This is a genomic window from Methylophilus sp. QUAN (assembly GCF_015354445.1).
Classification (GTDB): domain Bacteria; phylum Pseudomonadota; class Gammaproteobacteria; order Burkholderiales; family Methylophilaceae; genus Methylophilus.
Map to the genome: position 1 here is coordinate 1,085,895 of NZ_JADKYT010000001.1, position 115,343 is coordinate 1,201,237.

The window sequence follows — 115,343 nt, forward strand, 5'->3', positions numbered from 1 at the left end:
GTTGCAGGAAGTGACACCTGCCTTGGCACTCAAACATCCGAATTGGGTGATGGGGGCAAAAATCACCGTAGACTCGTCTACGCTCATGAACAAGGGGCTGGAAGTGATTGAGGCGCACTGGCTGTTTGATGCGCGTCCCGAGCAGATCGAAGTCGTGGTGCATCCGCAGAGTGTGATTCACTCCATGGTGTCTTATGTCGATGGCAGCATTCTGGCGCAATTGGGCAATCCTGATATGCGCACGCCGATTGCCTATGGTCTTGCATACCCTGAGCGCATTGCCTCCGGTGTGAAACCGCTGAGTTTGATTGAAGTGGCCAAGCTGGAGTTTGAGGCGCCTGATACCCAGCGTTTTCCATGTCTGAGATTAGCTTATGACGCATTGGCCGCAGGCGGCACGGCGCCCGCTATCCTCAACGCGGCCAATGAGGTGGCGGTGGCTGCCTTCTTGCGTGAGCAAATTCAATATCTGGATATTCCACGTTTACTGGAAATGACTTTGCAGCACCTGCCTGCTGATCATGTGCAATCGATTGAGCAATTGCTGGCGATTGATGCCGAAGCCAGAGCGTTTGTGACACAAGCGATTGCCAATATGACCACCACCCCGGTACGCAAGGCTGTCAGCGTATGACCTCCATCTGGGCATTTATCGTTGCCATTGGTGTGTTGGTCACCATTCATGAATTTGGCCATTACCTGGCAGCACGCAGCTGTGGCGTGCGAGTGCTTAAATTCTCTATTGGCTTTGGCAAGCCTATCTTCAAATATCAGGCGCATGCGCAAGCCACCGAGTGGGTATTGTCGTGGATTCCACTGGGCGGCTACGTCAAAATGCTGGATAGTCGCGAGACGGATGTGGAGCATGTGCCTGGCACTGACTGGTCGCAAGCGTTTGACAAGCAGTCGATCGCTGCGAAAATGTGGATCGTATTTGCTGGGCCTTTGGCTAACCTGTTGCTGGCATTTGTATGCTATTGGGGCTTGATTGCCCAGGGGGAAATCGGACTCAAGCCGTATATTGGCCCGGTAGAGCAGGGCTCGCTGGCGGCGGCCGCCAAATTACGCCAAGGCGACCTGATCGTATCATTGGATGCTAAACCTGTCGCCACTTGGCAAGAGGCACAATGGCAATTACTGGAAAGCTGGATGGTGCACAAGCCGGTAGCAGTCGTCACCAGAACGCCGCAAGGAGAGGTGCATCAGCAGGTGTTACCGCTGAACCAGCTAGCTGGCGAGCCGGATGGTGAAGTGATGCAGAAAACAGGCTTGGCAGTATTGATGCCTGTGGTACCGGCCGTGATTGGTGAGGTGATGTCGGATTCTGTGGCAGAGCAAAGCGGCTTGCAAACGGGAGACCGTATCCTCAAGGTCAACCAGAAGCCTGTGACGGATTGGCAGCAGTTTGTAAAACTGGTGCGTGCCAGCCCAGCCCAGCCGTTGAAAATTGAATATCAGCGCGGAGATCGCCTGGCGCAGGTGAAGTTGTTGCCGGAGGCCATACAGCAAGGCGGGCAAAAAATCGGTCGCTTGGGTGCCGCCGTCAATATGGATGCTGTGGATTTAACGCCATATCAGGTGGTTCGCCAGTACAGTGCATCACAAGCCGCTGTGCGGGCGCTGGATAAAATGCAGGAAACCATTGCATTTACCCTGAAAATGCTGGGCAAGATGATCACTGGCCAGGCGTCGCTCAAAGCCATCAGCGGGCCGGTCAGCATCGCTGATGCCGCGGGTGAATCGGCCGGGATGGGGCTTAAGCCTTACATCGGTTTTATTGCTTTGCTGAGTATCAGTATTGCCGTCATGAATCTGCTACCGATTCCAGTATTGGATGGCGGTCATTTGTTGTATCATATGGCGGAATTGATACGAGGAGAACCATTACCTGACAAGGTGTTGGCGATTGGGCAGCGTCTGGGTTTAGGTATTTTAGGGGCATTGATGGTGATTGCATTTTTTAATGACATCAATCGTTACCTGATAGGTTGAAAGCATAGTTAATGAGAATAAAATCCAGTTCCAAATTGTGGTTGTGTTTATTGGCGGGGGTGATGCACGTCAGCGCGTATGCCGCAGAGCCTTTTGTGATTACCGATATCCGTGTCGAAGGCCTGCAACGTACTGAACCAGGGACCGTATTTAATTACCTGCCGATGCAGGTAGGTGATGTCATGAGTGACGAAAAAGCCGCGCAGGCGATTAAATCCCTGTATGCGACTGGTTTTTTTAAAGATGTGCGTATCGAAAATGAAGGTGATGTACTGGTCGTGACTGTGCAGGAGCGTCCTTCTGTCACGCAAATTGACTTTAGTGGTAATAAATCCTTCCAGACAGACAAAATCAAGGACGGCCTGAAGCAAATTGGTATCGCAGAAGGCCAGATTTTCGATAAATCCCAACTTGACAGAGCCGAGCAGGAAATCAAGCGCCAATACTTGTCACAAGGTAAATACAGCGCGGAAGTAAAAGCAACGGCAAGTCCGTTAGAGCGTAACCGTGTGGCGATTCGCTTTGAAATTACCGAAGGTCCGGCTGCCAAGATCCGTGACATCAATATTGTCGGTAACCATTTATTCAAGACTGAAGATCTGCGCGCCAACTTTTTGCTGACGACACCAAACTGGATGAGCTGGTGGAATAAGGATGACCAGTATTCCAAGCAAAAGCTGACTGCTGACCTCGAAGCGCTGCGTTCGTTTTATATGAACCAGGGCTATCTGGAGTTTTCGATTGATTCAACACAGGTCTCGATTTCCCCAGACAAGCGTGATGTGTATATCACCATCAACCTGACCGAAGGTGAAAAGTACAATATCAGCAAGACCAAACTGGCAGGCGACATGCTGTTGCCGGAAGAGGACTTGCGCAAGCTGATCAATATCCAGGATGGCGAAGTATTTAGCCGCCAGAAGGTGACGGATGCCAGCAAAAACATGAATGACAAGCTGGGTGAAGAGGGTTATGCGTTTGCTAACGTGAACGCGGTGCCTGAAATCAATAAGCTGGAGCATACGGTTGCCTTTACATTCTTCGTTGACCCAGGCCGCAAAGTGTATGTGCGACGGATTAACGTACAAGGTAACACCCGTACGCGCGATGCTGTGGTTCGCCGCGAAATGCGTCAACTGGAGTCTGCCTGGTATGCTGGCGACAAGATCAAACGTTCCAAAGAGCGTATCCAGCGCTTGAACTTTTTCGACTCGGTAGAGTTGGAGACGCCTGGGGTTCCAGGGATCAATGATCAGGTGGACATGAATGTGACCGTGGCTGAAAAAGCCACCGGCAGCGTGCAGTTTGGTGCAGGTTTGTCCAGTAGTGATGGCGTGGTGCTTGGTTTTAACATCAACCAGCCTAACTTCCTGGGGACTGGTAATCGCGTAGCCTTGCAAGTGAATACCAGCAGCTACAACACGGTGTATTCCTTGTCTTATACTGACCCGTATTACACGCCAGATGGTATCAGTCGTGGCTTTGATATCTATCGTCGTGACGTCGATACCAGCCGCAGGAACTCCAGTACCTTAAACGTGGGTACCTATAACAGCCAGTCTTACGGTGTGGGTGTGCGCTTTGGCATGCCGATGTCCGAGATGGACTTTATCAGTGCGGGCTTAACGCTGGACTTTACCGATGTTGAGCTGTCTGCCAGCAGCCCCATTCAATACCTGAACTTCTGCGGTAATAATAATGGTTGTAGCAGTAACTCCATCGTGTTTAACGCAGGCTGGACGTATGACTCGCGTGACAATATCCTGTTCCCACGCCGTGGTGTATTGCAGCGTCTGTCAGGCGATGTTTCTATTCCCGGGCTGGATTTACAGTATTATAAAGTCAGCTACCAACATAGCTGGTACAAGGACCTGGGTAAAGACTTTACCCTGATGCTGAACGGCGAAGCGGGTTATGCTGACAGTTATGGCGGCAAGAACTATCCGTTCTTCAAGAACTTCTATGCCGGCGGTGTGAACAGCGTACGCGGCTTCCTGAACTCCTCCTTGGGGCCGCGCCAAATCAACCCAAGCACAGGTTCAGACTTTGCCGTGGGTGGTACCAAACGCTTTGTGGGTAACGTTGAGTTGTTTATGCCGGTGCCATTTGTGTCGCAATCTAACCAGTTCAGGTTGAGTGCGTTTGTCGATGGTGGTGGTGTGTATGGTAAGGATGATTCGATCAACTCTGAGTACTTGAGATTCTCCACCGGTGTGGGCGTGACCTGGGTGTCACCATTCGGCCCATTGAAGCTGGTGCTGGCCAAGCCGTTGAACGATAAGAGTGGTGATGATACGCAAATGTTGCAATTCCAGTTTGGACAGCAGTTCTAATGTGTGAGCTGTATCAGGTTGCAATAGAGCAGGTACGGAAGGGAGTCATGGCATGAGAAGTATTCTGGTAGGGTTGCTCGGCCTCTTGCTGTGTTGTGGCCAGGTGATGGCTGCTGATTTCAAGGTTGGCTATGTGCAAGTAGACAAGCTACTGCAGGAGGCCCCGCAAACGGCTGAAACAGGCAAGAAGCTGGAGAAAGAGTTCAGCCCGCGTTCACTGGAGCTGGATAAGTTGCAAAAGCAGATTCGCGACCTGGAATCACAACTGGATCATGACCGGGCCAATATTGTGGAAGCGGACCGCCGCCAAAAAGAGCGTCAGTTAAATAACCTGCGTCTTGAATTTCAAAGCAAGCAACGCGAGTTGCGTGAAGATATCAACCTGCGCAAGAACGAAGAGCTGGCTTTGCTGCAGGAGCGTATTAACAAGGCTGTGCAAACCGTTTCTGAAAGCGAGGGCTATGACCTGGTCGCCTACAGTGGCGTGGCGTATGCCAGTAAACGTATCGATATTACGGATAAAGTTCTTAAATTGCTGGGTAAGAAATAACCAGCGACCACCGTTCTCAAGTTATTCTCAAGGGTAGTACTTCATATGGCGCAACACTTCACATTACAAGAGATTGTTGCGTCTCTGGGTGGACAGCTAGACATTGGCACACATGCCCGTGCAGCAGCGCTCAAGGTGGCTCGTATGGCCTCTTTGGCGCAAGCGCAACCTGATGCCATTGCTTTTTTTAATGACACCAAATACACACAATCATTGCAGGCCACGCAGGCCGCGGCAGTGATCCTGCGGCCTGAGCACCGTCATTTGTCAACGTTGCCCTGTATCCTGACGGATAATCCGTATGCTTATTTTGCCAAGCTGTCTGCATTGATGAATCCACCCAAGCAGTATGTGAATCACGTACATGCCAGTGCTGCAATCGGTTTTGATACACATTTGCCTGCAGAGTTGACGGTAGATGCCATGGTGAGCATCGGTGATCGCGTGAAGTTGGGCCGTGATGTACGCATTGGTGCGGGTTGCGTAATTGAAGATGATGTGACGATAGGCGCACATACGGTGTTAGAGCCACGTGTTGTCGTCAAGCATGGTACTGTCATCGGTAGCCATTGCCATTTGTTTTCCGGCTGTGTGATTGGAAATGATGGTTTTGGCTATGCAGAAGAACAAGGCCAATGGGTTAAAATACCGCAAATTGGCCGCGTAGTGATTGGTGATCATGTCGATATTGGTGCCAATACGACGGTGGATCGCGGTGCACTGGATGATACCGTGATCGCAGACGGCGTGAAGTTGGACAATTTGATACAGGTCGCCCATAATGTTCGAATTGGCGCGCATACTGTGATTGCGGGCTGCGTTGGTATTGCGGGTAGTGCCGTGATCGGCGCGCACTGCAAGATTGGTGGGGCGGCCATGATACTGGGTCACTTGCACATCGTTGATGGTGTCACCATCTCACCAGGCTCCATGATTATGCGCTCCATACAGCAAGCGGGTACTTATACAGCGGTGATGCCATTTCAGAAGCACGAAGACTGGCTACGGACGGCCGCAAACATCCGTCATTTGGAACAACATAACCTCAAGCTCAAACGGCTTGAGCAAGCAATAAGCAACATACAAAAACATTCGGAAGATTGAGAGATTTTATGGCTGAAAACACAATGAATAGCATGGATATTCATGAGATTTTGGAACACTTGCCGCACCGCTATCCATTTGTGCTGGTTGACCGTGTATTGTCCATGGAGTTGGGTAAAGAGATTACTGCCGTGAAAAACGTCTCGGTCAATGAGCCTTATTTCCCTGGTCACTTCCCATACCATCCAGTGATGCCTGGCGTACTGATTGTTGAAGCCATGGCGCAAGCAGCAGCTTTGCTGTCTTTTAAAACCATGGGCACCAAGCCGACCAATGACTCGGTGTATTACTTTGCCGGCATTGATAACGTACGCTTTAAAAAGCCGGTATCACCTGGTGACCAGATTATTCTACACGTTAAGATTGACCGTATCCTCAAGGGGATCTGGAAATACATTGCCGTGGCCAAAGTGGGCGACGAAGTGGTGGCAGAAGCCAATATGATGTGTATCCTCAAAGCCATTGAAAAATAACCATAGATGCGCCTGCCTTAAAGGCTGGCTGTACAAGTAAACATGCAAAGCCTGATTCATCCTACCGCACTCATTGACCCTAAAGCTGAGCTGGATAGCTCGGTGGAAGTAGGGCCCTATACCACCATTGGTGCGGGTGTCCGCATTGATGCAGGCACCAAGATTGCCGGACATGTGGTGATTGAAGGGCCAACCACCATAGGCAAGCATAACGAAATCTTCCAGTTTTCTTCCCTGGGCGCCAAGCCGCAAGACAAGAAATTCAAAGATGAGCCAACGCTGCTGGAAATCGGTGACCACAATACAATCCGTGAGTTCTGTACCTTTAACCGGGGCACCGTGCAGGATAAAGGCACCACCAAAATCGGCAACCATAACTGGATCATGGCTTATGTGCATATCGCGCATGATTGCATCGTTGGTAACCACACCATTATGGCCAACAACTCGTCGCTGGCCGGGCATGTGACTATTTACGATCACGCGATTCTGGGCGGCTTTACGCTAATTCACCAGTTCTGCCAGATCGGCGAACATATTATTACTGCCGTGGGGTCTGTCGTATTCAAAGACATTCCGCCTTATGTTACCGCGGCTGGTTATGATGCAGCGCCGCATGGCATTAATTCAGAAGGCCTCAAACGCCGTGGGTTTAGTGCCGAGACTATCCAACAGATCAAGCGCGCTTATAAGGTGTTGTACCGCCAGGGTTTGTCCTTGGAAGAGGCTAAAACGGCCTTGGCTGACATGGAAAAATCCTGCCCCGAAATTGGCTTGATGACCCGTTTTCTTGCGCAAACAACGCGCGGCATTGTACGTTAATTCAAAGAGACTATGGCTAAGATTGCAATGGTGGCGGGAGAGGCCTCCGGAGACTTGCTGGGCTATCATCTCATTCAGGAACTGAAATCGTTACAGCCTGAGGTCGAGATTTTCGGCATCGCGGGCCCCAAAATGATGAGTTTGGGGGCTAAGTCCTTATTTCCGATAGAACGCCTGTCTGTGCGCGGTTACCTTGAGGTACTGCGGCACTTGTGGGGTTTATTGAAACTGCGCAAGCAGCTGTATAAACATATCCTCAAAGAAAGGCCTGATGTCTTTATTGGCATTGATGCACCTGACTTTAACTTCTGGTTGGAGCGCAAACTCAAAGCCAAAGGCATTGCGACCATCCATTACGTGAGCCCTTCAATCTGGGCCTGGCGGCAAAAGCGCATCCATAAAATCAAACGCGCGGTGTCACACATGTTGGCGCTGTTCCCGTTTGAGCCTGCGCTGTATCAGCAAGTTGGCGTGCCGGTAACTTATATCGGCCACCCTTTGGCAGATGCTTTGCCTATGGAACCGGATGTTGGTCAGGCCAGGGAAAAGCTCAAATTGAAGAAAAACCACGTGGTGATTGCCATGCTGCCCGGCAGCCGCCAGTCTGAGGTTACGTTCCACGCGGATTTATTGCTGGAAACGGCGATCGTCTTCGATCGCCTGATGCGCGAGAATGGTCAAAGCGTGCAGTTTCTGGTGCCACTGGTGACGCGCGAAACACGCGATATTTTTACCAGCGCCTGGCATCAGCTGCTCACGCAAAAGCCGGATACTGCTATAGATCTGCAAATTATGTTTGGCCATGCGCATGATGCGATGACCGCAGCAGATGCTGTGTTGGTGGCCTCAGGCACGGCCACGCTGGAAGCGGCTTTGCTGAAAAAGCCGATGGTGATCACCTACAAAATGTCTAATATGAGCTGGCAGTTGCTTAAGCGCATGCGCTTGCAGCCTTATGTCGGCCTGCCCAATATTTTGGCTGGTGAATTTATTGTACCTGAGTTGTTGCAAAAAGAAGCGACGCCAGAAGGTGTTGCACAGACACTGTACAATTTGCTGGCAGATAAAACCGGTCTCGCCGTGTTGCAGGAAAAATACCGCCATATTCATGCACAACTTAAACAAAACAGCGCGCAGAAAGCTGCGGCTGTCGTCAAACAGTTCTTACAGGCTTGATGTTGATGCAGCGACTATGTGGCATTGATGAAGCGGGCAGGGGGCCATTGGCCGGTGCGGTGTACGCGGCGGCGGTGATTCTCAACCCGGAACGGCCAATTGCTGGCCTGGCGGACTCAAAAAAACTGTCTGAAGCCAAGCGTGATGCGTTGGCGATTGAGATTAAGGCGCATGCACTGGCCTGGGGTATTGCTAGCGTCAGCGCGCAGGAGATTGATGAGATCAATATCCTGCAAGCCAGCCTGCTGGCCATGCAGCGCGCTTACCATGCGATGGTGGCGCAGTTCGGGGTGCATGCAACACTCATTCAGGTTGACGGTAATCGCCGCCCCAAATTTGAATTACCTTGTGAAGCGATTGTAAAAGGCGATAGTAAGGTCGCTGAAATTTCTGCCGCTTCTATCCTCGCTAAAACCGCCAGGGATGCTTCCTTGCTGGTGCTGGATGCGCAGTATCCACAATATGGTTTTGCGCAGCATAAAGGCTATCCCACAGCGCTGCATCTGGCGAGGTTGGCGCAATATGGCATCACGCCGGAACATAGACGTAGCTACGGTCCGGTGAAAAAACTTTTAGGATAACTCTTAAGCTTCTTTGCTCGGGCTTCTTTGTCCGGGCTTTTGCGTCAATTGACCTATGCGCTTGTTGCGGGCGCTTCCTCGTAAAAAATCCAGTATGTAAAGCTTTTCTGACAATCCCCATGCGTGTTGCTAGGACATTCTCTGTCTATTATTAACTTAAATTGTTAATTAAAGTTAATAATATTGTGTTATTGTATTTATTGGCATTGTATTTTGATGTGGATATACGCTTTAACCTGATTGAGAGAGCCAGATGATGCACGACAATCCATTGACCCCGGCGCTATCTGATTTAATGAAAGCCTGTCAGAAATTTAAAACCACTGAATCCAAAGTGTTGGCCATCCATTTAAACAAATCACCGGCCACCGTGCGCACCGAGTTTCAGCGTGCCATGGCGCTGATGAATGTTAACTCACGCTATGCTGCACTGAAAACCGCGGAAGAAAATGGATGGCTTGAGGTGACGTCAAAACAACATTAAATGCGATAAATTGCGTTTATTTTCTTAGAAAATGTATGCAATTGCAGTATGGTGTTCTTGTGCGCGGTTGGGTAACTTGAGTGCTTCAAACGCATTCAATCACAACCTGACCGAGGATGACGCGCCATGCAAAATCAACCATTTAAACGCCCAGTCGTTTCCGCTGAACTTAGCAAATTGCGGAGCCGTTTTCAAACCCTGATTGTAGGCAATGCCAATTATTTTGGGCATTTATCGGGCGCTGGCTTGCCAAAAGCGGTGCAAAAGATACAGGGCAATATCCACTATGAGAATCTGGGTTGCCTGGGTTTGCAGCCGCAATTTAATCTGCTCAAGGCAGTGGTATATATCAACCAGGATAACGGTTACTCAGGTGGCTTGTGTTCCGCGGGTTCGCAAGAGTACGTCAGGTTTTATTTATCCTTTGACGATGGGATTACTTGGGTGGATCAGGGTCTGGCCAGTTTAAATGTCCACGATGTGAAGCATGAAGGTCGCTTGGAGTATTCGGTAGAGATGCCAGTGGATATCAAGCGTTATTCATGCAAAAAAGCCAATCAACTCCTGGCGCGCGCGATCTTGTCATGGGGTGTCGCGCCGCCTGCCAATACTCCACATTACACACCAGTGTGGGGCAATGTGGTGAATGCCCATATCCTGGCCCAGCCTGCACACAGTTTGCTGCTTAAAGATGTGATTGATAGCGCAATCTTGAAAGACGTCAGTGAATTGATCGATCTGGATCTGAAAATTCCCACCGCCGTGTTGCCTGTCAATTATGTTGCCCTGGAGCAAAGCTATCACGAGGCGCAGTTAGCCCCACATCGTTTGGCTTATCCTTTAGTGCAAACATTGATGGCGCAGCCAGCCCAACTCAGTGCTTTGCAGGCCCAGGTCAAGCAATCGTTCGGACCTCTGAAGTTTGACTGGTCTAAAGTTGTAGAGAGTATTGCCAATACCGATGGCAATATCGATTTTGAAGAGCTTAATTGTATTGGCCTGCAACCCAGAGCAACGCTGGACCATTTGGTGGGTGTGTTAAAAATCAAGAAGTCACAGGGCTATTCGGGAAACTTGTGTACCAAGGGCAGCCAGGAGTATGTACGTTTCTACCTTGATTTTGGCGCGGGCTGGCAGGATATGGGCCTCACCTCGGTGCAAGTGCATGATATCCATAGCTTGCCCAAGGACGGCTTTAATTATGCGGTGTTTTTGCCTGTCGATTTAAGTAAATATAAGAAGCCCTGCAAGCAGGGGCCGGTGTACGCGAAAATGCGCGCTATCCTTTCCTGGAGTTCACCGCCACCAGCCAATACCCCTGACTATAAACCAGTGTGGGGCAATACTGAAAACACCACGATCATGTTAACACCGGGCATGATTGATCAAAACTGGAAGCCAGCTCCGATGATTACGGCCGTTTGTGGGCAAAGTATTGCCGATATTCATCCGGCGGCGGGTACATTGACAAACGCGGCGTTTAGCGATGCACCGTTTGGCAACAGTCTCTGGATTAGTGGTCATATTGGCAATGCGCCAGATGCCAGCAGTGGGGTAGCCAAGCTCAAGTACCGCTTGAACTACAGCACGGATGGTATTCACTTTAATCCCGTGACGAATCCGTTTAAGCTGGCGTTGGAACAACTAAGTGGCGGTACCTGGAGCTTTCCGGCACCCGTCACACAAGCGCCGCTGGCGGACGGCTATATCGAGTACCAGGAGGACTTGGTTGCGCCGCTACAAACCTTTGTAAACCTGGATATTCTAGGTGTTTTGCACACGGCAGGCGATGCCAGTCCTTACCGTTGGCTGCAGATGGAAGTCGTGGATCCTTTAAATCCGGCGACCACTTATTTATCGAATACGATTAAAGTGAGGGTGGATAACACTGCCCCGACTGCCGCCATTACCATGGATCAAGGGCCTTGTTCGGATATTAAGGTCGGCGATGCCATTACCGGCAGCTATAGCGCGGCAGACGATTTTCTGGGGGGCGTCTCGATTGCGATTCTTGGTAATCCGGGGGGCGTGCTAACCAAAACACCTGTGACCCTCACGGCTAGCAATGAGTCTGGCACCTGGCGCTTAGAAACCACAGGCATGACCAAGTGTGGATATGTTGTGCAATTGACTAGTTCGGATCGTGCCCTGATTGGCTATGCCAGTGGCACCGCGTATTACACAGGGGGCGGGCATCAATTTCAACCCACGGCTATCGGTTTTTGCTTAAGATAGCCTCGATGGTAAGTTAAGGTCAGGCATCAAACAAAAAGCCGCTCAATGAGCGGCTTTTACGTGTTTGGCTTGAGCGCTAACGGCTTATTCAATCAACTGTGCTGTTTTGCCTGCTTTACCATTCATGGCATCTGCATCTGGCAGCGGCTCTTTACGTGCCGTGATGGTTGGCCAAACGGTAGAGAGGCGCGCATTGAGTTCAATAAAATGCTGCTGGTCTGCAGGTACGTCATCTTCAGAGAAAATGGCTTCTGCCGGGCATTCAGCCACGCACAGCGTGCAGTCAATACACTCATCCGGGTTGATTGCCAGGAAGTTAGGGCCTTCAACAAAGCAATCTACCGGGCATACATCGACGCAGTCGGTATATTTGCACTGAATACAATTCTCGGTTACTACATAAGTCATGTTTTAAATCCTTTGCAGGCTATGTCAGCCAAAACGATATTTTATTGCAATTTAGACAAATTGACGATGCGTTGCTTTGTCTTTCGTCAGCTTCTGCTGAATTAAACAATCATGCCAGCACCAACGGTGTTGTTGCTGCTTTCGTCAATGACAATAAAGGCACCGGTGGCGCGGTTCTTGTCGTAGCTGTCGACCATCAGTGGTTGCGCCAGTTTGAAGCTAACACGCGCGATATCATTCATTTTGAGGTCGGCTGTGGCTTGTTGCTCCAGCGTATTCACATCCACCTTGTATTGAATACTGCCAATTTTGGCTTTGGATTCACGTGTGGTGTGGCGCACGATGTAAGTGCGGGCAGGGGAGAGCGGTGTCTCGGACAGCCAGCACACATGTGCCTCAATTTGTTTGACTGCTTCTGGCGCTTCACTGGTTTTGACGATCATGTCGCCACGTGAGGTGTCAATTTCATCTTCCAGCAACAGCGTAATGCTTTGTTCTGTTTGTGCTGTTTGCAGTTGATCGTTGCCCAATTGAATGGCTTTAACTTTAGACTGGTAGCCATTGGGTAAGACGGTCACCGCATCGCCGACAGCGATTGAACCAGATTCCACACGGCCCATAAAGCCACGGAAGTCGTGCAGCTCTGGGTTGGCAGAGTCGTGCGGACGGCAGACAAACTGCACCGGGAAGCGGAAAGCTTCTGCTTGTTCGCTGTGCGCTGCTGGCGCTGCTTCCAGGATATCCAGCAAGGTTTCGCCCTGGTACCAGTCCATATTGTCCAGACGGTCTACCAGCATGTCTCCATTGAGGGCTGACATTGGGATAAACTTGATGTCACGTGCCTGTGCCAGGCCAATTTCAGTCGCAAAGGCAATGTAGTCAGCTTTGATCTTTTCATAAGTGGCTTGGTCATAACTCACCAGGTCCATCTTGTTCACGGCCACCACGATATGTGGAATGCCCACCAGGTGCGCCAGATAGCTGTGGCGGCGTGTTTGCGTCAGTACGCCCTTACGCGCATCAATCAAAATGATCGCCAGATTCGCGGTAGAAGCCGCGGTGACCATGTTGCGTGTGTATTGCTCATGGCCAGGGGCATCAGCAATGATGTACTTACGCGTGCCAGTGCTGAAGTAGCGGTAAGCGACGTCAATGGTAATGCCTTGCTCACGCTCGGCTTGCAGGCCATCTGTCAGCAATGACAGGTCAACCGCTTCCATACCGCGTTTTTTCGAGGTGCGCTCAATGTTGTTCAGCGTATCGGCCAAAATGGTTTTGGTGTCGTACAGCAAGCGGCCAATCAGCGTGCTTTTGCCATCATCCACGCTGCCGCAGGTCATAAAACGCAGCAAGGAGTCGTTATGTTGTGTCGTCATATTAGAAATAACCTTCTTTCTTACGCTGCTCCATGGAGGCATCAGACGTTTGATCGTCCAGGCGAGTCGCGCCGCGCTCGGTAATGGTGGTGGTGGCGGTTTCTACCACAATCTTGCTCACGTCATCGGCATCGGAAATCACCGGTGCGGTGCACGTCACATCGCCCACAGTACGGAAACGTACCTGCATATTGATGACTTCTTCACCTGCTTTTGGCTGGTTAATCAGCTCGCCGGAGGCCAAAGGCACATTCACCGGGAAGATGGCACCGTGACGCATGACGATGTCACGCTGGTGGGCAAAGTAAATGCTAGGCAGTTCGAGTTTTTCGCGTTCGATATACTGCCATACGTCCATCTCGGTCCAATTGGAGATCGGGAAAGCACGAATGTTTTCGCCTTTATGTACACGGGCGTTATACAGGTTCCAGAGTTCAGGACGCTGGTTTTTCGGGTCCCACTGGCCAAATTCATCACGGAAACTCATGATGCGCTCTTTCGCGCGGGCTTTTTCTTCGTCACGACGAGCACCGCCGATGCAGCAATCAAAGCCAAACTCTTCAATGGCTTCGAGCAAAGTCACCGACTGGTGCTTGTTGCGCGGTTCATCGGGTGTTTTCAATACCACGGTACCGCGCTTCATGGAGTCTTCAACCGAACGCACAATCAGGCGCTCGCCAAGCTCAGCCGCACGCTGGTCACGGAAGTTAATTACCTCCTGATAGTTGTGACCGGTATCGATATGCATGAGCGGGAAGGGGAAGCGGCCAGGTCGGAATGCTTTTTCTGCCAGTCGCAAAATGCACAGGGAATCTTTGCCGCCCGAAAACAGCAATACCGGGTTGGCGCATTGGCCTGCCACTTCACGCAGAATATGGATGGCTTCAGCTTCCAGCCAGTCCAAATGACTTAAAGGTTGTTTTGTAGACATGATTATTTCAATCGTTACGAATTTATTTTTTGACGTGCAAGCCGCACTCTTTGCTGTCAGGGTTTTCCCACCACCAGCGGCCCGCACGGATATCTTCACCCATGGCCACTGATCTTGTGCAAGGCGCGCAACCAATACTGGGGTAGAACTGGTCGTGCAGGGCGTTGTAAGGGACTTCAAACAGGCGGATGTAGGCCCAGACTTCTTTCTCTGTCCAGTCACTCAGCGGGTTGAATTTTTCCAGTTGGTTGCCTGCATCGTATTCGCGGGTTGGCAAATGGCTACGCGTCGCGGCTTGCTCGGCACGCATGCCGGTAATCCAGGCTTGCTTGCCAGCCAGCGCGCGCTGCAATGGCTCCACTTTACGCATATGGCAGCAGGCTTTACGCAGGTCTATGCTCTCGTAGAATGCATTGATGCCTTGTGTACGCACATAACTTTCCACTGCCTCGTGTTTAGGGAAAAACACCAGTGGTTTAATGACGTAGGTTTGCTCAACATCTGCCATCAGCGTGTAGGTTTCCGCAGGCAGGCGGCCAGTATCCAGCGAGAAAATCTCGATCGCCAGTTTTTCTTTGGCAATGAGGTCGGTCAGCACCATGTCCTCTGCGCCATAACTGTTGGCGAAAGTGATGGCCGGGAACTCAGCCGCAGCTGCTTGCAGCAATGCCAGCACTTGCGCACGTTTGGCGTGTACGCTGGCAACCAGAGCATCGGTCAGTTCTGGCCGCGTGGCCGGGTTGCTGGCCGCTGGTTTGAGCATGCTGACGCCGAAACTCATGCGCGGTTCACTCTGCGCCACACAGGCACGTCTGCAACGCCACCCTGGTAAGGCTGGCTGAAATCATTCAGGCTGGCCAGTGCGTCTTCAGCGGAGCGGTCGGCACGGATTAAAAAGCTATTGAAACCAGCACGCTTGTGGAAGAACAATTGGTCACGTAATACGTCACCAATCGCACGCAATTCGTTTTTAAAGCCGAAGCGTGTGCGCAACCAGTTGCCCAAGGTGAAGATACGGCCATCGGCAAAACGCTCTACAAAAACGGCAATCAGCGGCAGTGTGTTGAGGTCAGTAAACTCTGCCTGCAAGGCTTCGGCCGTTTCGTTGGTTGCCAGGATGATACCCAGTTCACCAGCCGCCAGGCGTGATTGCAGCTCAGCTTTACGTGCTTGCCAGATGGTCAGCGGGACCAGAATCTTGCCTGTGGCAGGGATCTCTGTATTGGCAATTTGTTCAGCCGTATAAGTTTGTTCGCCTGTGAGTTTAAACAGGACGACTTTACCGGCTTGTTTGCGTACAGACTCTTCGCCAGCCGCTGGCGGCACGATGCGGGTCCATGTATCTGCCACAATGCTGGCTTGGCCATCGGCGGCCAATTGGATCAGTTGGCTCATTATGCAGTTTCCTTTTCAGCGTAAACGTGGGCTTTGAACGGGGCGACGCCTAAACGGCGTACGGTATCAATAAAGCGCTCATCGTCCTGGCGTTCACGCACGTAGACTTCGATCAGGCGCTGTACCACGCCCGGCATTTCTTCTGCCGAGAATGAAGGGCCAATCACAGCGCCGATACTGGCGTCATTGCCTTGTTTACCACCAACGGTGACCTGATACCATTCGGAACCATCTTTATCCACACCCAAAATGCCGATATGGCCAACGTGGTGGTGGCCGCAAGCGTTCATGCAGCCGGAGATGTTGAGTTCCAGGTCGCCAATCTCATACAGGTAATCCAGGTTGTCGAACTGCATTTGAATCGCTTCGGCAATTGGGATGGACTTGGCGTTAGCCAGGCTGCAGAAGTCGCCGCCCGGGCAGCAGATAATGTCAGTCAGCAAGCCGATGTTTGGTGTTGCCAAACCAGCCTCGCGGGCTTTTTCCCACACGGCAAACAGGTCAGAAACTTGTACGTCTGCCAGAATCAGGTTTTGCTCATGTGAAGAACGCAATTCGCCAAAACTGTAAGCATCGGCCAGGTCTGCTACCACATGCATTTGCTCGCTGGTGATGTCACCAGGCGCTTTGCCGTGTGGCTTGAGTGACAGCGTCACGGCACGGTAGCCAGGCACGCGGTGCGGTTGTACGCAACGTTTGACCCAGGCGGCAAATGCCGGGTTGCTGGCCACGGCTGCGTCAAACGCGGCATCATGTGCTGGCAGCGTTTTGTAGGGCATAGGCTCAAAGTATTTAGCCACGCGATCCAGTTCATTTTGTGTGATAGTCAATGGGCCATCTTTCAAATGCGCCCATTCTTCTTCCACTTGGCGTTTGAACTCTTCAATGCCCAGGGCTTTAACCAGAATCTTGATACGCGCTTTGTAAGCGTTGTCGCGACGACCGTGAATGTTATACACACGGATCACGGCTTCGCAGTAAGACAGCACATGTTGCCACTCGAGGTGTTCGCGAATCACGGTACCCAGAATAGGCGTACGGCCCAGACCACCACCGACCCAGACTTTAATCGCCATCTGGCCTTGTACGTCTTTGTAAAACTCGAGACCGATATCGTGTGCTTGCACAATCGCACGGTCTTTTTCGGTGCCTGATACGGCGATTTTGAATTTACGTGGCAGCAGGGCGAACTCAGGGTGGAAGGTGCTCCACTGGCGCATGATTTCTGCAATCGCGCGTGGGTCTATGATTTCGTCTGGTGCAATACCGGCAAACTGGTCAGTCGTAATGTTACGAATGCAGTTGCCTGAGGTTTGAATGGCGTGCATTTCAACCGTTGCCAGTTCAGCCAGAATCTCTGGGGTGTCTTCCAGTTTGGGCCAGTTCAATTGCAGGTTCTGGCGGGTGCTGAAGTGACCGTAGCCACGGTCATATTTTTTTGCAATGTCGCCGAGTTTGCGCAATTGTTTGCTGGATATCAGGCCATAAGGCACGGCGATACGCAACATGGGCGCATGGCGTTGAATATACAGGCCGTTTTGCAAACGCAGCGGGCGGTATTCCTCATCAGTTAACTCGCCTGCGAGGTAGCGGCGGGTTTGGTCGCGGTATTGGGCGACACGTTCATTGACAATCTGTTGGTCTATAGGGTCGTATTTGTACATGCTTGAGTCACTTTGTTCGCAAAAAGCGAAGAGGCAATATTTTAATGGAAAACTAGCTTAAAGCCTACAAAAATCAATATCATAGCCAGTGCAATGCGTACCCAGTGTTCGGCCACGCGTGAACTCATGTGGCTGCCAAGATAGATGCCTGGAATGGAGCCTATCAGTAAGGTCCCCAATAATTGATAGTCTATGGTGCCCAAAGAGGCATGTCCCAAACCAGCCACCAGTGTGAGGGGGACGGCGTGAGCAATATCACTCCCGACGATGGTGGTGATTTTTTCCTTGGGGTAGAGCAGAATCAGCGCCGTCACGCCCAGGGCACCTGCACCCACTGAAGTCAGTGTAACCAGGGCACCTAGCACGATACCTAGTACCACGGTTGCGCCGGGCACATAGCGTGCTGGAATCCACTCCTCTTTTGCGACCAGAGACATCAGTTTGTTGCGCAATAGCACGGCGACGGACGTCACAATCAGCGCAATCCCTAGCCAGAATTTGATGGTAGAGACCACGTTGCTTGATTGCAGATCCATACTGTGCAGTGCCCACAGTGTGAGCATGGAGGCGGGCACACTACCTGCGGCCAGGCGCTTGACGATGGTCCAGTCAATGTTGCCCAGTTTGCCGTGTGCAAAAATGCCTACAGATTTAGTCACCGAGGCGTACAGTAAATCTGTGCCTACGGCGACTGCCGGTTTAATGTTGTAGAGTAATAAGAGGATGGGCGTCATTAAGGAGCCGCCGCCTACGCCTGTTAACCCTACCAAAAAGCCAACCACAAATCCTGCGAGTATGTATCCGAATTCCATGAGGAGTATCTTGAGAAATATAACCGCGGGATAATATCAGTCTTTTAATGATTGATTTAATAATCAATTGTTCTATTATATAGCATTTGGTTATATGGGGTTGGCAATGAAGTTTCACCAGTTACGTTATGTGCATGAGGTTGTCCGGCAACAATTAAATATCTCTGCGGCGTCTGAAGTATTGCATACATCGCAACCCGGCGTCAGCAAGCAGATCCAGTTGCTCGAAGAAGAGCTGGGGTTGCAGATTTTTCAGCGTAACGGTAAACGTTTGATAGGCGTGACTGAGCCTGGCCGCAAAATTGTCGAGCTATCAGCACGCGTCATGCTGGATATGCAAAATATCAAGCGCGTGGGTGACGAATATAGCCGTGAGGACACGGGCGAGTTGACCATTGCGACCACACATACGCAGGCGCGCTACCGCTTGCCCTCGGCGGTGAAGCAGTTTATTGCCCAATATCCCAATGTCAAACTGACTATCCATCAGGGCAACCCGGCGCAGGTGACTGAGTTAGTGGCCTCTGGTGAGGCTGATGTCGGTATTGCGACAGAAAACATCAGCCATGACGAGCGTTTGTCTTGCCTGGCCTGCTATGAGTGGAACCGTTGCCTGGTGGTGCCTCCTGAACATGCATTGTTAAAAGCAAGCAAGCTAACCTTGAGCGATTTAGCGAGTTACCCCTTGATTACCTATGACTTCGCGTTTACCGGCGGCACTTTGGTCTCCAAGGTGTTTCACGACGCTGGCTTACAGCCGAATGTGGTGTTTACCGCGATTGATGCCGACGTCATTAAAACCTATGTCAATTTAGGCTTGGGCATCGGCCTGATTGCGAATATGGCGTATGAAGAAACCCGTGACGCGCCGCTCAAAAGCCTGGATTGCAGCCATTTGTTCCCTAATAGCACGACTTATTTGGGGGTGCGCCGCGATGCGTTCTTGCGCGACTACATGTTGAACTTTATTACCATGCTGTCACCACAATACGATAAACGCACCGTGCAGCGTGCGTTGCACCAGGACTTGTGATGAGAGTCACACGGCAGTGATGGCTAACATGCTGTAATGCACTGGTCTGTGTAGAAGATGAAGAGGGGTGTCATGCGCTTATACCTGTTGAGAGTGCTGGGTTGTCTGGGCTTGATCATGAGCATGCAGGTGTGCGCAGCCCCTGCGCATGTGCGTGTCATCGGCCATGGCATGCCGGATGTAGACCTGGATAACGCGATTTATGAGGTGCCAGTGAAGGAGGGGGTGACTTATCAGGACTTAGTTGATAGCCTGAAGTCGATCTCTGAAGGCATGAATTTCGTCAATCCGGCCAATTTCCCGATTGGAGACCATATGAAGCAACGTGGCCAGGATCCGCAAGGCGTGAAAGAAGTACGCACCTTTTGTAATTTAAGTATGGGCAACGAGATTATTCTCGATCACCCCGAGTTTCTGGTATTTGCACCTTGCCGCCTGGCTATTTATGAAAAGCCGGATGCCAGTGGCAAACGCCAGCTCTATCTTGGTCTGGACCGGCCTACGCATGATTTGAAAAATATCAAACACCCCACCGCTAGGGCGCAAGCCTCGGCACAGCAACTTGAAGATGCATTGATCGAGTTGATGGAAAAAGCGCGGCGCGGCGATTTTTAATATTTACAAAGACATTCTTTAAGCCACAGAGGAGATCTCTGCAACATGCGATTTCTGATGCTTTTATAGCCGTAGTACAAACCAAGGGCTTGTCTCTGTGCGCTCTGTGGCTAAAATTTTTAAATCATTTCGCCCTTCCGGCAAAACAACAATCTTCCTCTTTTATCAGCCATCGCCTATACTCAACTTAACTTTAATTGTTTGAGTACACGCCATGGTTCAACCTATGCTTATCGCAAAAAATAATGATGTCGACAGCGTGATGCTGCCAAAAATGGCCAACCGCCATGGCCTGATTGCAGGCGCCACCGGCACGGGTAAAACGGTGACCTTGCAAAGTTTGGCTGAGCAGTTTTCACGTATAGGCGTGCCGGTATTTATGGCTGACGTTAAAGGTGATTTATCCGGCATGAGCCAGGTTGGCGGCGGGAATGCCAAGGTTGACGCGCGGGTGCAGCAATTAGGGCTGACTGATTATGCCAATAAAGCTTATCCGGTGATGTTCTGGGATATGTTTGGCGAAAAAGGCCATCCGGTACGTACCACACTAAGTGAAATGGGGCCGCTATTGTTGGCGCGCATGCTTAACCTGAATGACGTGCAGGCCGGTGTGTTAAATGCGATTTTCAAGATTGCAGATGACAATGGCATGCTGTTGCTGGATATGAAAGATCTGCGCGCGATGGCGCAGCATTGTGCTGAAAATTCAGCCACTTACCAAACCCAGTATGGCAATATTTCCACCGCTAGCGTCGGCGCGATTCAGCGTGCTTTGCTGCAACTGGAAACCGAAGGTGGCGATATCCTGTTTGGTGAGCCCGCGTTGAACCTGGAAGATATGATGCAAACCGATGCCAAAGGATTGGGGTTTATCAATATCCTGGCAGCGGACAAACTACTCAATTCGCCACGCGTATACGCGACCTTGTTGTTATGGATATTGTCCGAACTGTTTGAAAAGCTGCCAGAAGTCGGCGATATGGAAAAGCCCAAACTGGTGTTTTTCTTTGATGAGGCGCATTTGTTGTTTAACGACGCGCCTGCAATCCTCATGCAAAAAATCGAACAAGTGGTGCGTCTGGTGCGCTCTAAAGGCGTAGGTGTTTATTTCGTCTCACAAAACCCGCTGGATATCCCGGATGTGGTACTGGGCCAATTGGGTAACCGTGTGCAGCATGCCTTGCGTGCATTTACGCCGCGTGACCAAAAAGCGGTGCAGGTGGCGGCGCAAACCTTCCGCGCGAATCCCAAATTGAATGTGGCAACGGCGATTACCGAGTTGGGCGTGGGTGAGGCGCTGGTCTCATTTTTAGATGAAAAGGGCGCGCCGACACCAGTTGAGCGCGTGTTTATTTGTCCGCCGGAAAGCCGGGTTGGCCCGGCAACTGATGCCGAGCGCAAGCAGGTGATGACGCAGTCGCTGGTGGCTGGTGTCTATGACAAACTGGTCGACCGCGAATCGGCCTACGAGATTCTCAAGCAGCGGGCAGACCAGGCGGCCTCGGCCACGCAGGCGCAAACGCAAAAAGAGGAAGAAGGCTCAGGCTTTGATTTAGGTGGCATTCTGGGAGGCAAAACCAGCCGTTCAGATTCGGTGCTGGAGTCTGCGGCCAAATCTGCGGCGCGAGCCATTGGCTCTCAACTGGGGCGTGCCATTATCCGCGGTGTGCTGGGCTCGATTCTCGGGGGCAGCAAGACCAAGCGTTAATCTAACCTCGTCAGCCCAATCAGGACATCTGCATGTTAAGTGATATCGACATCGCCCAGGCCGCCACGCTAGAGCCCATTGTAGAGATTGCTGCCAAAGTCGGTTTGTCGTCACATGAGTTGCATGCCTATGGCCAGTATATGGCTAAATTGACGCAGGCGACTGTCAATCGGCTACATGCACAGCCTGCCAAAGCCAAGCTTATTTTGGTCACGGCAATCAATCCGACACCTGCCGGAGAAGGAAAAACCACCACCACTGTTGGTCTCACCGATGCCTTGAATCAGGCGGGCTATCATGCACTGGCTTGCTTGCGTGAACCTTCGCTGGGGCCAGTGTTTGGCATGAAGGGCGGCGCCACTGGCGGCGGCTATGCGCAAGTGGTGCCGATGGAAAATATTAACCTACATTTTACTGGCGACTTTCACGCGATTAGTGCGGCCAATAATCTGCTCGCAGCCCTCATCGATAACCATATTTATCATGGTAATGCATTGCAGTTTGATACCGTGAGTTGGCGCCGTTGCATGGATATGAACGACCGTGCCTTGCGGCGCATCACGCTGGATAATGATGTGCATACTGGCTTTGATATTACGGTGGCTAGCGAAGTGATGGCGATTTTCTGCCTGGCAACTGACCTGGCGGATTTAACACGCAGGTTGGGTCAGATTCAGGTGGGGCTAAATCAGCAAGGAACTCCCATTCTGGCCGGTGACTTACAGGCCGAGGGCGCCATGACCGCCTTATTGAAGGATGCTTTTCAGCCTAACCTGGTGCAAACGCTGGAAGGCTCGCCAGCGTTGTTGCATGGCGGCCCCTTTGCTAATATCGCGCATGGCTGTAACTCATTGGTGGCGACTAAAACGGCGTTGCGCCTGGCCGACTATGTGGTGACTGAGGCCGGGTTTGGCGCTGACCTGGGTGCTGAAAAATTTATGGATATCAAATGCCGCCAGTCAGGCTTGCGGCCGGATGTGGCGGTGATTGTGGCCACCGTGCGTGCCTTGAAATATAACGGCGGTGTGGAAGTCGCCGATTTGAATACGGAAAACCTGTCAGCATTAGCCATTGGTGTTGCCAATCTGGAAAAACATATTACAAACTTGCGCCAGCATTTTGACTTGCCGGTGGTCGTTGCGCTGAATCACTTTACTGCCGACACTGAGGCTGAAGTGGCGTTGGTGCAAGTTGCCGTGGAGTCGCTGGGGGCCAGTCTGCATGTGTGCAGGCACTGGGCGCAAGGCGGGGCGGGGGCGTTGAGTCTGGCGCATGCTGTGGCTGCCCAGGCGCAACAAGGGGCGGCGCCACGTTTGCTGTATGCAGATGATTTACCATTGGCAGAAAAACTGGCCACCATTGCGCAGGCCATTTATGGCGCCAGTGGTGTGACTTACAGTGCATTAGCCCAGCAGCAATTAACGCAGATGGCAGAGGCTAGCAAGGGCTTCCCAGTGTGTGTGGCCAAAACGCAGTATTCGCTCTCTTGTGATGCCAAGTTGCGCAATGTGCCAGAACATCATGTGTTGCATGTGCGTGAGTTACGCCTGTCGCGCGGTGCTGGCTTTGTGGTGGCGATTTGTGGTGACATCATGACCATGCCGGGCCTGCCTAAGCAGCCGGCCAGTGCACGCATCGGTGTCGATGCCAGTGGTAGAATAAGCGGCCTTTCCTGAAGTATGTGCCATGCTCACTTTTAGTCAACTCGGCCAGGCCGACCACACCATTAACAAATCCCGTTTTATTGCGCGCGCCATGCGCTGTGAAAATGAACGTGAACTCGCCTTGTTTTTGCGCCAGTTTGCCAGCGAGCACCAAACAGCAGGGCATCTGGCCTATGCGTTTAGAATGAAAACGGCAGAAGGCATCGTGGCGCGATTTTCGGATGCAGGTGAGCCTGCAGGGACTGCGGGCAAGCCGATTATGCAAATGCTGGACGGGCAGAATTATGTCAATTGCTGCGTGGCCGTTGTGCGTTATTATGGCGGCATTAACTTGGGCACCGGTGGCTTGGTGCGTGCTTATGGCGGCACCGCCAAGCAGGCCATGGAGCAGGCGGGAAGCATGCCATTTGTGGAAATGGTGCAATTAAAAATATCCACCACCTATAAGCGAGTGGATGAACTCACGCGAGAGGTGCAGAAGCTGCATGGTGAAGTGCTGGACAAGCAGTTTGGCGAAAGTGTCCAGTTTCTGCTCAAGTTGCCGCTGGATGCTGCCAGGCAATTGCAAGCCAGATTTGAGTGATAGACCCAATAATAGACCGGAGCCTGTGTGACCCAAACCCAACGATTTGAAATCGCCACCTATATTCTGATGGCAGTGTTGATGTGGCTGGTATTGCAGGTGCAATTGTTGCCTGCCTTGCTGGCTGGCTTGTTGGTGTTTGAGTTAATTCACGTCATTTCGCCGTTAATTGCGCGTAAATTGCCCGGAAAATATGCCAAGTGGCTGGCTGTGGTGCTGATTGCGACTTTGGTCATTGGTCTGCTGGTGGCGTTGGGCATGGGGATTATTACCTTGATACGCAGCGATGCCGGAGGCCTGGCCGTGTTGTTCGATCAACTGGCCAAGATTATTGAAGATTCGCGCAAGGTATTGCCGCCATGGCTGAATGAGCGCCTGCCGGATGATGCCATTACCTTGCAACAAACTGTGATTGATTGGTTGCGCGCGCATTCTGCTGACTGGCAATTGCTGGGCAAAGAAGCCGGACATCATTTAGCGCATATCCTCATCGGCATGGTGATAGGCGCGATGATTGCCTTGCATGACGTGCAAACCAAAGTGAATCATAAACCGTTTGCGCAAAGCCTGTTGCAGCGCATCACCTTGTTTGCACAAGCCTTTAAAAATATCGTGTTTGCACAGGTGAAAATTTCTGCAGTGAATGCGGCGCTCACCGGTATTTATCTAGCCGTGATCTTGCCTTTATGTGGCGTGCATTTGCCGTTTACCAAAACCATGATTGCCATTACTTTCCTGGTTGGTTTGTTGCCTGTGATTGGTAACCTGATTTCCAATACCGTGATTGTGATTGTGAGTACCAGTCATTCATTTATGGTGGCCATGGGTTCGCTGGCGTTTTTAATCTTGATCCATAAGTTTGAATACTTCCTCAATGCGCGCATCGTCGGCGGCCAGATTCGCGCCTATGCCTGGGAGCTACTGCTGGCTATGCTGTTGATGGAGGCGACGTTCGGCTTGCCGGGCATCGTGGCGGCACCGGTATATTATGCGTATATCAAGAGTGAGTGCCGTGAACGCGGCTGGGTATAGAGTCGCTGATCAAATAAATAAGGCTCGCCGTGGCGAGCCTTATTTATTTACCACAGTACTTATTTCAATTTATATAAACGGTTTTCCAGGGTTTTGCCACCACTGATCTTATCCATCTGGTCACCGCTGACCAGGCTGAGTTGCGCCAGCCTGTCGTCCGGGTGGGGGTGGGTCTGGAACAATAGGGCCACGCTGCCATCATTATTGTTAATGGTTTCCATGTCCTGAAGTACTTCTGCCAGGCCATAAGCTTCGTAACCTGCGCGGGCTGCCAGCACCGTGCCCATGCTGTCGGCTTCAAATTCGGCGCTTTTGTCCAGGTTGCGTGCACTGATTTCTGCGCCGGTAGACACCGCCCGTTGTGTCAGTTTGTTTTTGCTAATTTTTTCTTTGAGAAAAGAAGTACCTGCATCCAGCAGCGCCTGTTTTTGCATCACTTTCAGGTGGTGTTTTTGCACCACATGCGCGATTTCATGCCCCAGTACACCTGCCAGTTGTGCCTCACTGGTCAGGCGCAGGTACAGGCCTTTGGTGATCAGCACATAGCCGCCAGGGGCGGCAAAGGCATTGACATCATTGCTATCAATCACGCCAAAATGCCAGGGTAAATCGGCACGCTCGGATTGGCTGGCGACCCAGCGACCAACCTTGTTCACGTATTGCTGTAGTTGCGCGTCATTCACCAGTGGCGCAGCACCGAGTATGGTGCCGGTGACATTGCGGCCGACTGCAATTTCGTCTTCGCGGCTAGGGTTTTTCCAGTTAATGTTGGCCAGCTTGTCTTGTGTCGAGGCGTTACTCTGCGTGTCATTATTTGCAGTGGTAGGTTCTGTTTTGCTGCCCGTGCCCAGTTGATCGTTGACTGCATCTTTGAGTACGCCTTTGAGGTCCAGCGCAGAAGCGGTGCCCCATGCTAGGCTGCTGCACAACGCAAGCGCGATGGCCTGTTTCAAGGTCTTGTTCATTGTGCGCTCCCGGTAAAGTAAGGATAGGTGCGGTTACTGAGTCCACCGTTGCTGGCAAACTGTTTCGCATCGTCCGCATTGACAGTGTAGCTTTCCAGTTTTTTGGTTTCTGCTTCGTTAAATTGCGCGGTTTTGAGGTCTTCTGCACTCAGGCCACGGATACCGGTCGTCGACACGACTTTGCCCGTGCCACTACGGCCAGTGGCAACGCCCACCACGCCTGCCACATTATTGCCGCCTGTGTTATTGCGTTTAACGGTGAGCAACCGCACCCAGCCGGTTTTGCCTGCCGATTTAATCTGCAGCCAGGCACCTTTTTTATTGAGGATTTCCACAGCATCGTTTTTATTGACGCTGCCGACCACTTTGGCATCGCTAAAGGACTCTGCACGTAGCTGGTCTGCTTTGAGGGCGACCCCGGTCTCCGCAGCGGCTGCCTGACTGCATGCAAATGCCGTCAGTAGCCACAGGATGTGTTTTTTGATCATGCTTTATTCTCCTGTTGATTGTGATGTGCACTGGTTGTTGAATCTGCTAAAGCACTCATTTCCAGTTGTATCATGGCTTGTGCGAACAATATACGCCACTGTGCGGCCAGTTGCGGCGCATGGTTGGCAATCTTGCCCTGATGTGTGCTGTAACGCACGACAGGTGCGCCAGGTAGACTCAATTGATTGAGTAATGTTTGCAGTTGCGCAGACAATTGCTGGGCGTCTTGTTGCGCCGCCTCACGGTAGGTGGTTTCAGGCGCATATTGCCAACTGACCATGACCATATCGCCAAACAAACCCCAGATACCGCTTTGGGTGCCAGTTAAAATATCAATTTGCGTCGGTGCGCGGCAGGCTTGTTCAATTTCGCGACGAATGCGTTTCATGGCCGCATCGCCCAATGTTTCCGGGCTTTCAATTGCAATTGGCATCAGCAGTACCTCCAGCTCTGCGCTGTTGGAGGTGAGGCCAAACGCCAGCCAGCGTTGCAAGGCACGGTCGGTGGCCAGTGCGTAGATTTTAGCCACGCCAAAATAAGCCACTGCCCAGAAAATAGGCGCGGCCAAATCCAAGTAGGTATGAAACAGGTTGATGGCCAGGTAAGACAACACCAGCAAACCAATCTGGCTGCCAGTAAACACGCCGTTAAAGCGGTCGCGATCAACCTTGAAATAAAACGCCAGCGTGGTGAGCCACACCAGTAAGAAACTCAGCAGGATATAAGGCAGTTTGCCGCGCCAGACCTTGAGGTAATCCTGATGCAGGCTGTTATCCAGCGCGGTGGCCAGAATCTCCACGCCAGGGAACTGCTTGTCCATGGCCGTCGGCTTGATGTCAAACAATGCCGGCGCGGTGGAACCGATGATGACAATTTTGCCTTTAAACTCATCTTTTACACGCGTCGGCTTGGCGCTGCTGAGGTCGCGATACACATCGCTAAAACTCACGTAGTGGTAGGTAAATGGTTTACCACGCCAGTTGAGCAACATTTCATCCGGGGTGTTGCGGCTAATCTCTGCCTGGGCTTCGGCAACCACCAATGGTAGGGCAGGCAAAGTCCAGCCACGGTCCTGGTGGCGCATGCGATATTGGCGCACCACGCCATCGTTATCCGGGTACACATTATGTGTGCCCAGGCGGCCCGGTTTCCAGGCACCTTTGAAGTAGGGTGGGATCGCGGCAAAGGTGGCTTGTTTGTCTGCATCGGCAGCCGCAACCAGCCCGGGAATTTGCGCATAGGTCAGTTGGCTTTGGCTATCCTGGCTGGTGTCCAGGCGCAGCAATGGAAAGAAGCAATGCTGGCATTCGGTGATGACATCGTTGAAATAGCTGTCGCTATCCGGGTTGTAGACGTCGGCATCCGAAAACACAATATCAAACACGATGGCTTTAGGCTGTTGTTGCTGGATATTTTCCACCAGCTCGCCTATCACCTGGCGCGGCCACGGCCAGCGGCCATATTCCTTGGCCATGGCATCCAGACTGGCTTCATTGATATCAACAATGACGATAGATGGGTCAACTGCGGGTTTGAGAATGCGGTTCTTGACCATCAGGTCAAAGGCTTTGTCGCGCATGTTTTGCCCGACATGAAACACGGCGGCGTCGAGCAAGATCACCACGCTGAATAACAGGGCCAGATACAGGTAAAAGTTATTCTTTAGTTTTCGGGTCAGGCTGGCCAGCCAAAAGCCCAGCATCAATTTGAGTTTTAACATATCGCTCCCTTGTTATTGTTTGCCTGTTTCAGGTGATGCTTGTTCCTGGTTTCTTGCGACTAGCGCCGGATGACCCGAACGGGTCATTGTGACCACCAGGCATCGTCAGTATTCTAGCAACATCACAAGGACGCAGCGATGATCACTTGCTGAAATCTGAAAATCATGTAGTTTCGATTTCTGCTTTTGCTCATCTTTGGCATCGTAGATGCCTTGGTGTGATTGTGGCGTGTTTTTCAAGTTTAAAGTCTCTTTATAGCCCCGCCAGTGCGGGGTTTTTTCTTTTTTAATCCCTGCATTATTTTATTTTCTCGGCGGCGGCGTAGTCAGGCCCGTCATATAAGCTTCATGCCAGTGAAAACTTTCTGACATACAGTTTTTCAAGAATGCTCAAGGTGACACAGCGCTCACAAAGTGCTGTGGCAGACAATATTTAATTAAGCATTCAGAGAGGATGTTCAGAATGAAGCTAAAACCATGGGTGTTGGCTGGTTTGCTCGGCGCAGCAGCACTGTCTCAGGCGCAGGCAGCAGAGTTGATTCAAAACGGTGGGTTCGAGGTGCAGGGCGTAGATAGTTACGATATCTCTGGCTGGCAAGTCGGCGAGCAAGGCTTTTTAGGTGGCGTGTTGTCACAATCCGGTACGGTGTCAGAAGTGACAGGCAACACAACGGTTGGCGCTTATCAAGGCAGCTATTATGGCTTGCTGGATAACTATGGCCTCGCGGCTAGTGTGTTGTATCAGTCATTTACAACCACGGCAGTCAGCCAGGCGACCTTGTCATTCCAGATGTTTGTGAATAACCAGAATGCGACGACCGAGATCGATGCCGCAGGCCTGGATTACAGCGTCGATGCGACTGACCATGCTAACCAGCACGTGCGTGTAGATGTGCTCAAGGCCGGTAGCGATCCATTCTCGACCAATAGCGCAGATATCTTGCAAACACTGTATGTCGGTGGCGCCAATGGCGGCCTGGCAGCGAACGATTATATCAACTACCAGTTTGACCTTTCATCCAGCCTGGCGGCCGGTGGTAGCTATGTGTTGCGTTTTGCCACGGTGGCTAACCAAAGCTCATTGCAGTTGGGCCTGGACAACGTGAGCTTGCAGACCGTGTCATCTGTGCCAGAGGCGGATACCAATGCGCTGATGCTGGCCGGCCTGGGTGTGATCGCGGCAGTGATGCGCCGTCGTTATTCATAACTTACAATATTAAAAGCTGATAAAGGAATCAACATGCAACTGTTTAACTTGAAACGCACGGCCATGGTCGCCATGCTGCTGGGCTCACAACTTCTTTCTAACGCGGCGATGGCTGAGGATGCCCAGTTCTGGCTGAACGATGGCGCTGCCAGCCTGAATGACAGCAAGAAGCTGGTACCTAATGCCAAAAAAGCCAAAAACGTGATTTTGTTTGTCGGTGACGGTATGGGTATCTCTACCGTGACTGGCGCACGTATTTTTGAAGGTCAACTGAAAGGCATTGATGGCGAACGTCATAAGCTGTCCTTTGAAGAGTTCCCATATGTTGCCTTGTCTAAAACATATTCTACCAACCAGCAAACGGCTGACTCTGCACCAACCATGACGGCCATGATTTCTGGTGTAAAAACCAACGATGGTATTTTGTCACTTAACCAGTCTGTGGCGCGTAATGAGCCTAGCCCAACAGTATTGAACGCTAACAAAGTGACGACATTGCTGGAGCAAGCCGAGCAGGCAGGCAAATCCACTGGTGTGGTTTCAACAGCACGTATCACACACGCAACACCAGCAGCTACTTACGCGCATATCTCTAACCGTGACTGGGAAGCGAATGCAAACCTGTCAGCCGCCGCTGCCAGCAATGGTGTGAAAGATATCGCTGCACAACTGATCGACAACTTTGGCACTGGCAAAATCGGTGACGGCGTGGACGTGGTATTTGGTGGTGGCCGTAGCTATTTCTTGCCTAACAGCGTGACTGACATCGAAGGCACTAAAGGCCGCCGTACGGATGGCCGTAACCTGACCCAGGAATACGTGAGCAAGTTTGGTGGCGTGTATATCGAAAACCAGACCGCATTTAATGCGCTGAACCCGGCAACAACTACCAAAGTATTGGGCCTGTTCAATCCATCACATATGGAATACGAGCAAGACCGTCCTAACGATATCGCTGGCGAACCTTCACTGGCCGAGATGACCGGTAAGGCCGTGGATATCCTGAAGAAAAACCAGAACGGTTACTTCCTGATGGTAGAAGGTGGTCGTATCGACCACGCGTCCCACGCCGGTAACGCTTACCGTACGTTTAAAGATGCGGTGGCATTGTCTGATGCGGTACGTGAAGCGGTGTCTAAAGTGAACCTGAACGATACCCTGATCATTGTGACGGCTGACCATAGCCACACCTTGACTATTGGCGGTTACCCAAAACGTGGCAACCCGATTTTGGGCAAAGTGGTTGAACCAGGCAAAACGACGCCAACCTTGGCAGCAGATGGCAAGCCTTACACCACAGTGAGCTTCGCCAACGGCCCAGGCTACCATGTGAACTCTCCAGGCGATGCCGTGTACAACGAGTCTATCGCTGCTGGCCGTGTGGTAGATATGTCTGGTGTGGATACTGAAGATCCTGATTTCCACCAGGAAGCTTTGGTACCATTGAGCTCAGAAACCCATGCTGGTGAAGAGGTTGCGATTTACGCGATTGGCCCTAAAGCCTACCTGGTGCACGGTGTGCAAGAGCAGAGCTATATCTACCAAGTGATGAAAGATGCGTTTGGCTTCTAAATTGCAGTACGCTTGTGAGTATTGAGTATAGTGAGTAATGGCAGGGCAGCTTGAAGCTGCCCTGATCCCTTTGGTTGGAATGGAAAAACATGATATTGAAAAAATCCGCTGGATGTCTGGCACTGTTATTCATGAGTGCTGTTGCCATGGCAGATGACGTAGTGAATGCGCGTTATGAAACGGTGCAATGCGCACAACCATGCAAAGCAGAAGAGGCCAAACATGTGCAGTGGTGGCTGATGCGTGACACCAATCAGGTCGAGATACGCAATCTGTATCAAAACGGTGAGCCTGCACATCACAGCAGCCTGTGGTTGAAAAAACCAGCCGGGCAAATGAATTATGTGTATTTGATGCATGACGAGCGCCGCGCCATTGATTATGCCGATGTCGATTTGAAATTGTTGTCTATCAAGACCGATGAGCAGTTCTGGCAACTGAAATCACAATTGGTGACGGATAGCGAACTGGCCAGTCTGCAAAAAGTAGACGCAGCACCTGCGACGCAATACGGTTACCCGGTAGAAAAATATGAGGGTACATTGGGCGATGGCATTCGCAGCGAAGTCTGGTGGATTCCGGCATTAAAATTACCTTATAAAGTGGCTTATACCTATCCGCAGCACATGGTGAATATCCAGTTGCGATCACTGCAACCAGCCGCCAAGGCAGATCAGCCGGTAGAGATTGCGCCTGCCACTTCGCTGACGGCACTGAGCAACTACCAGCACGTGGATTATGCTGACCTCGGCGATATGGAGCACAACCCTTCTGAAATGCAGTGGCTGGCCAAAGCGCACGGCGCGCCTGGTTTGCATGCGCATGAGCATTAACCTACTCGTTTAATATCCGTTTCAAGCACGCATACATCGACGCAGCGAATTTGTGCTACGTCGATGTGGCGTACACGCTCATCGGCTATAATGCCGCCATGACGCTTCAAATTATTCAGTTACTCCTGTTGCTGTTAGTGATTGCCATGCTGGTCTGGCAGTGGCGTACGCAACAACAAGCTGCACAGCAGGCATTGTCGCAACTACTTTCCCAACAGCTTGAAGAAAAACATCGCCTGATGATGAGCGAGATGCATCAATCACTTAATCAACTGGCTGACCGATTACAAAGCTTAAATAACGACCAGCAGGATCGCTTGCGTGCGCAGTTGTCGCAAGAACTCACCGCGACCCGCGAAGCCATGCAAGCCTTACAAGTAGCGCAGCGTGACCATTTAAGCCAAAGCAGCGAGCAACTCAGCCTGAGTTTGCGTAATGGTTTGTCCGAGCAGGGCATGTTGCAGCAAAACCTGCTCAAAACCGCCTTGCAAACCACCACGCAAAGCCTGACGCAAAGCATAGAGGCGTTAACCAAGATTGTGGACACGCGGCTGGAAGAAATGAGCGGCAAGGTGTCTATTCGCCTGGAAGAAGGCTTTAAGAAGACCAATGAGACCTTCGTTAGCGTCATGGAGCGTTTGGCAACCATTGATGAAGCACAAAAGAAAATTGATGGCCTGAGCGTGAATGTGGTGAGTTTGCAAGAGCTGCTGGGCGACAAGCGCAGCCGTGGCGCGTACGGTGAGGTGCAGTTGGAGGGGTTGGTGCGTAATGTGTTGCCCGCCAGCAGTTTTGCTATGCAGCATACGCTGAGCAATGGCGCGCGCGTGGACTGCGCCTTGTTCTTACCTGAACCGACTGGCACCGTGGCGGTAGATAGTAAGTTCCCATTGGAAAACTATCACCGCATGATTGATAGCAGCCTGGGGGAGCTGATGCAGGCGCAGGCGGCCAAGTCGTTTAAAGCCGATATTAAAAAACACATCGATGACATTAGCAGTAAATATATTATTGCCAATGAGACCTCGGACGGTGCAGTGATGTTTATTCCTGCCGAAGCGGTGTTTGCCGAAATTCATGCTTACCACGGCGATGTGGTTGATTACGCCATGCAAAAACGTGTCTGGCTGGTATCGCCTACCACCTTGATGGCCGTGTTAAACACAGCGCGTGCGGTGCTCAAAGACGTTGAGATGCGCAAGCAGGTGCATATTATTAAAGATGAACTGGGCAAACTGAGTAAAGATTTTGACCGCTTTGATACCCGTATGAAAAAACTGGCCGATAATATCCGCCAGGCACATGAAAACGCACAGGACGTGCATATTAGCAGCCAGAAAATTTCCCGCCGCTTTGCCCAGATTGAAAAGGTTGAACTGGCGCAGACGACAGGCTTGGATACGCTGGAATTGCTTGATGAATTAGACGAGGCTGGAAAGAACACCCCCACATGAATATCACCATTTTATATTTCGCCCGTATCAAAGAAGTCGTCAATTATTCTTCTGAAGACGTCGAGTTACCAGACGGCATAGAAACCATTGTGGCGCTCAAGTCCTGGCTATCGGGCCGTGGCGATACCTGGCAAAAATTGTTTAGTGGTGGTGGAGTTGTACGTGCCGCCATCAACCATGAACTGGTGGATGATATGGCTACGTTTGAGGATGGTGATGAAGTGGCGTTTTTCCCACCGGTGACCGGGGGCTAGATTGAGCGCGCTCATTGACCTCAACGTGTCTGTGCAGGCCGACGATTTTGATGTTGGCCTGGAGTTGCAGCGGCTCAGGGCCGCGACGCCACAAGCGGGTGCACTGGTGAACTTTGTCGGGTTGGTGCGCGAGCTGTCTGCGGCTGGCCAGTTAAGCGAGATGGTCATTGAGCATTATCCTGGCATGACCGAAAAAGCCTTGCAGCAGATTGCCCTGCAAGCCGCACAACGCTGGCCGTTGCTAGGGGTGCGTATGATTCATCGTGTTGGGAGATTGCCCGCGCAGGCGCAGATTGTGCTGGTGGCTGCCACCAGTTTGCACCGGCAAGCGGCGTTTGAAGCCTGTGCTTTTATGATGGATTATTTAAAAACCGAGGCGCCTTTCTGGAAAAAAGAAGTTGGTGATTTTGGCCAGCACTGGGTAGAAGCCCGTGTATCCGATGAACAAGCAAAACAACAGTGGAAACTGCCTAAATGATGCAAGTACTCAGTCCTAATGAAATGACCGTTTCCTACAAGCTGTCGCCCATGTCGTTTGAATCTACCGAAGCGTTGCTGGATGCGGCCGACTTGGGATTAACGGACTATGGCTGGAAATTACAGCCGGAAGCGCAGAAAACCCTGATGATGGGACTGTCCTTGCAGCAGGCCGGGAGTAATGTGCTGGTGCTGGGTACACCTGGCTCAGGCCGGGCGGCGTTAACCATGGCGGCCATGAAGGCCGCTGCCGTCACGGGTATTGATAGTTCGCTGACAGATCTGGTCGCCCTGTATGACTTTAGCCAGCAGGCTTGCGTCAACTACATCAAATTGCCTGCGGGCCTGGGTGCGCAATTACGCACGGTGATGGATTCATTTATCAAGGCCTTGGTCGCTGAAATGCAACAGTGGGTAGATGCCAGTGGGCAGGTGAATCTGCCACAGGCTGAAACCTGGCTGGAAGAGCGTGTGGATAGCTTGCGCTCGCAGTTAAGCAGTGCCAAGTTATCATCATTTTTTAATATCATTAAGCCGGAAGTACTGGCCTATTTGCAAGCCTGGCAGCAAGTGGGGGGCGAGGGCGAAAGCGGCTCTGACAGTATTATCAACGACAGCTTCTTGTCCCGCTTCCGCGTCAATTTACTGGTCGATCAGCGTGCCAATCTCACGGCTGGCGTGAAACAACCGGTGGTCGAAGAAAAAGACCCGGGGTTTGCGGCGTTGTTCGGCATGCTGGAAACAGCCGCTGGTGAGTCTGCGCAATGGCCGGAGTTTTTACGCCTGCGTGCAGGTAGCCTGCATCAGGCCGATGGTGGCATGCTGTTGTTGCATCTGCGTGATTTAATGCAGGACGAGGGCAATGGCAGTGCATTGCTCGAAAAACTGTATCGTTTTATGCGTAACTGCGAGGTGCAGATTGAGGATTGGGCTAACCACGCACAGCAGGGCGCAGGCGGCAACCGCCATGGCGCACTGCCGGTGCATGTGAAAATTGTCATGATTGCCAGCCGCGAAGATTATTACGATTGCCTGGAAGCGCAACCGGATTTCTTTGATTTCTTCCCGATTAAAGTCGAATTTGAAGACCGTGTGCCAGCCACACTGGAAAACTATGCCTGGGTGTCAGGCTATATTGCCCGCAAATGTCAGCAGCAAGTGTTGCCTCATTTTAGCGGCGCAGCGGTCAATGTGATGTTGCAGTTTATGCATCGCGTCGAGGAGGATCAGGGCCGTATCAGTACGCGTTTTGCCCATCTGGACCAGTTAATGTACGAAAGTGTGGCGGTGGCAGCGGATGCGCGACTGGTGACCGATGTGCATGTGAAGCAGGCGCTCTCGGCCCGTTTGCTACGTCAGCAGTTTTTTGAAACGCAGATTCGTGACTCCATTATCGATAACGAATTGCTGATTCAAGTGCATGGCAATGTAGTGGGGCAGGTTAATGGCTTGACGCATATTGAGTTGGGGGATGCCAGTTTCGGTTCGCCCATCCGTATTACCGCCCGTTGCTATCCTGGTCGCAGTGGGGTGATCAACATTGACCGTGAAGTCAATATGAGCGGCCCTACGCACGACAAGGGGATTTATATTCTGCAAAACTGGCTCAGTGCCAGTTTTTGGGCGCTGGCGCCACTGAGCCTGAATGCCTCACTGGTATTTGAGCAGGAATATACCGGCGTTGAGGGTGACTCTGCCTCGTGCGCCGAGTTGTTCGCACTGCTTTCCGCGTTGACCGGTTTGCCAATCAAGCAAGGCATGGCAGTCACCGGCGCGCTCAACCAGTTTGGCGAAGTAATGCCGATTGGCGGCATCAACGAGAAGATTGAAGGGTATTTCCGTGTCTGTGAAGCCTTGGGCTTGAATGGCGAGCAGGGCGTGATTATCCCCAAACGTAATCAGCGCCACCTGGTGCTGGATGAGAGCGTGGTGACGGCAGTGAATAATGGCATGTTCAAGATTATTGCTATCGACCACGTGCTGGAGGGGATTGCGCATTTAACGGAATGTGAGGCTGGCACGCAGGAGGCTGACGGCACGTATGCAGGCGATACGCTGATGGCGCGTGCACAAGGCGCCTTGGCCAGTTACCGTCATACCCTGGAACGTAACCAGGCGCGCATGGCTTATATCCAGCAGCATCCAGATCAATTGGACCTCTAACTATGCCGCGCACGCATCATCGTAAGCAGGAAGCGCCCCCGGAAAAAGACGACGGTTGCCGCCTGGACAAATGGTTATGGGCTGCACGCTTTTTTAAAACACGCAGTTTGGCGGCAGAAGCGGTAGATGGCGGCAAAGTACGTATCGATGGTGACCGTGCTAAAAATGCACGAGAAATGAAGCCCGGCATGCGTGTCAGCATCAAAAACAAGGACATGCAGATTGAAGTAGAAGTGCTGGCGTTAAGCAATGTGCGGCGTGGTGCACCTGAGGCTGCGTTACTCTATCGCGAAACGGATGAAAGCCAGCGTCTACGCCAACAGGCACAAGAGACAGGTGCTGATCAGTATGCCGAACGTGACCGTGGCCTCGGGCGACCCACCAAGCGGCAAATGCGCGAGATTCAGCGCTTTACCGGCCGGGGCTAGTTGCTTGAATTAGCTCGGGCGGCGTACACCTGCAGGCATGCCTGTTTTAGCCACGGCTTGTGCCCGGCAAGACACATCCAGTTTCTGGAAAATGCGTTTGAGGTGGTTTTTAACGGTATTAGCGCTGATATTCAGAATCATGCCGATTTCGAGGTTGGTCTTGCCGCTACGCACCCAGTGCAGAATTTCCTGCTCACGGTCAGACAAGCCGCCTTGCGCCATGCTATCCAGCAAGTCTTCATCTTTTACCACTGGTGTCAGGTGGCCGATACGGCGGATGGCAGCATCCAGGTGCGGCATAATCATGCCCAGCATCTGGTCTGGTACCGTAAATTCTTTGGTGCGGTCAAAAAAGACATAAATGCAGTCCGCTTTGCCACGCGTATCACGCACGCCATACACCATTAATGAATGCATTTTAATCAGTTGCTGGGTGAACGGATTGGGTGATTGTGCATGAATGCCGCTGGCATCAAAGCGGTTGATCACATACCATTTGTCGTCATTTTCTACCCAGCGCTTGTATAAGTTGCACATCAGGTAGTTCACAATGGCCGAGTCTTCAAGCAGGCGCTGTGTGGATAATTCAGGAAATGACGACGATACATCAAAATGCAGTTCACCACTGCTAAAGTCGCCCCAGGCCGCCAATAGTACATCGTGCCGCATCAGCGGATGAATGTCTTGTTTTAGCCAGTTAAAGAATTCAATATGGCGTTTAATCGCATATGAGTTCTGGATGGCCTGCAAGATGCCTTCCCAATGGGTTTGTTTTTTTTGTACCAGCATGCAGTTACCTCAAGTTATTCTACGCAGGACGGACTTAGCCCGCTGTATCTTCATGGTCTCAAGGTCTTTACGGCGCAATTCTATACTTCTTTAATGGGGATAGTCTGTGGCTAAGGCAGAAATCTCGGTTGATACAAGTCAAAGATTCCACTTTTTTGGATTTTTCATTTCAAAACAAAGGGATACTTGCGTTAAAATAAGAAGTAAAGAATCGTAATGCATCAGCAGGTATGAGTGGACAGCGATGAGTAGACTAAATAAGTTGCCGAATGGCGTGCGTTATCCCAGTCATAAAGAATGGCAGTTGCTGAAAAAACTGCCCAAATGGTGGTTGTTGGGTACGCTGGTGTTTGTGGCGCCGCTAGCGTATGCCTGGTGGCAAAACGGCGATTTGTTGACGCGTGATATCGAGCGCACGGCCATGTTCCTGGGGTTGCTGTTTACCTTCTGGTTTTTTATTGGTGCCATGATGATAGGGCTGATTGTGATCATTATCATGAAAGGACCGGGTTATGTGTCTGATCCTTATTTTCTACCCAAGGAAGACAAAAGCCTGGAGAATCCGCCAAAAAAATAATAAGTCCTTGTTGTAGCATGAAATCCGGTTTATAATCGCGTGCTTTGCAACCTTGCCACACTTTGTTCGCAACCACTGTATGCCGCATGGCATGTGCGTGATTGGTTCTGAAGGTGGCTAATAACCACAAGGAAATCTCATGCGACACTATGAAATCGTGTTTATTGTTCACCCTGACCAGAGTGAACAAGTGCCAGCAATGATCGAGCGTTACCGCGCTCAAATCACTGGCAATGGCGGCAACATTCACCGTCTGGAAGACTGGGGCCGTCGTCAACTTGCCTATCCAATTCAAAAAGTACACAAAGCACACTACGTGTTGATGAACATCGAGTGCAGCCAAGAAGTGCTGGAAGAAATGGAACACGGCTTCAAATTTAACGATGCTGTATTACGTCACCTGACAATCGCGACGAAAACAGCAGTGACAGCACCAAGCCCAATGATGAAAGAGGAAAAATCCAAAACCATCGTTGGTGACGCACCTGCTGCTACCACTGAGGCAACTGCTTAAGTCGTGTTGTGAATACGCTGGTGATTGCGGCAACGATTCACTCTGTTGAAGCGTTGCGTTACACACCGGCAGGCTTACCCTTGTTGCGATTGCAATTGCAGCATGATTCAGAACAGCAAGAAGCTGGGATGAATCGCAAAGTGCAGTGTCAGTTACCCGCAGTGTTGATTGGTGAAAAAGCCAATCTGCCATTGCAAAGCGGCGATCACATCAAAGTGAAGGGGTTTTTGGCGCAGCGCAGTGCAAAAAGCACACAAGTGGTACTGCATATACAAGAATTACAGCGAATACAGTATTAAAGAATTTAAGGAGTTTCAAATGGCAAGAGATATGTACAAACGTCGCCGTTACTGCCGTTTTAGCGCAGAAGGCATCAAAGAAGTTGACTACAAAGACGTAGATCTGTTGAAAGATTTCGTTTCTGAAAACTTCAAAATCATCCCAGCCCGTATGACTGGTACCAAGGCTAAATACCAACGTCAACTGACAACCGCGGTAAAACGCGCACGTTTCCTGGCGCTGATGCCTTACACAGACAAACACCCAGGTTAATTGGCGGCTTAGGAGAACAACATGCAAGTAATTTTATTGGAAAAAGTAGCAAACCTGGGCTCACTGGGCGACGTGGTTAAAGTGAAAGACGGTTACGGCCGTAACTTCCTGATTCCACAGGGTAAAGCTAAACGTGCAACAGAAGCAAACAAAGCTGTTTTTGCAGCACAGCGCGCTGAGTTGGAAAAACAACAAGCTGACTTGTTGGCCGTTGCACAAGCACGCGGCGAAAAACTGGCTGGTTTCAGCCTGACAGTGGCTCAAAAAGCTGGTGTGGATGGTCGTCTGTTCGGTTCCGTGACTAACATGGACATCGCTGAAGGCTTGCAAGCACAAGGTCACGAAGTGAAAAAAGCGGATGTGCGCCTGCCAAACGGTCCACTGAAGAACATCGGTGACTTCGCGGTGAGCGTTGCACTGCACCACGACGTGGTTGTAGACATCACTGTAACAGTGACACCAGAAGCTTAATCAAGCCTCTGTATGCAGTATAAAAAAGGCTACTTCGGTAGCCTTTTTGTTTTTCTCTGATCCTCCATAGCTAAAATACTTTTAATCTTTCATCCCTGCCAAAACCCCAAAATGCGTGACTGCTTTTCGGTATAATCGCCAGATGGCTGATGAACAACTCGAATTCTTAAAACTCCCTCCACATTCCATTGAAGCTGAGCAATCGGTCCTCGGTGGGCTGTTGCTCGACAACGAAGCACTGGACAAAATCGCTGATATCCTCGCGCCGCAAGATTTTTACCAGCACGACCACAAGCTGATTTATGAGCATATTGCGCGTCTGATTGAGCGCAACCAGCCTGCTGATATTGTGACAGTGGCTGAGTCCTTGGAAAACAGCAATGAGTTGACAACGGTAGGTGGCGTGGCTTATCTGGGCGCACTGGCACAAAACACACCGACGGCGGCCAATATCCGCCGCTATGCTGAAATCGTGCATGAGCGTTTTGTCATGCGCCAACTGGTCACTGTCGGTACCGATATTGCCGAAAGCGCTTACCTGCCGAACGGCCGCAATGCACAGCAATTGCTCGACGAAGCCGAAGCCAAGATTTTCCAGATTGCCGAAGGCGGTAACCGCAAGAGTCAGGGCTTTTTGGGCATGCAAGTGTTATTGCCGCAAGTGGCTGACCGCATTGACTACTTGTATTCGCGTGAAAACCATTCTGATGTGACGGGCATTCCAACCGGCTTTACCGACCTCGACTCAATGACCTCTGGTTTGCAAGGTGGCGATATGGTGATTATTGCCGGTCGTCCGTCCATGGGTAAAACGGCGTTTGCGATTAACATCGCTGAAAACGTGGCCCTGGAGACCAACAAAGCAGTGGCCATTTTCTCGATGGAGATGGGCGCGACACAGTTGACCACGCGTATGATTGGCTCGATTGGCCGCCTGGACCAGCATAAGATGCGTAACGGTAACCTCGAAGACGAGGACTGGGAAAAACTCACCACCGCGCTAGGTAAATTGAACGAAGCACCGATTTATATTGATGAAGGCGCAGGTTTAAGTAGCTTTGACGTGCGTGCGCGTGCGCGTCGTTTGCATAGGCAGACGGGTGAGTTGGGCCTGATTGTGATCGACTATTTGCAATTGATGAGTTCACCGGCCGGACGCCAGGGTGAAAACCGGGCGACCGAGATTTCTGAAATTTCACGTTCTCTCAAAGCCTTGGCTAAAGAATTAAATGTGCCTTTGATTGCGATTTCGCAGTTAAACCGCAGTGTGGATCAGCGTCCGGACAAACGTCCGGTGATGAGTGACTTGCGCGAATCGGGCGCGATTGAGCAGGATGCCGACTTGATCATGTTCGTGTACCGTGACGAATACTACAACCCGGACAGCGCGGAAAAAGGCACCGCCGAGATCATTATTGCCAAGCAGCGTAACGGCCCGATTGGCCGCGTGCGCCTGACCTTTATGGGTGCGCATACGCGCTTTATGGATTACGCCAACGCCGCGTATATGCCTGACGAGTATTAATCTGGCTGGCATTGCAATGCGTCCTATTGTTGCTCATATTTCAGAAGTTGCGCTGGCACACAACCTGGCGCAAGTCAGGCGCTATGCGCCGCAATCCAAAGTGATTTCCGTCGTCAAGGCCAATGCCTATGGCCACGGCCTGCTCAATGCAGCGCGCGGATTAAAAGAAACCGATGCCTTTGCCGTGCTTAATATCAGTGAGGCGATTGTGCTGCGCGACGCAGGTTACCAGCACCCGATTCTGTTGCTGGAAGGCGTATTCTCGGCGGAAGAGATGACACTGGTGGGTCGCTATCATCTGGATACGGTGGTCTCTCATCAAGCCCAGTTGGCATGGGTGCTGGAAAGTGTCCCCAATATTCCGCTGCGGGTTTACCTGAAGCTGGATAGCGGTATGCACCGTTTGGGCTTTCAGCCGCATGACTATCACCAGGCATTGCAGCAATTGGCTAGTTCAGCGAATGTGCGTGAACTGATCCTGATGACGCACTTCGCTAACGCCGATGTGGCCGATGGCACGGTTGCTGCCATGCAGGTGGTGGCGCAAGTGATGCCAGCCTCCTATGCACGCTCGCTGGCCAATTCCGCGGCGATTGTGCAGCAGTCACACACGCATGCCGACTGGGTGCGCCCTGGTATCATGCTATATGGCGCGACGCCTGTGGCTGAAAAATCAGCCAGCAGTTTGGGGCTAAAACCGGTGATGACATTGCAGTCAGGCTTGATTGCGGTACAGGAAATTGCCGCGGGTGAGAGTGTCGGTTATGGCAGCCTGTTTACCGCAGACAAACCCACACGCGTGGGGATTGTGGCTTGCGGTTATGCGGACGGTTATCCACGGCATGCACCTACGGGCACGCCCATTGCTGTCGCTGGCCATTTAACCCGCACATTAGGGCGGGTCTCCATGGATATGCTGGCCGCCGATATTACCGATATTCCACAAGCCGCTATTGGCAGTACAGTGGAGCTGTGGGGTGAACAGGTGCCGGTGGACGCGGTGGCGCTGGCTGCTGGTACCATAGGCTACGAATTGTTATGTGCCGTCACGGCCAGGGTGCCTTTTAAAATTCATGGCTAAAGCAAAAACACAATATACCTGCACTGAGTGCGGTGCGTCTGAGCCTAAATGGCAAGGGCAGTGCCCGAGCTGCAATGCCTGGAATACACTGGTAGAAACAGTGCCCGAAACGGCGACGCAAAGCCGCTTTGCTAGCCTGGCACCGACGGCACAATTGCAGAAACTGGCCGATGTCGAGGCGCAGGATGTGTCGCGGCAGGCAACCGGTATTGCCGAATTTGACCGTGTATTGGGCGGCGGTTTGGTAGCTGGTGGTGTGGTGCTGATTGGCGGTGACCCTGGAATCGGTAAATCGACGCTCTTGCTGCAAACCGTATGCAAGGTCTCGCAGAGCCTGAAATCTTTTTATATCAGTGGTGAAGAGTCTGCGCAGCAGATTGCCATGCGTGCACAACGCCTGGGGCTGGATGCCAGCCAGGTAGATGTGCTGGCCGAGATCAACCTGGAAAAGATCAGCCAGGTGCTGCAACAGCATAAACCAGATGTGGTGGTGATCGATTCGATTCAAACCGTGTACTCCGAAGCTTTACAGTCTGCACCAGGGTCTGTGGCGCAGGTCCGTGAATGCAGCGCACAACTGACACGCATAGCCAAGCAGTTAGGCATCAGCATGATCCTGGTTGGCCATGTCACCAAAGAAGGTTCGCTGGCCGGGCCGCGCGTGCTGGAACATATTGTCGATAGCGTGCTCTATTTCGAAGGCGACCAGAATTCGAGTTTCCGCTTGATCCGAGCCTTTAAAAACCGTTTCGGTGCGGTCAACGAGTTGGGCGTGTTTGCCATGACTGAAAAAGGCTTGCGTGAAGTCAGCAACCCTTCGGCCTTGTTTTTATCGCATCACGAGTCGCCGGTGCCTGGTTCCTGCATCACCGTCACCCAGGAGGGCACGCGGCCTTTGCTGGTTGAAATTCAGGCGCTGGTGGATACCGCACATGCCCCTAATCCCAAGCGCTTGTGTGTCGGTCTGGAGCAAAACCGGCTGGCCATGTTGCTGGCAGTGTTGCACCGCCATGCAGGCGTGGCCTGCTTTGATCAGGATGTGTTTATCAACGCTGTCGGCGGCGTCAAAATCAGTGAGCCTGCGGTTGATTTGGCCGTGTTGCTTGCTATTGTGTCGTCATTGAAAAACAAACCACTGGCCAATAAGCTGATTGTATTTGGTGAGGTTGGTTTGGCTGGAGAAGTGCGGCCAGTACAGCGCGGCCAGGAGCGCTTGAAAGAAGCGGCCAAACTGGGCTTCACACATGCGATTATCCCCAAAGCCAATGCGCCTAAGGGCGGTGTAGCCGGGTTGCATATTGATGCCGTGGATCGGTTGGAACAAGCCATAGACGTGCTGCGCGCATAAAAAAATGGCAACGACTGCTGGGAGTGCAATCGTTGCCAGAGAGTGAGGCTGCCCAGAAGAGGGAGGACAGCCACAGGGAAGCGGTTGTGCGCCTGTGTTTAGGCAGCGTATTAAAAAAACTCGGTTTGTTTCGGGTTGTCAGTCTTCAGTTTCTGGTCATTTCTGGCCGTTTTTTCCTGGTTAATCTTATTGATCTCCATGTGTGTCAGCGGGTCTTGGCAAGCTTTGAGTTGCTGTTCGTCGTTGGCGAGTCTCACGCATTCTGCTTGCTTGCTCAGTTGTTTAATGATGCGTTGTTTATTTTGCATCAGGTTGGCATAGGGCTCCGTGGACGACATGTCTGATGCAAAGATAGAGATGTTCACCAACAGTCCCGTGGTCATCACAGTTGCGTATTTCATGGGCTTGCCTTTCTGCGATTGACGATGGATGCAGTATAAAAAACCGCTGCGGCATTGTCAGTTACAAACCGGTTGGCTTTTGTAGCAATTTGTAGCGACTTCGATACAGAAGGGGGGGGCGTCGGCCACGACGATGGCATTTAGTCACAAAAACTTCATGCAACTATTCGCAACAAGCACTTGCCCAAAATGGGTGTTACTTATCACATGGGTGTGACAATAAGATGACATTCAATAAAAAATACATCAGGAGCAACAATAATGAAAAAAATCATTTTTCTTTTACCGCTGATGATGTCGGCTTGTGCCAGCGTGACGCCGCATCAATATACGACGCAACAAGGCAAGATGGGCTATACATTGACGTGCAGCGAGTTTAATACGACATGGGAGCAGTGCCAGTCCAAAGCTGGTGAACTGTGTTCACAAGGATATGAAGTAGACAAGCAGTTGTCTTTTAAAGAGACTTTCCCTGATAGCGGCGATGGTATTTACCGGCCAGCCAACAATCACCTGGCGGTTGTGTGTAAAGACTCAGCGGGTTAAGTCTGCGCTGTCTATGATGGCCTGCGCAGCGGCAAAGCCGCTGCTGACCGCACCCTCAATGGTCGCGGGGTAGGGCCCGGCGACATAGTCCCCCGCCAGGAAAATATGCGGGTCGGCGGTGTGCGTGGTAGGTCGTTGAAGCGATGGTGTGCAACTGAAGGTGGCGCGCTTTTCGGTGATGATTTGCGACCACAGTGGTTGTGCTGGCAACGAGCAATGGTAGGTGGATAAAGCCAGATTGATTTCGGCGATACATTGCGCCACCAGGGCGGTTTTATCAGCGATCAGCGGCGGATGCGCGCTGATGACCACGGCAAGTAGGCCAGCCTGGTCGCAACATTGTCCGCGGTCAAATACCCATTGTGCCAGGCCGTGACATAAGCCCATGATGGCGTGTGGTAAGCGCGTCTCCGTACTGTATTGCAGGTAAACCGTGGTGATTGGTTGATAGTCGAATGCCGGGATGGCCACACCGGTCATGGTTTTAAGTTGATGCGGGCCTGCGGCAATAATGACATTGTCAAATATGGCTACATCTGTCGTGGTAGATAGTTCACAACCGGCATCTGTGGTTTTGATCGCTGTCACCGGGCAGCGCAACCTGACCTCACCCCCAGATTCTTGAATACGCTGTAATAACGGCTGTATCAAGGCACTGGATAAGTCTGTTTTCACCACCAGAAAATCACTGTCCTGGCGGCGGTGTTGAAAGCTATCGCGTAGCACATTCAGAAAGATTTGTGCGCTGGCAAAGATGATTGGTGTATTGAGCGCCGCCAGGCACAGCGGCTCCCACAATGTGCGAATGGCGAATGGCGTTTGCTGACCTTGTCTGAGTAGTTCAGCAACAGGGATGTCTTGCGCCAGTGTAAATGCCTGTTGTTTAAGCTGCTGCATCCAGCAGATCGCGCGCCATTTACTATGCCAATCTAACCCTTGTGCAGTGAGTAAGCCCCATAACAAATGCAGCGGCGCAGGCAGCCAGGCGGGCGTGACCAATGACATACGCTGTGTACCATGATGCATATGCAAGGTCAGTGGCAGGCGCATAAACACTTGCCCTGACTCTAGCTGCGCTTCTTGTAACAATGTGAGCGTGGCACGATAGGCACCTATACACAGGTGTTGCCCATTATCTAATAGGGTTGTGTGATGTGGGACGCCGCGCGCACGGCCACCTGCTTGCGGAGCAGCTTCAAACAGGCACACCTGGTGACCATGTTGCAGTAGCCTGAGTGCGGCAGATATGCCCGCCAGTCCGGCACCGATGACCGCTACTTTCTTACCTACAGACGCAGTTGCGTTCATGACTGGCGATATTTAAACCAGGCGCCCAGCGCCAGTTTGAGCTTTCTGAAAGGGGGTAATGCAATTTTATGTGTCAGCACCAGGTTAGGCTCGGGTTTGATTTCTTGCAGCAGTGCGCGATAGATGGCCGCCATCATTAAGCCTGGCAATTGTGGTTTGGTGTCTGCCTTGGGGAGCTGGCTCAGCGCTTTGTCATAAAACATTTCAGCACGTTCGATTTGCTTCAGCAACAAGGCTTGTGTCTGCGGCGAAGCTTGGCTGTGCAGTAACTGTTCCTCAGTCACCCCGGCACGCTCCAGCTCATCGAGCGGAATATAAATGCGGCCGCGGCGTGCGTCTTCGCCAACATCGCGAATGATATTGGTGAGCTGAAACGCCATGCCCAGGTCATGTGCATATTCCAGCGTTGCCTGGTCTTTGTAACCAAAAATCTGTGCCGACAGCAGTCCCACCACGCTGGCAACGCGGTAGCAATACAAAGCCAGTTGCTCAAAGTCGGCATAGCGGTTGTATTGTGTGTCCATTTGCATGCCGTCGATGATTTCAACGAAATGCGCTTCTTGCAAGCCAAAGGTCTTGACCACCGGGTGCAAGGCCTGTGTCACAGGGTGTTGCGGAGTCTCATGAAATAATCTGTGAATTTCCTGCTTCCACCAGGCCAGCTTGGTCTGGGCGATCTGGTAGTCCGTGCACTCGTCCACCACATCATCCACTTCGCGGCAAAACGCATACAGCGCGGTCATGGCATCGCGTTTGTCTTTAGGCAGAAACATAAAACTCAGCGTGAAGCTGGAGCCACTTTCACGGGTTTTTTGTTGGCAATATTGTTGCGGTGTCATTGTTTAAACAGGGCTTTCAGCAAAATCAGCAGCCAGTCATAGGCTTTCAAGGTCGGGCGATGGTGGTAAATATCGCCACGGCAGGATTTTAATTTATGTAGGATACGTTCGCCACCTGCAATCATCATGCGCAATTCAAAACCGATACGGCCAGGCAGGGCGCGTCCCAGTGGTTTCCCGGCCAGTAGCAAGTCTTCTGCACGCATCACGTTGTGTAAAAAGAATACTTCCCAGGTGGCATCCAGGCGTTGTTGACGCAAATCCTGCTCACTGATGCCCGCAGCTTGCATTTCGTCCTGGCACAGATAAACCCGTCCGGTTTGACCGTGTTTTTGCAGGTCTATGGCAATGTCCTGGTAAAAATTAATCAGTTGCAAGGCACTGCATATCTGGTCGGACCACAAACGGTGTTGCGGCGTGTCGCTACCATAGAGTTGTAGCATGAGGCGGCCGACCGGGTTGGCCGAGCGGCGGCAGTAGTCCAGCACCTCGTCAATATTGGCATGGCGGGTTTTAACCACGTCCTGTTTAAAGGCATCAATCAGGTCCAATAATAGCTGCACATCCAGTTTGTGTGCCCTGACCACTTGCTGCAAGGCCATAAACAATGGCAGCGATGGCTGGATATAGGCCTGGATCAGCTGTAACTCGTCTTCATAGACTTGCAATGCCTGCAAGCGCTCGGCCTCGCTGGCGTGACCTTCGTCGGCAATATCGTCTGCCTCGCGTGCAAACTGGTAAATGACGGTGACGGCATGGCGTAAATGCGCGGGTAACAGCAGAGAGGCAACCGGGAAGTTTTCGTAATGGGTCTGTGCCAGCGACAAACTGGGTTGTGCCCCGGATGGCGGCTGGACTGGCTTGGAAAAGGCTTGCATGGCTTAAGTATGCCATAAATCCGTGATACGCTTATGCCTTGCATATTAACGAGTCATAAAGAGAACTTATGTTAGGAATTATTGGCGGCACCGGACTCACTGAGCTGGCGAATTTGAATATTTCTAAACGCCTGATTGTGCGTACGCCTTACGGGGAGCCTTCCCAGCCATTGGTATTTGGTGAGATTAATGGCAAAGAAGTAGTGTTTTTGGCACGTCATGGCGGCGGCCATACGATTCCTCCGCATGCCGTGAATTACCGGGCGAATATCTGGGCGCTACATTCTGTCGGGGTCTGTGATTTGCTGGCCGTGGCTACCGTCGGTGGGATCGGCGATCACTTGATTCCCGGCGATATTGTGCTGCCCAACCAGATTCTGGATTACACCTATGGCCGCAGCAATACCTACCATGATGGCATTGAGCTTCCGGTGCGCCATATCGACTTTACCTTGCCGTATTCACAGGCCATGCGTGATCGTTGCATTAAGGCCGCTAGTGATGTGGGCTACCGCCTGGTTGATGGCGGAGTCTACGCTTGTGTGCAGGGCCCTCGGCTGGAAACTGCAGCAGAAATCGACCGTTATGAGCGCGATGGGGCAACAGTAGTTGGTATGACGGGGATGCCGGAGGCGGCATTGGCCCGTGAACTAGGCGTGGCTTATGCAGCCATCTGCCCGGTGGCCAATTTTGCGGCTGGGCGTGGCGATAGCCGTCAATCTATCCAGTTTGAGCAAGTCATGCCTTTGTTGCAGCAAACCATGGATAAAGTGCGCACCGTGATTGCACAATATTTGTCCGCTAACGATTGTTCGGTGGCCTAAGTCCACCCAGGCATCCCGGAGGAGTAACGCCAATGGCGGTAAAACCTGTACTTAGAATGGGCGAGCCACTGCTGAATCGCGTGGCAGATAAAGTGACTGCATTTGATACGCCAGCCTTGCATGCGCTGATCCAGGATATGCACGATACCATGACGCACATGAATGGTGCAGGCATTGCGGCACCGCAAATTGGCGTCAGTTTGCAGGTGGTGATGTTTGGTGTGGGTGCCAATCCGCGTTACCCCGATGCTGAAGAAGTGCCATTTACGATTTTAATTAACCCTGAATTAACCCCGGTTGACCAGGCCGAAGAGGATGGCTGGGAGGGCTGCTTGTCTGTGCCCGGCATGCGCGGTCTGGTCCCACGCTATCAGCAACTGCATTACCGTGGGTTTGATCCGCAAGGGCAGGTCATTGATCGCACCGTGAGCGGCTTTCACGCGCGCGTGGTTCAGCATGAATGCGATCACTTATTTGGCATACTTTACCCCATGCGCATCCGTGATCTGACAAAATTTGGCTTTAATGATGTACTTTTTCCTGGAATAACACTTCCAGATGACTGATTGTTTGTTATAATGCCGTCTTTCCGGAAGAGTGGCAGAGCGGTTTAATGCTACAGTCTTGAAAACTGTCGAGGGTTCACGCCCTCCGTGAGTTCGAATCTCACCTCTTCCGCCAAACACGTCATGCCGCAGTTTTTGCGGCATTTCTATTTGCAGGTTTTAATTACACAATTTAAGGAATCGTCATGACTCAAATCATCATCGACCATAACCCATCAGAAGAGAAGTTGAAAGAACTGGGCGTAAAAAGCTGGAACACATGGGATTGCGCACCTTCAAAATTCCCTTTGGATTTCACAGCAACTGAAAAAGCCTACGTGTTAGAAGGCGAATTCAAAGTGACTCCACAAGGTGGCGACACTGTAACGATCAAGGCTGGTGACTATGTTGAGTTTCCAAAAGGCCTGAAATCCCAGTGGGAAGTGGTTAAACAATTGAAAAAACACTACAAACATTTCTAATTGATTTGTTGTAGCCAGTATTCAATAAAAAACCCTGCAATGCAGGGTTTTTTGTTTTTAGAACACTGAGATTTAAAGCTGGAATCATTAAACTTTGCAAATTGTGCTTTAAATTCAAACGTCATTCAACATCGCTCTCTAGCCAAGTTGTTGATATTAAAATACAATCTCATCCTGATTGAAAAATCAAAACGCCTTGGGGTGGCTACCGCCTGAGATCTCGCGCAAGTGAGAAACCCAATGAACCTGACCCAGATAATGCTGGCGTAGGGACAGGCAGAGCCTCTACAACGCAAATGTTTTTGGTTTGTTGTTTCATCAACACACCTACTCACGTCATTGTCACTCTCACCCTGTCCTTTTTATGTTTCTTATAGAAAGGATTACCATGAAACCAATCGCAAAACCGCTATCCTTAATTGGGCTATTACTCAGTACCCCTGTGTTAGCCGCAGAAGAGGAGGAGACCCATGAGCTCTCCGAAGTCGTTGTCAGTGCAGATTTTCGCCCCAGCAGCGCACAAAAAACGGCCGTCAGCCTGACCGAAATTGATAAAGAAACTATAGAGTCACGCGGCGCGCAGCATTTGGAGGAAGTCTTGAATCTGGCGCCGAACGTTAACCTTGCCAGTGGCGCCTCACGTGGACAGTTTTTTCAGATACGTGGCATGGGTCAACGTAGTCAATTTAGTGCACCGTTAAATCCATCCGTAGGCTTGGTGATTGATGGCATCGACTTTAGCAGGACAGGCGGGGCGGCAACCCTTTTTGATATTGACGCAATTGAAATCTTACGTGGTCCGCAAGGGACTAAATTTGGGACTAATGGTTTAGCGGGCACGATTAACATGCGAAGCAAAGAGCCGACCAAAGCCTTTGAGATGCATGCAGAAACTGGCATTGCTGAATACAATACCCGCAATTTTGGCGCAGCTGTTGGTGGTACGCTTGTTGAAGATAAATTATTAGGTCGCGCTTCGATATACACACATAAATCTGATGGTTACATGAATAACGATTTTTTAAATCGTGACAATACGCAAAATCAGGATGAACTTACTTTCCGTGGCAAGTTAAAGCTACTCGCCACTGACGATTTAACAGTTGATTTAAGTTATGTTCATTTGGATATTAATAATGGCTATGACGCATTTACATTCGACAATAGCCGAAACAGCTTGTCAGATCACCCTGGTAAAGATAAACAGCTGACCAATGCTTTCGCAATCAAAACCAATTGGCAAGCTTCTGATGCAGTGGTTGTGCAAAGTGAAGTCACTTATTTAAAAAGCGATATTGTCTATAGCTATGATGCGGATTGGGGTTTTAATGGACAGTTTGCCCCAGCTTTATCCCCCTATATTGGTTTTGAACGTTTTGACCGTAAACGTGAAAACTATTCATTTGATTTTCGTGCACTTTCTGATAAAGCTGGCCGTATTTTTAATGATTCGACTGACTGGACCATAGGGTTGTTTTTTATAGATCAAGACGAAGCTTTTAAACAGGACTCAGATTTTGGTATTTTTGGCGCAACAAGAAGAAAAGGGGATTATGACACTCAGAATAGCGCTATCTATGGCCAGCTTGATACACGTTTAACAGATAGCTTAACCTTGATCACAGGTGGTCGCGTTGAGTACTTTAAGGCAAAATATGACGACACAAACGCTTTGCGCCTGAATAAAAACGAAATGCTATTCGGTGGTAAATTGGGGTTGAATTATCAACTCAATAAGGACCAATTGCTTTATACGTCTTTATCGAGAGGTTATAAGTCAGGCGGGGTGAATAACGATGGTAGATTGACCTTAAACCAACGAATTTTTGATGCCGAATACAATGTTACGCTTGAAGCAGGCGTTAAATCTAATTGGCTTGATAACCGACTAAATACTACGCTATCAGTTTTTTACACAGATAGACGAAATGCTCAGGTAAAAAACTCATTTGAGTTTGGCGTTGGACAGTTTGTGGATTATGTAGACAATGCCACAAGTGCGACACACAAAGGCGCAGAGTTTGCGGCCGATTGGTTTATCACTGATCAAATGCGTTTACTTGCATCACTCGGTTTATTAGATGCAACTTTTGATAAGCGTAGATTTGTAAACAATGTGACTGGTCAGACTGTAAATTATGACGGTAGACAAGTTGGTCACGCGCCAAGCTATACTTTTAGCCTAGGCACAGAGTTTTACCCCTCTAGCGCTTGGACAATACGAACTAACGTAGAAGGAAAAGATAGTTTTTATTTTTCAGATAGTCACAATGCAAAATCTAATGGCTACGCTTTAGTCAATGCCAGTGCGGTATATAAATATAATAAACATTGGAAGATGAATATATGGGCAAGGAACCTGCTCGATAAAGACTATGCAACCCGCGGTTTTTTCTTTGGTAACAATCCAGCAAATGGCTATACGCAAGAAAAATATGTGCAGTATGCAGAGCCTCGCGTTGCAGGTGTTACTGTGAGTTACGATTATTAAACTGATTGAGGGCGTTAGCGTCCTCTTTTTAATTAAGGAGTTGTCTTGCGTATTTCAGTCGATATTAGTTTGTATCCCTTAACCGAAGGCTATGTAGAGCCCATTCTTGAGTTCATCAATAAGCTCGAAGCCAATCCACATCTGGTGGTCAAGCGCAATAGCCTGGCGACCCAGGTGTTTGGGGAATATCGCGAGGTGATGGATTGTCTCGATGCTGAAATGGAGGCCGTGTTTAACGCGTTACCACATAGCGTATTTGTGATGAAGTTTATCGGCACGGACAGGGCGGATGTGGTTGATGTATAACGCTTTATGTATTTTATGCATGCTTATTAACGTTTTTGCTGTTTTGTAGCCATGAACCAAGATTACTATCAGAGTATCCTGACCGCATTTCATCAAATGTCCGGCTGGGAAATTGCCGCAGCTTTGATGGGGGTTGCCTATATTTTGCTGGCAGCAAAAGAGTCGCAATTGTGCTGGCTGTTTGCCTTCTTCAGCACGCTGGTTTACACCGTGCTGTTTTGGGAAGGACAACTGCCCATGCAGGCGCTGCTTAATTTTTATTATATGGGCATGGCGATTTATGGTTTTTGGCTATGGCAGAAACATGGTAAGCAAACAGACACCTTGTTGATTAGCCGTTGGCCCTTTAAAAAGCACTTTTGTTTTATTGTGGGCGGGTTAGTTGTGAGCGCTTTGGTCAGTAATTATTTGCAACAGACCGGGCAATCACAAAGCCCGATGTTAGATGCTTATACGACGGTTTTTTCTGTCATGAACACCTGGCTGATCGCCAGGAAGGTATTGGAAAACTGGCTATATTGGGCGGTGGTTGATGGCGCTGCCACGCTGTTGTATGTGCAAACAGGTTATTACGCCACAGCCGTTTTATTTGTGTTGAATACGATTCTGGCGATTGCAGGCTTTATTAGTTGGGTGAAACTTTACCGGCAACAAGCGGCTTAAACAGCATCCACGTTGCCAAATCTGTTTCACCCAGCACATTCATTAAAAACAACAGCAGCTGGTAGCAGGGCGTATTTTCAGTATGTTCCGGCCAGGTGTGCGTATAGTGCTGTTTAAATAAAGCCAGTTGCGCAGGCGTTAATACATATTCGAGCAACACCAGGTCCAGCGCACGTGGCGCAATCACAAATGCATCAAGATCCAGCAGCGCCAAGTCATGGTCGCCTGAGTCATTTATTTGGCTATCACGGAATTGATCCCAGCGTAAATCCAGCATCATCGGGACAAATTCGGTTTCATGGCAATGGAGTGCCTGTGCTAACACCTCAGCCAGTAGCGGCTCAGTAATCAAGGTATCGTGTTGCTTAGTCAAGAAGATAAGCGTGTTGTGTAAACGGCTGGTCCATTCATGTGCAGCAAGTTGTGGCGCTTGCAGCTTGCCCCAACTGTGGTAAGTCGATTGGTGCAAGCGTGAGATATGTTCAGCTAACTGTATCACCCATTGGTTGGCTATCTCCGTTCCTACATCGTTGCCAGCTAAAAACCGGCTGAGCACAAAGCGATTGGCACTGGCTGCGACAAAATCAGGCACGGTCAGCGTACCGTTCTTCTGCAAAAAATGATGCGTCAAATGGATAGTGCCCAAACTGTTTGGAAAATCAGCGGCAAATAAATGGTTTGCGCCTAACCAAAAGTGAGACTTTGCAATGGTTGCCTGGTTGCAGACTTTCAGCACCATCTCCCCATCTGCCGTTTGGCAATAAAAGAGCTGATGCGTACTATCCTCAAACTTGTTTGGGATAGCGTTTGGTTGAGCAATCAGCTTGGGCAAACTAGCTTGTTCGGCTGTGGTGAGGAGGGGATATGTAAACATAGTTAGGCTGACATTTTAAGTCATCAAGCTGTTTAAATCATCTGCTCATTCTGTCGCTGTGTTTCGATCATGAGACACGCCTTGGTTAAGGGTAACGGTTTTTATTTTGTGTGCTATTCCCTCTATAATTAATGTGTTGTAAACTTAATGTTACACTTTGGTGTGATATTTTTATGATGATAAATAGGGGAGATGATATGAGATGGCTATCTATATTGGCTGCGCTTTGCATGTTGATGTCTACCAGCGCACATGCAGGTTTACTTGGCAGCACCGTGACAACCCAGTATTACGCGTATGGCGGTACTTATGATGGCAGTGGCAGCCCAGCTACGTTTGTTGCAGATGGGACTGCGCAAAACCAGTTTTTGAATTATTACACGCTGTCCGTGACCGATACGCAAGTGATTTACAGCTTCTTGTCAGAGGTGACTTGGTCACCTTCTTCGACCTCATTGAATGAAAATGGCTTGTTTATCACCAATGGTAATTTGCTTACTTTTGCCGGTGCACCGACCATTACCGGGGTGTCATTTGATGCTTTGTCGTTTAACGATGCGGGTATCGGCTTGACATTCACTGGCAACCAGATTGCCATTGATTGGCAGAATGTCAGCTTTGCGAGTGGCAGCCAGGTAATCTTGAACGTGACAACGGGAGTCGTGCCTGAACCAGACAGCTTGGCATTTATGCTGGCCGGCCTTGGTCTGATGAGTGTGTTGCGTCGCCGCGTCAGCTAATCTCAAGCCCTTGTGCATGATGAATTGAGCCCCTGTCGCAAGATCGGGGCTTTTTAATTGGGTGGCTGCGGGGAGTATTGTGTCAGCAGCATGTGTTCAAAGTCAGCTGCTGGCATCGGTTTGGCGAACAAGTAGCCTTGCCCAAAGTCACAATGTATTTCTTTCAGTAAATGCAGTTGTGTTTCCGTTTCTATGCCTTCCGCGATGACTTTAATGTTGAGTTTATGCGCCATTTCAATAATCGCTTCACAAATCGCGAGCTCGCTGGAATCTGGTGCCAGGTTGGCCGTGAACGAGCGATCAATTTTCAAATAGTCTACGTTGAATTTTTTCAGGTATGACAGTGACGAATAGCCGGTGCCAAAATCATCAATGGCAATATGCATGCCGGCATTGTGAAATCCCGTCAGCTTTTCTTCAATATTGCCGACCACATCCATCAGCACGCCCTCGGTAATTTCAATCACTACGCACTTGGTTGGGAAATGAATGTGGTCCAGCAGGTTGATCCAGCTATGCATCATTTCTTCATTCGTCTTAAATTGCACTGGCGATTTATTGACGGCAATTTCAAAGTCACGTCCCAGCAGTTGTTTAAACCTGGCGCCTTGCTTAACGGCTTCAATAAATACCCAGTTACCAATCTCATGAATGGTGCCGTAGTGTTCACAAATGGGGATGAAAATATCAGGGCTGATATACCCTAGCTCCGGATGTTTCCAGCGCAGCAAGGCTTCTGCTTTATTGATGCGGCCGCTGGATAGCTCAATTATCGGTTGATAGTGCACGGAGAATTGTTTGAGTGGCAGTGCCTGCCGTAAATCGGTAGACAGACGGATACGAAAATCGGATTCCTGCTGCATGAGCTTGGTGAAAAAACGGTAACAGCCACGCCCGGCATTTTTGGCCACATACATGGCCTGGTCTGCGACTTTGAGCAGCTCTTGTGCATCGGTAGCGTCTTCAGGGTAAATGGCAATGCCGATGCTGGCTGAGATAAATGCCTCTTTTTTCGCGGTGATAAACGGTTCAGACAAGTGATCAATAATATTCTGTGCAATATGCGCAATCATCATATTGTCGTGGGTATCACTCAGAATCACGGTGAACTCATCGCCACCGAGGCGGGCGACGGTATCGGATTTGCGCACACAAGCAACGATGCGGGCAGCGGCTTCAATCAGCAAAGTGTCGCCGACATTGTGGCCGTGCGTATCATTAATCTCTTTAAAGCGGTCGAGGTCGATAAACAGCAGGGCGCATTTCTGGTGTTCCCGTTGCGTCAGTTTGAGGGTTTGTTCCAGTCTGTCCTGAAATAGTTGCCGGTTAGGCAGCTTGGTTAATTGGTCAAAATTGGCCTGCTTGAGTATCAGCGCCTCTGCTTCTTTGATCGCTGAGATATCAGAAAACAGGCCGACGCGCCTATGCACCGTACCGTCTGCCTGGTAAGACGTGTTGATCGTGAGCCAGGTGGGGAAAATAGCGCCATTCTTACGTTTGCTCCAGACTTCACCTTGCCATTGCCCACGGGCCTGAATGGCCTGGCTTTGCGCGGCATAAAAAGGGGCATCGTGCTGATCGGAGCGCAAGAGGGTGATGGATTGCCCCTTGATTTCCTCCAGCGCATAGCCCGTCATTTTAGTAAATGCGGGGTTGATCGCCAAAACCGCACCATAGGCATCTGTGATGGCCATCGCCTCACTACTGTTGTTATAGACCAGGCCCGCCAGCTTCAGCTCTTCTTCTGCCAGTTTTCTTTCGCTGATGTCTTGCACCGCGCTGATGTAATACAGAGGTTGCTGTTGATCATCACGTAATAAATGCACTGACAGATTCACCCACACCACTTGCCCCATTTTGTGCAGGTAGCGTTTCTCTACAATATATTGGTCAATGTCACCGTTTAACAAGCGAGCAATCGTTTCCGCTTCCTTGATCAGGTCATCAGGCAGCGTAATTTGCTGGTAAGTCATGTGCTGTGACAGGATGTCGTCCTGGCTATAACCGATGATGCGGCAAAATTCGCGGTTGATTTGCAAAAAGCGGCCAGATAAATCCACTTGTGCAATGCCAATCGCAGCGTGTTCAAACACCGCCCGGAATAAGGCCTCGCTATCCCGCAGGGCTTCCCTGGCCTGGTCTCTTTGCTCGGTAGCCACGCTGGAGTGGTAAATATGGTAGAGGCTGAGCTGGATGCTGTCGCGGAACTGCCCAAGCAGATCTATCACTAGGTGGTCATAGTGATGCTCTTTGTTATCCAGGATGCAAATCGTGCCAAACACCTCGCCATTCGGCCAGTTGAGCGGTAATCCGTAATAGGAAATCATGCCCAGGGCAACATCAGGATTCTGTTCCCAGCCCGGGCTGGTCAATGCATTCGGAATTAATAGGGCTTGGCGATTGCTGATGACATTTTCGCAATAGAGGCCAGTATTTAAACGGGCATGCTCCCCTTGATGATAGACATTGCCTTCGCTATGGCTGGCAACAAATACCTCAATTTCTTCCGCATGCGCACGCATGATGAGTGCGGCCGGAATATGGGCAATATAGGCAAGCAAGTCTGTGGTGATTTGCCAGCTTTGCAGCACTTTCTCTGGCACATCGATGTCGTCGAGGACGGAATATTTGGGCAATGCCCCAGCTAGCTGATTGATCATAACTACCCCCAATACTGTTCGTAGTCATTTTTGTATGGCATGACACACGTCTTTATTCTTTTTCGGCAAGAAACAGGAATTTCTTTACGTATGTTAATGTCATTATGTGCCTTAAAAATCGCATAATCAATGTCGATCAAGGCGTGGGTATGAAAAGATTTGATAAGAAACAGTGCCTTGCGCTGACATGCAAATATCACTGAAAAAGATTGAACTGTGAGACAGAATCCGCAAAAATAACGCATGCATGTTATTGTAAACAGGATGCTTTTTTAGCATCGCCTGGTTTTTTGACGCCATGACAAAGGAGTTGCGATGAGCCAGATCAAAGTAGAAAAGCCCAGTGCGGTGACCTTGGCCGCCTTGGGGGTGAAGCAATGGCCAACCTGGTCGAAAGACGTGTCGACGTTTACATGGCAATACAGCAGCACTGAGATTGCTTACATTATTGAAGGGGAGGTCACTGTCACCCCTAAAGATGGTGCGCCGGTGAACTTTGCAGCCGGTGACCTGGTCACCTTCGCCAGCGGCCTGGATTGTGTCTGGGAAGTCAAAAAGCCGCTACGCAAACACTATCATTTTGAGTAGTGTTTAAAGTGCAGACAGCGCCTGCTTGAGTGCGTCGGTTTGCGTGTCGTCCATGGCCTGACCATTGCATGATGAGATCAGGAAACTGTCTTCTACGCGGTTACCCAGCGTATTGATTTTGGCGTTATGTAATTCAATACCATGCGTGAGAAACACCAGTGCCATGCTAGCCAGCAGGCCTGGCCTGTCATTGGCAACCACATCCAGTTGCTGGAACACTGCCGAGGTCTCCAACTGGTGAGCGACTGGGCGCAGGTTGACCTGGGTTGGAATCGGCATGTGCTTGACCTGGCGGCTGACGCGTCCGCGTATAGGCGTAGGGATCGCCTGCGCACTGAGCAACTGGTCGTTCAGGCCCTGTTCTATGTGTTTGAGCAGGCCGTTATAACTGATCTGGCGGGTTTCCGGTTCCAGCACAATAAAGTTATCCAGCGCGTAGCCATGCGCAGTGGTGTAAATCTTAGCCTGCACAATGTTGTATTGCATGCTGTCAAAAAAGTGGCAGATGCGGGCAAAAATCTCTTTCTGGTCGCGGCTGTAAATCATGACCTGTATGCCGTCACCCTTGGGGCTCAGACGCGCGCGTACAATCGGTTTTTCCGAACGCAGGTGCGGGATCAGCAAGCGGCTCTGCCAGGCAATCTCGTCACTCTCAAAACGGCTGAAATAACCCGTGCCAAAGGCTTGCCATAACGGTTGCACAGAAGCCTCTTTCAGGTTGAAGCTGCTGAGTTTGTGCAATACCTCTTGCTTGCGCAAGCGCAATTGGGCTTCGGTGTTAAGTGATTGCTGCAACACGCGGCGTGTCTGCAAAAACAGGCTTTCCAGTAGCTTGGCTTTCCAGGCGTTCCACACGTTGGGGCTTGTGCCGCGAATGTCTGCCACGGTTAATAAATATAAAGCGGTCAGGCGGTATTCAGAGCCCACCAGTTGCGCAAATGCTTCAATCACATCCGGGTCTGATAAGTCGCTTTTCTGTGCCGTACTCGATAATTTCAAATGTGCTTCAACCAGCCAGGCGACCAGATCGGTATCCGCTTTGGGCAAGCCCAGTGTTTGGCAAAATCGTCTGGCATCAATGGTGCCTAGCTGTGAGTGATCGCCGCCACGGCCTTTGGCAATATCGTGAAAAATCGCGGCCAGGTAGAGTAAATGCGGCTGGCTAAATTCATTAAACAGCTGGCTGCATAGCGGAAACTCATGGCGCAGGTCTGGCTTGGCAAAACGGCGCAAATTGCGCAACACATTTAAGGTGTGTTCATCTACCGTGTAGACATGAAACAGGTCGTGCTGCATTTGCGCAATGACGCGGCCAAACACCGGGATATAACGCCCAAGGATGCCATAACGGTTCATGCGGCGAAGGCTGCGGTGCACGCCTTCACGGCTTTGCAGTATCTGCAGGAACAGAGCTTTGTGTGCAGCATTCTGCCTGAATTGACGATCAATCAGTGGCTGGGCTGTTTGTAACGCCCGGACCAGCGGCGCACTGAACCCGGTAATGGCGGGGTGCTGTTGTAGTAGCTGGAAGCAGCGCAGGATGGCTTCTGGTTTGCGCTGAAAAAGATCTTCAGTCTGCGCGCTCAGCAGGCCTTGTGATAGCATAAAGTCCTGGTCAAGGACGCTGGGTGCTTCTGTGGCAGGGCTGACGCGGGCATGCATCAGTTTGAGCAGCACTTCATTTTCAATGATGACGGCCCTGGCACTACGGTAAAAGCCTTGCATTAATTGTTCGCTGGCACGTTTTTGCGGTGTGGTTTGATAACCCATTTGTTCGGCCAGCGTATTTTGAAAGTCAAATACCAGGCGATCTTCGCGGCGTTTGGACAGTAGGTGCAGGCGGATACGCAGGTTTTGCAGCAGGCGTTCATGGCGCTTGAGTTGGCTGGCCTGGCTGCGGTTAAGCAGGCCAGCTTGCACCAGGGCATTCCAGTCATGACCCAAGCCCTGGCTTTGGGCTATCCATAACACCATATGCAAGTCACGCAGCCCGCCTGGGCTTTCCTTGATATTAGGCTCCAGGTTGTAGGCGGTGTCGTGAAACTTGGCGTGACGGATTTGTTGTTCACGCAGTTTCTCGGCAAAAAAACGGGCACTGTCTAGTTCTGCGTGTAATGTGTGCGTGAGGCTTTTAAAACTGGTTTTGTCACCGGTGAGCCAACGTGCTTCCAGCAGGTTGGTCATGATGGTGACGTCGAGCTTGGCTTCGTCCAGGCACTCTTGTAAGGTACGCACGCTGTGGCCTATGTTGAGGCCAATGTCCCATAAAGTGCCGATCAGGGATTCGACAGTCGCTTGCAAGGCGCTGTCACTGTTTTCAGGCATCAGAATCAGCAGGTCGATGTCTGAGTGCGGGAACATATCGCCCCGGCCATAACCGCCGACGGCAATCAGGCTGGCGGTCGGTGGCAGTTCATAACTGCGCCAGAGGTCTTTAAGCAGTTGGTCAAGCACACGGGTGTGTTGCTGTAGCAGTATTTTGGCTTGCGGATTCGCCAGGTAAGCGTCGGCCATCTGCTGGCGTGCCAGTTGTAACGACTCCCGCCAGTGCTTGAGTTGTTCTTTGGCAATCACCATCATGATCCTGTCGCCTAGAGAACGGGGCGCGGCGGCGTACCGGCAGATAGCGTCATGATTTCAAAACCCTCTTCGGTGACCAGTACCGTATGCTCCCATTGGGCTGACAAACTGCGGTCTTTGGTGACCACTGTCCAGCCATCGGACATGAATTTAATGTCGCGACGACCGGCATTAATCATGGGCTCAATCGTGAAGATCATGCCTGCCTTGAGCGGCAGGCCAGCGCCTGGCCTGCCGTAATGCAGCACTTGTGGTTCACAATGGAATTTTTTGCCTATGCCATGCCCGCAAAATTCACGCACGATGCTGTAGCCATTTTTTTCGGCAAACGATTGAATGGCGTAGCCGATATCGCCAAGCGTATTGCCAGGTTTCACTTTTTCAATGCCACGCCACATGGCCTGGTAGGTCAGTTCGCACAGGCGTTTTGCCTGTGGCGTGACGCTGCCGACCATAAACATGCGCGAGGTGTCGCCGTGATAACCATCTTTGATCACGGTAATATCGAGATTGACGATATCACCATTTTTCAGCTCTTTTTCGCTGGGCACGCCGTGGCAAATTTGCTGGTTGATTGAAGTGCAAATAGACTTGGGATAAGGCGTATGGCCATCTGGCGCATAATTAAGCGGTGCGGGAATCGCCTGTTGCACATTGACGATATAGTCATGGCATAACTGGTCCAGCTTGTTGGTGGTGACGCCAGCCACGACAAACGGCGTGATGTAGTCCAGTACCTCTGAGGCCAGGCGACCGGCGATGCGCATTTTTTCGATGTCTTCGGGGGTGTGCAGAATGATTGCCATATGCTGATGACCTTACAAAACCAGATTTTTCAAAATCTGGCTTGGGAATCAATAACTAAAATGTCATTCTAACATAGGCATTTATCAGTCATGACTAAAGAAACACGCCTTTTGTGGCGTTAAAACAGATATACCCTAAAAAGAAACAGGCGCTGATTTGTGTGATTGATTGCAACATCGCATGCGGTGCCAATGTTTTATACTCGGGCGCATAATCAAGCTGGAGCGAATACATGGTGACACTCACCGAAGCAAGGCAACACCGGACTGTGAATGACTGGGTGGCCTTTTTTAAACAGGCCGATATCCCGGTATTACGGCAAACCGCCAGAGAGTTGGCTGCGCTGCGTGAACATGAAGACGATACGGGTGCGCGTGACATTACCCGCGTGGTCATCAATGACCCGCTCATGATGTTCAAAGTGCTGACTTATGCCAACAATCATCGTAGCCGTCATCAGTTGCAAGACCTGGTGCAGGTCGAGCAGGCAATTATTATGATGGGCACCAGTACTTTCTTTGCCGAGATTCCTGCTGTGCCGCATGTCGAAGATGTATTAAACCAGCATGTGCCAGCCCTGGTGGATTTGCTGAAACTGATGATACGTGCCCACCGTGCCGGTTATTTTGCGGCGGAATTTGCCTCACACCTGATGGATTTGCACGCAGAAGAGCTGCGCGTGGCGGCTTCATTATATGATTTTGCCGAAATGTTGATGTGGTGTTTTAACCCGGAGGCCATGGCTGAGATCAGCAAGCGCCAGGCTGCCGATAAGACCTTGCGCAGTCGTGTCGTACAGCAGGAAGTGCTTGGTTTCCGTGTGGTGGAATTACAGGCCGAGCTGGTCAGGGTGTTTAATCTGCCATCATTGTTGACCGACCTCATGGATGAGCAGCGTGCCCATTTGCCTCGTGTGCGCAATGTACAGTTAGCGGTGAATCTGGCCCGGCATTCTGCCGAGGGCTGGCATAACGCGGCTTTGCCGGACGATTATAAGGATATCGCCCAGTTACTGCATGTGGATGTGGAACGCGTGATGCATATTGTCGGCGTGCCGCACTAGTCCCTTAAAATATTGCTCAGGTTTCGCCAGGCCGGTTTGCCAACAGGTCGGTAATCGCCTGGTGTACCTGGTCAATCACATTTTCCCAAGGCTCTTCAGCCTCTTGTCTGAATAGCCTCATGCCCGGATACCACGGGCTATCTTGCCGATGTTGCAACCAGCGGAAATGCGCCTGGTGCGGCAGCAATAACCAGACTGTTTTGCCTAATGCTGCTGCCAGATGGGCGACGGCGGTATCAACTGAAATCACCAGGTCCATTTGCATGATCAGTCCGGCAGTTTCCGTCAAGTCTGTCAGGGCCGGATGGTGGCATTCCAGCATGGGGAAGCGCTTGAGCATGATGTGGTCTTCACGGCGGAACTCCTTTTGCATGCTATGCCATTCGACTTCCATTTGCAGCAGCGGTGCCATCACGTAGAGCGGAATGCTGCGTAAACGGTCATATTTGTTGTCTGCATCCCCGCACCAGTTGAGGCCGATACGCAACCGGCGCGCGGGGCCTAACAGCTGCTGCCAGGGCAACTGGTGCCGGTCAGCAATCTGCAGATAGGGCAAGCTGGATGGAATCGTGTCCAGTCGTGTGTTAAACGCAGAGGGCAAACTCAGCATGGGGCAATGCACATCAAAATGCGGCAGTGGTCGTCCGTCCTGGCGAATCACCAAAATGCCTGCATCTTGTGCCCAAAGGGCATTCATTAAATCAAACAAAGCCTCGGGTACCGCAACAATCATCTGGTTGGGCTTAAAGGCTTTAATGAGCGGAATATAGCGGCAATACTGCAAGGTATCGCTCAGTGTTTGCTCAGCCTGGATGAGGATGGTTTTGCCGACCAGCGAGCCGGATTCACGCCACAATAAGCCCGGGTCCGGCCGTTGCGGGTCTGGCAATAGCTGAAAACGCGAGCCATACATTGGCCAACCGTCTTCATATTCGCCTCTGGCCAGCTTGAGCATGCTCAGGTAGTAACGGGCTTGTGCGTGCTGCGGCGCATGTTGCAGGGCCGTGCTGAGGCAGGAGTATGCCTCGTCGGTGTCGCCGTTCTCATACAGCGCAAGCCCCAGGTTGCAATAGGCCGAGGCGTAGCCAGGGTTGAGTTGCAGCGCCTGCCTGAAATCGGCAATGGCTGCCGGATATTGGCCGAGCTGGCAGAGCACCACCCCGCGGTTGTTATACGGCACCGGCAAATTGGGTTGATAGTGAATGGCACCGTTAAAGCTGTCCAGCGCGGCTTGTGTTTGCCCCTGGAGTTGCAACATCAGGGCGCGTTGGTGGTAAGCCTCAGCAAAGTCCGGCTGGATATTGATGGCCTGTTGCATGCATTGCAGGGCTTCATCGGTCGCCTGTAATTGCTGGCATAACACGCCCAGGCGGTAGTGAAAGTGCGCATGTTCGGGATGCGCAGCCACCGCTTGCCTGAGCATATTGGCCGCTTGTTCTGGCTGTTGCGCTTGCAGCATCAGGTCTACACATTCGCTGAATGCCTGCGATTGCTGTGGGTCGAATTTGGTCGCGGTGCGCAGGCGCAAAATCGCCTCTTGCGTGCGCCCCATGTTTTTCAGCGCACGGGCATCCAGGTAATACAGTTGCGCCTGTTTGGCATCTAGGGCAATCGCTTTTTTATAACATTCGTGCGCGGCTTTAAATTGCTGCGTGCGCATATGCAGGTTAGCCAGTTGCACATGCAGCTCAAGTATGTTGGGCTGCAGGCTGATCGCCTGCAGTAAATACTGCTCGGCGGCATGAAACTCCTGATTTTTTAACATCAGGCCAGCCAGCTTCTGGTAGGCATCCCAGCGCGACGGGTCATCGGCAATCAGTTTGAGCAGTTTTGCAATGGCTTCATTATTCATGGGAGAGACTGCAACACTTCAAACGTTTGCGTATGACCTTAAAATGACAGATGGCGGATTAAGGTACAATAAGCAGCTTAAAGCGTCAACGGCCAAACGGTCATCAGGCCCACTTTAAAGTCACTTCACGTCTACAGGGGAAATCAAGCAATGCTCATCAAACTGATCATGTACGGACTGGTATTATGGCTGGCCATTTGGGGTTATCGCCAGTATCAACAGCCCTCGAACCGCGTCAGTGTTGGCATGAAAGCCCCCGATTTCAAGTTGCCGGATGCGCAAGGCCATACACGCCGCCTGGCAGACTGGCAAGGCAAATGGCTGATCCTGTATTTTTACCCCAGGGATGACACGCCGGGTTGCACGCGCGAAGCCTGTCATTTTCGCGACGATATCCAGCAAATCCATGCCCTTGGGGCAGAGGTTGTTGGCGTGAGTGTAGACAGCGTCGCCAGCCATGCTGACTTTGCACAAAAACACCGTTTATCGTTCCCATTACTGGCCGACACCAATGGCCAGGTAGCAGATGCCTATGGCGCTTTGTTAAATCTCGGCATATTGCAGGCCGCCAAACGCATGACCTTTATCATTGACCCGCAAGGCATGATTGCGCAGACCTACAGCAACGTCAATCCAGACGGTCATAGCCAGGCCATTATTGATGACCTCAAACGCTTATCCGCTTTTTAAGAGATCTCTATGCAAGCACTTTCCCTCATCGTTGCCCACGCCGACAACCGGGTGATTGGCCACAACAACCAATTGCCCTGGCACTTGCCAGAAGACCTCAAACGCTTCAAACAACTCACCATGGGCCACCATATCATCATGGGCCGTAAAACCTATGAGTCGCTGGGGCGCTTGCTGCCAGGACGCACCACGGTGATTGTGACGCGCGATACGGAGTATGCCGTTGAAGGTGCCAAAGTGGTGCACTCGTTGCCGCAAGCACTGGCAGTGTGCGCAGGGGATAATGAGCCGTTTTTGATTGGTGGTGCAGAGATGTATGCGCAAGGTTTGCCTTATGTCACGCGGCTATACATCACGCGTGTGTATGCGCATGTCGGCGGCGATGCGTTTTTCCCTGAGATGGAGATGCATGATTGGGTGTTGATGAGCGAGGAGGGGCATACCTCGGTGAATGGCTTGCATTATAGTGATATGGTTTATCAGCGCCGCTGATTGAGATGATTTGACCAGATAGAGATAGTCTTAGGAAAGTCATTCTTTAATGGGAGTGTTGATACATAGCTTTTCGCCTTTTCGGCGAGTTACTTTTCTTTGCTTGCACAAAGAATAAGTAACCAAAAGAAAGTGCACCCCAGCTTCCGCTTCTTCCTTGCGCTACTCGAATTGCCGGGCGTCCATCGAAACTCGCCCTGACAAGCCACACACTTCGTGGCTTGCTGCGGAACTCGGACAGCCGATGGCCGAGAACTCCCGCCAATCCTGCGTTGCTCGGCGCGGCAGATGGGGACCCCGAACACCAAGTGAGCGCAACGGTTAGTGATTTTAAGAAACGAATCTGTTTTTTTGAACCGTTCAGATTTTCACAATGTGAGTTTGGTGAGATAAATCCCATACCATCACGCTGAGTAGCGGAGACAAAATAAGAGAAGAGGGAGCGACTGTCTGAGCTCCGCAACAAGCCACGAAGTGTGTGGCTTGTCAGGGCGAGTTTCGTGACCGGCTTATTTTGTTGAGCAACGCAAGGGAGCCTTTAGGCCGTGATGGCTGGGTGTCGTCCTCTTTGGTTACTTTCTGGGGGACAAGCACCAGAAAGTGACTCGCCGAGAGGCGAAAAGCAAGAATGCATGCAACCACAATGCCCACTTTACGTCGGAATGAATATGTGGCAATAAGATTCTTTGTAGAAGTTACACCGATGACAACGAGTTGCGTTAAGCCAGTAATGTCAGCAATGGCCTTAAAAACAAAAAAGGGAAACGCTTTGCTATACAGCCATGCGTTTCCCTGGTACAAGATTACAGAAACTAATCTTCTTGCTTCACGCAATCGACGTAATACACTGCTTTACCATCCACGATTTGTTTCACCAAACCATGGTTATCGGTTTCAAAGCCTGGGAATTTCTCGTTAAACTCACGCGCAAACTTGAGGTAATTCACAATCACCTTATTAAAGCGTTCGCCAGGAATCAGCAATGGAATACCTGGCGGGTAGGGAGTTAACAATACTGCAGTCACACGGCCTTCCAGTTCGTCGATGGCAACACGTTCAATCTTGCGATGCGCCATTTTTGAGAAGGCATCGGTTGGCTTCATCGCCGGCACCATGTCTGACAGGTACATTTCAGTCGTCAGGCGTGCCACGTCATTGGCTTTGTATACCTCATGGATTTGTGTAGACAAATCTTTGAGGCCTATGCGTTCATAGCGCGGGTGTTTCTGCACAAACTCTGGCAAGACTTTCCACAATGGCTGGTTCTTGTCGTAGTCGTCTTTAAACTGCTGCAAAGCCGCTACCATGGTGTTCCAGCGGCCTTTGGTAATGCCGATGGTGAACATGATAAAGAATGAGTAGAGGCCGGTTTTCTCAACGATCACGCCGTGCTCGGCCAGGTACTTGGTGACGATGGCCGCCGGGATACCAAACTCATCGGAGAATTCACCATCCACATCCAGCCCTGGTGTGATGATGGTGGCTTTAATCGGGTCCAGCATGTTAAAGCCTTCGGCCAGGTTGCCGAAACCGTGCCAGCGTTCATTAGCTTTGAGCATCCAGGCATCGCGTTCTTCCAGGCCATCTTCAGACAGATCCGTTGGGCCCCAGACTTTAAACCACCAGTCGGTTCCCCATTCTTCGTCCACCTTGCGCATGGCGCGGCGGAAGTCCAGCGCTTCCTTGAGTGACTCTTCCACTAAGGCGGTGCCGCCCGGGGCTTCCATCATGGCAGCCGCGACGTCGCAGCTGGCAATAATCGAATATTGCGGGCTGGTGGAGGTGTGCATCAAATAGGCTTCGTTAAACAGGTCGCGGTCAAGGTGGTTATCCTGCGCATCCTGCACAAGAATCTGTGAGGCCTGGCTCAAGCCAGCCAGCAGTTTATGCGTGGATTGGGTAGAAAATACCATGGATTCTTTACAACGCGGACGGTCTGCGCCAATGGCGTGATAGTCGCCGTAGAAGTCATGGAAGGTGGCGTGCGGCAACCAGGCTTCGTCAAAGTGCAGCGTGTCTATCTTGCCATCCAGCATTTCCTTGATTTCTTCGACGTTATACAGCACGCCATCATAAGTGGATTGCGTGATGGTCAGTACGCGTGGTTTGGCGTTTTTGTCGCTGGCAAACGGGTTGCGTTCAATTTTTTTCTGGATGTTTTCCCAGGCAAACTCGCTCTTAGGAATCGGGCCGATAATACCAAAGTGGTTGCGCGTTGGCATCAAAAACACTGGAATCGCGCCGGTCATGATGATGGAGTGCAACACAGATTTATGGCAGTTACGGTCAACGACCACAATATCACCTGGCGCCACGGTGGAGTTCCAGACGATTTTGTTGGAAGTCGAGGTGCCGTTGGTCACAAAGTACAAGTGATCGCAGTTATAAATGCGGGCTGCGTTACGCTCAGAGGCGGCTACCGGGCCGGTATGGTCAAGTAATTGGCCTAATTCATCCACAGCGTTACAGACGTCTGCACGCAGCATGTTTTCGCCAAAAAACTGGTGGAACATTTGGCCCACTGGCGATTTCAGGAAGGCGACGCCGCCGGAGTGTCCAGGGCAATGCCAGGAATAAGAGCCGTCCGCTGCATAATGTGTCAGTGCCTTGAAGAATGGTGGTGGCAGGCTGTCCAGATAGGCTTTGGCCTCACGGATAATCAGGCGTGCCACAAACTCAGGCGTGTCTTCATTCATGTGGATAAAGCCGTGCAGCTCGCGCAAGACATCATTAGGAATATGGCGGCTAGTGCGGGTTTCACCGTGCAGGAAAATCGGGATTTCCTCATTGCGGTAGCGGATTTCGGCGACAAAGTTGCGCAATTGCTCGATGGCTTCTGGTTTCTCTTCGACGATTTCTTCATCATCAATGGATAAGATAAACGCAGAAGCGCGGCTTTGCTGTTGCGCAAAGGAGGTCAGGTCGCCATAGCTGGTCACGCCTAGTACTTCAACGCCTTCATCTTCGATGGCTTTCGCCAATACACGGATGCCGAGACCGGAAGAGTTTTCGGAGCGGAAGTCTTCGTCAATAATGACGACGGGAAATCTAAATTTCATTCAATGAATCCTTAACTTGTCACTGAAACGTGTAACTCAAAGTACAAAGGCACTGAGCAAGCCATGCTTTTACTCGGTGCCTTTGTGGTGAATATGGGATGTTCTTCAATGTTGGGTGCAGCTATATTTTTGGCAGCGTCACGCCAACCTGACCCTGATATTTGCCGCCACGGTCTTTGTAGCTGGTTTCGCAAATTTCATCAGATTCAAAAAACAGGACCTGAGCACAGCCTTCGCCGGCGTAAATTTTGGCAGGCAGTGGTGTCGTGTTGCTGAATTCCAGTGTGACATAACCTTCCCACTCTGGTTCAAACGGCGTGACGTTCACAATGATGCCGCAACGCGCGTAAGTGGATTTGCCAAGGCAAACGGTCAGGACCGAGCGTGGGATACGGAAATATTCTACCGTACGTGCCAACGCAAACGAGTTCGGTGGAATCACGCAATAACCTTTGCCAGAGACTTCAACAAATGACTGCGGATCGAACTGTTTGGGGTCGACAATGGTGCTGTTGATATTGGTAAACACGCGGAATTCGTCAGCGCAGCGGATATCGTAACCGTAAGAAGATGTGCCGTAGGACACAATTTTCTCACCGTTCGCTTCACGCACCAAGGTCGGTGAAAACGGCTCAATCATGCCGTGTTGTTCAGCCATTCTGCGTATCCATTTGTCCGACTTAATGCTCATTCCGATATCCAGTCTCAGCGTATTGATTTACTTGTCTTAAAGAGAAAAAAGCGGAGTTTAAACTCCGCTTTTAGTAGGTGCAAATAATAACAACAAAAGCTGTCAAATTTGCAAATTTTTTGTGAATTTTTGGCGATTTTTTCAGCCAGTGGCCAGAAGGCCACTGATACTTATTTGTCGCCGCCTAATTCAATGCTGTAACGCCAGAACTGGTCTTCAGCTTCAAAGATGACTTTGGACGCTTCAGGGTCACGGCTGCCAGCTGGGTACTGGTGTACCGGCTTCTTATCTTCAGCCCAGGCTTTAACGACTGGATCCACCAGGCGCCATTGTGCTTCGGCTTCAGAAATATGCAGGTAGTTGGAGTTGTCACCTTGCATCAGGTTGAGCAACAGGGCTTCGTAGGCATCTACGGAGTCATCGCTATCCCAACGGTTGGCGGCATCCAGTTGAATGGTGCGTGTTTGCACATCCAGGCCAGGAATCTTGGACTGTACTTCCAGCTTGATACACTCGCGTGGCTGGATACCAATGATAAGCCAGTTTTGGTCCTGGTCATTGATTTGCAGCGGCGCTTTTTTGAAGCGGATAGAAATGCGGGTATCGGCTTCGTGCAGACGTTTGGCCGTGCGGATATAGAACGGCACACCTTTCCAGCGCGGATTGTCGATAAACAATTTCAGAGCAGCATAGGTTTCAACCACGCTGTCATTGTTGCCCAACTCTTCCAGGTAACCAGGGACTTTTTCGCCGTTGATTTCACCAGCAGCATATTGCGCACGGAAAGCATGTTTTTCCAGTTCGTTGACTGGAATAGGGCGAATTTCTTCCAGCAGTTTGATCTTGGCATCACGCACGCCTTCTGGGGACAGGTCTTTCGGCTGTTCCATGGCAGTCAGTGCCAATGTTTGCAGAATGTGGCTTTGCAACATGTCACGCAATGCGCCAGTGCTGTCATAGAACTGCGTACGGTCGCCTACACCCAGCATTTCGGTGTTGGTGATTTGTACGTGATCAATGTACTGGTTGTTCCAGATTGGCTCTAACACGGTGTTGGTAAAGCGTTGCAGCAAGATGTTTTGCAGTGCTGATTTACCCAGGTAGTGGTCGATACGGTAGATCTGGCTTTCCTTGAGGTGCTTGGTAATCGCAGCTTGCAATTCTTTCGCAGATGGCAGATCGGTACCAAATGGTTTCTCGATCACCACACGGCGCCAGTATTTGTCTTCCTGAGTCAGGCCGACGTTGGCCAAAGACTCAACCACTGGGGCGAAATCAACAGGGCGCACAGACAGGAAGTAAGCCAGGTTTTGCGGGAAAACGCTTTCGTCGCTGAGGGTGGCTTTCAGTTTGCTAAATGCATCTGGATCTGTTGGCGGGTTGGCATGGTAGAAGTTACGGGCAATAAAGCGTTCAAACACCTTTTGGTCGTAACCTTTTTTAAATTTGGTATCCAGCATGGATTTGATGTCTGCACGCCACGCGTCCAGATCAACCACTTGACGGCCAACGCCGATAATTTTCATGTCATCAGGCAAACGGCCCAGCAGGTCGAGCCTGAACAAACCAGGGTACAGTTTAACGCGGGCCAGGTTGCCGCTTGCGCCAAACAATACCAGGGTGCATGGATCAATTTTATTCGTCATTTCTAACCTTAAGATAAAAATGTAAACGGGAAAGGGCAAGCCTTTCCCATATCAAAAAAACAGCAGTAATCAGCAAAAAGCCTCCCATGGAGAGAGGCTTGTTTGATTACTTGGTTTTTACTGAGTGACCACCAAATGCATTACGCATCAGTGACAGCAGTTTGTAGCTGTAGCCTTCGGAGTCCTGGCTACGGAAACGTGCTTGCAATGCTGTTGTCAGCACTGGCGCTGCCACGCCTTGCTCAACCGCTTCAACCACTGTCCAGCGGCCTTCACCGGAGTCAGCTACGTATGGAGCGATTGCCTGCAGGCTTTGGTCTTCTTTCAGTGCTTCAGCCGTCAAGTCCAGCAACCAGCTACGAACAACAGAGCCATGACGCCACAACTCTGTGATCTGCGCCAAGTTCAGGTTGAAGTCTTCTTTACCTTTGATCAGGTCCAAACCTTCAGCAAATGCTTGCATCATGCCGTATTCGATACCGTTATGGATCATTTTGGTGAAGTGACCGGAACCAACTGGACCCACGTGCGCCCAACCGCGGTCAGCGTGTGTCAATGCTTGTGCATAAGGAGCCAATACGTCTGCGTATTGTTTGTCGCCGCCGTACATCAGGCAGTAACCGTTGTCCAGGCCCCAAACACCACCGGAAGTACCACAGTCGATAAAGCCGATACCATGTTCAGCTAACATTGCGCCACGGCGCTGACTGTGTTTGTAGTTTGAGTTACCGCCGTCAACGATGATGTCGCCTTTGTTCAGCAGTGGGATCAGGTCTTTGATTTGATTTTCGGTGATTTCACCCGCTGGTAACATCAACCAGACAATTTTTTGGCCTTCGAGTTTGCTGACTGCATCAGCGACTGAGGTTGCTGCTTCCAGACCTTCTTCTTTGACGAGTCTGTTAACGAATTCGGTATTGAAGTCAAAACCAACCACGTTAATTTTGTGACGCAGCAAGCGTGCAGCCATGTTGCCGCCCATTTTGCCCAAGCCAATCATTGCTAATTTCATTCGGATTTTCCTATGGTGTGAGGATAGTTTTAAGAGACACCCATCTTTTGGATGGCATGAACTCGATCAGTGCTTCGGATAATTTTGCAGAATTATCATGTCGAGTCGGATATAATTATAGCAAATGCAGTCACGCACTAAAAGGCTGCGCACGCTTTTTTGTATTGTTTTTTACAGGTTTTCTATGTCTTTGAATGTTCAAACTCGTTGGCACTCGTTTCAATCCCAGGAAGAAATTAACCAGGCAGCACTCAGTAGAGTCTTGGCGGCAGCGGATGCAGCCATTGCCAAACATGGTAGTTTTCTGATTGTGTTGGCGGGTGGCAGCACCCCCAAAGCCGTTTATCAATTATTAGCCAAGGCAGATGCCGACTGGGCTAACTGGCACGTGTATCACAATGATGATCGCTGCCTGCCAGTCGATCATGTCGAGCGTAACAGCAAGATGGCGCGCGATGCCTGGTTAAGCCATGTGGCCATTCCCGCCAGCCAGATTCATGATATTCCGGCTGAACTGGGCAATATTGAAGGTGCGAAAGCATATGCGGAAACACTGAAGGGTGTGCGTACGTTTGACCTGGTGATTTTAGGTCTGGGTGAAGATGGTCATACTGCCAGCCTGTTCCCGGGCCAGGTGGTGAATAACACGGCTGATGCCGTGCCGGTATTCAACTCGCCCAAGCCGCCGGCAGATCGCATTACCATTAGCCAGGATAGGCTGAATAATACGCATGAAGTCATGTTTTTGGTGACAGGTGCAGGCAAACAAGAGGCGGTGGACAACTGGCGTAACGGCGTAGCCATTCCAGCGACCTTGATTCAGTCGCCTAATGGTGTAGACGTGTATTGCTTCGGGGTTGTACTGAATTAATATTTCTTCAAGCCGCACATAATAAAAAAAGCCACAGAGAAAAATCTTTGTGGCTTTTTTATTTATGCAATTGGAATTACTTCTCGTTCTTGTCGGCTAATAACTTTTCAAGCAAGCTGATTTGCTGCTGTTGTAAATGAATCAGGTCCTGCCACTGCTGCTCACGCAAGCCATCCAGTTTTTCATGGAGCAGTAAAATCTCTAATTCTGCTTTTAAATTCACTTCGTAGTCATGTTCTGCCTGGCGGCGGTCAATTTCCGACTGCCGGTTTTGCGACATCAGGATAATCGGTGCCTGGATCGATGCTAGCATGGATAAAAACAGGTTGAGCAGAATATAAGGATAGGGGTCGAACGCACTGTTGCTACGCAGCAGGATTACGGAATTCAGGATCACCCAGCTAATCAGGATCAGAACGAAGATGAAAATAAAGGTCCAGGAGCCGCCAAACCGCGCCATGGCATCGGCAGCGCGCTGGCCGCGGCTGGGTGTTTCGTGAGTGTGATGGGCGGCCAGGTTGCGCGACACCGGATGGCGCTCAGTCATGTGCCGGGCGACGCGTTGCATATGCTCATCCATGGCCTCGTACTGCGCGCCCATCAGGCCTTCTGCAATATGATGCTTGCGGAGTGTCATACGTAACGTCCTTAATAATTATGTTTTTTGAATTACGATATTAGGGAATTTTGCGCTGTGATCGAGGCTGGCAATGGCGATCTTGCTCGCGGCTTTGCGCGCGATTTCTTTATAGCTTTGTGCCACTGCACTGTCGGGGGAAGCAACCACGGTAGGCTGGCCGCCATCGGCTTGCATGCGGATGTTAATATCCAGCGGCAGGCTACCCAGTAAATCTATATTGTAATCACTGGCCATCAGTGCGCCGCCGCCTGTACCAAAGATATGTTCTTCATGGCCGCAGTTGGAGCAGATGTGCGTACTCATGTTTTCGACGATGCCCAAAATCGGGATGCCGACTTTCTCAAACATTTTCAGGCCTTTGCGCGCATCGAGCAGGGCAATGTCTTGTGGCGTGGTGACAATAATGGCGCCAGTCACCGGGATTTTTTGCGCTAATGTCAGTTGGATATCGCCAGTGCCTGGTGGCAGGTCAATCACCAGGTAGTCCAAGTCTTGCCAGCGCGTGTCACGCAGTAGTTGCTCCAATGCGCCGGTGACCATAGGGCCGCGCCATACCATGGGGGTGTCGGTGTCGACCAGGAAACCTATGCTCATGGCCTGGATGCCGTGCGCACGCATAGGTTCTATGCTTTTGCCATCGGCGCTATCCGGGCGGCCGGAAATACCCAGCATCTGTGGCTGGCTAGGGCCGTAAATATCAGCATCCAGCAAGCCCACAGTAGCCCCTTCGGCGGCCAGCGCCAGCGCCAGGTTAACTGAGGTGGTGGATTTGCCGACGCCACCTTTGCCCGAGGCTACGGCAATCACATTTTTGACGTTAGGCAATAAATTCACGCCACGTTGTACGCCATGCGCCACGATGCGGCTGCCAACATTCACCGTGATCCTGGCAATGCCATCTATGGTTTTCAGCGCGTCAGTCACTTGCTGGCGAATTGGTTCCAGCTGGCTTTGCGCAGGGTAGCCCAGCACTACATCGAGGCTGACATCATTGCCATTGATCTGAATGTTCTTGATCGACTTTGCACTGACAAAGTCTTTACCGGTATTGGGGTCTATGCAAAGTTTTAATGTGCTTTGAATGATAAGTTCGCTAATGGCCATGCTTGAGGTTCCTGCGGTAATGCCTGAGTAATTAGATCGGGTATTTTACCGCATTGGTGTGCATTCGTCATGCCGCGCCGGAAGCGGCATATCGACTGCTTGTGTACTTGGCTTTTGATAGTGGTGATGAAAGGTATCAAAGCAATGTGCCCAGCTCCACAGGCTGCGGGCTGTTTGGCGAATCGCCTGCTTATCCAGCATCTGGCAGCGGATGATGGCTTGTTTGAGGTCGTGATGCAGAATGCCTGAGAATCCTTGTTCAACCACGTCTCTGGGACCGGTGACATCAAAAGCGGCGACGGGCAAGCCGTTGCACATGGCCTCTATCATGACCAGGCCAAAGGTGTCGGTACGGGAAGGGAAGGCAAATACATCCTGTTGTGCATAAAGCTCGGCTAGCTGCTGGCCATATTGGTAACCAACAAAATGCACGCGTGGATATTTTTGCCGGAGCGCTTCTAAATAAGGGCCGTTACCCGCAATCGTGATGTCAAACACATCCTGGTATATACATAAGGCATCCAGGTTTTTCTCTTTGCTGACACGGCCCACATTGAGAACCCGCAGTTTATCCGCGGGGAGTGGCGTCTGTGAGGGGCTGATTAATTGTTCTGATACACCACGTGACCAGATCACCAGGTGATGGAAACCCTGGTTGAGCAATGTCTGGCGCATGCTTTCTGTCGTGACAAACGTAGTGAGCGCACCCCGGTGAAACCAGCGTAAATAGGCGTAGGTCCAGCGCGGCGGGATGCGCCACATCAACGCCAGATACTCCGGAAAGCGTGTGTGGTAAGCCGTGGTGTAGGGCTTTTGATTTAATTTGCACCAGTGCCGCGCCACCAGGCCCATCAGTCCTTCAGTTGCGATGTGCAACTGGTTGGGTTGCAGGCGGTTAAGGGTGCGCCAAAGGCGGAACGGCTGCAAGTTGAGCTGGATCTCCGGGTAAAACGGCAATGGCATCCAGCGGTATAAGCTGGGATGCAGCACCCGGAAGCGGATGTTACGTGACCTGGCAATCCGGCGCAGGTTTTTATAGGTGGTCGAAACGCCATTGGTCTGCTGGAAGGTATCCGTCACAATCAACATTGTTCACTGCGCTCCAGGGCTGGGGGTGGAGCTATCTTGCCGAGCTTGCGTGACGGGATTATGACTGTCTGTGTTTAACCGATCATGGCGAATATGATAACGAGCCAGTTTGAGGGGCTGTTGTCAGCCCGGTGTAAGTTTAATGGGAGCGCGGGTAAGCACTATGTAAGAAAGGATGGGTAAGGTGGTTCGTGTCGACGGCAGTAAACGTTTTTGGTTTTAATATTTGGAGAATACTCATGAACAAACTCTTTGTACTCACTCTTCTTGCGCTTAGCTACACCAACCATGCCAGTGCTGACACCCTGTTGCAAACCGCAGAGCAAGAGGGCGACTTTAAAACTTTTTTGCAAGCAGTCAAAACCGCTGGTTTGGAGGGCGCGCTGAATGATAAGGGGCCGATCACCTTATTTGCCCCTAACGACGCCGCGTTTGCCAAGCTACCCAAGGCCAAACTCAAGGCGCTGATGTCCAACCCGGATCAGCTCAAGAAAGTGCTTTCCTATCATGTTTATCCTGGCAAAATCACCCAGGCGGACGTGAGCGCGGGTAAGGTGAAGTCATTGGAGGGCGCTGATTTACAGTTATCGGTCACCGATGGCGTCAAGGTAAATAACGTAAAGGTCGTTGGTGATGAAATCAATGCCGATAATGGTGTGATTCATACAGTGAGTGCTGTGCTGATGCCTAAAAGTTAACTGTTTAGCAAAGGATTGAGTCAAAATGCCTCGCTTAGCGAGGCATTTTTCTAGTCGGGGACAAAATGCCAATTCAAGCTAAACCAGACCCCGCGAGGTGCACCTGGTGCAATAAAGTTAGTGCTGAGCCAATCACCTGAGTTGTGGTTATACCCATCTGGGCCGATAGCACCATTGATGCTTGGCGAGAAGGGGTTACGCCCAAGTCGACCTGCGCTGAAATACTCTTTGTCAAAGAGGTTATTAATGATCATGGTCGCTGTCCATTCTTTGTTAAACTTGTAGCTGGTTTGGAAGTTAAAGGTTGCGTATCCATCCACTTTTCCGGGATTGCGTGTGGGGGGGAGCCTTAAAAAGGCTGTTCCGTCGGGATTTACAATGGCACCTGGTGTTGTGTTAGCAACTTGCACTAATCTGACCACACCTGGTTTGTGCTCATTATTTTCATTGCCTCTCAAATAGCTGTCCGAGTGCACAACTGCACTCAACCCAACACGCCAGTTGTCCGTAACGTCGTATGACATGCTTGCATTGAGGTTATGCAAAGCCACACCGGGAATTTTACTTCCGGGTTTAACCGTAATTTCACGTAAACCAAACCCAGCGTCAGATGCACTGCTGTTGTCGTTGCTGAACATTTTAAATTTATCCTCAAACGTAGCATCATTTAAGCTGTAATTAAGATTAAAGCGTAATTTATTACTTTGACCCGAAAGACCCGCCTCAATACCGCGTCGACGCGTTCTGCCTATCGTGTCAAAGAAACCTTGTCCGTTTGCTACAGAAACAAAATAAATATCGTCTTTTAAATCAGTTTGAAATGTACCTAAATTCCATTGTAAGTTTTCAATCCCAAATAGTTGGTCAAAGCTACCGCGCATGCCGATGTCATAACTTGTGGATTTGATTTGAGGTAAATAAGGGTCGCCAGATAAGGTGGTTGGTAATGAACACTCGCGGTTTTCAACAACGCTTTTGTAAAATCTCGGATCTCCTGGAATGCCACCAGCAACAGTGGTTTTATCTAAAGCGCACCCTAGCTCAATGACGCTGGGCGTTCTCGTACCTTTTGATACATTTGCATAAATGTTTAGATTATCTCTGGCCTGCCACGTCGCGCCAACTGAGGGGTTGAATGAGTAATAACTGAATTTTTCTGTTTCAGCAGGGTCGAGCACCTTTGAAAGGTCAAGTGGGCGATAGCCAAATTGATAGTTTTGGCACTCTGCATCTGTTCTACAGATATCCCAACCATTGGGTTGCGATATCAGCTGATACAAATCAAACGCACCGAATCCATAGCGTGTCGCGACTGTATTTTTTGTTTTTGTGCTGTTGTAGCGCCCCGAAAAATTGAAGTTCCATTCCTTTACAGGCGTCCATGTCTCACTGAAGTAAATGCTTTTTGTCGTGTTTGTGCCACTAAAGTCATTATTAGCCACTGGAACAGAAGCAGCCGTCCATTGCGGGTGCAATAACTCTGGTGCAATAAAACCACGCCGATCTGCGTCCAGCACACCGAGTTGTTGGGTGTTTGAGTACTCTGCAGAGGCTGCATCGATAGAGACACCTACCATCAGTTTGTGATGATCTAAATTCCAGTTGAATTGAACAGAAGCCCCATCTATGGATTGTTTTATCTGATTATTGGTAATAATTGCTGTGGGTGTCCCTTCAACAACCCCAGTTCCACCATCATAAATACCATCCACTCTTTTTATGATTGGTTGACCATTTTCATCCAGTTTCACTAGTCGAATTCCGCTACCGCCATCTAAATTTGAAGAAGCAATACATGCTTGCTGGTTGATGGGTGCAGGCACAATCATATAATTTTTATACACCACGCCATTCTCAACGGAATAGTAAAAGTTATCCGTAGCAAAAAATGGATCTATCGAGTTGTCCGCGCCTCCATTTCCGAAATAATGATTGAATGAGACGGATGAACCGGGTTCACCATTGCTTGAAATTGGTGGTGGTGCAATCGCTAAGTCAAGTTGATCGCCTTGCGTCACAAATTCTTGAAGAAAATTATTGGCATTTTTAAATATTTGAACCAGTCTTGCCTCGGCGAGAGGGTTGGTGATCGGCTTGTTAAACACGATATTCGGAAATAAGCCAGCTGCGAGCGCCTGATCTAAAGTGGCTGTGTCGGTAATTCCACTTGTGACAAATGGATCAGCGAAAAAGTCTGATCCGTCGCCTGGAGGGTCAACCGTTGTTAAAATGTAGTAGTTAGGCAAACCGTTTGCGTTTGAGGATTGATATAAACAGGTTGTTTGTTCACTGGCATCAGGTATGCGTCTGTCGAATGGCCCCGTGTCATCTCCCGCAAGGTCTGTATAAGCATCTGCGCCAATTTGACGCCTATCACTGTTTCTTCGATACACTTGCCCGGTCACGCTAAAAGTGTCGCTTACCTGAAACGCACCCGATAATTGAAATTGTTGTAGCCGATTTTTTGTTTCGTCCTCTGACGTAAATGAAGCGTTTCTGTCCTGTCTATACATTTCACTGGGTAATAGACCATTACCCACTAAATCATTGCCAACAAGGAGTGTGCTGAGGTTTAAGTCTAGCTTGTCTCCACGATAACTCGCCTTCCCAAAAAACTGGTTGACCTTGCTAGGGGAGTTTTTGCGCCATCCATCTTCTAAAAAGAAATTACCGGCGCCAAACAAACCAACAGTACCGTTATTCCAGCCACCTTCGACTTGCAATTGTTTACGTCCAAACGATCCCGTTAAAATATCTGCATCTACGCCCGCATGATTAAAACCATCTTTGGTTTTCATGGAGAAGGCACCGCCTAACGTGTTTAGCCCAAAAATAGGGTTTGATCCGGGGAAAACATCTACCCCAGCAAGTGCATTCATAGGAATCATGTCCCAGTTCACCACGTCCCCGAAAGGTTCATTTACGCGAATACCGTCAAAAAAGACACTAAGACCTTGTGGTGTGCCGATCTGTGGGCCTGCGGTAAAGCCCCGGTACTGAATATCCATTTGAAACGGGTTGCCCTGGTAATCATTCACTGTGACTGACTGCAGTTTGCGGTTCATCAAGTCAGTGAGGCTTAAAGAGTGCGCTTCTTTAATCTCTTTAGCTGAAATGCTCTGAACGTTGCCGGGAATCTCTTCTTTGGTTAATCCCAAACCCGGTAGAGGGCCAATTTCGTAAAAACGTTTGGCACGAACTTCAACTTTGTCGAGTTGAATGTCTTTAGCTTCAACTTTTGTCACGCGCTGTATATAAAGCGTATTGTCATTTAATTTAGCCTCCAAGCCTGTATTTGCCAGCAGTTTCTGCAACGCTTCTTTGCTGCGCATGGTGCCACTTAGAGCTGGGGCTTGTTTGTCCGAAACAAGCTTATCGTTATAAGTGATGTTTAAACCTATTTTGGCGCTTAAGGCTTTGAGCGATGCGGCCAGCGGTTGAGCAGGTAGGTTGATGGTGATTTTTTGCGAGAGTAGAACGTCTTCTTCTGACTGTGGTAAGTTGGTATTAAGCTCTGCCGCCCATAAAGGGTTGATCCAGGCTGGTTGGTTGCTAAAGCAAGCGGCGATGGCTGCGCCCAGAATCAGTTTTTTTGGTGTGTGCATGTGACTTCCCCGTTATTTTTTGGCTTGTTATTGCCTTAATGCACGGGGCGTCAAAACCCTGATATGTTGATTGCAAAAAAATGTAATGATGTGCGCTTGGCTTATTTGGCTGCGGGGTACGTTTCTAGTTGAATACCTTCTGGGCTGCGGTGCACGCGGACATTGGCGATACGGGGCAGGGTGGCGATAAAGCTGTTGCTGTCTTTAATGGCAACCACGGCGCTGATATGGTCGGTCGAGAGGCCGTCTGCCACGACTGGCATCGAGTTGTAGCGAGTGAGTGTTTCTGCGATTTCAGTCAGATCGGCCTGGTTGAAAACCAGTGTGCCAGTGGTGAATTGAAAGTAATCATGCGCAGAGACATTTTTGCGTGGTTGCAGACGTGATTGCTGCATTTCTGCCACTTGGTTGTTTTGCAAGATGATTTTCTCGTCACTGGTTTTAGATGCGACCTCAACTTTGCCGTGGTCTACGCTGACACGCTCAAGTCTACTCAGTTTGTTAACGGCAAAACGGGTGCCTAGTACGGTGACTTTAATACGGTCCGTTTCTACGACAAATGGTCGGTCTGTGTCTCGTTGCACTTCAAATACAGCCTCGCCTTGCAGCAGGTCAATGTGGCGTTGGTTGCGGTAGTACTTGATTTCAATGCGCGAGTTGGCGTTGAGCGTGACGCGGCTGCCATCGTCCAGCATTTGGGTACTCAATTGGGCGGTGGTGGTCTGCGCAGCTAGTTGTAGCGTGGGTGTGCTTTGCCATGCCTGGTATTGATGTAATCCTGCCCAGCTAATGCAAAGGACCGCCGCCACGCCTGCCACGGTGCCTGCCAGTTTTTGTCGTGATTTCTTGCGTTCGTTGTGTTTGAAAAAAATATCGGCTTGCTTGCCTTGTGCCATGGCTTGCAGGTCGCTTATGGAGTCTATGCCTTGCCAGGCATCGCTGATGCTTGCGTATTCCTGTTGGTGCAACGGATGTTGCATGAGCCAGGCTTCAAACTGGCCACGTTCAGGCGCATCTGGTGCTGCTTCTTGCATGCGGATAAACCAGCGGGCAGCAGTTTCCGAGATTTTTTTATGGGCCGACATAGGCTTATTTGAGAAACTGCTCACGGGCAGTGCGGATATCCAGCAAGGCGCGGATCAGGTGACGCTCAACCATATTCAGGCTGATCCGCATCTGCTCGGCGATGTCTTTTTGTGCATGCCCCTCAATGCGATACATGATAAACACCTGGCGGCAGCGCGGCGGTAAGTCCTGGATGATTTGAGTGACTAGTGCCAGCCTTTGTTTGATGTCTGCCAGGTGCTCAGTTGACACTGAGGCAGGTTCTTCAAGGTCTGCCTGTTGCTGGTAGTCGGCAAAGTAGCTGTCTTTGCGGTATTGCTCCAGTAGCAGGTTTTGCACAATGGTTCGCAGGTAGGCATGTGGCTCCTCGTTGCGATGCGGGCTGGTGGTCAGCGCAAAGCGTAAAAAGCCATCGTGCAAAATATCTTTTGCCTGATGTGGGCAAGCGGTTTTGCGACGGATGCCTGGTAGCAGTGTCGTATACGCCCAATGTAGGTTGATACCATGCCAAAACATGCCGTGTGCGCTGTGAGGTAATGTTAAATGGCAAACCATACGCAAGGATTGTTCCCGCGCCTGTGCTTTATATGGTGATTGATAACTGTTTGTTTAGTCAGCGCTTTTAATACCTGGTTTGGATAAATGGAAATAATGCGATTGGTTGTAATCAGCCAGGTTGGCTTAAACTAGCCAAACCTGAATTAGACAAACCATGTGGAATACATCTGGCTTGATCAAGAATATCTGCCTTTGCCATCGCTCAACTGTGGATGGTTTGCTAAAATGATCGTTTTTATCTTGGTCCAGTTTTCATGACACGCAAACTTCTGGTGACGTCCGCTTTGCCATATGCCAACGGCAGTATTCATTTAGGGCATCTGGTTGAGTATATTCAAACCGATATCTGGGTGCGTTTTCAAAAGATGCAGGGCCATACGGTGCACTATGTCTGCGCGGACGACACCCACGGCACACCAATTATGTTGCGTGCGGAAAAAGAGGGTATCACGCCGGAAGCGCTGATTGAAAAGGTCCATGCTGAACATAGTCAGGATTTTGCTGAATTTCTGGTGCAGTTTGATAACTATTACTCCACCAACTCGGAAGAAAACCGCCAGTTGTCCGGCAATATTTATCGTGCGCTCAAAGCCAACGGCAAAATTGCGACCAAAACCATAGAACAATATTTTGACCCGGTCAAAAACATGTTCTTGCCGGATCGCTTTATCAAAGGTGAGTGCCCCAAGTGCCATGCCAAAGACCAGTATGGCGATAACTGCGAAGTCTGTGGCACGACTTATAGCCCGACGGAGTTGATTAACCCATTCTCGGCCGTGTCTGGTGCGACGCCGGTGCGCAAAGAGACTGAGCATTACTTTTTTAAACTGAGCGAGTGCGCAGACTTTTTGCGTGACTGGACGCGCTCTGGTACCTTGCAAGCCGAAGCCGCCAATAAAATGAGTGAGTGGGTGGGCGAAGTTGGCGAGAATAAACTCTCTGACTGGGATATTTCGCGCGATGCGCCTTATTTCGGTTTCGAAATCCCGGATGCGCCAGGCAAGTATTTTTACGTCTGGCTGGATGCGCCGATTGGGTACATGGCCAGCTTTAAAAACCTGGCTAGCAAGGCCGGCTTGGATTTTGACGAGTACTGGAAAAATGATTCGACGACCGAGTTGTATCATTTCATCGGCAAGGATATCTTGTACTTCCATGCCTTGTTCTGGCCCGCAACGCTGGAATACTCTGGCCACCGTACGCCAACACAGGTATTCGCGCACGGCTTTTTGACGGTGAATGGCGAGAAAATGTCCAAGTCGCGCGGTACGTTTATCACGGCGCGCAGCTACCTTGAGCATGTGAAAAATCCTGAGTATTTACGTTATTACTATGCCGCCAAATTGAATGGCAGCATGGAAGATATTGACCTGAACCTGGAAGACTTTGTCGCCCGCGTCAACAGTGACTTGGTCGGTAAATACATTAATATTGCCAGCCGTACTGCTGGATTTATTCATAAATTCTTTAATGGGCGTGTGTCTGAGCCTCTTTTACTTGGAACCTTTGATAATGACCCGATAAAAAGGCCAGGATTGGTTATATGGCAAATTAAAAAGGAATCTGCGGTTATCTCAAGACATTTTGAGGCTAGAAACTTCAGCCAAGCCATTGTGTCGATTATGAAGCTAGCCGATATTGCTAACGCTTATATTGCGGAAAAAGCTCCTTGGGTGTTAGCAAAGAATTTGAATGATAAGGCAGATGAGTTTGCATTAAGACAGATTTGCTCTGAGTCTTTAGAAATATTTAGATTGCTAAGCATTTATCTGAAACCTATATTACCTAGCCTTGTAAAAAGCGTGGAAAGCTTTCTTAATATTGAACCTTTGATGTGGGCTGATATTGACAAGCCACTAACTCAGGAGCATTTGATTAAAGAGTACTCACATATGATTACCCGCATTGAAGGCAAGCAAGTCGAGGCGATGGTCGAGGCAAACAAAGAGAATCTGCAAGCAGCGACGCCAGCCAAAGCTGAGCCCAAGGTTGAAGCGAAAGCAGAAACTAAGGCGGCCGAAGAAGGCGATTACATTTCGATTGATGATTTTACCAAGGTCGATTTGCGTATTGCTAAGATCCTCAGTGCCGAGCATGTGGAAGGGGCTGAAAAGCTGCTCAAATTGCTGCTGGATATTGGTGAGGAAAAGCCACGCCAGGTATTCGCCGGGATTAAGTCTGCTTATGATCCGGCCACGCTGGTAGGGCGTTTGACCGTGATGGTCGCCAACCTTGCACCGCGCAAAATGAAGTTTGGCATGAGCGAGGGCATGGTGCTGGCGGCCAGTGATGAGCGTGGCGGCCCTTATATTCTGTCGCCAGACAGTGGGGCGCAAGCAGGCATGCGCGTGAAGTAGGGCGAATGTAAAAAGTGAGTGGTGTTGGTCTTGTACTGGCGCCTCTCATATTTGTGCACGGTTGATTGTGCTACATCAAAGCTTTACCGGCCGTTGGCTGTTCTAATGATGTCTAAGAAATCGTAATTTCTAAGAAAAGTGTGTCACCTTGAGCGCGCGTGACACTTTCAGAAAATGGCTAACACATTGATTTATATTATATTCAATCATATAATATAAAGTTGTATATTGTTTGACGGATGGTCCATCACCCAATGGCAAACCCTTTAGCAGCAAGCAGTGCAAACCCCTGGCAAGGGCTGGATATCCAGTCTGAATGGGAGCGATTTAGTCAGCGCGATGCCTCCTCTGCTGAGGTGTGGACCTCTCATGTATGGGTCGATAATATGCACTGCGCCGCTTGCAGCGGGCGTATTGAACAAGCCATCAAACAGCAGCATGGCGTGCTTGCTGTACAAGCCAGCGCTGCTTCCAAACGTGTCCGCGTGGTCTGGGATGCGAAACAAACTTCCCCTTCTCACTGGTTTGCCAATTTAAACGAGATTGGTTACCCGGCATTACCGCTTAACGAATACAGCGCTATTTCGGATCGTACTGTCCAGCAGCGCAAAATGTTATGGCGCCTGGTCGTTGCCGTGTTCTGCATGATGCAGGTCATGATGTACGCCTATCCTACTTACTGGTCTGATAGTAATGATATGGCGCCAGATATGGTGCAACTCATGAAATGGGCATCGTGGGTGCTGACCCTGCCGGTGATGCTGTTTTCTGCCACGCCGTTTTTATCCCAGGCTTGGGCCAGCATCAAGCAGCGCCAGTTAGGCATGGATGTGCCGGTGTCATTGGGCATCCTGGCAGCCTTTATCATGAGCACGCTGGCGACCTTTGCCCCTGGCGGCTGGTGGGGTGATGTGGTTTATTATGACTCGCTCACCATGTTTGTCAGCTTTTTGCTGATTGGCCGCTGGCTAGATGTCAAATTGCGCAACCGCACGGCCGGTGCCCTGGAAAACATGATGCGTCGCTTGCCGCACGCGGTGCTTAAGAAAGATGCCGCCGGTGAGTGGGTGCAAATCGCCGCGACCAATATCAATGTGGGTGATGTGTTATATGTACGCCCAGGGGAAGTATTCGCGGCGGATGGTCTGGTATTAGTTGGCAGCACAAGCGCCGACGAGTCTATGCTCACGGGTGAATCCGAGCCTGTGCTGAAACCGGCAGGTGCCAAAGTCATTGCCGGTGCCGGTAATTTAACCTCTGCCATTGAAATGCAAGTCGAGCAGGTAGGCGAGGGTACGCAGTACCATGCGCTGGTTAACCTCATGGCTTCGGCCTCTACCGAAAAGCCTGGCATCGCCTTGCTGGCAGATAAAGTGGCGCAGCCTTTCTTGTGGGCGGTATTGCTGGCAGCTGTCTATGCGGTGTTTTTCTGGTGGAGCACCGATCCAGCCAAAGCTATTATGTCGGCCGTTGCCGTGTTGGTGGTGACTTGTCCATGTGCGTTATCCCTGGCAACGCCTGCAGCGATGCTCGCCAGTGCCGGTACGTTTGCCAAAGGCGGGGTGTTGATTCGTCGTTTGCAGGCGATTCAGGCGATCAGTGAAATTGACACGATCGTGTTTGATAAAACCGGCACTTTGACTGAAAACTTGCAGCAAGTTGCTTTGGCCGAAAGCCATGCCGCCTGGGATAGACAGTGGTTGCTGGACGTGATTGCCAGCATGAGTCGCGATTCTTTACATCCGGTGGCTCAAGCGCTACATGGTTTTGCTTTGCAGCATGATGCACAAGATCAATTGGTGGTGCAGGATTGGCAAGAGATTGTGGGTGGCGGTATGTCTGCTACATTTTCTGCGCCAAATGGGGCATTACTACCGGTGAAGCTAGGTAATGCAGAATTTTGTGGCATCAGCGACGAACTCGAGAGTGATGCGCTGCGTCAGGTCTATGTCACGACTGGCGAAATCCTGCTGGCGAGACTGACTTTGTCCGAGCAGGTAAAACCACATGCCAAAGCGGCTATTTCACAATTAATTGCACATGGGCTTGATATTCAACTGTTATCTGGTGATAGAATAGCGCCCGTTAAAAACCTTGCAGCGCAACTGGGAATAGCGCGCGCATTTGGGTTACAAAAAGCAGCAGATAAGCTGCAGCATGTAAAGTTGTTGCAACAACAGGGGCGGAAAGTATTAATGGTTGGTGATGGTTTGAATGACGGCCCTGTCATTGCAGCAGCGCATACTTCTATTGCAATGGGTTCCGGCGTCCCTTTGACGCAGGCACAGGCCGATATGGTGGTGTTGGGTAATGATATCGGTGTGCTGGTTTCGCTCATTTCGCATTGTCAAAAAACCATCCTCATCGTAAAACAGAATTTGTTGTGGGCTGCGTTGTATAACGCAGCCGGCGTACCATTAGCGATTATGGGCTTGTTGCCCGCCTGGCTGGCCGGGCTGGGGATGGCGGCCAGTTCGCTATTGGTGTTGCTCAATGCATTACGTTTGACCGACTGGGATAAGTCGGGCTGGCAGAAAGGTCAGGCATAGCGTTATGGAAATTGCATTTTTATTGATCCCACTGGCAGTGTTGCTGGTGTTTGTGATTCTGGGTGGCCTATGGTGGGCAATCCAGACCGGGCAGTTTGAAGACCTGGAAGAAGAAGGTTCGCGAATTCTTGAGCAGGACTAATGCTTTTAGGAATTTCTGAACGGGATTGATGTGTGTCAAATCAGATTTGTGACAATCTGAGATGATCAGGTTGAACAACTAAAATTTTTTAGAATTTTTTTAGTGTTGGGTGTTTGTTTTAATCATTGGGAGAAATCCATGCAAAATGCAACCGTGAAGGCTGCGACCTATAACGATACAGTGGTCCGCCAGTTCGCAATCATGGCAGTGGTTTGGGGAGTTGTGGGCACACTGATGGGCGTGATTATCGCGTCTCAGCTAGTGTGGCCGGAGCTTAACCTGGGCCTGCCGTTTACCTCTTTTGGCCGTTTACGACCACTGCATACCAACGCAGTGATTTTCGCATTTGGTGGCTGTGCTTTATTTGCTACCTCATACTATGTCGTGCAACGTACCTGCCAAACCCGTTTGTTTAGCGACAAACTGGCAAGTTTCACTTTCTGGGGCTGGCAAGCAGTGATTGTCGCCGCAGCCATCTCCTTGCCATTGGGTTATACCCAGGGTAAAGAGTACGGCGAACTGGAATGGCCAATTGATATCCTGATTGCGATCGTATGGATTTCTTATGCCATCGTGTTCTTCGGTACCATCGGTATCCGTAAGGTTAAGCATATCTATGTGGCTAACTGGTTCTACGGTGCGTTCATTCTGGCGGTGGCTTTGTTGCACATCGTTGAGAGTGCAGCGATTCCGGCTGGCTGGTTCAAGTCTTACTCTGCTTACGCAGGTGTGCAAGATGCGATGGTGCAGTGGTGGTATGGTCACAACGCGGTAGGTTTCTTCCTGACAGCGGGCTTCCTGGGCATGATGTACTACTTTGTGCCTAAACAAGCTGAGCGTCCAGTCTACTCTTACAGCCTGTCTATCGTGCACTTCTGGGCACTGATCTTCACTTACATGTGGGCGGGTCCGCACCACCTGCATTACACCGCTTTGCCTGACTGGACTCAGTCCCTGGGTATGGTGTTGTCTTTAATCCTGTTTGCACCAAGCTGGGGCGGTATGATCAACGGTATCATGACTTTGTCCGGCGCATGGCACAAACTGCGCACAGATCCTATCTTGCGCTTCCTGATCGTTTCCCTGTCTTTCTACGGTATGAGTACCTTTGAAGGCCCGATGATGGCGATCAAGACTGTGAACGCTTTGTCTCACTACACTGACTGGACCGTTGGCCACGTGCACTCTGGTGCTCTGGGCTGGGTTGGTTTCATTTCTATCGGTTCCCTGTACTTCCTGATCCCACGTTTGTTCGGTCAAAAGACTATGTACAGCGTGAAAGCGATTGAAGTGCACTTCTGGATGGCAACCATTGGCGTGGTGTTGTATATCGCTGCGTTGTGGATCTCTGGCGTGATGGAAGGCTTGATGTGGCGTGCGATGAACGCTGACGGCACATTGGCATATACCTTCGTTGAGAGTGTGAAAGCCAAGTTCCCATACTACTTCACACGTGCATTGGGTGGTTTCCTGTATATGAGCGGTTTGGTGATCATGTTGTGGAACACATATAAAACAGCCACTAATGGCAAACCAGCAACGGTAGAAGTACCAGCTGTTGTTGCACACGCTTAAGGAGCTCACTATGGCAACTCATCAAAACAATAGTGGCAATCTGCACGAAAAGATTGAAACCAATAACTTCCTGTTGATCGTGCTGACTTTCATCACGATCTCCTTTGGTGGCCTGGTTGAAATCGTGCCTTTGTTTTTCCAAAAATCCCTGACTGAACCTATCCGGGGGTTGCAGCCATACACTGCACTGCAATTGGCTGGTCGTGACATTTATCTGCGTGAAGGTTGCTACAACTGCCATTCACAGATGATCCGTCCATTCCATGCTGAAACACTGCGTTATGGTCACTACTCTGTAGCGGGTGAATACGTGTATGACCATCCGTTCCAGTGGGGTAGTAAGCGTACCGGTCCTGACTTGCACCGTGTAGGCGGTAAATACAGTGACGACTGGCATCGTGTTCACTTGAACCAGCCACGTGACGTTGTGCCGGAATCCATCATGCCAGCATACCCATGGTTGAATGAAAACCTGGTGAACGATGAAACGATTGGTGACCATATGGTTGCGCTGCGTAAAGTGGGCGTGCCTTACACCGACGAGCAGATCAAGGCTGCTGGCGCAGAAATCAAAGGCAAAACCGAGATGGATGCACTGGTTTCATACCTGCAAGTATTGGGTACACACCTGAAATAAGGAGACGCGCCATGGATATGATCAATGTATTACGCATCGTGTTTACAGTACTGAGTTTTGTGCTGTTTATAGCAATCCTGGTCTGGGCATGGCGCAATCGTCACTCCGCACAGTTCAAGGACGCGCAAAACCTGCCGTTCGATCAAGACTAATTATCTGTGCGGAAAGCTTAAGGAAAACATCATGAATGATTTTGTAAACGGATTTTGGCCGATCTGGATTTCGACCATTACCTTGGGTGGGATCGCTTTTTGTGTCGGTTTGCTGATTTTCGCAAGCCGCGTCAAAGTGCCGCTGGATAGCGACAACACCAATGGTCACGAGTGGGACGGTATTAAAGAAATGAACAATCCGCTGCCAATGTGGTGGGTAGGTTTGTTTATCATCACCGTTATTTTTGGCCTGACTTACTTGTACCTGTTCCCAGGTTTGGGTACTTACAATGGTAAATTTGGCTGGACCGGCGTGAAGCAGTACGAAGTCGAAGTGGCCAAAAACAACGAAAAAATTGCACCGCTGTATGCTAAATACGCCGCGATGCCAGTAGAAGAAGTGGCCAAGATCCCGGAAGCCCGTGATATTGGTAAGCGTATTTTCCTCAACAACTGTGCCGCTTGCCATGGTTCAGATGCCAAAGGTAGCCGTGGTTTCCCTAACCTGACGGATACTGACTGGTTGTATGGCGGTAGCCCAGAGCGTATTAAAGAAACCATTACGGGTGGCCGTATCGGCATGATGCCGCCGATGGCCGCCGCTGTTGGTAGCGAAGAAGACGTGAAAAACGTGGCTAACTACGTATTGAGCTTGTCAGGCAGTATTCATGACTCTGGTCGTGCCAATGCCGGTAAAGATAAATTCGTGGTATGCGCTGCTTGCCATGGTCCTGAAGGTAAAGGTAACCAGATGATTGGTGCACCTAACCTGTCAGACAATACCTGGTTGCATGGCCAGGGTGAAGCCGCGATTATCAAGCGTATTCACGAAGGTAAAACTAACCAGATGCCTGCCTGGCAAGAGAAATTCAGTCCAGAGCAAATTCATTTGCTGACCGCTTATGTTTGGGGTCTCTCCAACAAGTAAGCGAATGCAGATAAATACATGAGCGATATTAAACAAAGCGCTGTGACCAAAACCACCATCCGTGAACAGGAGGTGGTTTTGTCACTTTATAAGTCCGAAGATAAGATTTATGCCCGTCATGTCTCCGGTTTCTTTAATAACTGGCGTTGGGTCATGGTGTGGGCGACGCAGCTGTTCTTCTACGGTGTGCCGTGGTTGCAATGGGATGGCCGACAGGCCATGTTGTTTGACCTGGAAGGCATGCGCTTTTATGTGTTTGGTCTGATCTTCCATCCGCAGGATTTGATTTACCTGGCATTCCTGTTGATTGTCTCCGCGCTTTCCCTGTTCTTATTTACGGCGATTGCCGGGCGCCTGTGGTGCGGGTATACCTGTCCGCAAACGGTCTATACCGAAATCTATATGTGGATGGAGCAGAAGATAGAAGGTGACCGTATTGCGCGTATGCGACTTGATGACAGCAAATGGAACCTGAATAAGGTCACACGTAAATCCCTGAAACAGTTTGCCTGGATCAGTTTTGGTTTATGGACCGGTGTGACCTTTGTCGGCTACTTTACGCCCATGCGTGAACTGGTGCCTAGCTTGCTGCAATTCCAGGCCGGTGGCTGGGAAACCTTCTGGGTATGTTTTTATGGCTTTGCCACCTATGGCAACGCCGGTTATATGCGTGAGCAGGTGTGTAAATACATGTGCCCGTATGCGCGTTTCCAAAGTGCGATGTTTGATGGCGACACCATGACGGTGACTTACGATGAAACGCGTGGTGAGCCACGTGGTTCACGCTCCAAAAAAGCAGGTGAGAATGCCAATGGGTTGGGTAGTTGCATTGATTGCAGTATTTGCGTGCAGGTATGCCCGACCGGTATCGATATCCGTGACGGTTTGCAATATGAATGCATCGGTTGTGGCGCCTGTATTGATGCCTGTGATGACGTGATGGATAAAATGGGCTACGCCAAAGGCCTGATTAAGTATACGACGCAAAACGGCATGGACAATCGTTGGAACCGCCAGCAGATGTTTGCGCGTTTGCTCAGGCCGCGCGTGCTGATTTATTCGACGATTTTATTGATCATGGTGGTTGGCATGGGCGTCGGTATCTACTTTAAACCTGATTTCAGGCTGGATGTGTTGCGTGACCGCTCGGTGATGGCGCGTTACACCAACGATGGCAAGATTGAGAATGTGTACAATCTCAAGCTGGAAAATGAGACCGAATCTGTGCGGGATTATGAGTTGAAGGTCACTGGTTTGCCCGCGCTTGCGATCCATTTCTCAGACAATAACAGTCAGCAGCTCAATGCGCTTAAACCTTTTGAGAAGCGTAATGTCATTGTTGAGGTGCAGGTGCCTGACGGTGAGACCCGTGCTGGATCGCACAAGATTTTCTTTGAGTTAACCGACATTGAAGCCAAGGAAACGGTTAAGGAAAAATCTGTCTTTATTGTCCCCAGCAATTAGCGGCTAAGGCGTGACGTCGAGCCGGCTGGCACAAAGCAACATAGATAAAGGAACACTGATGGTTGAAACACAAAAATGGTACCAGAATGCGTATGTCTGGCTGATTATTGGCGGTCCGTCCCTGGTCGTGGTGGCGTCTTTTATCACCTTGTACCTGGCCATTACGCATCCGGATCCGGCCATTGACGACTATTACCGCAAAGGCATAGAAATCAATAAAACGCTGGATGCGCAAGGCAATGATGTACAGGATGAAGCGATGGCTCCCGCCGTCCAGGCGCGTAATCATGCGCAAACTGGCCTTAAACCAGCTGAAGAATAACGCTAACGTTATCCGCCTAGACAAACATGCGCACGCGGAATCCCTGCGTGCGCAATGTGCTGGCATATTTCTCTAATATCTTCTCTGAAGTAGCCTGGATGCAGCCGCGTAGGTCTTGCTGGCTGGGTCTGGCAATGCCGTACAACAAAATGCCGCTGATACGCTGTTTTAATGGCAATAAAGCTTCCATATAGCCTGGCAGCGTTGGCGTGGTCACGGTCTCACCGTGCAGTGATCTACTGAAAATCGCGGTCTGTACCCAGGTTGTACAAAGTGTGCAGCAAGTTTGCAGGCGCTGCAAATGCAATGCCAGCGGCAAATGCGTATCGTTGACTGCCAGCATCTCGCCATCGTTGCCTGCATCCAGTTTGAACCATACCTCTCCGCCCATCTCGTGTAAGCGTTTGAGTGCATGTTGTATATGCGCATGCTGCAACTGGCTGCCATTGGTAATGAGCCGTAAATTGGCTGGGCGGTCATGTGGTTTGCGTTGCTGCATCAGGTGGGCAACCATGTCGAGGATTTCTGCGAACTGCGGTGACGTTGTTGGCTCGCCATCACCAGCAAATGCAATATCCTGCACGCAATCGCGCAGCGTCAACGTGGTGTGGTGGATATGCAGGGTTAACCAATTCAGGCAGTCAGTGAGCTCCTGCTGCAGACGGTGAGTGTCTATCGTTGGTGAGGGGCCACGCTGCAGGCCTGGCACCTGGCAATACACGCAATGCCAGTTACAACAATGATTGGGGTGCAGGTTGATGCCGATAGAAAGGCCTTGTGCCCGGCGTGACCACACCGGGTAAATATACTGCCAGTGGCGCGTGGATGCATAAGACGTCAACGCGTTAAAAAGGGCAGAGGGCTCCATCGGGCGTCAGTAATGATGGCGGCGAGGCCGCTGCTTAACACGTGCTGGCGTTAAAGATGGCCTTCAGTTTTTCGTGGTCCAGAATGCGGATGTTCTTTTGTTTGACTTCAATAATGCCGTCGTCGCTAAACTTGGAGAAGGTACGGCTCACGGTTTCCAGCTTCATGCCCAGGTAGCTGCCGATTTCTTCACGTGTCATGCGCAAAATCAATTCGCTTTTCGAGTAGCCACGGGCGTGCAAACGTTGCAGCAAGTTGAGCAGAAAGGCTGCCAGGCGCTCTTCGGCACGCATATTGGCCAGCAACATCATGACGCCATTCTCGCGCACAATCTCGCGGCTCATGATTTTGTGCACATGGCGTTGCAGCATGGGAATTTCACGTGACAGGTCTTCAACGTGGTTAAACGGCATCACGCAGACTTCGGCATCTTCAAGCGCAATGGCGTTGCAATTATGCTTGTCACTGACAATGCCATCCAGCCCCATGATTTCCCCGGCCATCTGGAAGCCGGTGACTTGTTCGCGGCCATCTTCAGAAACCACACAGGTTTTAAAGAAGCCAGTACGGATTGCATACAAAGTGGTAAACGGGTCGCCACTGCTGAACAGGTGACCACCTTGCTTCACTTTTTTGCGGGTGGCGACCATGCCATCCAATTTGCTCATCTCGTCCGTGCTTAAACCTATGGGCAGGCACAGCTCGCGCAGGTTGCAGTTAGAGCAGGCGACCTTGAAGCTGGATTCGGCTTGCATGGGGGAGGTCCTTGGCAGTCGTTGATCTTGCGACTGATTATACGCTTCATGCGCATTGATTTCATGTGTGGCGATTTCATCTGCTGCAATGGCATTTAACATGATGCTTTTTACTCTTCCCTATTATAGTGAGTTGCATTATGCACGCGTCACGCATCGGACTATTTGATATGCATCAAGAAGTCATGGTTTGCTTTATGGCAAAGTGGCTGTCAATGACTTTGGGGACGCGATGTCTCACTTGTGCCGACAGGAAAGAATTTGCTAGATACCATGAAACAACCGTTGATGATTACTCAAGAGCACATCGAACGCTATGATGTTTCGGGGCCGCGTTATACCTCTTACCCCACGGCAGACCGCTTTGTCGAGGCGTTTGATGCAGCGGCCTATGTCAAGGCGGCAGAGCAGCGCAATATCAGCAACTGGACGCAACCGCTGTCTGTTTATGTACATATCCCGTTTTGTGCCTCCCTGTGTTTTTATTGTGCCTGCAATAAAATCGTTACCAAGCGTTATGAGCAGGGCGCAATTTACCTCAACTACCTGCAACGCGAACTCAATCTGCACCTGAACAAGTTTTCGCAAGCGCAGGCGGTGAACCAATTGCACCTGGGCGGCGGCACGCCGACCTTTCTCAATGATGAAGAGTTAACCAGCCTGGTCGACATGCTGAAAAAAGCCTTTGTGTTTAACCAAGAGGGTGAATACTCCATCGAAATCGATCCACGCACGGTGAACCAGCAACGCTTGCAGCATTTGCGCGACCTGGGCTTTAACCGCCTGAGTTTTGGCGTGCAAGACTTTGACGCTGAGGTACAACAGGCCGTGCATAGAGTGCAGTCTTATGCGCAAGTGGAAACGCTGATGCAACAGGCGCGCGAGATGGGGTATCAGTCGATTAATGCTGATCTGATCTATGGCTTGCCCAAACAAACCCCAGCGACGTTTCGCGAGACGATTAACAAAATAACGACCTTGCGCCCGGACCGCATTGCTTTATATGGCTATGCGCATTTGCCATCAAGATTCAAACCGCAACGGCGTATTTTGCAAGATGAGTTACCCAATGCGGTCGATAAGATTCAAATGCTGTCGGAGGCAATTCAGCAATTAATGCAGGCAGGTTATGTGTATATTGGTATGGACCACTTCGCCTTACCTGATGATTCGCTCGCCATCGCCAAACAGCAGGGCAGGTTGCACCGTAATTTCCAGGGTTACAGCACCATGGCAGACCAGGACATCCTGGCGCTGGGCGTGTCTGCCATTGGCAAAATGGGTGCGACCTATAGCCAGAATGCCAAAACGCTGGAAGAGTATTACGACTTCCTCGACCAGGGCCAGTTGCCAATTGTGCGTGGATTGGCACTCAGCCGTGATGACCTGATCCGGCGCGCAGTGATTATGGCCATCATGTGCCATGGTGAGCTTAGCTATGAGTCAATAGAGCTCTCTTACATGGTGAATTTCAGGGATTACTTTAAGTCAGAGATTCAACAGCTTGCAGATAAAGAAAAGCAGGGGTTGGTGGTGCTGGAAGACGATGGCCTGAAAGTGACTGAAATGGGCTGGTACTTTGTACGTGCCATTGCCATGGTGTTTGACCGCTATTTGCAGCACGATGCCAATCGTGCAAGGTTCTCCAAAATCCTTTAAACTCTCGGCATGTTAGCCAGCTTACTCCTGACCGCCTTTGTCATGGGGCTGGCAGGCGGCCCGCATTGCATTGCCATGTGTGGTGCAGCTTGCGGCGCCATGCAGTCTTCTCCTCAAACCACCAGCCAGTTTCGTTCGATTCCGCTACGCGTCATCAAGACCATTCCCTGGAGTTTCTACCTGGGGCGCATGCTGGGTTATGGCATCTTGGGCGCGATTGCGGCAGAAACCCTGCGTGGCCTGGCCTGGTTGTCCAATCAGAGTCATGTATTCCAGCCCTTGTGGACGTTCTCTCATACGCTGATTTTTGCCTGGGGCGTGTTATTGCTGGTCACCGGTCAACAGCCACAATGGGCTGTGCAGCGGGCACAGCAGGTCTGGGCGTGGATTAAGCAGCGCACCGAACATGCCAAATTCGGCTATTTGCTGACTGGCATGATCTGGGCTTTGTTGCCGTGTGGTTTGCTCTATTCAGCGGTGATGCTGGCCTCGTTGCAATCGCAATGGTTACAAGGGGCGCTTGTGATGATGGCTTTTGCCTGTGGCTCTGCCACTGTGCTGGCACTGGCACCAGTCCTATGGCGCGCCAGCCAGCAATCCATGCCCGGCTGGTTTAAAGAGTCGACGGGGATGCGCCTGAGTGGCGTATTGCTCATCGCCCTCAGCGTAGTCGCTTTATGGATGGACGTCATGCATCATGATAAATTGTGGTGCCAATTGCTCTAAACATTGCTTTTATTGCCTGCGCCCTGTAACTTTTAATTGTTAATTTAATTTAACAATTGGGGGGCGTTATGCTTGGGCCAACGCGATATCTACTGTTTATTTTCTTGTCCTTATGGGTTGCGCACAGCTACGCCCAGCCGCCTGCCATTTTGCTGGCGCAGATTTACCATGACGATATCCAGGTGCAGGAATACCTGGTCAGTGAAAAACTGGATGGCATCCGTGCCATCTGGGATGGTCAGCAATTCACCAGCCGCCAGGGTCATCCTATTCATGCGCCAGCCTGGTTTACTCAAGACTTTCCGCCACGGCCACTGGATGGCGAATTATGGATAGGCCGTGGTCAATTCGAGACGCTTTCATCCACTGTCAGACAAACGCAACCGAGTGATGCTGCCTGGCGGCAAGTCGCCTATTATGTGTTTGAGTTGCCAGACGCCAGCGGTGATTTCGCCCACAGAGTGCAGACAATTGTGCACATCGCCCGGCAAGCGCATAGCCCTTATCTCAAAAGTCTGCCGCAGTTCAAGGTAAAGGATAGGCAAGTGCTTAAGCGAACGTTAGAGCAAGTTGTGGCGAAACGTGGCGAAGGCCTGATGCTGCACCGCGCTGACGCGCCATATCTCACAGGCCGTAGCCATGTCTTGCTCAAGCTCAAGCCACAACTTGATGCCGAAGCCAAAGTGATCGCCTATGTGCCCGGCAAAGGCAAATACCAAGGTAAAATGGGCGCGTTACTGGTAGAAACCCCGGCAGGTATCCAATTTAAACTGGGCACCGGATTCAGCGACGCCGAGCGTGCGCATCCGCCGCCCATCGGCTGCCAGGTTACTTATACTTACCGTGATGTGACCAAAACAGGTAAACCCAAATTTGCCAGTTTTTTGCGCATACGCCCCTCTGAATAGTTAAAGGAAATCATATGAAGTGGTTCGCAGGATTATTAAGTTGCTGGATGGCAGCAAACGCTTACGCGCTTGATTTAAGCGGTGTTTACGCCTGCACGGGCGATGATGCGCATGAAGGAAAGTACACGGGTACAGTGACCATGAAATTACGTCCGGAACATAGCAAAGGCGCTGATGCCAGTTATGACTTCCAGCTCGAAGTGCCTGATTATGGCGTTTATAAAGGCCACGCTGCGGCGCATGGTATGCATGCCGCTATGCATTTTGCCTTACCAGCAGAGAACGGCGAATATGGTGGCAAGACGCATGATTATGGCACGGGCATTGCCGAGTTTAAGAAAAATGCCAAAGGGCAGTTGAGCTTCAGGAAGTTTTATTTTGAACCTGGGTTTAAGGGTGGGAATACAGGGGTAGAAGAGTGTGTAAGAAAGTAATATCTCATCAGAAACAGATGCATTCAACTCAAGTAAGTTTAATGCTCTTTTAATATTTTATTAAAGTGTGAAATGAGCCTTTCAGTGCACGTATGTAATTGAAAGTGCTTCAGAAAGTATTGTTGAGCACTTTGGCCTAATTGTAGGCGATTTTCTTCTGTCATTGTATAGAGTTTAATCACTGCGTCAGCAAGGGCCTGAGCATCCCCAGCTGAGCAAGTGAGACCTGCATTGGCATTTTTAACAATATCAGCGGCTTCACCGTTACAACAAGCAATAATAGGTTTTTTCGCAGAAAGATAAGCTTGTAATTTGCTTGGCACCGTTGCTGATAATGCTGATTGATCCTTAAGTGTTAGTAGTAGCACTGAGGCAGACTCGTAAATGGCAGGCATTTGATCATGAGCGACTCTGCCGGCCATCACAATATTGTCCAGATCATAATCAGTAATCAGCTTTGCAATTTCATGATCCATACGACCACTACCCACTAAGTAGAACTTTATTGCATCATGATTTTTGAGGATTCTTGCAGCTTCGACAATTGTCTCGCATGATTGAGCTGCTCCGATATTGCCTGCAAAAACAATTGAAAACTGCTTTGCAATTGTTTTTGATAGATAGCCTGTTAGGTCGAGTGGCACTGCGTTAGCTAAGTGACCCTCCGCAGAGTTTGGAAAGTACTTTATTTTATTCTTCTTACGGGTTAATAACTCAACCGACTGACGAAAGCCTTCACATTGAACGAGTATTGAGTCGGAACAATAGTAAATATACTTAACTGCATTTTTCACTAAGCCCAGAATCAGTTTGCTTTTGATAAAGCCGGTTGCAAGTAACGATTCTGGCCATAAATCTTGTACCCATAAAACCAAGGGCGCGCGTTTCAGCCAGGATAAATAAAGCGCTGGTAAAGCCTGTAGTAAAGGGGATAGCCCGTAGACAAAAATCACATCAAACTTTTTTCCCCGAAGGGCGTAGGGGGCACATAAATAGCCAGATACAATAAATGAGAGATAATTAAGTACCATTCCTTTCCCAGAGTTCTTACCACGCTGCCAAAGTGGTATGCGGACTACATCAAAGCCTGAGTATTGTTCATGATGAATGCCTAATGCTTTATAGCCATCGAATATTTTCCCTTCAGGATAGTTGGGCTTTCCTGTTAATACTGTGACTTCTATGCCTTGATCACGCAGGCTGCGTGCAACAGCATTAATATGAAAATTCTCAGGCCAAAAGTATTGTGTCCAAATAAGTACTTTCATCTGAGTATTTCCGATAAGAACTCTTCTGCAGAGTGAATTTTCGCTGTCGGCTCAGGCTGGTCCAAGAAACGTTTGACCGCTCTTGCAATCGATATAGGTGAGTGAGGATCAAAAGTCTCAATGGGTTCAACCACGTCTCTCACATAATCAAGCTCCGCGGCTAGAATAGGTATTTCCAACTGCTTCGCTTCAATCAAGGGTAAGCCAAAAGACTCTGTTGTGGATGGGAAAATTAATGCAGATGCAGATTGATATAACTTATGAATCTTTGAAGGCTCTATGAGGTTTAGGTTTGTAATATCAAGGCTATGCTCTTTTGTATATTTAGCGATTTTGGCACAGAGTTGTGGAAAAGCTTCCGAGCTAACTGTCAGTGCCAAAGAGGGTCTTAAGTCTGCATCCGCCAGAATTCGCCAAGCCTCTAACAGGTTCAGATGGTTTTTATGAGACTCCCCACTCGCTACATATAAAAAGTCAAACTTTTTGCCATGCTGAAATTCATTTTCAATTGATTTTGTCTCAAATACGGGAGCAAATGGAAACACTGAGACATTTGCATCTTTCCATAGTTTTTGTAACGCCATTTGCATTGAGGGTGTTTGAACAATGTATCGGTGAGTGGGACTGTGAAAAAAGCGTAACCAACAGCGCTCAACAGTTAAGCGAACTCTCGTTAAGAGGGGGTGGCCTATCAGCGATTTGCTTTCTACAAGTAGACGATTTTGAATGAAAACTACAACTTTGCCTTTAAGTGGCAGTAATGGCGGCAGCCCATGAAAACATATAACAATATCTGAGCTTCTTGTATTTAGCCATAATCTAAGCTCAGCTCTCAATCTTGCTAAAACTGAAGCATGATAGCTGTAATATTTAAATCGCTCTCGAGATAAGCGGAGCTCCCGCACTCCACGAGAGTCAAGTTGTAAAAGCTTAAATTTGTGATTAGGGGCCGATAAAATCAATCTGAGTAAAATCATGCCGCCACCAGAGTGAACGCTCGGCGCGTGGATAATAAGCATTTTCTTTATAGGCTCAATCACAAGTTGTTTTAAATATTAATGTCACTTAGAAGCCACAAACCTAAGCTTTTATCTTGGAATTGTCCTGCCTCTTCAGTGCAGCCTTCGTTAATAGTTAATATAGGCTCAGGAAAGTAGAAGGGAGCGAGCTGCATATTAAGTGCTCTCCAAAAGCTATCTTGACCAATTAAATCATTGTTGTAACTTCTGTCAGTGAACGTCGTGGTCAATAAATATTTGGCGCCAGATTGTTTAAAGTTTCTGAGTATTTTTAATGCATCATCAAATTTTAGATGAACTAAACAGTCTCGAGAGAAAATTAAATCTGCTTTGGGCAGAGTGTCCTCTGCCAAATTAAGGCATTTAAAAGTCCGTGTTGCTCCCCCAAATTCACTCATATGTTTATTTATCATTGGTTCTACAATGTCAACACCAATGTATTGCTGAACTCTTAACTCCGTTTCTTTCATCCAATACCAATCGCCACATGGGGCATCTAGGAAAGTCTTCACGGATAGCATCTCAATGATTTTGGGCAGTTGCTCTCGAATCACTTTTGTTTGAACTAAGTCTGAACCTTCGCCAGACCTTGATTCGCGACCTCCGAAAATATTTTTGTCATAAATTTCTGAGAACTTTTCTTTGAGGTCAATGCGATTTATTTTTGCTTGAATATTTGATTTAGAGAACAGTCGCTTAATAATTGTTTTTATGTTAGCGGGTACAAGCTGCCTGCAAATGCTAATTAATTTGTTGGCGAAATATCTGATTTCTCTTTTAATAGTCATTGTTTTATTATTAGTCATAAACTTATTTGAAATGGCATACGCTTTGATAGAAGCTCCAGCTTCGTTAAAGCCTCTATTGAACATACTTGAAGCAAGATCGGTATAAGATTCCGAAAGAGACTTTCCTGATCCAGACAGAATTTCTTTATGGCTTAAGTTCATTGCAAAGTTAGATAGCAGTTGGTTACATTCAGTTAAGGCAATCCCTGCCATTTGATAGCTTCCTTGGTTCGCATGTTGCCTAGCCTGCACTAGTACATCAGGTATATGTACGAAATCATATTGTTTTGCCATTCTGAACCATAGGTCATAATCTTGAGTAGTTCTTAATGATTCGTTAAATACTCCTACCTTGTCAAAAGCTTGTTTAGGTATTAGTAACGTACATCCATGTAATCGATTTTCGATTGTGATCCAATAGCGAAAGCTTTCTGGTCGAACTCCACTTAGTTGCACTGGCGAAGCTTTTTCTAAGTCATCAGTAAAAACAGAGTAGTTGCTGTATATAACAACGTTTTTCTCAGCTAGATTTGCGAGCGCTAATATTTGCTTTTCGACTTTATCTTTGGAGTACAAGTCGTCGTGGCTTAACCAAGAAAAATATTCACCTTGCATTTCTCTAATTGCTAAGTTTAATGCAGAAGCTACGCCTCCATTCTCTTTGTAGAGGTAGCGGATATTACTGCCGTAAGATTTTGCGATTCTGTCGGTTTCTCCATTGTCGGTGGAACCATCATTAATGACTAAAATCTCTATATTTTGATATGTTTGTTCGAGTGCACTTTCTATCGCTTGCTTTAGATAGTCCTCGCCGTTGTAAACAGGTATTACAATTGAAACTTTTGGTTTATTCATATTTTTAGTAGTTTTTGAAGAGGCGTCTAGCTTTAACGAGTAGCTTGTAACCAAAATTGGCTGAGCGGAAATAAATGAATCGGAGTGTCCATCTACCCCAAAATGTAAGCGAGTCAAGCTTGGTTTTGTAATAAATCCTATAGTAAATAGACTTTATGGATTGTTTTTGTAGTAATCTTGAAAAGCTAAGATCTAAGCCTTGGTAATTTTTAGCTGTTTTGATTAAACGCTTACCACTTTCAGCAAATTGAGGCACTGATAAAAAGGCATAAGCATAATAAGTATATAGCCCTGATAAGCCTTTATTTCTTACTGTAAGATCAACCTCTGTGTCTTCTGTAGAGATTTTATTTGCATAATAGTCAAGAGCGCTAGAGATTTTATGCGGATCCTGACTCTGTAAGGAGTTATCTTCATGAGTCCTCAATAAGCAAGTGAAATCTGGCATTGCATCAATTCGATAGCGTTTTGAAATACGGCGCCACATATCTGTGTCTTCGAATCTATCCATATCCTCATCGAATCCCCCGACTTGATCTAGAACAGACTTGTAAGTCATTACGGTTGGTAGAGTTATAGTAACTGGGGTGAAAAATGCAATGCTTTGGTAAATTAGGCCTGAAACTGAGGCTATATATTTATGATCTAACAATCGTCCGTAAGTGTTGATACAATGAGCTGAGGTATAAATCATTCCGACTCCGGGATGATTTTTTAAATAAGAAACTTGTAGTTCGATTTTATTGGGTAAATAAAGATCATCCGAGTCTAAAAAGGTAATGTATTTACCTGAGGCAAGTGATAGTGCATGGTTTCTAGCATTTGAACGTCCTCTGTTATTTTGCTTAATATAAGTTAGTCTTTTATCAGTTATTTTGGAAACTATAAGCTGAGTATTGTCGGTGGATCCATCATCAATGACGATCAACTCTATGTTTGAGTATGTTTGAGATAAAACGCTTACAATCGCTTCACCTATGAATTCGGCGCGATTGTATGTAGGTATAATGATGCTAACCAAGTCCGCGTCGTTTCTAAGTAGCTCAGTCTTCTCCAAGTAAAGACGTCCTGCATCTGCAGCATATCGATCAGCAAATAACTCTATTTCACTAACCCTACGATAAATAGTTTCCATTTCAGTACATAGAGTGGAGGCTGGCTCTATTGCTAAAATATCATATGGCTCTCTACCATATCCCTGCAGACTTAAATCTTGTAGTTGCTCACCAGATATAAGGTCAATTTCGATCAATGAAGCATTGGCAATCACTTGTTGATTTGCCGGAAGTATTTGTTTTGTACTTCTTGAAATGGATCTGTCAGCACTAATGCCAATAAAAATACTCTGATTAACTACTGCAATTCCTCGAGCATATCCTTTCAATTTCAAGTCGAGTCTTTTGATCCATTCATTTTTGTTATTTTCTAATACATACACCTTTTGTTTAGCAGACTCTGCAAAAATAAGGCGATCATCAATTACCACGGGACTATGTGGCTGTTTTAGGCCTTCAACAATATTCTCATTAGTGGCTAAATAAAAAACTCTGCCATTGGAGCCCCACGAGTTTTCAGAGTTTTTGGGACCAAAACAAGATGCAATCAATTGTCCTCGATGAATAGATAAGCCGTTTAAATGAATCTCATCTTTTTCGTGACTAACGTTTGGGTAGCTCCAGAATAGTTCTTCATTACTTAAATAGTTGTTGGTAAATGGGATTCGATAGACTTCATTCGTACCCGTACTTGCCAAATATATACAGTTCTCATGAAATACCATTGAGTGGCTGTCTTTGCATTTATGTAAGTGAAGGAAACTTATTACCTCTAGAGTTGAGAGCGAGATGCAAGTAATCGAAGGTTTTGATCCTTGCGTTGCAATAAATATGTTCTCTCCACTTTTGCAAATGCCAGCAATGCCTGAGAAGTCCTGTCTCAACTCTTCAGGAATTCCCGTAATATCTATCCAGTTGGACTCCTTACTTTGCGGGTCTATTACGCATAGGGAGTGATTAGGAGAGGTTGATTGGTTGCAAAATGAAATAAGTAAATGTGTATGATCCATAGATTCTACGATTGGAGCTGTATCCTGACTCACGTTAGATCACCTTTTTTAGCAAAAACATCTGTCACATACGGAGAGTAACCAAAGTCAATTATGCCAAAAGAATTTGTTTTATTTTTGTTTAGGGCTACCCGAAATGGCATTGCATCAATGATGCGGTGTAATGACTGCCCCCCATTTCCACCAACCCCACAATTAATAAAATATGTGCCAGAATTAAGCCCACAGTAAAACTCAAAAAACATCGTTACTTTTTTCCCTTTGGAATAATTCATACCTTTGAGATTGTCTGCTGGATAAATGCCCCCGCCAAGCTCCACGCCAGTAAGCGTTTTGATTAGTGTATAGAACCGTACACCCTCGCAATTCTTGGTAAAAGTAACGTCATAACAAAATTTATAACGAGCTCTACCATACAAACAATTCACAATTTGACCATCAATCGTCTCAATTCTAAAGTTTGAAATTTCAGCACCATTTGGTTCGTAGGCAACCATGCTTTTCGAAACGAGGCTGACATCATAGCTTTCATCAGAGTTACTTTCCTGTAAGGCTTCCGGGGGGATGTTCTCACTAAGAACGGCAGATCGCCCCTCATCAGATTGTGCTACCACGAGAGGCTCTACACTACTAACGGACTGATAATTATACTGCCGGATGGATTCTCGTATCTGCAGTGCCTGTTCGTGGGTAGCGTTCATAAGCTTCTGGTACCAAGCAATTGCTTTTTTGGGCTCTCCTGTAAAAAGCATCTCTCCAGCGTACAGCAGTACTGCCCGGTCGCATAATTCAACAATAGCGCTGGTTGAATGCGACACGAACAAAATCGTTCCTCCATTGCGTTTGATTTCCTCAATTCTTGCAAAACACTTACGCTGAAAAGGTTCGTCGCCCACTGCCAGCGCTTCATCCACGATCAAAATGCTTGGGTCAACATTAATAGCAACGGCGAACGCAAGCCGTGCATACATACCACTAGAGTAATGTTTGACAGGCTGTTCTATAAAATCGCCAATATCAGCAAATGCTGCAATCTCTTCGAAACGACTCTGAATTTCTTCCTGTGTCAACCCAAGAACTGTGGCATTCATGTAGACATTTTCGCGTCCAGTGAATTCTGGGTTGAAACCAGCGCCGAGCTCCAAAAGGGCTGCTACTCTACCTCTGGTTTCAACTGCACCGCTGGTTGGCTCCAAAGTTCCACAAATCATTTGTAGTAGTGTAGATTTACCAGAACCATTGCGACCGATAATGCCAACAGTTTCACCACTACCTACTTCAAAAGACACATCATTTAATGCCCAGAACTCACGGAAATAATCGCCAGAGTTGCGGCCAATTAAAGAACGTAACTTGGGTATAACCAACTGTTTCAATCTATCTTGAGGGCGATCATAAATGTGATAGCACTTGCTTAGATTTCCTACACGAATAGCAATGTTGTTCATGGTTACGAGTTTTTTATGTGGCTGGTTTGTGGTTTAGATTTAAGTGCAGAATTAGGTTCTAATCTACCTATACCACGGCTCATTATTTCTTTTATAACTTGCTTGACACAAGCATTCAAATTATCAGAGCCTGTGTTAATGATTAGATCGGCCTTTACTGGCACTTCGTAAGGCGCAGAGATGCCAGTAAACTCAGCTATCTCTCCTGCACGTGCTTTTTTATAAAGACCTTTAGTATCTCGATTTTCGCAAACTTCCAGAGAAGCATTACAGTAAATCTCAAAAAAGTCACTTTGCGCAATCATATTGCGCGCGCGTTCTCGGTCAGCGCGGTAAGGTGATATGAATGCGGTTAAAACAATTACACCTGCCTCCATAAAGAGCTTCGCCACTTCACCAATACGGCGTATATTTTCAATACGATCTTCAGTAGAAAACCCAAGATCACCACAAAGACCGTGGCGGATATTGTCACCATCTAAAACGAATGTTTGGCATCCAAGTTCATGAAGTCTTTCTTCCACTGCATGCGCCAGAGTGGACTTGCCTGATCCTGATAAGCCGGTAAACCATAAAACAGCACCACGATGACCATTCTTCTGCTCACGATGTTTTCGACTGATATTTGATTCGTGCCAAACTGTATTCGTTGAGTTCATTGAATGTGCCGTGTTATTTTTTTGTCTATCAGAGGACATCTGCAAAACCCTTTCTGGTTTTCTGAAACCACCAGAATCCAATCCACGCTATAACCATGCTCACTAATGAATAAACACCTAATGCAGTCCAATTTGGCACTTCGCCAAATAGCAGCACTTTCCGGGATTCTTCAATAATCAGCGTAAGTGGATTCAACATCACGAATAATTGCATTTTATGAGGTAAGGTAGCAATGGGATAAAAAACTGGCGAAACAAACAGCATCACTGAAGTGACTAAGCCGGTTGTTTGGCCTATATCTCTTACGTAAACGCCGGTTGCCGCCAAGAACCAGGCAAAACCAAGCGTAACAATAACAAATGGAAAAGTAACCAGCGGGAAAAAGATAATAGTCCACTGCAAATTACCAACAATAATCAACTGTAGTATGACTAGGACAAAAATACTGATGCCAGCATGAAATAGTGCTGAACCCATGGCTATCCATGGAAAAATCTCCAGCGGAAAAACTACTTTTTTCACATAACTAACATTACTGTTAATCAAGGCCGGTGCACGGTTGATGCATTCTGCAAATACACCATGAATAATTAGCCCTACGAATAATACGATTGCGAAGTCAGTATGCCCACCTGTTGGTACATCTCCCCAACGACTTTTAAATACATATGAAAAAAAGAAGGTGTAAACGCTAAGCATTAATAACGGATTAAAGAATGACCATCCTAACCCGACTACAGAACCACGATAGCGCCCTAAAACTTCTCTCTTTGTCATTTGGCTGATTAAGCTTCGGTTGCGCAGAAAACTTTTCAGTATTTCGAGAGGGCTAGAGCTGTGATGCTTATGCGGATTCATTTTGACCAAACTGTTCTATTCACGAAGTCAACATAGCTTACAACTGCACGCAATACTTTTTTAGAAACTAAACCGCCCAGGTAGTCAGGTGCGATGCTAAATTGCTTTTCTGATTTGTTATGCTGCTTTGTCACAATTTGTACTGCATCTAGTACACGTTCCGTTTTAAGTCCACACATAATGAGTGTGCCTTCGTCCATGCCTTCAGGCCTTTCATGCGCATTGCGGATTGTTACCGCAGGTAAATTAAGCAGAGAAGCCTCTTCAGTAATGGTTCCACTGTCCGAGAGTATGCAAAAAGCTTCTTTTTGCAGCTTTATATAGTCAAAAAAACCGAAAGGTTTTAAGAAGTGAATTTTGCTATCAAGCGAGTCAACGCCCAGCTTTTCTAAACGCTGCCTTGTACGAGGGTGTGTGGAAACAACCACTGGCATGCCATGCGCTTTAACCAGTGCCTGCAATGTGTCTAGTAAATCTTGCAGGTTGGTAGGGGAGTCAACGTTTTCTTCTCTGTGCGTGCTGAGTAGAAAGTATTGCTGGGATGATAGGTTAAGCCGCTCCAATACATTCGATGCCTCAATATTCGGCATATAGTATTCAAGCACCTCTTGCATATGGGAGCCAGTTTTAATAATCCGGTCAGCAGGAATTCCCTCCGCAAGCAAATATCTTCTCGCGTGCTCTGTGAGCACCATATTAATATCACTTAGGTGATCTAGCACTTTGCGATTAAGCTCTTCTGGTACTCGTTGATCAAAGCAACGATTGCCTGCTTCCATATGAAATACAGGAATTTTACGGCGTTTGGCTGCTAGTATCGATAGGCATGAGTTGGTGTCGCCATAGAGCAGTAAAGCATCTGGCTTTTCTTTCTCTAGCACTTCATCTGCTTTTTCAATCACTTTGGCGATGGTTTGGGCGGCATTTTCACCTACGGCAGCCAAAAAATAATCAGGTTTTCGAATACCAAGATCATCAAAGAAAACTTGATTCAGTTCGTAGTCGAAGTTTTGGCCGGTGTGAACGAGAATGTGCTGCGTATGTTGATCAAATTCTGCAATGACGCGAGACATTTTGATTAATTCTGGTCGCGTGCCAACAATGGTCATGACCTTAAGCATTGAGTTGTTCCTGAATAAAGTCTAGTTTAAGCAATAGTTGCTTAACTTCTTCTAGTGTAAGTTGCTCTGTATTGTGTGAGGTGTAGTCGTCGAGAGTGGAGAGTTCTAGGTCGCCTTCAACATAGAACTGAGCGTAGTTCAAATCACGGTTATCAGCTGGGATCTGGAAGTAGCGTCCCTTATCTACCGCTTTTGCCATTTCCTCACGTGATATCAGCGACTCATAAAGCTTTTCACCATGCCTAGTCCCAATAACCTGCATGGGTAACTCTTTTTTAAATAAATCTTTTAATGCTTGGGCAAGTACGCCAACAGTAGAGGCTGGGGCTTTCTGAACAAAAATATCTCCTTGCTGGCCGTGTTCAAATGCATAAATTACTAAATCAACGGAGTCTTCAAGTGACATCAGGAAGCGTGTCATGGCAGGGTCTGTGACGGTGAGGCCCTTGTTTGATTTTAGTTGATCTACAAATAAAGGAATGACTGATCCACGAGAAGCCATCACATTGCCGTAACGGGTTGCACAGAACACTGTATCACCTGTTTGTTGATTTCTAGCTTTGGCAACCATGAGTTTTTCCATCATGGCTTTTGAAATCCCCATGGCATTAATCGGGTATACCGCTTTATCGGTGCTCAGCACAATCACACGCTCTACATTTTGCGCAATTGCAGCATTCATCACATTTTCGGTGCCTAGCACGTTAGTCTTTACCGCCTCCATAGGGTAAAACTCACAAGAAGGGACTTGTTTTAGTGCGGCCGCATGAAACACATAGTCGACACCTTTCATGGCCTCATAAATGCTCTCGTAACTGCGTACATCTCCGATATAGAATTTAAGTTTAGGATGATTGAGCGCTATGCGCATATCTTCTTGCTTTTTTTCATCGCGGCTGAATATGCGGATTTCACTAATCTCAGTTTCTAAAAAACGCTTTAAAACCGCATTCCCGAAAGATCCAGTGCCACCAGTAATTAAAAGGATTTTATTTTTAAACATAATTGACTTTCAATACTACTTGAATTGAAACATGCGTTCTATTAGGTCTGCCCACTGGGGAGGTGAGTAATCAAACGCTTGGTTAAAGCGATCTGCATTTAGTGATCGATCTATGATGAGTTCTTCAGAGGGCGTAATTGCAATTTTTTTACCGTAAGTATGTGCAACGAGTTTCAACAATTCGAACTTATTGATCGGTTCAGATGCAACATGATAGAGGCCATACAGGTGAGGGTTTGGCAGGACTTTGTCACGAATGATTGTGGCAAGCTCTACCGTAGGTAGACCTGAGAAAATTGCGCGTGTGTAACCTTTTGCTGTATCTTTCTGAGCAATAAACCAGTCAACTAAACTTCTATGTCCATTCAGTTCATGGCCAATAATGGATGTTCTAAGGGTGATCGTATGCCGCTCCGTGACCTCTCCCAAGAGTTTCGAGCGACCGTATAAATCATCTGCATCAGGAAAGTCTGACTCCAAATATCTTCCCTTGGCACCTGAAAAAACACAGTCCGTGCTGATATGAACTAGCCTTGCGCCATTTATTTTACAAAGCTGTGCAAGTCTGTGCGGTAATAACGCATTGATAGGGATCGCAGACAGTGGATCATTCGCATTCGCCAATTGTTTGACAAGGCCAATGCAGTTAACTACAACGTTGGGTTTAATGGAGGCATATATATTGACTAGACTGTCATGGTTTTCAACATCAACGCCTGTCAATATTTTTTTTTGTGATTTTGCAGGAAATTTTTGATTGTAATTTCCACTTCTTGCAGTGCCAAATACCTCAAGGTCTGGATTTTCAGAGAGAACGCGAAACATTGCATTCCCTAGCATCCCAGTGATTCCAAGGACTAAAACTTTCATGATGTTTCTATCGTGAGTATTGTGAATTTCTTAATTTTTAGTTTTGAGCCATTAAATTATTATTGCATCAATGCTTTATTAAATTAACTTAACAGCAAAGGAGATAATTGTATCATTTTTTTAAATCTGGTTTATGAAAATCAATGCTGGTTGCCAGAGTGTTTTTAATGGTAGATCTTATGCCATGTTAAAATCTACCTTCTATGATAACCGCCTCTCCTGTACAACTCATTGCCCAGCTTGAAAAACAACTTGCCCAGTGCATGCTGGCAGATCGCTTTCCGCTTAAACGCCGTTTGCAGCAGTTGCGCGATGCCTTGAAACAAAACAAGCCGGTTGATAAAGCGCTGGTTGATATTGCCCATAAAGTCCAGGCATCCCAGCAGCGTTTGCAAGCCAGATTAGCCGCATTACCCAAGCCACAATATCCTGAAGAGTTGCCCGTTAGCGGCAAAAAAGACGAGATTGCAGCGGCGATTGCCAAGCATCAGGTGGTGATTGTCTGTGGTGAAACAGGCTCTGGTAAAACGACGCAGTTACCCAAGATTTGCCTGGAGTTGGGCCGTGGTGTTAGTGGCTTGATTGGCCACACGCAGCCGAGGCGAATTGCCGCGCGGTCGGTGGCGTCACGTATTGCGCAGGAGTTGAATAGCCCGCTGGGTGAAGCGGTGGGTTACAAGGTGCGCTTTAATGACAAATTGTCCGAGAGCAGTTACGTTAAGCTGATGACGGACGGCATTCTGTTGGCGGAGACGCAAAGCGATAAATTCCTCAATGGCTATGACACCATCATTATTGATGAGGCGCATGAGCGCAGCCTGAATATTGATTTCCTGTTGGGTTATCTCAAGCAGCTGTTACCAAAACGGCCGGATTTGAAAATCATCGTCACCTCGGCGACGATTGATGCGGATCGATTCTCTAACCATTTCAATGGTGCGCCGGTGATTGAAGTGTCTGGCCGCACTTATCCTGTTGAAATCCGTTACCGCCCGCTGGGCAATAAAACCACGATGGTGGCGGTAGAGGTGCCGGTGGATGACGGGCTGGACGATATAGACCGTTTTGCGCAGGACCTCATGGGCATCAAGCGTAAGCCGCCGCGTACAGAAACACGCTGGCTGGAAGAAGATGACGAAGAAGAGGTGATGGAGGATGCCATCCTCGATACGGCTGAGGATTTGTTGCGTTTAGGCGATGGCGATATTCTGGTGTTCCTGCCTGGTGAGCGTGAAATCCGTGATACGGCTGACCATTTACGTAAATATCAGGGCCGTTCGCCCAAGTTGAAATCGATTGAGATTTTGCCGCTGTTTGCGCGGCTGAGTATTGAAGACCAGCAAAAAATTTTCCGCCCAGGTGGTCAGCGCCGCATCGTGCTGGCGACCAACGTCGCAGAGACGTCGCTGACGGTGCCAGGCATTAAGTATGTGATTGATGCCGGTTTGGCGCGCGTGAACCGCTACAGCCCACGTGCCAAGGTCGAGCAGTTGCAGATTGAGAAGATCTCACAGGCGGCCGCCAAGCAGCGGGCAGGGCGTTGCGGCCGCGTGTCCAACGGTATCTGTGTGCGCTTGTACTCAGAAGAAGATTTTAACCAGCGTCCGGCGTTTACTGACCCTGAAATCTTGCGTAGCTCACTCGCCAGCGTGATTTTGCGCATGGCCGATTTGCGCTTGGGCGATGTGGCCGAGTTCCCATTTATTGAGGCGCCTTCGTCACGCCTGATTAGCGATGGCTACCAGTTGCTGCAAGAGCTGGGTGCGGTGACCGAGCGCCGAGAAATCACCGAGCTGGGCCGCCAGATGGCGCGCTTGCCATTGGACCCACGTGTCGCGCGCATGATTATTGCGGCGAAAAAAGAAAGCTGTTTGCGCGAAATCCTGATTATTGCCAGTGTGCTCAGCATGCAGGATCCACGCGAGCGCCCCATGGACAAGCGCGAAGCGGCAGATAGTGCCCATGCCAAGTTCAAAGCCGATGATTCCGACTTTATGAGTTATCTCAAGCTGTGGGAGTGGTATGAGCAGGCGTTAAAAACCAAAAAATCCAACCGCGATTTGCTCAACCAGTGCCATCAAAACTTCCTGTCCTTTTTGCGCCTGAAAGAGTGGCGCGAGTTGCATGCGCAGTTGCTGGATATGGTCGAAGAAATGGACTTTAAACGCAGTGATAAGGAAGCCAGTTATGAGCAAGTACATCGCGCATTGCTATCCGGTTTGCTGGGCAATATCGGCTTTAAGGATGGCGACAGTGAGACCTATGCTGGCGCGCGCGGTATCCGCTTTACCATTGCACCGGGCTCGGCACTGAAGAAAAACCGTCCTAAATGGGTGATGGCGGCCGAGCTGGTGGATACCACCAAGTTGTATGCGCGCGTTGTTGCAAAAATTGACCCGGATTGGATAGAGCCGATTGCCAATGAAGGCGGTAGCCGTGACCTGACGCAAAGCGACTATACCGACCCGCGCTGGGATAGAAAAACCGCACAAGTGGTGGCGTGGGAGCGCGTGAGTTTATATGGGCTGACCATAGTACCTAAGCGCCGTGTGCATTACGGGCCGATCAATCCGACCGAAGCGCGCGCGATTTTTATCCGCGAAGCGTTGGCGAATATGGAATTCGATACGCGCGCGCCATTTTTTGAAGCGAATCGCCGCTTGATCGCCGAAGTTGAGGCCTTGGAACACAAGGCGCGCCGCCAGGATGTGTTGGTGGATGAGTACCAGTTGTTTGTGTTTTACGACAAAGTGGTGCCACAGATTGCGGAGCCTGGTCATCAACAGCCTTACCGCATTTATAACGGTGCCGCGTTTGAAAAATGGCGCCAGGATGCGGAAAAAGTAAATCCAAAAGTGCTGCATCTCACGCGCGAGTCACTGATGCGCCATGGTGCCAGTGCGATTACCGAGGTGCAATTCCCCGAGCAAATGACCATCGATGGCGAGACGGTGCCGCTCAAATACCGTTTTGAGCCAGGCCATGTGCTGGATGGTGTGACAGCGACGATTCCGTTAGCCTTGCTGAACCAGCTGGACGCCACGGTGACCGAATGGCTGGTGCCCGGCATGGTGCGTGACAAGGTGACCGCGCTGATTAAAGCCTTACCCAAGACGCTGCGCCGCGTGTGTGTGCCGGTGCCGGAGTTTGTGACCGGGTTTCTGGAAGCAAAAAATGCGCAGCAGTCATTGTTGCCCGCACTGGCTGAGTTTATTCAACACAAGACCGGACTCAAGTTGAAGCCGGAAGAGTTTGACCTGGCTGGCCTGGATCCGCATCATTTAATGAATTTTAGCGTCGTCGACGAAAAAGGCCGTGAATTGGGCATGGGCCGGGACTGGCACCTGCTTAAAAAACAACTGGGCTCGGCGGCACAACTGACATTCCGGACAGGTTCGCCCGGCATTGAAAAATCTGGCCTCAAACAATGGGATTTTGGCGATTTGCCGCAAACGCTCACCTTTAGCAAAGATGGCCGCCAGCTGACAGGCTACCCTGGTCTTGAAGACAATAGCGATAGCGTCGCCATCAAGCTATTTGATACACCGGAAGCGGCAGCGGTTTCGCACCGCAAAGGCGTGTGTCGCCTCATGCGTTTTGAGCTGAAAGAGCAAATCAAGCAACTCGAAAAAGGTCTGCCGGGCTTTAACCAGTATGCCTTGTTGTTACGCGCCATCATGAACCCGGATCAGTTACGCGAAGATATGCTGCAATGTATTGCTGATCGTGCGTTTATTGCCGAGGATGACTTGCCGCGTACCAATGCTGCTTTTATGCAACTCAAGGCACGGGCCCGCACGCGCTTGCCTGCCGTGACCGAAGCATTAACGCGACAGGCGCAACTGATTGCCAACGAATATCAAACGCTGGCGACACAGTTGCAAAAAATGACACCGGTGACGCAAAAAATCAAACGGGAATGTGAACAGCAATTGCAAGGCATGCTGTATCACGGCTTTTTCAGCCAGACGCCATGGGAGCAATTACCGCATCTGCCGCGCTACCTCAAGGCGATTAAAATGCGCATTGATAAATATCCCACCAGTATCGAGCGCGATGGCCGCCATGCGCAGGCACTGATACAACTAGAGCAGCGCTGGCAGCAAAAGGTCGAGCAGTTGCGCAAGGCGCATTTGCCTGTAACGAGCCAGTTACAAGACTTTACGTGGCAGTTGCAAGAGTTACGTGTATCATTATTTGCGCAGGAATTAAGGACGCCTTATCCTGTCTCAATCAAACGTCTTGAAAAACTCTGGCTAGAAATACAATCGTGATGCGTGACGTCCGCTATTTTTAATTCATTCAGTTGATGCAGCCTTCTCCTTTTGAACCCTTTAGTACGCCAAACTGGCTAAAGCCCAAGCAACGCGATCGTGTGTTGCATATTCCGGCACGCCTGATGTGGGCAGTGCTGCTGTCGTTGCTGTTTCATGCGGTTCTGTTCTGGGGATTTTTGCTCGACTTGCTCAAACCGCTCGAAGAGCCTGCGCAAGAGCCGTTGAATATTGTGCTGGATCTTGGGGTGCCTGCGCCTAAAACACCTAAAGTGTCGCCACCGCCAGAAATGCCACCGGAGCCACCGCCGCAGCCGCAGCCAAGGCCTAAACAACAGCCCAAGGCTGAGCCAAAGTTACCGAAAAAAGTCATTCAATCACAACGGCCAGATAGCCCGTTCAAATTGCCCGAGCCTAAGCCACAAAATAGGCCTGAGCCAACACCGCCTATGCCACCGCCGCCGGTGGAGGACTTTTCGAGTATGATCAAGCGCAGGCAGTCGGACCGTAATTCGGACGAAATGGCCGCCAAGCAGATCAACGATGCCGCTGCTGCCGCTGAGCGTGGCCCGTCAGAAGACGAGCGCCGTACTAAAAACATCATGAACAACCTCAAGTTTGGCACTAACGGTTTGTTCCAGATTCGTCGCATGGACCCGTTTACTGCCACCTTCAGCTTTAAGGGCTGGGTCAATGACTATACCTCGGCCAATACGCAGTATTACGATGTTGAAGCACGCAATGGCGAGGATATTCGCCTGGTGATGATGCGCCGTATGATTGCGATTATCCGCGAACACTACAACGGTGATTTTGACTGGATATCCAACCGCTTGGGACGTACGGTATCACTGTCTGCACGTCCTGCAGACAATGCGTTCCTCGAAGACTTCTTGATGAAGGAATTCTTCGGGCCCAATTATAAAAACCTGGATGTGTACGGGCGCTAGCCAGGCGCAACGATGATGCCAGGTGACTTCGATCATCCGCTGTTGACGAAACGGCCACCCTGGCAAAGCTATTTAGTCCTGATGGCTAGCCTGGCCTTGGTTTCAGGCATGGGCGTGTATTATTTTGCTGCACTGGGTGTGGCCGTTATTACGCTGCTGTACCTGTTGTGTGTGCTGTGGGCGGCTTATTTCCTGCGCTTTTCCCAGGCCTTGCTGACAGCGGTCGTCGCTGTTTTACTCATCAATTACTTTTTTATCGAGCCGCGTTATACCTTTGGGATCGCCAGCCTGCAATCCTGGCTGATGTTGTCAGTATTTGCGGCGCTGGCGCTGATGGTGAGCCGTGCCATGCAGCAACTCAAGCAGCAAAGGCAACAGGCACAACAGGCAGCCTTACAGTCACGTTTTTTCCAGTCATTGGCCGAGTTGCTGGCCATGCAGTCCAGTGTTGAGGGTTTGTTGCAAGCCGCCTGCCAGCATGTGCAAGACGTGTTTGGTTGGCAGGTTAGCGTGGTGCAGTTGTCCGATGCCAATGCATTAAACTGTTTGGCGGGGGCGCCGGTGCCTATGCTTGAAGCCTCCAGTGTGCAATGGGCGCTGGATTATCAACGCGCCATCGGGGCGGGCACCGCAGACTGGCCTGAACTGGATGCTTGCCTGCTGCCGTTTGGTTTTCCGCAACGTGAAGTGCTGGTAGTCGCTCGCCATGCCACGCCTGACCTGCATTTTTTACGCTTGCTGACGCATCAAATTGCACAGGCGACGATGAAGCTACGTCAACAAGTCGCGCTGGCACAGGCGGCACGCGATGCCAGTGAAGCTAACTTCAAAAAGACACTGCTTACCGCGTTATCACACGATATGCGCACACCGCTGACTGCCATCCTCGGCGCAGCCAATGTGCTGGCAGATACACAGATTGCGCTGGCGCCAGCGCAGTCTGCACAATTGCTGCATAGCATACAAGCTGAAGCCAGCTACTTAACGCAGGCCACGGAAAATATCCTGACGCTGGTGAAACTGGATGCCGGTAGCAGCAGCTTGCACCTGGACTGGGAATCCCCCCAAGAAATCATGCAGCATGTCGCACAGCGCTATTTACAACGCACGCCAGCGGTGTTGTTGCAAGTGACATTGCCAGCGGCCGATTTACAGCAAGAAATACTGTTTAAAGCAGATGCGGTATTGGTGGCGCATTCGCTGGCCAACCTGATTGATAACGCCTTGCAATGGCGCGAGCCGGGCACCGCCATTGAAATCGCCATGCATATTGCATCATCTTCATTGGCATTGACTGTGCGTAATCAGGGGCCGGGTTTCCCCCCAGGCTTTGTGATTTTCGCGTTTGAGTCACCAAAGCCTGCCGCCGCAGGCACGCGTGGTTTTGGGCTGGGTTTATCTATTGTGGATACTGTGATGCAACTGCATGGCGGTCAAGTACAGATAGGCACCAGTGCCGACCAGCGCACTGAAGTGCGCCTGCTGTTCCCCTTTGTTTATGCCGCAGACTTGATCAAGGCCGACGCATGAGCCAGCAGGTCACTTTATTATTGGTCGAAGACGACCCGGGCGTGTACCAATTCCTGTTACCTGCATTGTCTGCGCACGGCTATCGCGTGCAACATGCACGGG

106 protein-coding genes, 1 tRNA gene and 1 riboswitch (2 of these 108 cut by a window edge) are annotated in these 115,343 nt (G+C 49.7%); of the genes, 65 read left to right on the plus strand and 42 right to left on the minus strand.

Annotated elements, in window-relative coordinates:
• The 11 genes from ispC to INP79_RS05405 form a co-directional block, all read left to right on the plus strand.
• A protein-coding gene (gene ispC / locus INP79_RS05355) for a 1-deoxy-D-xylulose-5-phosphate reductoisomerase (RefSeq protein ID WP_194753225.1) crosses the window boundary here: on the plus strand, positions 1–634 show its 3' portion. Its footprint begins 575 nt before the window's first position; only the last 634 of its 1,209 coding nucleotides appear in the window; its start codon lies beyond the left edge, outside the window; it ends in the stop codon at positions 632–634.
• The gene (gene rseP / locus INP79_RS05360) at positions 631–1,992 is read left to right on the plus strand and encodes an RIP metalloprotease RseP (RefSeq protein WP_194753226.1); all 1,362 of its coding nucleotides are present in this window, start codon (positions 631–633) and stop codon (positions 1,990–1,992) included. Before ispC ends, rseP begins: the two co-directional genes overlap by 4 nt.
• A 62-nt stretch (positions 1,993–2,054) precedes the next feature.
• On the plus strand, positions 2,055–4,325 hold the full coding sequence (gene bamA, locus INP79_RS05365; RefSeq protein WP_194753227.1) for an outer membrane protein assembly factor BamA: 2,271 nt from the start codon (positions 2,055–2,057) through the stop codon (positions 4,323–4,325).
• Between the two features lie 52 nt (positions 4,326–4,377).
• The gene (locus INP79_RS05370; RefSeq protein WP_194753228.1) at positions 4,378–4,875 is read left to right on the plus strand and encodes an OmpH family outer membrane protein; all 498 of its coding nucleotides are present in this window, start codon (positions 4,378–4,380) and stop codon (positions 4,873–4,875) included.
• A gap of 45 nt (positions 4,876–4,920) precedes the next feature.
• A complete protein-coding gene (gene lpxD / locus INP79_RS05375) occupies positions 4,921–5,979 on the plus strand; it encodes a UDP-3-O-(3-hydroxymyristoyl)glucosamine N-acyltransferase (RefSeq protein ID WP_194753229.1) in 1,059 nt (352 codons plus the stop codon).
• 8 nt (positions 5,980–5,987) lie between these two features.
• Complete coding sequence (fabZ, locus tag INP79_RS05380; protein ID WP_194740902.1) at positions 5,988–6,452, plus strand: 3-hydroxyacyl-ACP dehydratase FabZ; 465 nt, start codon at positions 5,988–5,990, stop codon at positions 6,450–6,452.
• Positions 6,453–6,494: 42 nt separating this feature from the next.
• The gene (gene lpxA / locus INP79_RS05385) at positions 6,495–7,274 is read left to right on the plus strand and encodes an acyl-ACP--UDP-N-acetylglucosamine O-acyltransferase (RefSeq protein ID WP_194740903.1); all 780 of its coding nucleotides are present in this window, start codon (positions 6,495–6,497) and stop codon (positions 7,272–7,274) included.
• Positions 7,275–7,286: 12 nt separating this feature from the next.
• The gene (gene lpxB, locus INP79_RS05390; RefSeq protein ID WP_194753230.1) at positions 7,287–8,450 is read left to right on the plus strand and encodes a lipid-A-disaccharide synthase; all 1,164 of its coding nucleotides are present in this window, start codon (positions 7,287–7,289) and stop codon (positions 8,448–8,450) included.
• On the plus strand, positions 8,450–9,031 hold the full coding sequence (gene rnhB / locus INP79_RS05395) for a ribonuclease HII (RefSeq protein ID WP_194753231.1): 582 nt from the start codon (positions 8,450–8,452) through the stop codon (positions 9,029–9,031). Before lpxB ends, rnhB begins: the two co-directional genes overlap by 1 nt.
• Positions 9,032–9,284: 253 nt before the next feature.
• Positions 9,285–9,515: a DNA-binding response regulator gene (locus INP79_RS05400; RefSeq protein WP_228519724.1), complete on the plus strand. Its 231-nt coding sequence runs from the start codon at positions 9,285–9,287 to the stop codon at positions 9,513–9,515.
• A gap of 126 nt (positions 9,516–9,641) precedes the next feature.
• The gene (locus INP79_RS05405) at positions 9,642–11,750 is read left to right on the plus strand and encodes a hypothetical protein (protein ID WP_194753232.1); all 2,109 of its coding nucleotides are present in this window, start codon (positions 9,642–9,644) and stop codon (positions 11,748–11,750) included.
• A gap of 84 nt (positions 11,751–11,834) precedes the next feature.
• Here the strand turns inward: INP79_RS05405 and fdxA are convergent, their stop codons facing one another.
• The 7 genes from fdxA to INP79_RS05440 form a co-directional block, all read right to left on the minus strand.
• Positions 11,835–12,158: a ferredoxin FdxA gene (gene fdxA, locus INP79_RS05410; RefSeq protein ID WP_019881888.1), complete on the minus strand. Its 324-nt coding sequence runs from the start codon at positions 12,156–12,158 to the stop codon at positions 11,835–11,837.
• Between the two features lie 101 nt (positions 12,159–12,259).
• On the minus strand, positions 12,260–13,534 hold the full coding sequence (cysN, locus tag INP79_RS05415) for a sulfate adenylyltransferase subunit CysN (protein WP_194753233.1): 1,275 nt from the start codon (positions 13,532–13,534) through the stop codon (positions 12,260–12,262).
• A gap of 1 nt (position 13,535) precedes the next feature.
• A complete protein-coding gene (cysD, locus tag INP79_RS05420) occupies positions 13,536–14,465 on the minus strand; it encodes a sulfate adenylyltransferase subunit CysD (protein ID WP_194753234.1) in 930 nt (309 codons plus the stop codon).
• Positions 14,466–14,487: 22 nt separating this feature from the next.
• Positions 14,488–15,246: a phosphoadenylyl-sulfate reductase gene (locus INP79_RS05425; protein WP_194753235.1), complete on the minus strand. Its 759-nt coding sequence runs from the start codon at positions 15,244–15,246 to the stop codon at positions 14,488–14,490.
• The gene (locus INP79_RS05430) at positions 15,243–15,860 is read right to left on the minus strand and encodes a DUF934 domain-containing protein (protein WP_194753236.1); all 618 of its coding nucleotides are present in this window, start codon (positions 15,858–15,860) and stop codon (positions 15,243–15,245) included. Before INP79_RS05430 ends, INP79_RS05425 begins: the two co-directional genes overlap by 4 nt.
• The gene (locus INP79_RS05435; protein WP_194753237.1) at positions 15,860–17,524 is read right to left on the minus strand and encodes a nitrite/sulfite reductase; all 1,665 of its coding nucleotides are present in this window, start codon (positions 17,522–17,524) and stop codon (positions 15,860–15,862) included. Before INP79_RS05435 ends, INP79_RS05430 begins: the two co-directional genes overlap by 1 nt.
• Before the next feature lie 41 nt (positions 17,525–17,565).
• Complete coding sequence (locus INP79_RS05440) at positions 17,566–18,336, minus strand: sulfite exporter TauE/SafE family protein (protein ID WP_194753238.1); 771 nt, start codon at positions 18,334–18,336, stop codon at positions 17,566–17,568.
• A gap of 106 nt (positions 18,337–18,442) precedes the next feature.
• Here INP79_RS05440 and INP79_RS05445 point away from each other — a divergent pair, with 106 nt between their 5' ends.
• The 6 genes from INP79_RS05445 to INP79_RS05470 all read left to right on the plus strand — a co-directional run bounded on the left by INP79_RS05445 (position 18,443) and on the right by INP79_RS05470 (position 24,971).
• Positions 18,443–19,369: a CysB family HTH-type transcriptional regulator gene (locus INP79_RS05445; RefSeq protein ID WP_194753239.1), complete on the plus strand. Its 927-nt coding sequence runs from the start codon at positions 18,443–18,445 to the stop codon at positions 19,367–19,369.
• Positions 19,370–19,486: 117 nt separating this feature from the next.
• Positions 19,487–19,984 carry a DUF302 domain-containing protein gene (locus INP79_RS05450; RefSeq protein WP_228519814.1) on the plus strand — a complete coding sequence of 166 codons (498 nt, stop codon included), beginning with the start codon at positions 19,487–19,489 and terminating at the stop codon, positions 19,982–19,984.
• 214 nt (positions 19,985–20,198) lie between these two features.
• Positions 20,199–21,692 (plus strand): helicase HerA-like C-terminal domain-containing protein, encoded by a 1,494-nt coding sequence (locus tag INP79_RS05455; RefSeq protein WP_194753241.1) that lies wholly within the window; start codon positions 20,199–20,201, stop codon positions 21,690–21,692.
• Between the two features lie 32 nt (positions 21,693–21,724).
• Positions 21,725–23,368 (plus strand): formate--tetrahydrofolate ligase, encoded by a 1,644-nt coding sequence (locus INP79_RS05460; protein WP_194753242.1) that lies wholly within the window; start codon positions 21,725–21,727, stop codon positions 23,366–23,368.
• 10 nt (positions 23,369–23,378) lie between these two features.
• Positions 23,379–23,939: a YigZ family protein gene (locus INP79_RS05465; RefSeq protein WP_194740918.1), complete on the plus strand. Its 561-nt coding sequence runs from the start codon at positions 23,379–23,381 to the stop codon at positions 23,937–23,939.
• 27 nt (positions 23,940–23,966) lie between these two features.
• Positions 23,967–24,971 carry an AI-2E family transporter gene (locus tag INP79_RS05470; protein ID WP_370583231.1) on the plus strand — a complete coding sequence of 335 codons (1,005 nt, stop codon included), beginning with the start codon at positions 23,967–23,969 and terminating at the stop codon, positions 24,969–24,971.
• 59 nt (positions 24,972–25,030) lie between these two features.
• On the opposite strand, the gene INP79_RS05475 is transcribed toward INP79_RS05470, so the two are convergent.
• Genes INP79_RS05475 through INP79_RS05485 form a run of 3 tightly spaced genes read right to left on the minus strand, consistent with a single transcriptional unit; the run spans position 25,031 to position 28,145 of the window.
• Positions 25,031–25,936: a M48 family metalloprotease gene (locus INP79_RS05475; RefSeq protein ID WP_194753243.1), complete on the minus strand. Its 906-nt coding sequence runs from the start codon at positions 25,934–25,936 to the stop codon at positions 25,031–25,033.
• On the minus strand, positions 25,933–26,424 hold the full coding sequence (locus INP79_RS05480; protein WP_194753244.1) for an SH3 domain-containing protein: 492 nt from the start codon (positions 26,422–26,424) through the stop codon (positions 25,933–25,935). The genes INP79_RS05475 and INP79_RS05480 overlap by 4 nt, the downstream gene beginning before the upstream one ends.
• Complete coding sequence (locus tag INP79_RS05485) at positions 26,421–28,145, minus strand: CHASE2 domain-containing protein (RefSeq protein WP_194753245.1); 1,725 nt, start codon at positions 28,143–28,145, stop codon at positions 26,421–26,423. Before INP79_RS05485 ends, INP79_RS05480 begins: the two co-directional genes overlap by 4 nt.
• Before the next feature lie 463 nt (positions 28,146–28,608).
• Between INP79_RS05485 and INP79_RS05490 the strand changes: the two genes are divergently transcribed.
• The 8 genes from INP79_RS05490 (at position 28,609) to INP79_RS05525 (ending at position 36,533) form a co-directional block, all read left to right on the plus strand.
• A complete protein-coding gene (locus INP79_RS05490) occupies positions 28,609–29,352 on the plus strand; it encodes a PEP-CTERM sorting domain-containing protein (RefSeq protein WP_228519725.1) in 744 nt (247 codons plus the stop codon).
• A gap of 33 nt (positions 29,353–29,385) precedes the next feature.
• A complete protein-coding gene (locus tag INP79_RS05495) occupies positions 29,386–30,924 on the plus strand; it encodes an alkaline phosphatase (RefSeq protein WP_194753246.1) in 1,539 nt (512 codons plus the stop codon).
• 89 nt (positions 30,925–31,013) lie between these two features.
• A complete protein-coding gene (locus INP79_RS05500) occupies positions 31,014–31,757 on the plus strand; it encodes a hypothetical protein (RefSeq protein ID WP_194753247.1) in 744 nt (247 codons plus the stop codon).
• Positions 31,758–31,855: 98 nt separating this feature from the next.
• On the plus strand, positions 31,856–33,211 hold the full coding sequence (locus tag INP79_RS05505) for a DNA recombination protein RmuC (RefSeq protein WP_194753248.1): 1,356 nt from the start codon (positions 31,856–31,858) through the stop codon (positions 33,209–33,211).
• Positions 33,208–33,465 (plus strand): molybdopterin converting factor subunit 1, encoded by a 258-nt coding sequence (gene moaD, locus INP79_RS05510; RefSeq protein WP_194753249.1) that lies wholly within the window; start codon positions 33,208–33,210, stop codon positions 33,463–33,465. The genes INP79_RS05505 and moaD overlap by 4 nt, the downstream gene beginning before the upstream one ends.
• 13 nt (positions 33,466–33,478) lie before the next feature.
• Entirely contained in the window at positions 33,479–33,943 is a 465-nt protein-coding gene (locus INP79_RS05515) for a molybdenum cofactor biosynthesis protein MoaE (RefSeq protein WP_194753880.1), read from the plus strand.
• Positions 33,940–36,105, plus strand: coding sequence for a Lon protease family protein (locus INP79_RS05520; RefSeq protein WP_194753250.1), 2,166 nt, complete (start codon positions 33,940–33,942; stop codon positions 36,103–36,105). Before INP79_RS05515 ends, INP79_RS05520 begins: the two co-directional genes overlap by 4 nt.
• A gap of 2 nt (positions 36,106–36,107) precedes the next feature.
• Positions 36,108–36,533, plus strand: a complete 426-nt coding sequence (locus tag INP79_RS05525; RefSeq protein WP_194740926.1) for an RNA-binding S4 domain-containing protein — start codon at positions 36,108–36,110, stop codon at positions 36,531–36,533.
• A gap of 9 nt (positions 36,534–36,542) precedes the next feature.
• On the opposite strand, the gene epsA is transcribed toward INP79_RS05525, so the two are convergent.
• Entirely contained in the window at positions 36,543–37,322 is a 780-nt protein-coding gene (gene epsA, locus INP79_RS05530; protein WP_194753251.1) for an XrtB/PEP-CTERM-associated transcriptional regulator EpsA, read from the minus strand.
• A gap of 244 nt (positions 37,323–37,566) precedes the next feature.
• On the opposite strand from epsA, the gene INP79_RS05535 reads away from it, so the two are divergent.
• The 8 genes from INP79_RS05535 to radA all read left to right on the plus strand — a co-directional run bounded on the left by INP79_RS05535 (position 37,567) and on the right by radA (position 43,390).
• The gene (locus INP79_RS05535; RefSeq protein WP_194753252.1) at positions 37,567–37,899 is read left to right on the plus strand and encodes a hypothetical protein; all 333 of its coding nucleotides are present in this window, start codon (positions 37,567–37,569) and stop codon (positions 37,897–37,899) included.
• 139 nt (positions 37,900–38,038) lie between these two features.
• A complete protein-coding gene (gene rpsF, locus INP79_RS05540; protein ID WP_194753253.1) occupies positions 38,039–38,413 on the plus strand; it encodes a 30S ribosomal protein S6 in 375 nt (124 codons plus the stop codon).
• Between the two features lie 8 nt (positions 38,414–38,421).
• Complete coding sequence (priB, locus tag INP79_RS05545) at positions 38,422–38,712, plus strand: primosomal replication protein N (protein WP_194753254.1); 291 nt, start codon at positions 38,422–38,424, stop codon at positions 38,710–38,712.
• Positions 38,713–38,731: 19 nt separating this feature from the next.
• Positions 38,732–38,965, plus strand: coding sequence for a 30S ribosomal protein S18 (gene rpsR / locus INP79_RS05550; protein WP_024929836.1), 234 nt, complete (start codon positions 38,732–38,734; stop codon positions 38,963–38,965).
• 21 nt (positions 38,966–38,986) lie between these two features.
• Complete coding sequence (gene rplI / locus INP79_RS05555; protein WP_194753255.1) at positions 38,987–39,436, plus strand: 50S ribosomal protein L9; 450 nt, start codon at positions 38,987–38,989, stop codon at positions 39,434–39,436.
• 142 nt (positions 39,437–39,578) lie between these two features.
• Positions 39,579–40,961 carry a replicative DNA helicase gene (gene dnaB, locus INP79_RS05560; protein WP_194753256.1) on the plus strand — a complete coding sequence of 461 codons (1,383 nt, stop codon included), beginning with the start codon at positions 39,579–39,581 and terminating at the stop codon, positions 40,959–40,961.
• 16 nt (positions 40,962–40,977) lie between these two features.
• Entirely contained in the window at positions 40,978–42,042 is a 1,065-nt protein-coding gene (alr, locus tag INP79_RS05565; RefSeq protein WP_194753257.1) for an alanine racemase, read from the plus strand.
• Positions 42,035–43,390: a DNA repair protein RadA gene (radA, locus tag INP79_RS05570; RefSeq protein WP_194753258.1), complete on the plus strand. Its 1,356-nt coding sequence runs from the start codon at positions 42,035–42,037 to the stop codon at positions 43,388–43,390. Before alr ends, radA begins: the two co-directional genes overlap by 8 nt.
• Positions 43,391–43,500: 110 nt before the next feature.
• Here radA and INP79_RS05575 read toward each other — a convergent pair whose 3' ends face one another.
• Positions 43,501–43,791 carry a hypothetical protein gene (locus INP79_RS05575; RefSeq protein WP_194753259.1) on the minus strand — a complete coding sequence of 97 codons (291 nt, stop codon included), beginning with the start codon at positions 43,789–43,791 and terminating at the stop codon, positions 43,501–43,503.
• Between the two features lie 261 nt (positions 43,792–44,052).
• On the opposite strand from INP79_RS05575, the gene INP79_RS05580 reads away from it, so the two are divergent.
• Positions 44,053–44,337, plus strand: coding sequence for a hypothetical protein (locus INP79_RS05580; RefSeq protein ID WP_194753260.1), 285 nt, complete (start codon positions 44,053–44,055; stop codon positions 44,335–44,337).
• Here INP79_RS05580 and hpnE read toward each other — a convergent pair.
• The 3 genes from hpnE to hpnC are packed head-to-tail and all read right to left on the minus strand — an operon-like array spanning position 44,326 to position 47,362.
• The gene (hpnE, locus tag INP79_RS05585; RefSeq protein ID WP_194753261.1) at positions 44,326–45,645 is read right to left on the minus strand and encodes a hydroxysqualene dehydroxylase HpnE; all 1,320 of its coding nucleotides are present in this window, start codon (positions 45,643–45,645) and stop codon (positions 44,326–44,328) included. The two genes, INP79_RS05580 and hpnE, sit on opposite strands and share 12 nt — an antisense overlap.
• On the minus strand, positions 45,642–46,484 hold the full coding sequence (gene hpnD / locus INP79_RS05590; RefSeq protein WP_194753262.1) for a presqualene diphosphate synthase HpnD: 843 nt from the start codon (positions 46,482–46,484) through the stop codon (positions 45,642–45,644). The genes hpnE and hpnD overlap by 4 nt, the downstream gene beginning before the upstream one ends.
• The gene (hpnC, locus tag INP79_RS05595) at positions 46,481–47,362 is read right to left on the minus strand and encodes a squalene synthase HpnC (protein ID WP_194753263.1); all 882 of its coding nucleotides are present in this window, start codon (positions 47,360–47,362) and stop codon (positions 46,481–46,483) included. The genes hpnD and hpnC overlap by 4 nt, the downstream gene beginning before the upstream one ends.
• Before the next feature lie 68 nt (positions 47,363–47,430).
• Here hpnC and INP79_RS05600 point away from each other — a divergent pair, with 68 nt between their 5' ends.
• The 7 genes from INP79_RS05600 to pnuC all read left to right on the plus strand — a co-directional run bounded on the left by INP79_RS05600 (position 47,431) and on the right by pnuC (position 52,673).
• Complete coding sequence (locus INP79_RS05600) at positions 47,431–48,186, plus strand: S-methyl-5'-thioinosine phosphorylase (protein ID WP_194753264.1); 756 nt, start codon at positions 47,431–47,433, stop codon at positions 48,184–48,186.
• Between the two features lie 32 nt (positions 48,187–48,218).
• Positions 48,219–48,752, plus strand: a complete 534-nt coding sequence (gene def, locus INP79_RS05605) for a peptide deformylase (RefSeq protein WP_194753265.1) — start codon at positions 48,219–48,221, stop codon at positions 48,750–48,752.
• A gap of 25 nt (positions 48,753–48,777) precedes the next feature.
• Positions 48,778–48,867, plus strand: a tRNA-Ser gene (locus INP79_RS05610).
• Positions 48,868–48,937: 70 nt separating this feature from the next.
• Positions 48,938–49,213, plus strand: coding sequence for a cupin domain-containing protein (locus INP79_RS05615; RefSeq protein WP_019881932.1), 276 nt, complete (start codon positions 48,938–48,940; stop codon positions 49,211–49,213).
• Between the two features lie 187 nt (positions 49,214–49,400).
• Positions 49,401–49,504, plus strand: a riboswitch (TPP riboswitch).
• Positions 49,505–49,601: 97 nt separating this feature from the next.
• Positions 49,602–51,704 (plus strand): TonB-dependent receptor, encoded by a 2,103-nt coding sequence (locus tag INP79_RS05620; RefSeq protein WP_194753266.1) that lies wholly within the window; start codon positions 49,602–49,604, stop codon positions 51,702–51,704.
• 45 nt (positions 51,705–51,749) lie between these two features.
• Positions 51,750–52,010 (plus strand): YkoF family thiamine/hydroxymethylpyrimidine-binding protein, encoded by a 261-nt coding sequence (locus tag INP79_RS05625; protein WP_194753267.1) that lies wholly within the window; start codon positions 51,750–51,752, stop codon positions 52,008–52,010.
• 51 nt (positions 52,011–52,061) lie between these two features.
• Positions 52,062–52,673: a nicotinamide riboside transporter PnuC gene (gene pnuC / locus INP79_RS05630; protein ID WP_194753268.1), complete on the plus strand. Its 612-nt coding sequence runs from the start codon at positions 52,062–52,064 to the stop codon at positions 52,671–52,673.
• Here pnuC and INP79_RS05635 read toward each other — a convergent pair.
• On the minus strand, positions 52,636–53,547 hold the full coding sequence (locus INP79_RS05635) for a hypothetical protein (RefSeq protein ID WP_194753269.1): 912 nt from the start codon (positions 53,545–53,547) through the stop codon (positions 52,636–52,638). The two genes, pnuC and INP79_RS05635, sit on opposite strands and share 38 nt — an antisense overlap.
• A 197-nt stretch (positions 53,548–53,744) precedes the next feature.
• On the opposite strand from INP79_RS05635, the gene INP79_RS05640 reads away from it, so the two are divergent.
• The gene (locus INP79_RS05640) at positions 53,745–54,287 is read left to right on the plus strand and encodes a PEP-CTERM sorting domain-containing protein (RefSeq protein ID WP_194753270.1); all 543 of its coding nucleotides are present in this window, start codon (positions 53,745–53,747) and stop codon (positions 54,285–54,287) included.
• Between the two features lie 53 nt (positions 54,288–54,340).
• Here the strand turns inward: INP79_RS05640 and INP79_RS05645 are convergent, their stop codons facing one another.
• Positions 54,341–56,947, minus strand: coding sequence for an EAL domain-containing protein (locus tag INP79_RS05645; RefSeq protein ID WP_194753271.1), 2,607 nt, complete (start codon positions 56,945–56,947; stop codon positions 54,341–54,343).
• 315 nt (positions 56,948–57,262) lie between these two features.
• Between INP79_RS05645 and INP79_RS05650 the strand changes: the two genes are divergently transcribed.
• Positions 57,263–57,535: a cupin domain-containing protein gene (locus INP79_RS05650; protein ID WP_194753272.1), complete on the plus strand. Its 273-nt coding sequence runs from the start codon at positions 57,263–57,265 to the stop codon at positions 57,533–57,535.
• Positions 57,536–57,538: 3 nt separating this feature from the next.
• On the opposite strand, the gene INP79_RS05655 is transcribed toward INP79_RS05650, so the two are convergent.
• Both INP79_RS05655 and map read right to left on the minus strand, forming a co-directional pair.
• Entirely contained in the window at positions 57,539–60,115 is a 2,577-nt protein-coding gene (locus INP79_RS05655; protein ID WP_194753273.1) for a [protein-PII] uridylyltransferase, read from the minus strand.
• 11 nt (positions 60,116–60,126) lie between these two features.
• The gene (gene map / locus INP79_RS05660; RefSeq protein ID WP_194753274.1) at positions 60,127–60,921 is read right to left on the minus strand and encodes a type I methionyl aminopeptidase; all 795 of its coding nucleotides are present in this window, start codon (positions 60,919–60,921) and stop codon (positions 60,127–60,129) included.
• A gap of 233 nt (positions 60,922–61,154) precedes the next feature.
• Here map and INP79_RS05665 point away from each other — a divergent pair, with 233 nt between their 5' ends.
• On the plus strand, positions 61,155–61,985 hold the full coding sequence (locus INP79_RS05665; protein ID WP_194753275.1) for an HDOD domain-containing protein: 831 nt from the start codon (positions 61,155–61,157) through the stop codon (positions 61,983–61,985).
• A gap of 16 nt (positions 61,986–62,001) precedes the next feature.
• Here the strand turns inward: INP79_RS05665 and INP79_RS05670 are convergent, their stop codons facing one another.
• A complete protein-coding gene (locus tag INP79_RS05670; protein ID WP_194753276.1) occupies positions 62,002–63,837 on the minus strand; it encodes a tetratricopeptide repeat protein in 1,836 nt (611 codons plus the stop codon).
• A gap of 150 nt (positions 63,838–63,987) precedes the next feature.
• On the opposite strand from INP79_RS05670, the gene INP79_RS05675 reads away from it, so the two are divergent.
• The gene (locus INP79_RS05675; RefSeq protein ID WP_194753277.1) at positions 63,988–64,527 is read left to right on the plus strand and encodes a peroxiredoxin; all 540 of its coding nucleotides are present in this window, start codon (positions 63,988–63,990) and stop codon (positions 64,525–64,527) included.
• A 9-nt stretch (positions 64,528–64,536) separates the two neighbouring features.
• Complete coding sequence (locus INP79_RS05680) at positions 64,537–65,019, plus strand: dihydrofolate reductase (RefSeq protein WP_194753278.1); 483 nt, start codon at positions 64,537–64,539, stop codon at positions 65,017–65,019.
• Positions 65,020–65,831: 812 nt separating this feature from the next.
• Here INP79_RS05680 and INP79_RS05685 read toward each other — a convergent pair.
• The 4 genes from INP79_RS05685 to gnd all read right to left on the minus strand — a co-directional run bounded on the left by INP79_RS05685 (position 65,832) and on the right by gnd (position 71,427).
• The gene (locus tag INP79_RS05685; RefSeq protein ID WP_194753279.1) at positions 65,832–68,078 is read right to left on the minus strand and encodes an arginine/lysine/ornithine decarboxylase; all 2,247 of its coding nucleotides are present in this window, start codon (positions 68,076–68,078) and stop codon (positions 65,832–65,834) included.
• Between the two features lie 121 nt (positions 68,079–68,199).
• Complete coding sequence (dcd, locus tag INP79_RS05690) at positions 68,200–68,769, minus strand: dCTP deaminase (protein WP_194740956.1); 570 nt, start codon at positions 68,767–68,769, stop codon at positions 68,200–68,202.
• Between the two features lie 170 nt (positions 68,770–68,939).
• The gene (gene zwf / locus INP79_RS05695) at positions 68,940–70,415 is read right to left on the minus strand and encodes a glucose-6-phosphate dehydrogenase (RefSeq protein WP_194753280.1); all 1,476 of its coding nucleotides are present in this window, start codon (positions 70,413–70,415) and stop codon (positions 68,940–68,942) included.
• Positions 70,416–70,521: 106 nt separating this feature from the next.
• The gene (gnd, locus tag INP79_RS05700; protein WP_194740958.1) at positions 70,522–71,427 is read right to left on the minus strand and encodes a phosphogluconate dehydrogenase (NAD(+)-dependent, decarboxylating); all 906 of its coding nucleotides are present in this window, start codon (positions 71,425–71,427) and stop codon (positions 70,522–70,524) included.
• 184 nt (positions 71,428–71,611) lie between these two features.
• Here gnd and pgl point away from each other — a divergent pair, with 184 nt between their 5' ends.
• Positions 71,612–72,298: a 6-phosphogluconolactonase gene (gene pgl, locus INP79_RS05705; protein WP_194753281.1), complete on the plus strand. Its 687-nt coding sequence runs from the start codon at positions 71,612–71,614 to the stop codon at positions 72,296–72,298.
• Positions 72,299–72,374: 76 nt separating this feature from the next.
• Here pgl and INP79_RS05710 read toward each other — a convergent pair whose 3' ends face one another.
• Genes INP79_RS05710 through INP79_RS05720 form a run of 3 tightly spaced genes read right to left on the minus strand, consistent with a single transcriptional unit; the run spans position 72,375 to position 75,131 of the window.
• On the minus strand, positions 72,375–72,935 hold the full coding sequence (locus INP79_RS05710; protein WP_194753282.1) for a DUF1003 domain-containing protein: 561 nt from the start codon (positions 72,933–72,935) through the stop codon (positions 72,375–72,377).
• A gap of 18 nt (positions 72,936–72,953) precedes the next feature.
• Complete coding sequence (apbC, locus tag INP79_RS05715) at positions 72,954–74,042, minus strand: iron-sulfur cluster carrier protein ApbC (RefSeq protein ID WP_194753283.1); 1,089 nt, start codon at positions 74,040–74,042, stop codon at positions 72,954–72,956.
• 45 nt (positions 74,043–74,087) lie between these two features.
• Positions 74,088–75,131 carry a glycosyltransferase family 1 protein gene (locus INP79_RS05720; protein WP_194753284.1) on the minus strand — a complete coding sequence of 348 codons (1,044 nt, stop codon included), beginning with the start codon at positions 75,129–75,131 and terminating at the stop codon, positions 74,088–74,090.
• Between the two features lie 239 nt (positions 75,132–75,370).
• Between INP79_RS05720 and INP79_RS05725 the strand changes: the two genes are divergently transcribed.
• A complete protein-coding gene (locus INP79_RS05725; RefSeq protein WP_194753285.1) occupies positions 75,371–75,829 on the plus strand; it encodes a fasciclin domain-containing protein in 459 nt (152 codons plus the stop codon).
• Positions 75,830–75,879: 50 nt separating this feature from the next.
• Here INP79_RS05725 and INP79_RS05730 read toward each other — a convergent pair whose 3' ends face one another.
• From INP79_RS05730 to INP79_RS05740, 3 genes are all read right to left on the minus strand, one after another.
• The gene (locus INP79_RS05730; protein ID WP_194753286.1) at positions 75,880–79,434 is read right to left on the minus strand and encodes a TonB-dependent receptor domain-containing protein; all 3,555 of its coding nucleotides are present in this window, start codon (positions 79,432–79,434) and stop codon (positions 75,880–75,882) included.
• Between the two features lie 101 nt (positions 79,435–79,535).
• On the minus strand, positions 79,536–80,519 hold the full coding sequence (locus tag INP79_RS05735; RefSeq protein ID WP_194753287.1) for a FecR domain-containing protein: 984 nt from the start codon (positions 80,517–80,519) through the stop codon (positions 79,536–79,538).
• 4 nt (positions 80,520–80,523) lie between these two features.
• Positions 80,524–81,015, minus strand: coding sequence for an RNA polymerase sigma factor (locus INP79_RS05740; RefSeq protein WP_194753288.1), 492 nt, complete (start codon positions 81,013–81,015; stop codon positions 80,524–80,526).
• 296 nt (positions 81,016–81,311) lie between these two features.
• Between INP79_RS05740 and metG the strand changes: the two genes are divergently transcribed.
• The 9 genes from metG (at position 81,312) to INP79_RS05785 (ending at position 91,183) form a co-directional block, all read left to right on the plus strand.
• Entirely contained in the window at positions 81,312–83,414 is a 2,103-nt protein-coding gene (gene metG, locus INP79_RS05745) for a methionine--tRNA ligase (RefSeq protein WP_194753289.1), read from the plus strand.
• 254 nt (positions 83,415–83,668) lie between these two features.
• Positions 83,669–85,963, plus strand: a complete 2,295-nt coding sequence (locus INP79_RS05750) for a cation-translocating P-type ATPase (RefSeq protein WP_194753290.1) — start codon at positions 83,669–83,671, stop codon at positions 85,961–85,963.
• A gap of 4 nt (positions 85,964–85,967) precedes the next feature.
• The gene (ccoS, locus tag INP79_RS05755; protein WP_019881964.1) at positions 85,968–86,105 is read left to right on the plus strand and encodes a cbb3-type cytochrome oxidase assembly protein CcoS; all 138 of its coding nucleotides are present in this window, start codon (positions 85,968–85,970) and stop codon (positions 86,103–86,105) included.
• Between the two features lie 138 nt (positions 86,106–86,243).
• Positions 86,244–87,680, plus strand: a complete 1,437-nt coding sequence (gene ccoN, locus INP79_RS05760; protein ID WP_194753291.1) for a cytochrome-c oxidase, cbb3-type subunit I — start codon at positions 86,244–86,246, stop codon at positions 87,678–87,680.
• 10 nt (positions 87,681–87,690) lie between these two features.
• Positions 87,691–88,317 (plus strand): cytochrome-c oxidase, cbb3-type subunit II, encoded by a 627-nt coding sequence (gene ccoO, locus INP79_RS05765; RefSeq protein ID WP_194740977.1) that lies wholly within the window; start codon positions 87,691–87,693, stop codon positions 88,315–88,317.
• 11 nt (positions 88,318–88,328) lie between these two features.
• The gene (locus INP79_RS05770; protein WP_194740978.1) at positions 88,329–88,469 is read left to right on the plus strand and encodes a cbb3-type cytochrome c oxidase subunit 3; all 141 of its coding nucleotides are present in this window, start codon (positions 88,329–88,331) and stop codon (positions 88,467–88,469) included.
• A 31-nt stretch (positions 88,470–88,500) separates the two neighbouring features.
• Positions 88,501–89,397, plus strand: a complete 897-nt coding sequence (gene ccoP / locus INP79_RS05775; RefSeq protein WP_194753292.1) for a cytochrome-c oxidase, cbb3-type subunit III — start codon at positions 88,501–88,503, stop codon at positions 89,395–89,397.
• Positions 89,398–89,415: 18 nt separating this feature from the next.
• Complete coding sequence (gene ccoG, locus INP79_RS05780) at positions 89,416–90,861, plus strand: cytochrome c oxidase accessory protein CcoG (protein ID WP_194753293.1); 1,446 nt, start codon at positions 89,416–89,418, stop codon at positions 90,859–90,861.
• 58 nt (positions 90,862–90,919) lie between these two features.
• Entirely contained in the window at positions 90,920–91,183 is a 264-nt protein-coding gene (locus tag INP79_RS05785; RefSeq protein WP_194753294.1) for a FixH family protein, read from the plus strand.
• Positions 91,184–91,199: 16 nt separating this feature from the next.
• Here INP79_RS05785 and INP79_RS05790 read toward each other — a convergent pair whose 3' ends face one another.
• Entirely contained in the window at positions 91,200–92,051 is an 852-nt protein-coding gene (locus INP79_RS05790; RefSeq protein ID WP_194753295.1) for a hypothetical protein, read from the minus strand.
• Between the two features lie 34 nt (positions 92,052–92,085).
• Positions 92,086–92,907 (minus strand): fumarate/nitrate reduction transcriptional regulator Fnr, encoded by an 822-nt coding sequence (fnr, locus tag INP79_RS05795; RefSeq protein WP_228519727.1) that lies wholly within the window; start codon positions 92,905–92,907, stop codon positions 92,086–92,088.
• A gap of 171 nt (positions 92,908–93,078) precedes the next feature.
• On the opposite strand from fnr, the gene hemN reads away from it, so the two are divergent.
• The 4 genes from hemN to INP79_RS05815 all read left to right on the plus strand — a co-directional run bounded on the left by hemN (position 93,079) and on the right by INP79_RS05815 (position 96,532).
• The gene (gene hemN / locus INP79_RS05800; RefSeq protein ID WP_194753296.1) at positions 93,079–94,464 is read left to right on the plus strand and encodes an oxygen-independent coproporphyrinogen III oxidase; all 1,386 of its coding nucleotides are present in this window, start codon (positions 93,079–93,081) and stop codon (positions 94,462–94,464) included.
• 9 nt (positions 94,465–94,473) lie between these two features.
• Positions 94,474–95,190, plus strand: a complete 717-nt coding sequence (locus tag INP79_RS05805) for a sulfite exporter TauE/SafE family protein (protein ID WP_194753297.1) — start codon at positions 94,474–94,476, stop codon at positions 95,188–95,190.
• A gap of 68 nt (positions 95,191–95,258) precedes the next feature.
• The gene (locus tag INP79_RS05810; RefSeq protein ID WP_194753298.1) at positions 95,259–96,098 is read left to right on the plus strand and encodes a DNA ligase; all 840 of its coding nucleotides are present in this window, start codon (positions 95,259–95,261) and stop codon (positions 96,096–96,098) included.
• Between the two features lie 14 nt (positions 96,099–96,112).
• A complete protein-coding gene (locus tag INP79_RS05815; RefSeq protein ID WP_194753299.1) occupies positions 96,113–96,532 on the plus strand; it encodes a hypothetical protein in 420 nt (139 codons plus the stop codon).
• Between the two features lie 38 nt (positions 96,533–96,570).
• Here INP79_RS05815 and INP79_RS05820 read toward each other — a convergent pair whose 3' ends face one another.
• From INP79_RS05820 to INP79_RS05865, 10 genes are all read right to left on the minus strand, one after another.
• Positions 96,571–97,800: a glycosyltransferase family 4 protein gene (locus INP79_RS05820; protein WP_194753300.1), complete on the minus strand. Its 1,230-nt coding sequence runs from the start codon at positions 97,798–97,800 to the stop codon at positions 96,571–96,573.
• Positions 97,797–98,777, minus strand: coding sequence for a glycosyltransferase (locus INP79_RS05825; protein WP_194753301.1), 981 nt, complete (start codon positions 98,775–98,777; stop codon positions 97,797–97,799). The genes INP79_RS05820 and INP79_RS05825 overlap by 4 nt, the downstream gene beginning before the upstream one ends.
• Before the next feature lie 71 nt (positions 98,778–98,848).
• Positions 98,849–100,462 carry a glycosyltransferase gene (locus INP79_RS05830; RefSeq protein WP_194753302.1) on the minus strand — a complete coding sequence of 538 codons (1,614 nt, stop codon included), beginning with the start codon at positions 100,460–100,462 and terminating at the stop codon, positions 98,849–98,851.
• Positions 100,463–100,466: 4 nt separating this feature from the next.
• Entirely contained in the window at positions 100,467–102,560 is a 2,094-nt protein-coding gene (locus INP79_RS05835; RefSeq protein WP_194753303.1) for a glycosyltransferase, read from the minus strand.
• Positions 102,557–103,975 carry an ABC transporter ATP-binding protein gene (locus INP79_RS05840; RefSeq protein WP_194753304.1) on the minus strand — a complete coding sequence of 473 codons (1,419 nt, stop codon included), beginning with the start codon at positions 103,973–103,975 and terminating at the stop codon, positions 102,557–102,559. The genes INP79_RS05835 and INP79_RS05840 overlap by 4 nt, the downstream gene beginning before the upstream one ends.
• Positions 103,976–103,977: 2 nt before the next feature.
• Positions 103,978–104,673 (minus strand): adenylyl-sulfate kinase, encoded by a 696-nt coding sequence (gene cysC / locus INP79_RS05845; protein WP_228519728.1) that lies wholly within the window; start codon positions 104,671–104,673, stop codon positions 103,978–103,980.
• Positions 104,663–105,412, minus strand: coding sequence for an ABC transporter permease (locus tag INP79_RS05850; RefSeq protein ID WP_255520504.1), 750 nt, complete (start codon positions 105,410–105,412; stop codon positions 104,663–104,665). The genes cysC and INP79_RS05850 overlap by 11 nt, the downstream gene beginning before the upstream one ends.
• 77 nt (positions 105,413–105,489) lie before the next feature.
• A complete protein-coding gene (gene wecB, locus INP79_RS05855; protein WP_194753306.1) occupies positions 105,490–106,614 on the minus strand; it encodes a non-hydrolyzing UDP-N-acetylglucosamine 2-epimerase in 1,125 nt (374 codons plus the stop codon).
• On the minus strand, positions 106,607–107,617 hold the full coding sequence (locus INP79_RS05860) for a polysaccharide biosynthesis protein (RefSeq protein ID WP_194753307.1): 1,011 nt from the start codon (positions 107,615–107,617) through the stop codon (positions 106,607–106,609). Before INP79_RS05860 ends, wecB begins: the two co-directional genes overlap by 8 nt.
• 15 nt (positions 107,618–107,632) lie before the next feature.
• Entirely contained in the window at positions 107,633–108,487 is an 855-nt protein-coding gene (locus tag INP79_RS05865; RefSeq protein ID WP_194753308.1) for an SDR family oxidoreductase, read from the minus strand.
• Positions 108,488–108,750: 263 nt separating this feature from the next.
• Between INP79_RS05865 and hrpA the strand changes: the two genes are divergently transcribed.
• The 4 genes in view from hrpA to INP79_RS05885 are tightly spaced (at most 35 nt apart) and all read left to right on the plus strand, a layout consistent with a single transcriptional unit that may run on beyond the window.
• Positions 108,751–112,761, plus strand: coding sequence for an ATP-dependent RNA helicase HrpA (gene hrpA / locus INP79_RS05870; RefSeq protein ID WP_194753883.1), 4,011 nt, complete (start codon positions 108,751–108,753; stop codon positions 112,759–112,761).
• A 35-nt stretch (positions 112,762–112,796) separates the two neighbouring features.
• Positions 112,797–113,711, plus strand: a complete 915-nt coding sequence (locus INP79_RS05875; RefSeq protein ID WP_194753309.1) for a hypothetical protein — start codon at positions 112,797–112,799, stop codon at positions 113,709–113,711.
• Positions 113,712–113,723: 12 nt separating this feature from the next.
• Positions 113,724–115,241 carry a DUF4118 domain-containing protein gene (locus tag INP79_RS05880; protein ID WP_228519729.1) on the plus strand — a complete coding sequence of 506 codons (1,518 nt, stop codon included), beginning with the start codon at positions 113,724–113,726 and terminating at the stop codon, positions 115,239–115,241.
• On the plus strand, positions 115,238–115,343 hold the 5' portion of the coding sequence (locus tag INP79_RS05885) for a winged helix-turn-helix domain-containing protein (protein WP_194753310.1). Its footprint extends 569 nt past the window's final position; only the first 106 of its 675 coding nucleotides appear in the window; its start codon is at positions 115,238–115,240; its stop codon lies off the right edge, out of view. The genes INP79_RS05880 and INP79_RS05885 overlap by 4 nt, the downstream gene beginning before the upstream one ends.

Bases quoted from the DNA above. Each gene is read 5' to 3' on its own strand.
- INP79_RS05370 (WP_194753228.1), top strand. From the start codon at position 4,378: ATGAGAAGTATTCTGGTAGGGTTGCTCGGCCTCTTGCTGTGTTGTGGC.
- INP79_RS05490 (WP_228519725.1), top strand. From the start codon at position 28,609: ATGAAGCTAAAACCATGGGTGTTGGCTGGTTTGCTCGGCGCAGCAGCA.
- INP79_RS05430 (WP_194753236.1), bottom strand. From the start codon at position 15,860: ATGAGCCAACTGATCCAATTGGCCGCCGATGGCCAAGCCAGCATTGTG.
- INP79_RS05655 (WP_194753273.1), bottom strand. From the start codon at position 60,115: ATGATGGTGATTGCCAAAGAACAACTCAAGCACTGGCGGGAGTCGTTA.
- INP79_RS05400 (WP_228519724.1), top strand. From the start codon at position 9,285: ATGATGCACGACAATCCATTGACCCCGGCGCTATCTGATTTAATGAAA.
- fdxA (WP_019881888.1), bottom strand. From the start codon at position 12,158: ATGACTTATGTAGTAACCGAGAATTGTATTCAGTGCAAATATACCGAC.
- hrpA (WP_194753883.1), top strand. From the start codon at position 108,751: ATGCTGGCAGATCGCTTTCCGCTTAAACGCCGTTTGCAGCAGTTGCGC.
- INP79_RS05615 (WP_019881932.1), top strand. From the start codon at position 48,938: ATGACTCAAATCATCATCGACCATAACCCATCAGAAGAGAAGTTGAAA.
- INP79_RS05805 (WP_194753297.1), top strand. From the start codon at position 94,474: ATGTTAGCCAGCTTACTCCTGACCGCCTTTGTCATGGGGCTGGCAGGC.
- pgl (WP_194753281.1), top strand. From the start codon at position 71,612: ATGTCTTTGAATGTTCAAACTCGTTGGCACTCGTTTCAATCCCAGGAA.
- ccoN (WP_194753291.1), top strand. From the start codon at position 86,244: ATGCAAAATGCAACCGTGAAGGCTGCGACCTATAACGATACAGTGGTC.
- INP79_RS05440 (WP_194753238.1), bottom strand. From the start codon at position 18,336: ATGGAATTCGGATACATACTCGCAGGATTTGTGGTTGGCTTTTTGGTA.
- INP79_RS05455 (WP_194753241.1), top strand. From the start codon at position 20,199: ATGGTTCAACCTATGCTTATCGCAAAAAATAATGATGTCGACAGCGTG.
- metG (WP_194753289.1), top strand. From the start codon at position 81,312: ATGACACGCAAACTTCTGGTGACGTCCGCTTTGCCATATGCCAACGGC.
- INP79_RS05815 (WP_194753299.1), top strand. From the start codon at position 96,113: ATGAAGTGGTTCGCAGGATTATTAAGTTGCTGGATGGCAGCAAACGCT.
- INP79_RS05735 (WP_194753287.1), bottom strand. From the start codon at position 80,519: ATGTCGGCCCATAAAAAAATCTCGGAAACTGCTGCCCGCTGGTTTATC.
- INP79_RS05680 (WP_194753278.1), top strand. From the start codon at position 64,537: ATGCAAGCACTTTCCCTCATCGTTGCCCACGCCGACAACCGGGTGATT.
- hpnC (WP_194753263.1), bottom strand. From the start codon at position 47,362: ATGCAAGCCTTTTCCAAGCCAGTCCAGCCGCCATCCGGGGCACAACCC.
- zwf (WP_194753280.1), bottom strand. From the start codon at position 70,415: ATGACGAATAAAATTGATCCATGCACCCTGGTATTGTTTGGCGCAAGC.
- hemN (WP_194753296.1), top strand. From the start codon at position 93,079: ATGAAACAACCGTTGATGATTACTCAAGAGCACATCGAACGCTATGAT.
- INP79_RS05860 (WP_194753307.1), bottom strand. From the start codon at position 107,617: ATGTTTAAAAATAAAATCCTTTTAATTACTGGTGGCACTGGATCTTTC.
- INP79_RS05720 (WP_194753284.1), bottom strand. From the start codon at position 75,131: ATGTTGATTGTGACGGATACCTTCCAGCAGACCAATGGCGTTTCGACC.
- INP79_RS05670 (WP_194753276.1), bottom strand. From the start codon at position 63,837: ATGAATAATGAAGCCATTGCAAAACTGCTCAAACTGATTGCCGATGAC.
- rseP (WP_194753226.1), top strand. From the start codon at position 631: ATGACCTCCATCTGGGCATTTATCGTTGCCATTGGTGTGTTGGTCACC.
- ccoG (WP_194753293.1), top strand. From the start codon at position 89,416: ATGAGCGATATTAAACAAAGCGCTGTGACCAAAACCACCATCCGTGAA.
- ccoO (WP_194740977.1), top strand. From the start codon at position 87,691: ATGGCAACTCATCAAAACAATAGTGGCAATCTGCACGAAAAGATTGAA.
- INP79_RS05475 (WP_194753243.1), bottom strand. From the start codon at position 25,936: ATGAACAAGACCTTGAAACAGGCCATCGCGCTTGCGTTGTGCAGCAGC.
- INP79_RS05785 (WP_194753294.1), top strand. From the start codon at position 90,920: ATGGTTGAAACACAAAAATGGTACCAGAATGCGTATGTCTGGCTGATT.
- fabZ (WP_194740902.1), top strand. From the start codon at position 5,988: ATGGCTGAAAACACAATGAATAGCATGGATATTCATGAGATTTTGGAA.
- INP79_RS05535 (WP_194753252.1), top strand. From the start codon at position 37,567: ATGAGTAGACTAAATAAGTTGCCGAATGGCGTGCGTTATCCCAGTCAT.
- lpxD (WP_194753229.1), top strand. From the start codon at position 4,921: ATGGCGCAACACTTCACATTACAAGAGATTGTTGCGTCTCTGGGTGGA.
- epsA (WP_194753251.1), bottom strand. From the start codon at position 37,322: ATGCTGGTACAAAAAAAACAAACCCATTGGGAAGGCATCTTGCAGGCC.
- lpxA (WP_194740903.1), top strand. From the start codon at position 6,495: ATGCAAAGCCTGATTCATCCTACCGCACTCATTGACCCTAAAGCTGAG.
- moaD (WP_194753249.1), top strand. From the start codon at position 33,208: ATGAATATCACCATTTTATATTTCGCCCGTATCAAAGAAGTCGTCAAT.
- INP79_RS05465 (WP_194740918.1), top strand. From the start codon at position 23,379: ATGCTCACTTTTAGTCAACTCGGCCAGGCCGACCACACCATTAACAAA.
- INP79_RS05685 (WP_194753279.1), bottom strand. From the start codon at position 68,078: ATGAAATTTAGATTTCCCGTCGTCATTATTGACGAAGACTTCCGCTCC.
- cysD (WP_194753234.1), bottom strand. From the start codon at position 14,465: ATGTCTACAAAACAACCTTTAAGTCATTTGGACTGGCTGGAAGCTGAA.
- INP79_RS05500 (WP_194753247.1), top strand. From the start codon at position 31,014: ATGATATTGAAAAAATCCGCTGGATGTCTGGCACTGTTATTCATGAGT.
- INP79_RS05580 (WP_194753260.1), top strand. From the start codon at position 44,053: ATGAAAAAAATCATTTTTCTTTTACCGCTGATGATGTCGGCTTGTGCC.
- INP79_RS05460 (WP_194753242.1), top strand. From the start codon at position 21,725: ATGTTAAGTGATATCGACATCGCCCAGGCCGCCACGCTAGAGCCCATT.
- INP79_RS05435 (WP_194753237.1), bottom strand. From the start codon at position 17,524: ATGTACAAATACGACCCTATAGACCAACAGATTGTCAATGAACGTGTC.
- INP79_RS05575 (WP_194753259.1), bottom strand. From the start codon at position 43,791: ATGAAATACGCAACTGTGATGACCACGGGACTGTTGGTGAACATCTCT.
- INP79_RS05730 (WP_194753286.1), bottom strand. From the start codon at position 79,434: ATGCACACACCAAAAAAACTGATTCTGGGCGCAGCCATCGCCGCTTGC.
- INP79_RS05450 (WP_228519814.1), top strand. From the start codon at position 19,487: ATGAGCATGCAGGTGTGCGCAGCCCCTGCGCATGTGCGTGTCATCGGC.
- INP79_RS05770 (WP_194740978.1), top strand. From the start codon at position 88,329: ATGGATATGATCAATGTATTACGCATCGTGTTTACAGTACTGAGTTTT.
- INP79_RS05665 (WP_194753275.1), top strand. From the start codon at position 61,155: ATGGTGACACTCACCGAAGCAAGGCAACACCGGACTGTGAATGACTGG.
- dnaB (WP_194753256.1), top strand. From the start codon at position 39,579: ATGGCTGATGAACAACTCGAATTCTTAAAACTCCCTCCACATTCCATT.
- INP79_RS05425 (WP_194753235.1), bottom strand. From the start codon at position 15,246: ATGAGTTTCGGCGTCAGCATGCTCAAACCAGCGGCCAGCAACCCGGCC.
- INP79_RS05675 (WP_194753277.1), top strand. From the start codon at position 63,988: ATGCTCATCAAACTGATCATGTACGGACTGGTATTATGGCTGGCCATT.
- INP79_RS05880 (WP_228519729.1), top strand. From the start codon at position 113,724: ATGATGCCAGGTGACTTCGATCATCCGCTGTTGACGAAACGGCCACCC.
- gnd (WP_194740958.1), bottom strand. From the start codon at position 71,427: ATGAAATTAGCAATGATTGGCTTGGGCAAAATGGGCGGCAACATGGCT.
- fnr (WP_228519727.1), bottom strand. From the start codon at position 92,907: ATGTTAAATGCCATTGCAGCAGATGAAATCGCCACACATGAAATCAAT.
- hpnE (WP_194753261.1), bottom strand. From the start codon at position 45,645: ATGAACGCAACTGCGTCTGTAGGTAAGAAAGTAGCGGTCATCGGTGCC.
- ccoP (WP_194753292.1), top strand. From the start codon at position 88,501: ATGAATGATTTTGTAAACGGATTTTGGCCGATCTGGATTTCGACCATT.
- ccoS (WP_019881964.1), top strand. From the start codon at position 85,968: ATGGAAATTGCATTTTTATTGATCCCACTGGCAGTGTTGCTGGTGTTT.
- INP79_RS05600 (WP_194753264.1), top strand. From the start codon at position 47,431: ATGTTAGGAATTATTGGCGGCACCGGACTCACTGAGCTGGCGAATTTG.
- INP79_RS05750 (WP_194753290.1), top strand. From the start codon at position 83,669: ATGGCAAACCCTTTAGCAGCAAGCAGTGCAAACCCCTGGCAAGGGCTG.
- bamA (WP_194753227.1), top strand. From the start codon at position 2,055: ATGCACGTCAGCGCGTATGCCGCAGAGCCTTTTGTGATTACCGATATC.
- INP79_RS05830 (WP_194753302.1), bottom strand. From the start codon at position 100,462: ATGAATAAACCAAAAGTTTCAATTGTAATACCTGTTTACAACGGCGAG.
- map (WP_194753274.1), bottom strand. From the start codon at position 60,921: ATGGCAATCATTCTGCACACCCCCGAAGACATCGAAAAAATGCGCATC.
- INP79_RS05525 (WP_194740926.1), top strand. From the start codon at position 36,108: ATGCCGCGCACGCATCATCGTAAGCAGGAAGCGCCCCCGGAAAAAGAC.
- def (WP_194753265.1), top strand. From the start codon at position 48,219: ATGGCGGTAAAACCTGTACTTAGAATGGGCGAGCCACTGCTGAATCGC.
- INP79_RS05810 (WP_194753298.1), top strand. From the start codon at position 95,259: ATGCTTGGGCCAACGCGATATCTACTGTTTATTTTCTTGTCCTTATGG.
- radA (WP_194753258.1), top strand. From the start codon at position 42,035: ATGGCTAAAGCAAAAACACAATATACCTGCACTGAGTGCGGTGCGTCT.
- INP79_RS05840 (WP_194753304.1), bottom strand. From the start codon at position 103,975: ATGAACAACATTGCTATTCGTGTAGGAAATCTAAGCAAGTGCTATCAC.
- alr (WP_194753257.1), top strand. From the start codon at position 40,978: ATGCGTCCTATTGTTGCTCATATTTCAGAAGTTGCGCTGGCACACAAC.
- INP79_RS05485 (WP_194753245.1), bottom strand. From the start codon at position 28,145: ATGTTAAAACTCAAATTGATGCTGGGCTTTTGGCTGGCCAGCCTGACC.
- INP79_RS05480 (WP_194753244.1), bottom strand. From the start codon at position 26,424: ATGATCAAAAAACACATCCTGTGGCTACTGACGGCATTTGCATGCAGT.
- INP79_RS05865 (WP_194753308.1), bottom strand. From the start codon at position 108,487: ATGAAAGTTTTAGTCCTTGGAATCACTGGGATGCTAGGGAATGCAATG.
- rpsR (WP_024929836.1), top strand. From the start codon at position 38,732: ATGGCAAGAGATATGTACAAACGTCGCCGTTACTGCCGTTTTAGCGCA.
- rplI (WP_194753255.1), top strand. From the start codon at position 38,987: ATGCAAGTAATTTTATTGGAAAAAGTAGCAAACCTGGGCTCACTGGGC.
- INP79_RS05495 (WP_194753246.1), top strand. From the start codon at position 29,386: ATGCAACTGTTTAACTTGAAACGCACGGCCATGGTCGCCATGCTGCTG.
- rpsF (WP_194753253.1), top strand. From the start codon at position 38,039: ATGCGACACTATGAAATCGTGTTTATTGTTCACCCTGACCAGAGTGAA.
- INP79_RS05650 (WP_194753272.1), top strand. From the start codon at position 57,263: ATGAGCCAGATCAAAGTAGAAAAGCCCAGTGCGGTGACCTTGGCCGCC.
- INP79_RS05635 (WP_194753269.1), bottom strand. From the start codon at position 53,547: ATGTTTACATATCCCCTCCTCACCACAGCCGAACAAGCTAGTTTGCCC.
- cysN (WP_194753233.1), bottom strand. From the start codon at position 13,534: ATGACGACACAACATAACGACTCCTTGCTGCGTTTTATGACCTGCGGC.
- INP79_RS05710 (WP_194753282.1), bottom strand. From the start codon at position 72,935: ATGACACTCCGCAAGCATCATATTGCAGAAGGCCTGATGGGCGCGCAG.
- wecB (WP_194753306.1), bottom strand. From the start codon at position 106,614: ATGCTTAAGGTCATGACCATTGTTGGCACGCGACCAGAATTAATCAAA.
- hpnD (WP_194753262.1), bottom strand. From the start codon at position 46,484: ATGACACCGCAACAATATTGCCAACAAAAAACCCGTGAAAGTGGCTCC.
- INP79_RS05505 (WP_194753248.1), top strand. From the start codon at position 31,856: ATGACGCTTCAAATTATTCAGTTACTCCTGTTGCTGTTAGTGATTGCC.
- INP79_RS05875 (WP_194753309.1), top strand. From the start codon at position 112,797: ATGCAGCCTTCTCCTTTTGAACCCTTTAGTACGCCAAACTGGCTAAAG.
- INP79_RS05790 (WP_194753295.1), bottom strand. From the start codon at position 92,051: ATGGAGCCCTCTGCCCTTTTTAACGCGTTGACGTCTTATGCATCCACG.
- apbC (WP_194753283.1), bottom strand. From the start codon at position 74,042: ATGGCCATTAGCGAACTTATCATTCAAAGCACATTAAAACTTTGCATA.
- INP79_RS05405 (WP_194753232.1), top strand. From the start codon at position 9,642: ATGCAAAATCAACCATTTAAACGCCCAGTCGTTTCCGCTGAACTTAGC.
- INP79_RS05740 (WP_194753288.1), bottom strand. From the start codon at position 81,015: ATGTTTTGGCATGGTATCAACCTACATTGGGCGTATACGACACTGCTA.
- rnhB (WP_194753231.1), top strand. From the start codon at position 8,450: ATGTTGATGCAGCGACTATGTGGCATTGATGAAGCGGGCAGGGGGCCA.
- INP79_RS05620 (WP_194753266.1), top strand. From the start codon at position 49,602: ATGAAACCAATCGCAAAACCGCTATCCTTAATTGGGCTATTACTCAGT.
- INP79_RS05850 (WP_255520504.1), bottom strand. From the start codon at position 105,412: ATGACAAAGAGAGAAGTTTTAGGGCGCTATCGTGGTTCTGTAGTCGGG.
- INP79_RS05825 (WP_194753301.1), bottom strand. From the start codon at position 98,777: ATGATTTTACTCAGATTGATTTTATCGGCCCCTAATCACAAATTTAAG.
- INP79_RS05520 (WP_194753250.1), top strand. From the start codon at position 33,940: ATGATGCAAGTACTCAGTCCTAATGAAATGACCGTTTCCTACAAGCTG.
- pnuC (WP_194753268.1), top strand. From the start codon at position 52,062: ATGAACCAAGATTACTATCAGAGTATCCTGACCGCATTTCATCAAATG.
- INP79_RS05445 (WP_194753239.1), top strand. From the start codon at position 18,443: ATGAAGTTTCACCAGTTACGTTATGTGCATGAGGTTGTCCGGCAACAA.
- INP79_RS05820 (WP_194753300.1), bottom strand. From the start codon at position 97,800: ATGAAAGTACTTATTTGGACACAATACTTTTGGCCTGAGAATTTTCAT.
- INP79_RS05645 (WP_194753271.1), bottom strand. From the start codon at position 56,947: ATGATCAATCAGCTAGCTGGGGCATTGCCCAAATATTCCGTCCTCGAC.
- cysC (WP_228519728.1), bottom strand. From the start codon at position 104,673: ATGTCCTCTGATAGACAAAAAAATAACACGGCACATTCAATGAACTCA.
- dcd (WP_194740956.1), bottom strand. From the start codon at position 68,769: ATGAGCATTAAGTCGGACAAATGGATACGCAGAATGGCTGAACAACAC.
- lpxB (WP_194753230.1), top strand. From the start codon at position 7,287: ATGGCTAAGATTGCAATGGTGGCGGGAGAGGCCTCCGGAGACTTGCTG.
- INP79_RS05725 (WP_194753285.1), top strand. From the start codon at position 75,371: ATGAACAAACTCTTTGTACTCACTCTTCTTGCGCTTAGCTACACCAAC.
- INP79_RS05640 (WP_194753270.1), top strand. From the start codon at position 53,745: ATGAGATGGCTATCTATATTGGCTGCGCTTTGCATGTTGATGTCTACC.